The following is a 115343-nucleotide window of genomic DNA, read 5'->3' as shown; positions in this document are numbered from 1 at the left end:
TATATCAAAGAGTTTTGTTTGTTTTTTGATATTATGTTGACGATGCTGATCGGGCTCGTCTGTCTTGGGGCTACGATTCCGTTTATGGGCAGCGGATCGACTTGGATCGCCCTCTTGATCGGTATGCTGGCGTATGCGCTGAGCGAGTATGTGATTCATCGGTTTTTGTTCCATTTAAAACCGCCGCGCAACGCTTTTTTACTAAAAATGCTCAAGCGCCTTCATTACGACCACCATGTGGAGCCGGAAAATGTGAAGCTACTGTTTTTGCCTGTGTGGTACAGCTTTCCGCTTATTTTTATTGCAGGCTGCCTTGGTTTTGCGATAACGAGCGAGCTTAGCTTAGCCGTTGCCACGGTTACAGGCGTCATTTTCTATATGCTCTACTATGAATGGGTACATTATCGTGCACATCGCCCGATCAAGCCCATCACTCCGTGGGGGCGCTATATGAAAAAAATTCATTTATGGCATCACTTTAAAAATGAGCATTTCTGGTTCGGTGTTACGAATCCTGTTATCGATATGGCGTGCGGCACGTACAAGGATGAAAAGACCGTCACCCGTAGCGATACCGTGCGCGATTTGGAGAAGGGTAGCCTTGATAGCCCTAGTAGCCCTAGTAGCCCTAGTAGCTCTGGTAGCCCTAGTAGCTCTGGTAGCCCTCCATCATAGCTACGTTTTTTCACGGTAGGATGTCCCTAGATGTTCTCCCAACGAATAATAGTGCCGAAAATTATAAATCAGCGGGTTCCATTTTGCAGGGTCGATCTGATTGCTGTTCTGCACAAGTTCATCGTGCGCATGCACGTGCTCAACCTGCGTTTCAACGATGGAAAAGTACGGCGCATAGTCCGGTATGCTAATCCGTTGGACGGTGCACTCCATTTGAATGGGGCACTCTGCAATCCGCAGCGGTGCTACTGTAGTGGAGGCCAACGCCGTTAGTCCGGCGGCCGCGAATTTGTCTTTTTCATATCGAATGCCTAGCGGCAGCTTGTAATCGGGAACTGGATATTTACCCGTCAGCGGGGCCAGCAGCTCTACCTGTTGCCACAACGAATGGTCGGGGACATTAATGACGAGCTGGGGTGTGCGCTGCAAGTTCTCTAGTGCTTTGCCGCCAAGTCCGATCCCAAGGACGATGTTGCGACCGAGTGCCCATGAGGATGAAAGCGGGCTAATGTTAGTCGTTCCGTCCTCATTTTGCGTGGTGACGAGAATGACGGGCATGCCGTAATACAATATTTTTGGATCGATGGAAATGGGTTGGTGTGTAGTTGCTGGCATATGAAAAAATCCTCCTAATGTATCGAGCACCTCGTAGTATGTGCTGCTCAATGTCGTTTACTGTTGCTCATTGCTGCTCATTTTTGCTGTTCCCATTGTAGTACGCCAATGTTTCAATTATCATCGAAGTATGCCGTGCATATAGGAGGAAAATTCCATGGTTGTGCCTATGCTGCCGTTGCCCGCTAAAGTGGCTACCGTGGCTGCCTTACTAGCAGACTCCTCCCGTACCGCAATGCTCACCCATTTGCTCGACGGTCGTTATCATGCGGCAGGAGAACTCGCGGGAGTGGCAGGAATTACGGCTCAGACAGCCAGCTTTCATCTTGCTAAAATGAGTGAATCTGGACTCGTAATCGCCGAGAGACACGGGCGGCACCGCTACTATCGGATCGGCGATTCAGTAGCGGCGGAAATCATCGAACAGCTGCTGTCGGCTGCTGGTGCCGACTCGACGAACATCACTTCGCTGAAACAGTCCGAGCAGATGAAAAAGCTTAGCCAAGCTAGAATTTGCTATGATCATTTGGCAGGGAATATCGCCGTACAAATGATCCGGTCACTAGAGGAGCGTAACATCGTCGTAAAGGTTGACATGCGCTATGACGTAACCGCGAATGGAGACCTTTTTTCCAAAAAAATGGGACTCGATTTAGACATCTTGCGCAAAAAACGTCGGACCTTTGCACGCTGCTGCCTCGATTGGACCGAACGTGAGCATCATTTGGCGGGCTCGTTAGGTCAAGCGCTAACCGAGTGGATGCTGGAAAAAGAATGGATAATCCGTGATGGAGCAACTCGTGCTGTCTATGTGACAGAAGCGGGAGCACGGGGGATTGCAGCAATGTTCCCAAGCATGAAGAAGGAAAATGAATCTTTTTAAAGAATAACAAAGAATGGTTGTTTCAGCTGGAACCGCAGCCGGCAGCCGATCATGACTAGGAGGAAATCACCCATGAATAAATTCAGTGAATTTCAATATGAGCGTCCTGATTTGCAAATAATTGAACAACGGTTCAAACAACTCGTCGAGCAATTTAGCAGCGCAGACAGCTTTGCTGCTCAAGATCAAGTGATGACGCAAATCAATAAGTTGCGGAGTGAAATCGGTACGCAAATGACGATTGCGAGCATTCGTCACTCGATTGATACGAATGATGCTTTTTACAAGGCAGAGCAGGACTATTTCGATGAAATTGGTCCAGTCGTACAAGAGTATGTAACCGATTACTATCGTGCATTAGTCGAGTCCGCATTCAGAACTGAATTGGAGCAAAAATGGGGCAGCCAACTGTTCAAGCTGGCAGACCTTTCATTAAAAACGTTCAAACCTGAAGTGATTGAAGATTTGCAGTTGGAAAATAAACTTTCAACGGAATACGCACAACTGATCGCTTCCGCTAAAATCTTATTCGAAGGTGAAGAGCGGACGTTGTCGCAGCTCACTCCGTTTGAAGTGTCCACGGATCGGGATGTTAGACGCCGTGCTGCTGAAGCTAGATATCAATTTATGACCGATCACGAGGCGGATTTCGACCGTATATATGATGAACTCGTTAAAGTACGTACCCAAATTGCGAAGAAATTGGGCTACACGAATTTTGTGGAGCTAGGTTATGCACGCATGAGCCGTACGGATTATAACGCAGAGATGGTGGCGAACTTCCGTAAACAAGTGTTGGAGTATATTGTGCCTGTCACAACGAAGCTTGCGGAACGCCAACGCCAACGGATTGGTGTCGATGAATTCTTGTACTACGATGAGGAATTCAAGTTCAAGTCCGGCAACGCAGCACCAAAAGGCGATCCGGATTGGATCGTTCAGAACGGCGCTAAAATGTATGCTGAATTGTCCCCAGAACTCAACGAGTTCTACTCTTTTATGGTAGACAATGATTTAATGGATCTGCTGAGCAAAAAGGGCAAGCAAGGCGGCGGCTACTGTACATACATTGAAGATTATCGAGCGCCGTACATTTTTGCGAACTTTAACGGCACTTCCGGCGATATTGACGTTCTGACGCATGAAGCGGGCCATGCTTTCCAAGTGTATGAGAGCAGACACTTTGATGTGCCGGAATATAATTGGCCAACGACGGAAGCTTGTGAAATTCACTCGATGAGTATGGAGTACTTTACTTGGCCGTGGATGCAGCTGTTCTTTGAAGAAGATACCGATAAATACAAGTACTCACATTTGTCAGGGACGCTGATGTTCATCCCTTATGGTGTGTCCGTTGACGAATTCCAGCATTTTGTATATGAAAATCCAGATGCTACACCAGACGAGCGTAAGCGTGCATGGCGTGAGATTGAGAAGAAATACTTGCCGATGCGCCATTTCGAACAAAATGATTATTTGGAGCGTGGTGGTTACTGGCAAAGACAGGCCCACATTTTCCAGAATCCGTTCTATTATATTGATTACACGTTGGCAGAAATTTGTGCGATGCAATTCTGGAAGCGAATGCATGAAGATTGGAAGCCAGCATGGGAAGATTATTTGACGTTGTGCCGTGCGGGTGGAAGCCAGTCCTTTACGGAGTTGGTAAAGCTGGCGGGTCTTAATTCCCCGTTTGAGGATGGTTGTGTGGAATCGGTTATTGGTGATATCGAGACATGGCTGAATGGGGTAGACGATTCGAAGTTATAGGTTATAGGCAATTACACCGGAAACTGGAGCTACCCGCTCCGATTTCCGGTGTTTCTATTTGTGTGCGGTATTCGAATCGCAATAGGCAGTCCGTTTATTAAGCAGCATCGTCATGAAGCGGGATGACATCTTTCGGATTCAGGTATATCGTCTTCAACTGTCCGCTACAACTAGGCTCGTACGCCCGATGCAAATGATCGGCATAGACGCGACAGCCTGCGATGTCCATTTCAAAGCGAGTAATGTTGCCGAGCATGGACACGTGGTCAATCGTTCCCGTTAAGGCGTCGCCATACGGAATCGGCTCCTCGCTTAGTGTTTCTGGACGAATTGCGTACCGTAGTGCTTGTTCGGCTTGTGCTGCGCAGTGGGGAGCTAATCGTTCCAGCTCTGCACGGGACAACACATTGTAGTTGCCGATGAAGCGGGCCACAAAAGAGCTGCGCGGGCGCGTATAAATGTCGTGCGGGGAGCCGAACTGTTCCATTTTTCCGGCGTTCATTAAATAAATGCGGTCGCTAATGGACATCGCTTCTTCCTGATCATGCGTCACGAGCACGGTCGTCATATTTAATTCGCGCTGAATATCGCGCAGCTGCTTGCGCAAATGTTTACGAATTTGCGCATCAAGGGCGCTTAGCGGCTCGTCGAGCAGCAGCACTTTCGGCTTCAGCACGAGCGAGCGCGCGAGCGCAACGCGTTGCTGCTGTCCGCCGGATAGCTCGCGCGGATAGGCGCGTTCCTTGTCTTCTAGCCCGACGAGCTGAATCATGTCAGCTACTTCCTGCTTGATGGCGGCGGGCGGTAGCTTTTTCATTTGTAGGCCGAAGGCGATATTTTCGGCAACCGTTAAGTTCGGAAATAATGCATAGGATTGAAAGACCATGCCGATCTCACGATCCTTTGCAGGCAAGCTCGTAACATCTTGTCCGGCGATGTGAATTGTGCCGCTGTCCGGCGTCGTTAAGCCGGCTATAATGCGTAGGAGCGTACTTTTGCCGCAGCCGCTCGGGCCGAGCAGTGTAATTAATTCACCGTGTTCACATTGTAGTTGAAGGTTATGCAGCACCGTCTGTTTGCTGAATGATTTCGTTAGTTGCTGAATCGAGACGTAGCTCATCGCAATGCCCTCCTTTTTGACTCGGTTGATTTTGCTGATCTTGTTGAACGTACCGATCCTATCGCTGCTGTCGATCCTGTCGTTCCGAGCTTTAATAGCAGCGTACTAATAATGGCCATGCATACAAAATAAGTGACCACGATCGCGCTGGACATATGCCCACTCTTACTGATGACCCCGTACAAATAAATTTGCAGCGTTTCAAACTTGCCGCCCACTAACATATTAATAAGTACAAATTCGCCAAACAGCATGGAAAATGAAAGCAATCCAGCAACGAGGATGCCTGGCATGATGTTAGGCACGATAATGCGCACGAAGGCGCGCAATCGGCTAGCACCAAGCAACTGTGCTGCTTCCATCAGTACCGCAGCGTTGATCGTGCGCAAGCTGTTGCTCACCGCTTGGTAGATGAACGGTAGCATAGCTACAACATACGCGCCGATAATAATGAGCAGCATGGATATACCTTTGCCCGCATAGGCGCGAATCAGGCCAACGGCCATAATGACGCCAGGCAATGCATAGCTAGCCATGACTAGACTTTGAATGGCGCGCTCCAAGCGTGGCGCGTACACCATGATGGTGAAGATAGCTGGCACAGTGACCAGCAACGCGAGCAGTGTCGCCCCGCCGCTTAAGAGCAAGGAGCGGCTAAACGATTCGATAAAGCGCATATCTTGAAAGAGTTGCGCGTACCAGTTCAACGTGAGCCCTTCAGGCAACACGGTTGTATTCCAAGTTGTCGCGAACGAATACAACACAGTCGCGGCAATAGGCAAGAACAAATAAATAGCAGCGATAACGAGCATGACATGATGGATTCGCACATGCAGCCGGAAACGCGGCGCAGCTGAGGATGAAATCTCATTCATCGCAAATCCCTCCGAATCCGGCGTGTCAGCCATTCATTCAACAGTAGAGCCGTGACAAGGGTCAGCCCAAGCGCAGTTGCTAGTGCGCTGCCCAACTCAGGCCGCGCAAACACATCACCCGACACCAAGTTGCTAATGCGAATCGGAACCAAGTTATACGTGCTGCCTGTGAGTGCATAGGCGGTTGCGTACGCCCCCATTGCATTAGCAAACATGATGCTGAACGTGCCCGCAATGCTAGGCAGCAGCATCGGTGCTCCGATGCGTAGCCAGAACTGATACGAGGAAGCACCAAGCAAAGTTGCCGCTTCCTTCCATTGTTCTTGAATACCGTGATATATTGGATATAGCAGCAAAATACCTAATGGTAGTTGAAAATATACATAAATAACAGTTAATCCGCCCCATGAATACAAATTGAACGATTGTCCCAAATCGATGCCGAAAGAGCGAAACAGTAGGGTAAACAAGCCACTGTTGCCGAGCAGCACAATAAAGGCGAATGCAAGTGGGATTCCCGCAAAATTTGACGTCAAATTGGTTAGTACAAGGATGCGCTCTTGCACGTACTTCGGAAACTTTGTTACACCGTAAGCAGCAAACACGGAGACCATAATGCCCATTACCGCCGACCAACAGGCGATGAGCATGCTATTTTGCAACGCTTGTGTGTAATAAGGATTGCCGAAGATTTCAGCGTAATGGTCAAGCGTCCAACCGCCTCCACCTTCAACTTGAAAGCTGCCTAACAACATAAATAGCAATGGAACACACATAAACAATAGAATGAAGCTGAAAAAAGGGACGAGTGTCGCAATTAGCATCCCATTCCATTTTTTCATCGTGAGGCCTCCTGCATGTAAAATGTAAAATGTGAAAATAGCAAGTTGTAAGTTGTAAGTTGCAAGTTATACGCTCACAGCGTTAATAGAAAGCTCCTGCTGCTTGCAGCTTCGTTAAGGGCACCATCGCCTCCGCTGGCTTGATGTCCAGCAATCGACATGCGAGAGGAGCAATCTCCAGCTGTGGCAGCGTGATATCGTACACGCCTGACTTGACCTGCTCGCTTATGATAAACAGCGGCACATGCCGTTCGGCGTCGGTTGTACCGCCGTGATTGCTATCGGCGTTCATCCCATGGTCTGCTGTCACGATAATTTGATAGCCCATGTTGATCCAGGCTGGTAGAGTGCTGGCAAGCAGCACATCGGCTGTAATCACGTGGTTCCGATACGATGCCGACTCTCCACCGCCCGTAAAGCTGTGCCCAGCATGATCAATGTTCATCGAATGAACGTACAACAAATCAGGCTGCGCTAACTGAAGCAAGAAATGTGCATCCGCAAACAGATGCGAATCGGGGTAATGGTCCTCCCAGTAAAACAGTCCATGATCGATGGCCAGCCCAGTATGAAGCTGAATCCGATCGGCCGCGCGGTTGAACGGAGCGCGATTGTACAATTCGCTTACCCAGTAATAGGCGGCAGCAGCGTTCGTTCGCCCATGCTGGCGCGTTAAGTGAAATAGGCTTTGCTCATGCGACAAGCGCACCGTATCGTTCGTCGTAATGCCATGCTTCCAGACAGGAGTGCCTGTCAGAAGGACTTCATAGAGTGGCCGTGACAAGCTAGGCAGCTCAGATTGTACGCGAAAGCGGGCGGCTAGCCCTTGTTCGACCAGATGATGCATAAAGCCCATGCGCTGCACGGCTGCATCATAACGCAATCCGTCCAGCATAATGAAAATTAATTTATCGCTCGCCCGATTCAGCAAGCCATTCGATACATGAGCGTTATCGCTATTTAACATGAATAAGCACCTGCTCTTGCCACAGCTGTGGCAGTTGTTTGGTCATCGCTTCCCACGCTTTCATATCTTGAACGGGACGAGCATTCACGTACATGTCATTCGGTAGCAGCTTAAGCAGCGCGTCATCCGGCAGTTTGGCGTTAGCCCGAATCGGGCGTGCGTAGCCGCGTGCTAAGTTGGCTTGCCCTCGGTCCGATAAGATGTATTCCCGTGCCAACATCGCTGCATGCGGATGCTTGGCATACTTATTAATGATCGTTGCGTAACCGCTTGTAACCGATGCTTCTTGTGGAATAACGACCTCAAAACGCTTCTTATCAATCGAATCACGATAATTTAAAGCGTTGAAATCCCAAAGCAGTCCAACTTCGACTTCGCCTTTTTCCAAATTGGCAGGACTTGCGTCGATAGGGCTAATTCGACCGGACTTTGCTAGTTCCGCATAAAAGTCCAACCCTGGCTGAATATTTTTTTCATCGCCACCGAACGCATAAGCTGCTGCCAACACGGCAAATTGAGCCTGATTTGCTTTCATGACGTCGCCGATTGCGACTTTGTAGCTACCATTTTTCAGATCTGCCCACGATGTAGGTGGTTGTTTTACTTTATTTTTATCTGTAATAAAAGCGAGTGTGCCTGTATAGCCGAGTAGCCAATGCCCCTCTTCATCTTTTGCCCAGTTAGGGATGTCGTTCCAGTAGGACGTTTTATAGGGCAAAGTGATGCCTTTCTCTTTAGCAAGTGGTCCAAACGCGATGCCAACATCACCGATATCGGCGGTAGCGTCATTTTTTTCAGATTCAAATTTGGCTAGTTCTTCTGCACTGGACATATCCGTATCGACATGTTTCAACCCGTAAGTCGTCTGTAGATCTTGCCAAGTTTGTACCCAGTTCGCCCACGAGTCGGGCATGCCAACCGAATTCACTTCACCTTCTTTTTTGGCCTGTTCCACGATTTGCTCTAAAGTCAGCTTGGAAAAATCAATCGCTTCGCTCGGGTTGCTCCCGCTGTTGCTACTCATGGAGCAAGCCGTTAACACAGTTGTGCATACGATAATGATTAATAGAAAGCGAACAACGAATGTCTTATCCATGATGAAAAAGTCTCCTTTACCCTTTTTTAGTCGTGTGAATGTAAGAGGAAATGACATCAATCTGAACGCGATCATCGTACCGGACCAAAGTCAATTCCACATCAACGCGAGGTGAAGAGTTTGTAAAGAGGCATTATCGATATAATCCTAAGCGAATGGTAGCGCTTACTTTAGCCTATTCGGCCCGTGTTGTTTTATGCTTAGAGACAGACTGGCATCATTTAGTAATCCACAAGAGCGGACAGCATTTGACATTAACTTCGGATAAGTAAGATGTGACCAGTGAGAGAGGAGGGAAACATATCGTACACGTATAAGATGCATGTCTGGAAAGGTTGTTGCTGTCGTATGCATTTACAAAAACTTTAATTCATGATTACGGAAGGTGTTTTAAAATGGAGCATGGCAAAATGAGTCAAATAGGAACAGAAATAGAGTTTGATGGGGAGCGTGGCACAGCTATGAAACACGGGCGTGAGCACCGTGAAACGCAGATGCGTTATATGGGAATTATTGATGTCGGTTCCAATTCTGTGCGGCTAATGATCGTGAAGTACAATGAGCATTATTTTCAAGTGGTATATCAATGGAAAGAAGTTGTGCGCTTGGGCGATGAGTTTGATGCTCATGGTGCGATTCCTGAAGCAAAAATCGACAAGCTTATTTCAATTTTGCATTTATTTAATCAAATGTGTAGCAAATATAAGCCATACCAAATGCATGCAGTGGCGACAGCTGCTCTGCGCAGAGCTACTAACCGACGAGAAATTGTACGACGGGTTGAAAACGTCACTGGTGTAACACTCAATATAATCGGCGGCGAGTCCGAAGCGTATTTGGATTATGTAGCTGTCATTTCCACGATGAATATAAGTGATGGTTTGATGATGGACATCGGTGGGGGCTCGCTTGAGCTTGCGCTCATTCGTAATCGTGAACTTGTCGAAAGTTGTAGCATTCCAATCGGTGCTTTGACGATCGCCCAGCAATTTTCGGTGCAAGCACAATTGACTGAACAAGAAGAACAGCGGATCAGTCAGTTTATTGCGAATTGGCTGGAGCGGATTCCTTGGTTAGAAGAAGCACACGGATTGCCTCTCATTGGCTTAGGGGGGACGGTGCGCACACTTGCTAAGCTGGAATCAGCAGCAAGCCGCATTCCATTTCCTACCCTTCATCATCATGTTCTTCACGCCTCGTTTGTACAAAGCACGTTTGATTCACTTAAAAGGCTATCATTAGAAGAAAAAGAGCGTGTTTCGGGGTTATGTTCGGAGCGGGCAGATATTATAGTAGGGTCCTTACAGGTCGTTGCTCATGTTATGAACAGACTTCAAGCTCAATATCTCATCGTATGCCGTAAAGGTGTGCGTGACGGGATGATGTTTGATTTATTAAGAGCCGAAGGCATGACTGTGGAACAGCCGTTGTTGTTCTCGATTTACAATTTCAGACAGCGCTTGGAACTGCCTAATCAGTCTGGTGCGCACGTTCATCGTTTGTTCAGGATGTTAGTTCAGCAATGCGCTCCCGTACTTGGCCTTGAAGGGAACTGGACAAACATTATTCAAACAAGCGCCTTACTACATGATTGTGGCGAAGTCATCTCGCCTTTAGAGCGGGAAAGGCATGCGCTGTATATGCTTCTTAACGCTGACCTATATGGCTTGACGCCGCGTGAGCTTGTCCTAAGTGGTTGTATTGCCTCTATTAATCGACAATTAAAATTTGAACGAGCGTGGCGGGCATACGAGCCATTATTGTTGCCAGGCGACAAACGCGCCGTGCAAATGCTTGGAGCGCTGCTACGTTTAGCGGTAAGCTTTAGTGCTACTTCAGTGGTACATACCGTCAATTGTGTGATCGACCAGCATGAGGTTATCGTATACGTGCAGGCCGACACGCCGCCATTGTTGGAAGTAACAGAAGCATATGCCATACGTACAGGTTTTCGTAAGTTGTTCGACCGCTATCTCGTTATTATGGCTGACGTATCTCCGGCACTAATCTAGATCCAGTACTAATCTAGACGTACATCTAGCCATTATCTATGGGTATAAATAATACCGATGTTCAAGTGTGAATTATACTTGAACATCGGTACATGTATTCAATAATAATTATGCCGAATCGTTATCTTGCGTATTAAAGCCAAATCGGATCTTCGACCCTAATTGGCCGATTGTACTCGACTGGTAAGCCAGTTTCGTAGGATCGATTGCCGACAGCTGCTCGAAGTTGAGCTAAGCTTTCATCCACGTCTACGCGAGTTACGATATGGTCGGTTGTGCCGTGTTCCCATGCATGACGTGTTTCCCAGTAGTGAAGGGTAGCGGATAGTACACGTGCCGCATCTTTCGCAGCTTCTTCCCACATATCCCATATGCTTGTCGTGTACGTATCTCCTGTGCCTGTCGGATCTGGCCAAGCACGATGCGTCTCATTCAGAACATCATATGGCGGCACTTCACGCTTATACATCATCGGTTCGATTTGACCGAACGTCAGAACTCGCTTAATACCGCGCGGATCATGGAATAGCTTCTGCGCACGTATCATATCGCGATTCGCCTCATTCCAGTATTTGCGCTCGACATCGTACGCAAGTTCAGGATAATACTTGTGGGTCACCTTTTCAAATGCATCCACAACTTCCTCTGGAAATGTTCCATTTGTATCTATTTCGGTCCAGACAGGTGTTTGCCACGTTTCCAGTCCTAGCTTACGTTGTACAATTTGCGTATCCATCAAAATTTCAAAACGCTGATGATCCCATTTGCGGAAGCCAGAACGAACGAATACGTAGGGATGCATATGACGATCTAAAATATGATGCAATACGAAGCCCAACATATACACACAAGTTTCACGTTTCCTGTACTGTGCTGCATCGAGTAGATCTATAAGGACAGGACCACAATGCTTCGCATGCATTTCCGACCCTAATCGGTTCATGGTCTTATTGCGCTGCCAAGGAAAGAACTTATGATAGAATAAAAAGTCCGGTCCTTGGCAACCCATATTGAACAGTTGCTTGTGAGCAGGGGTGTTCAACCAGTGCGCCAATCCGGATGTTGTCAACGCTTCTTGCCCGAATAGCAAGTGCGTCCAAATGTTAGGCATAACCATCTCTCCAAATTTATAATCTCATCATCTTCACGATGAAGCCAACCTCATTTTTTGTCAACCGTGCAATAGTCACGGTTTTCATAGGTCCACCATGAAATTGCATAAATTTTTACAACAAATGTGGATGAAAATACAAATTAATAGACAATTTAGAGTGTATTTTCGATTTAATTATAAATCCGTTAGTGATTGTATGAATGGTTTTCAGTATAATAGTCTTGAAGAAGTGGGTGTATAGGACGTTCGAAATTTGTCGAACATACTCCCTCAGTGTCGGAAAGGGGCGAAAAATGTAAACATGAGAGCAGAATGGATTCATCCGTTTTTGCAATCCGCTTGTACGGTGATCGAACAAATAGTACAAGTTCGTCCGGAGCGGGGGGAGCTTGAAATGTTGGCTTGGAGCGGTGCGCACGACCTCCGTATCCAAATCGGCTTAACGGGTCAGTTGACGGGTCATGTTGTGTTCGGATTAAATGAAGAAGCTGCTTTAAAAATGGCTTCTGCCATGATGGGCGGCTTCCCATTACAAGCACTTGACGCGATGAGTGAGAGCGCTATCTCGGAGTTAGGAAATATGATTAGTGGCAATGCAACGACGTTGATGTACAATCAAGGGATACACGTTGATATTACGCCACCACAGCTACTATTGGCGGCTACGCCATCCTGCTCAACGGATAAAGTGCTGGCTATACCGCTGCTGATGGACGGCATTGGCCGTTTTGATGTTCTTATGCGTGCGGAGTAAGATAAAGATCGTAGTCAATTATTTTGCTGTACATAAGGAGTAGAACAAGCGATGGGTTTGCAAGGTAAAATCGTACTCATCACGGGCGCATCAAGTGGTATCGGAGCTTTAACGGCCCAATTCGTTGCAGAGCGAGGGGCTTTGCCTATTTTAACGGCGCGTTCGCAAGCCAAGCTAGCAGAAGCATCTGCTGCTATTCGTGGAGAGCATGCTGTAATGCAAATGGACGTCACGAGCGACGAAGACGTTGAGCGTGTCGTGCAACATATTATCGCTCAATATGGGCGCATTGACATCGTGCTTAACAATGCGGGTTTTGGGGCGTTTAAGCGCATAACAGACATGCCGATTGCCGAATATGCGGCGATGATGGATGTCAATTATATGGGGATTGTTCGCTGTACGAAAGCGGTGCTACCACATATGCTTGAGCGTGGCGAAGGCCATATCGTCAATGTAGCTTCGATTGCGGGCAAGATCGGTTCACCGAAGTCGACGGGGTATACGGCGACGAAGCATGCGGTACTGGGCTTCACGAATGCTTTGCGCATGGAGCTGGCAGGTACAGGTATAGCAGTATCGGCCGTTAATCCGGGGCCGATCGATACGCCCTTTTTCGACCTTGCCGACCCGTCGGGGCAATACGTCAACAACGTGCGCTGGTTTATGATGCCAGCGGAGAAGGTGGCGCGCCACCTCGTACGCGTGATGGAGACGCGCAAGTCAGAAGTGGATTTGCCGTGGCTAGGGGCACTTGGCACGCGGTTATATCATTTGTTTCCGCGCTTGGCCAACCGTGTGGCGGGCAAGCTGCTGAACAAAAAATAACAGTTGATAGGCAAGGGGGTGTCTCAACAGTCATTGTACATGACGGCGAGACATCCCTCTTTTCATGTTGGCGATCAAAAGGTTCGTTCTGGTGTGGCGGTGGGCAGCGTATCGTTCGTCCGCTGTTGTGCTAAGCGCCTTTATTGCTCCTGCTATTGCTATTGCTATTGCTATTGCTATTGCTATTGCTATTGCTATTGCTCCCGTTGTTGCTCCTGTTGCTTTTGCTTCTGTGTATTCTGATGGGCCTCATTCATCTGTTTGATCTCTTCAAATAAAGCCCTCACAGCAGCTTTTCCTTCTGGATGGGTTTCATTCCAATGTCGAGTTAAGTTAGGCATCGTTTTGTGCATATGATTGTACAATGCCCACATTTTTACGTTGTCGACAGTTTCTTGATTTGCTTGTCCTGTAAGCAGCTCGGCATACTTTTCAACTAAAGCGTCAAAAGACGGTTGCCATGCTTCTTTCATCCTCAATCCCTCCGATAATACGGTCTTATGTATGTATATTATGGACTCCACAAAAGGGGTCTAATTTCAGGCTATCATAATGAAGCGTGGAAAGGAAGTTGGATACAACTTGGTGTTTCAGCTATAATGGTAGCAAACGATGGAGAACGCTTTAGAACGTCTTAGACCGTTTCAGGCCGTCTCAGACCGACTCAGACCGTCTCAGAGAATTAGAACGACCTAGAGAGGAACGATATAATTGAGTACTACTTTTGAATCATTGGCATTAACGCCGGAGTTGCTAGGGCAGCTTCAAGCGCGAAATATTAATACACCTTCCCCCGTACAAGCGGAAGCCATTCCGGCTGCGCTGGCGGGGCGTGATATATTGGCACAATCGCAAACAGGCACAGGCAAGACGCTTGCCTACTTGTTGCCGCTAATTATGCGTATTGATGCAACGCAGCGCTCGACGCAAGCAGTCGTCGTCGCGCCGACACAGGAGCTGGCGATGCAAATCGTCCGCGAGGCTGAATATTACACGAACGGCAGCGAGTTGAGCGTCGCATCGCTAATTGGTGGTGCCGCATTGCAGCGCCAGGTAGATAAGCTTAAACTGAAGCCGCAGCTTATTGTCGGCACACCAGGACGGATTAGCGAGCTGCTGCAAATGCGCAAGCTGAAAATGCACGAAGTACGCCACATTGTCATTGATGAGGTCGATCACGTCCTCAAGCAAGGTGGCTCCCGTGATACGGAAAAAATTATTCAAGGCGCGCTGCGCGACCGCCAGTTGCTCTTCTTCTCCGCAACTCTTCCTGCGGAAGTGAAGGATCTTGCGGCACGTTGGATGAGTGATCCTACTCATATCGGGATCGATCCGGACAAGCGTATCGCAGAAACGATCGAGCATCTCGTATTCGAATGTGAGGAACGCGACAAGTTGGATACGCTGCGTCGTTTAGTTCGTCATTGGAAGCCGAAGCAAGCCATCGTATTCGTTAACGAAACGCATATGATCGGGGAGTGGGAGTCGAAGCTTGTCCATCTCGGCTTGTCGGTCGGCGCTTTGTATGGCGACGCACCGAAGCAAGAGCGCGTGAATATGCTGCGTCGCTTCCGCGAAGGCGAATTCCAGCTGCTGCTCGCGACAGATGTCGCTGCACGTGGGTTGGACATTCCGGAGCTGCCATACGTGTTCAGCGTGCAGCCAGCACTTAACGCGGATCACTATGTGCACCGCGCAGGTCGCACGGGACGGATGGGTCGCAAGGGTACGTCCGTCAACATTATTCATAATCGCGAGCGCTTCATTATACGCAAGTTCGAGCGCGAACTTGATATTAAAATGTTGGAGCGGGCTTTTTATGACGGCCGTGTTATTTATTTGGATGAGAACAACATGTCCAAGCCAACGAGACCGCATTCGCCAGCACGGTCGAAGCGCCCCCAAGTGCGTTCCGTCCAGAAGGAGACGCCGGTTGCAAATAAGCAGGATCGCCAGCGTGATCGCAAGAACAAAGGTGCTCCTAAGTGGCTAAAAGATAAACGTGAAAAATAAAAATGGCGAGCGCTTGAAGTAGAACGCTTAATAAAGACCTGAGACGTCACAGTTAATGTGACGTCTTTTTTTTGCATATAATGTGAAATGAATAGATAAATATGACAAAAATGATGTTGAATTTTGGAAAATAGACGCTTATAATAGTGGTTGATTTTGGAAAAGGGGGAGAGGGTTTGTTTACTAACAAATGGAAAATATCTATTGTTCTTCTTATTGCCATATCTATGCTAGCTGGTTGTTTCGGGGAAAAACCTGCGGTTGAAGAGCTTGGAGAAGATGGTGCCGGAAAAATTAAAATATTAGCGCATAATGAGGAAATGTTTTATCAGCAGTACGGTAACTATTTTAATGTAAAATACCCGAACATCGAATTTGAAATTGTGAGCACGTCGGATCTGTACAGTGTAGATAAAGGTCCAGATTATGATCATGAAAAAGAAATGAAAAAATTGATTGATAAGCATAAGCCTGATGTACTGACACTAGGTGTGGATATGTTGGAGCATTATGCATCAGCAGGCAAGCTGTATAACTTGGAACCCCTCATTCAACAAGAGAAATATGACCTCCAGAAACTACTACCCGGACTCATCGATATGCTCAGAAGTAAAGGAGACGGTATCCTTTATGGCCTGACGCCAACATTCGGCACACAGCTCCTCTATTACAATGAAGACTTATTTACGAAGCATGGGATTGAACTGCCTAGAAATAAAATGACGTGGGACGAAGTACTTCAATTGTCCGCGCGCTTTGCTAATATTGGCAAGGGTGAGCATAAAGTACACGGACTGTTCGAAGCACGCAGTTCGATGTATGACTTTCTCGTTAAGCTTGGAACGGTTGAAGGATTGAAGATGTTTGACACGAAAGGAGAAACATTACTCATTCAATCGGATGGCTGGAAAAATCTCATTAAAAAAACGACAGATGCATATCGCAATCAAGTGATATCTAACTCAGCTCCTCCGGAGAAGGGGCAATCCTTTCGTATGATGGATGGGGACTTATTTTTCAGTGGCAAAGCAGCGATGATCATTGATCAAGAATATACGATGCATCGTTTGGAAAATCAGTCCATGTACGGCGGTCCGGATGTGAAAAAGATGAAATGGGGATTTGTAACGGCTCCTATCAGTGCTTCTGCACCTAACGACTCGCCTTATATTAGCACGCGCGAAGTGTACGCGATTCATAATGATTCACCGAATAAACGTGCGGCTTGGGAGTTCGTTAAATTTGTGAATGGGCTTGATATGGCCAATGCGAATGGGCGCACGAATTGGAACGGATTCCCTACTATTACGGGAGTGCTGAAAGATGTGGATGGCAAAAGTGTTGAGCCGCTTTATATGTTGAAGCCAACAGCAGAGAAGCATAGTTTTTATGGCAATACGAAAAACGTGCCAAGCGAATATATGAGTCAGTTTAGCATGGAATCGGAGCAAATGTTGAAATCGATAGTGGATAAGAAAAAAAATGTCGACCAAGCTGTGGCAGAATTTCAGCAAAAGATGCAGCAGCAACTTAAAAAAGCAATTGAGGAAAAAAAGAAGAAGGAACAGAAAAAATAGGCAAGGGGGGATAACAGCATGATGACTAAAAAATGGCGTACGCTCGTTGTATTTATGCTTATAACGACGCTGCTTAGTGGTTGTTTCGGGGAAAAGCCCGTTCTGGAGGAGCTTAACAAAGAGGGAACAGGCAAGTTGAAAGTCATTTATTACAATGAGGACGGTTTTTATAGCCAATACGGGAATCTCTTTAAAATGAAGCACCCCAATATTGACTTTGAAGTCGTCACTAACAATCATATTTTTGAGCAAGTGAATAATGGAACTGCAACTGATTACGCTTCAGCGATGAAAAAGTTTATGACCGAGCAAAAGCCTGATGTGCTCTTTCTTGATTACAGAACGTATGTCGAGTTTACCGAAGAGGGTAAGCTCTATAATTTAGAATCGATTATCAAGCAAGAACAATTCGATTTACAAGGCTATATGCCTGGTCTTATCGAGATGCAGCGGAGTGATGGAGGAGGTTCTCTGTTTGGACTTGCTCCGAAATTTGTCCCGCAAGTTCTTTACTACAATGCGGATTTGTTTAAAAAGAACGGTGTAGAATTGCCGACCAATAAAATGACATGGTCGCAAGTTCTTTCCTTAGCTGCACGCTTTAACAATGTGGCAGGTGCGACAACTAACCCGAAGGACAAAGTAGTTGGCATGGTTGATCAATGGGGTGGCCTAAATACGTTACTGTTTAAGATGGCATCGACAGCAGGCATTTCTCCGTTGAAAGGAGAGGATCTACATTTTCAAACACCTGGGTGGAACAAACTTATGACTGAAGCGACAGATGCATTGCGCAATAAGTCTTTCTATGTGAACCCTAAAAGTCCGACCAACAGTGAACAGTTGTTGCAAGGAAGTGAGAAGTTCATAAACGGCAGTGCAGCGATGATTATGAGTTATCCATTTTTTGCAAGCAATATTAAAAGTCAACGTCAATATAGTAAGGATGCTAAGGCGTTTGAATGGGGATTTGTAACAGCCCCGATCAATTCGGCAACACCAAATGAATCTTCTTTTGTAAATATTCATGAATTGTTTGCTATCTCGCAAGACTCAACGAATAAACGAGCTGCATGGGAGTTCGTTAAGTTTATTAACAGCCCAGAGATGGCCAAGTTGGCATCGCGTACTTCTGACGGCACTGTGCCGACACGTGGAACGTACTACAAAGAAGTGGACGGCAAGAGTACCGAGCCGTTTTACGCCTTGAAGCCAGTGTCCAACGGTGCGAGTGAGTGGAAATGGATGATGAAGACACCACAAAGTTTCTATATGACCTTTACGACACTTATAGATGACAATATGCAAGCTGTTATCGATAAGAAGAAAACAGTCGATCAAGCGCTCGCAGACATTCAGCAAAAAGGGCAAGCTGAGCTGAAGAAGGCGCGTGAAGCGGATAAAGCCAAGAAAGCGAAGCAAGCAAACGGAAAATAATAGCATCTGTATTAGCAATCACCTCTTCCAGTCCGGTATAATGATGGAAGAGGTGATATTTATTATGAGCGAATTATTACAAGTACAACATTTAACAGGTGGTTACAGTATCGGTCGACCTGTGTTGCATGATGTAACTTTTGATGTCCGACCGGGTGAGATGGTTGGCCTTATAGGCTTGAATGGTGCGGGCAAGAGTACGACAATGAAGCATATTTTAGGCTTAATGGAGCCACATAAAGGGAAGGTACAACTCGGCGGCAGCACAGTAGCTGAAGCGACAGAAGCGTATCGTGCCTCGTTGGCGTATGTTCCAGAGTCGCCTTTGCTGTATGATGCGCTAACCGTTCGCGAGCATTTAGTATGGACGGCAACGGCGTATGGTGTGCCACGCGACGTGTTTGAGCAGCGGGTGGAGCAGCTTGCCGCTATCTTTCATATGGAGCAGCATTTGGACAAGGCGGCGCAGCATTTGTCTAAAGGGATGAAGCAGAAGACGATGCTAATGGGCGCTTTTGCGGTACGACCGCCCTTATACATTATTGATGAGCCGTTTCTAGGGCTTGATCCACTAGGCATTCGCTCGCTGCTGCGATATATGAGCAGCGTGAAAGAAGATGGTGCGGCACTGCTCGTGAGCTCGCACATTTTGTCTACAATCGAGCATTATTGTGATCGGTTTGTGCTGCTTCATCAAGGCCGCGTCATTTCGAGCGGCACGGTGGAAGAGATGCAAGCGCAATTTACTGCGCAAAGAGGCGTTCCTGCTGAGGCTCGAATTGAGGAGCTGTTCTACGCATGGGTCGGCACTGATGAGCATGCTGAAGGAGCTTTAGGTGGTGGCGTGAAATGGGAGAGCTGAAAAAAGAGTCGGTTAAGCGGTTTGAGCGAGATGAGTTGAACGAGCCGGAGGCAGGCCAACATCCGGAAGCGGTTGCTCGTTCGGCCGTTGGACAGGCCTCGGCAGCGTGGTCTGCTTTTGATGCGGATCAATTGTGGAAGCAGCGTGTAAGGCAATTTTGGGGACGGATACTGCCGTATTTACGTTATGTCATGCAGAGCGGCGTAGCCGTATTGTTTGCCTTCGTATTTATAACGGGAACGGCCTATTACGCGAACTTTTTGGAGCGTATTCCAGTAGACTTTCCCGTAAGGGAGTTATCGCTTCTATTGTTAGCGCCAACGGTAGCGTATATGGCGTATCGTACGTTTTTCCAACCTGCTGACATCGTATTTCTGCTACGCAGTGAACAGCAACTAGGCGCGTATTTAAAGCGCAGTATAAAGTACAGCCTTCGTACGCGTTTGCTGCTGCTGTTAGTCGTGTGGAGTGTATTGTGGCCACTATATAACCGCGGTGATATCGAGCCTAAAGGATATGCCGTTATGCTGGCGGGATTGATTCTTATTAAGCTTGTTGCTGCTTACGGAGCGTGGAAAGAGCGGCATATGGAAGATCCGGCGAACAGCAAGGTGAGCCGTGTGCTGCGTTATGGCTGGGCGTGGGGTGCGACCGCATGCTGGCTATGGCTAAGTGTGCCGCTTGCTATAGTCTGCACGGTCGCGGCCGGAGCTGCTTATGTAGGCTGGCTGCTAACACGTCGTACGCTGCGCTTTCCGTGGGAAGCGCACATTCAAGCGGAAGAGATGCATACGAGCCGCATCTATTTGTTGCTTAGCGGCTTTGTTGATTTGCCGACGATGACGGAGCGACGATATTCGCGGCCATGGTTAAATCAAGTTGGAGATCGCTATGCATTTCAGCGGGAAACCGCTTATCACTATTTACTGGCGAAGACGTTTGCGCGCAGTGAACTGGTCAGCATTTTACTCCGTTTAAATGTCCTTGGCCTCATCTTGATGCTATGGCTCCAGCATTCAACGTGGAGTGTGGTTATATACGGTTTATTTATGCTTATTATCGGCATACAGATCAAGGCGCTAGCAACCTACCACCGTTATGATGTGTGGCAGACGATTTATCCATTGAGCCTGCAAATGAGGCAGCGAGCGGTGCTGCATTTGAGTACGTGGCTTCATTTGTTATCCGGATTGGTGCTAGCGGTACCTATTTGGATAGGTACGATTACATGGCAGTATAAAGGAGTTGTGTTAGTCGTTGGGCTAGCATTCGTTATCGTGATGCGCCTGCGGCTTCGTCGTACGCATCAACGTGATGATGGAGAAGATTAATACAAGTGAGCGATCACTACAATAGACCGCGACCCTCGGCCATACATGCTATGGTGAGGTTCGCGGTCTGTTTGTGATTGCTATAGCGTGAGTAAGCGACGGGTAGGCTCTGAACGAACTTTAACGAATCCTAACGAACCTTACCGAGTTCCTGTGCTTATGCTGGCATGTCCTAATGATCCGACAGCTCCCGACTTATGCTCATCGGCATTTTCATGGTTGAGTACATTAGCGTTGTGCAATGGAGCGCTCAATTGTGAATGTACAGCATGACTTAATTGACCGCTTAACTGGTGATTCAACGGATTGCCGAGCTGATGGTTTAACGGATTGCGCAACGGATTGCTTAACGGGTCGCTTGGCTCGTTGTCGCCCGTAATCCAGGCCGCTTGACCATCGTCGTAAGTCGGGCTATGGTGCTCAAGATCGCCAGCCTGATCGTCAGCGTTCAATGCGTATTGTGTCTCAGCATCGAGTCGATGCAAGGTGCGTACGAAGCGTACAGTACCTGTCTTCGAACGCAATACGATGGAATGTGTTTCCGCATAATGTCCTTGCATAATGCGAACCCCTTGCAGCACATCGCCAGGCGTGATGCCAGTAGCCGCGAACAATACATCGCCTGTTCCGCTTAAATCCTCAGTCGTCAATCTGCGATCCGGCTCATGGATGCCCATGGACAGGCAGCGCGCCCATTCCTCCTCGTTAGCTGGCATCAGTCTGCCTTGCAGCTCACCGCCAAGGCAGCGCAGAGCAGCAGCGGCTAACACGCCTTCCGGTGCTCCGCCGGACCCTACGTATAGATCAACACCCGACTCAGGGAACGCCGTTGCCATGGCACCCGCAACATCGCCTGCATTTAGCAGCTTCAAGCGAGCTCCTGTAGAGCGCAGCACGGCAATTTGCTCCGCATGGCGTTCGCGATCCAGTATGGATACCGTTATATCTGAAAGAGGACGGTTTAAAATCCGAGCCGCTTTAGCTACCGTAACATCAAGCGGGTCATCGAGATGCAGTTGGCCCCGCAGCTGTGGCCCGCACGCAAGCTTCTGCATGTACATATCCGGTGCATGCAGCAATTGACCGCGATCAGCCACAGCAAGAACGGTGAGAGCACCGTTTAACCCTTTTGCAACAAGCTCGGTTCCTTCTACAGGATCTACCGCTACGTCTGCTTCCGAACCTTCGCCAGAACCGACGTGCTCACCGATGTACAGCATCGGTGATTCATCCATTTCCCCTTCGCCAATGACGACGGAACCACGAATTGGCACGCTGCGAAACATATGGCGCATTATGCGTGTGGCTGCTCCATCAGCTTCGTCCTTATTTCCTCGACCAATCCAGCGCGAAGCAGCTAGCGCCGCTGCCTCTGTAACCCGAACGCACTCTAAGCTTAATTGTCTATCCATCGTTCGTTAACCTCCATCGTCTTTATATATGGTGTATTATTTACGGTTAAATATTGCGTCATAATTAATAATATGATATATAATATGGAAAAGCAATCTGTAAAAAGCACAAACAGACGAACTGTTTAACGAATACGTTATATCACAAAGTCATATTTATAAGGTATCGCATGAGCAATGAGTCCATTATTACCGAAAATGATATAGCATAATTGCACCGACGACTTCTAAACGAACCATTTGTATTTGCGGATACCCCACATTTTTTAAGAAGAGGTGGATGTGAGATGGAACATATTCAACGTAAACAACTGTTAGGAGTCATTTTGTGTAAGCGCTGCAATCAAATCATTGGCGAACAAGATACGGATCGGTTTATGGTCTACTACATGGACAGCCGCGCATGCGAGTGCACGGAGCATTATCATTACGATCAGCATGGTGTAGAAAGTGAGGTACAGGCGATTGAGAGCTAACGCATTGCGAGCACGCGAGGAGGATATTGTCCTGCTCGACGGCATAACGAATAACCTTATTAACCAAACATCCGACCAAGAGATGTTGTTGAATGCTGCACCAGTTGTTCCCGTATGTCTAGTGCCGTCTTCGCCGCTTCATTCCATTTCGATATGGGAAAGAAGCCAATCGTTAGAACCGGATTCATCTGCACGTATTTATCATTGGTGTACACAAGAGGAGCAGTTGCAAGCCGTATTAGAACATGGCGCGCAGCATATCTTTTTACAGTTGGATCAGTCTGCTTGGCTAACGCCGCAGCGTCGCAAACTGATCGCAGATACGATGCTAGCTGAACACGATAGAGCACGTCATAAAGCTTTGCGGAAGTTGCTTCCGCTAATGACAGGTGCCTATGAGCATTTGTTGCGGTATGTACAAGTGAATCCGACTTCACATTTATATGTCGTGTTAGCTGATTTACCTATAACGGACGTGTTGCCTCGTCTGCCAGAGCTTGAAACACGTATGGAGGCGCTACAAAGGTGGGATGATGGTTCTCCCGAAACAGACGTTTCCGATGAGTTGAACCGACTGATGCAGCAATTTAATCGTATTAAGGAATGGCACCAATGGATGCAAGCGGGGGAGCCGTATTTACACCGCTTAGCGAATGCAATTCCAGAATGGACCGATTTGCAGGCTGAGGCGTTATTTCGTGCGTTGCTGCGCGTGCGCCAAGAGGGTAAAGAAGTTACCATAACGGTCATGCTGCCTTATGCGGCATCAACCCCGCTTGGCTGGGGAGAGAAGTTGGCATGGATTCGGATGGCAGCTGAGCAAGTGCTAGGCCAAGACAATTGCACGCTCCCTCCTGTTGGGGCATGGATTCGCCCAGAAGATGTGGGGACAGACGCTTTGCACGATGTGATGAACGAAGTGAGCGCAGCAGATATGATCTGCTACGTATAATCATACAGTTGAATGGCGACTTGAAGGTGTTCATTTTGTGGATGAGCACCTTCAAGACGTTGTGTTGTGCGGCATCCTTGCAGTAATATGATAATAACGATAACTTTAAGGAAGTTTGCAGTTAGGAGGTTTGAGCCATACAACTAACACCGCGTCAAATGGAGATTATGCAGTTAGTGGAGCGCCATGCGCCCGTAACTGGCGAACAAATAGCTGAGCAATTGGGCGTAAGCCGTCCAACGATACGTTCAGATTTGTCTGTACTTGTTATGCTCGGCGTGTTGAGTGCGAAGCCGAAGGTCGGTTATTTCCCAGGAAAAAGTTCCCGCAATGCGTTCCCGCAAGCGCTGGATATCCGTGTTCAAGATGTGCAGTCTATGCCGATTATTGTGAGGGAGACTTCCACGGTACAAGATGCAGTGGTAGCTTTGTTTTTGGAGAATGTCGGCAGTTTAATTGTGGCGGATGAAGAAGGAATGCTGCTTGGCTTAGTGTCACGTAAAGATTTATTGAAGGTAACCTTAGGCAACGCGATGGCAGGTTCGATGCCGATTAGCTTCGTCATGACAAGAACGCCAATTGTGAATGCTCGACCAGAGGATTCTATTTATGATGCGGCTAAAAAGCTGGACGAGCATGATATTGACACATTACCTGTCGTTATCCCGCATTCGAGCGATGCCAAATCAGAAAAATTAGAAGTGGTTGGACGGATTACGAAGACGACGATTCTGAAAGTGTTCCTTCGTCAAATGAAGGGATGGTAAAAGAAAGGGGATCCTTAATGGAAGGATTGGGGCAAGCTTCTCCGCATGTGATTACGATATGTTCAGATTCAGTAGGCGATACGGCCGAAAGCGTCGTTAAAGCGACGGTCAGACAATTTCAAGGACACGAAGTTAAAATACGCCGTGTTAGCCATATGAAGCATGAGGATGAAATACGCGCCGTCATGGAGCAAGTTAACCAAGACGGCGGCTTTGTCGTCTACACGCTTGTCCAACCCGAGCTCAGAGAAATGATGAGGGAGGAAGCGATTCGTCTAGGCGTACGCGCTGTCGACCTTATGGGGCCGATGATGCAAGCCTACATCGATACCTTCAATGATTCACCGCAAAGCCGTCCAGGGCTGCTGCATGAAATGGATGAAGATTACTTCCGCCGGATGGAAGCGATTGAGTTCACCGTTAAATGCGATGATGGCCGGGATACGACGGCGATTTTAGATGCCGATATTGTGCTCGTTGGCGTGTCGCGTACTTCGAAGACGCCGCTTAGCATGTTCCTAAGCCATAAAGGATACAAGGTGGCTAACTTCCCGCTCGTGCCGGAAGTTAAGCCCCCGCAAGAGCTGTACCAAATTTCAGGAGACCGCATCTTCGTGCTAACGATGCAGGAAGAGCACTTGCTGCGCATTCGTGCCGAACGGCTGAAGGCGCTCGGTCTCCCGAACGGCTCTGCGTACACATCAGCTGATCGCATTCGCGAAGAGCTGGATTATGCGCAGACGCTTGCCGACAAGTGGAACTGTCACGTGATCGATGTGTCAGATAAAGCGATTGAAGAGACGGCGAACATTATTTTACGCTTGCTGCCATCATAATTAGGTTTCTACTAGGCTAACCATCTGTAATTATTTACGGGTGGTTAGCCTTTTTTGTATATCCAAATATTCAAAATAGGCCAAATAATACATTTGTTATGGGAATGAATGGTGGAATATTACTTTTTCGACGATATTTATAGGCTCAATTCCGCTCTGTTGGGTATGCAAAAAATGTCGAATATAACACAATAAAAGGAATCGATACTCCAACTTGGATAAGTTTAAAACTTAAATATTATTATTCTAAAATTTCAATATAAAATAATATTTATGCATTTTAGTTTAAAGTAACCTCCTAAGGATACTTAACCCTTCGCTCTAAAGAGGAGCGATTTTTTACATATGTAACCGAATTTATTTCAATCTCGTTAATTAGCAATTTGTTAACTTTAATACCTAACTTTATTTTATTATTAAAATTTTATTTTTAAATTCAATTTTTATAACACAGCTATCTAAATGTTTGTTAAAATATGATCGACAATGTAGAATAATATCGAAAGGGGGGTTGAAATTGTAAAATAGTGTATGTGATACTATTTATGAAACTAGTGAAATATTATTTTTTTAGAACCTTCATCTACTGCATCTACTACCACTGTTGATTAAGGCGTAGCACGCCTCCTTACTACTTATTTTTACTACCTAGACCTTACCCTCACGCTTTTTTACACTCAATAACCGATTACGACAAATTCATATTCACCAAGGAGCTGGATTCATATGAGTGTGGAAACTGTTCACTTGCTTCCACTGACACAACCTCAATTACGTATTTGGTATACCGAAATGCTGTATCCGAACCGCAACATTTGTACCGTCTCTGGAACGGTAAGAATGATAGGACCCATTGATGTAGAATTACTCCGGCAGGCTATACAAGCGACGATACAACTAAACGATGCATTTTGGATAAAAATAATGACTGTTGATGGGGAGCCGCGACAATACGTAGATAAAGAGAGTGAGTATCAAATCGAATTTATCGATTTTTCTCAATCTGGGCAAGAGGCTGCTGCGAATCAATGGCTGCAAACCTATATTCGACAGCCCATTCAATTGGTGGATTCTCAATTATACAGATTTTATGTAATTAAAGTTAGCGAAGACCAATATTGGTACAATATAAAAATGCATCATATCATTTCTGACGGCTCATCTATGGTCCTGACTGCAAATCAAGTGAACCAGCATTATTTTGCAGCCATCAATGGAACGCCACCTACTATAGAACAACCATTTAGTTATCTCTCCTTTGTGCAAGACGAGCAGGAGTATGCACAATCGAACCGCTATCAAAAAGATAGAGCCTACTGGCAGAACAAATTCAGCACGATGCCTGAAGTGTTAGAAATTAAACCGTACAATCCGCTAACCTTAAGCACGGCCGCCACGAGAAAGAGCTTTACCGTTGAAGATGATATTTATCGAGGTGTTAAACAGTTTTGCGAACAGCATCAGTTGGGCGTATTCACATTTTTCTTATCTGCGTTATACCTCTACTTACACAAAACAACGAGTCAACACGATGTTGCTATTGGTACAACTTATGCGAATCGAACAACGAGGCAAGAGAAAAATACGATAGGCATGTACGTCAGCACGGTAGCGACTCGTTTTGTTATTGATCCTGAACTTGATTGTGTTGCATTTATGAAAAGCTTATCCAGAGAACAATCCTCGATCTTACGTCATCAGAGATATCCTTACAATCAATTAATCCAAGAGCTAAAAGAAATTCATCACAACAAAGACATTCAAGGACTATTCGGGGTTGCACTCCAATATCGCACAGTTAGTTGGCAGTACATAGAAGGAATTAATCTTCAGTTTGAATATGACTCTAATGGGGAAATCGTTAACGATTTTGATATCGATGTTGTAGAAGCGTTGGATGACCAACAGATTGAGATTAATTTTGATTATCGAACGGAACTGTTTGAACCACAGGAAATATCGCAAATCATTGACCACTTATTTACGATTATTAGACAAATGATTCAATATCCCGAACAAAAAATTAGCTCCCTTTCTCTATTGAACGAAGCGGAAAAAAATAAAATATTAAACGTATTTAACCACGTAGCAGAAGCGGATCAACAAGAAAGTACGATTCATCAGCGATTTGAAGCACAGGTGGAACGTACGCCGGAACAGATAGCGGTAACGTTCAATAACGGCCAATTGACTTATCGGGAACTAAATGAGAAGGCGAATCAGCTTGCACGCACGTTAAGAACGCAAGGTGTAAAGCCAGATCAATTAGTCGGTATTATGACGGAACGTTCTTTAGAGATGTTCGTCGGTATTTTCGGCATTTTGAAGGCTGGAGGAGCTTATGTTCCGATCGATCCTGATTACCCAGAAGATCGTGTTCGTTATATGTTGGATGATTCGGGAGCGAATATTGTGCTCGTGCAGCGTCATCTTCAGGAGCGAATCCCGTTTTCGGAGCAGCTTATCGTACTTGATGACGCAGCATCTTACCATGAGAACGGTTCGAATTTACAACCGGTTACTGAACCACAGCATTTAGCATACGTCATTTATACGTCGGGTACGACTGGCAATCCCAAAGGGGTTATGATTGAGCATCAACAAGTGGCCGCAATCGGACAGGCATGGACGGAAGCGTATCGCTTGTCAGAAGGCGACGTTCGGCTGTTGCAATGGGCGAGCTTCTCATTTGACGTATTTACGGGTGACTACATACGCGCCCTGCTGAATGGAGGGCAACTGATCGTTTGCCCAAGTGAAGCTAGAATAGACCCTGTGCAAATTTACGAATTAATGCAGCGATATCAAATTAATATTTTTGAGTCTACGCCAGCTTTGATCATACCGTTGATGGATGATATAGATGAGAATAAGCGTGATATTCACTTTTTAAAGACATTAATTATCGGTTCGGATCTTTGTCCGCCGCAAGCATTCAATCGTATTGTAGCCAGATACGGTTCGCAGATGCGAGTCATTAACAGCTACGGTGTTACGGAAGCGTGTATCGATTCTTGTTATTTTGAGACGACAACGCCACTTGCCAATCGTAGTCTGCCAATCGGGCAACCATTGCCCAATGTAAGAATGTACATTTTAAATGAACAGTTGGACATTCAGCCAATCGGACAATTAGGTGAACTGTATATTGGCGGTAGCGGAACGGGTAGAGGATACTTGAATCGCCCAGAAATGACGGCAGATAAGTTCGTCAAAGATCCTTTTGTACCAAATGGGCGCATGTACAGAACGGGCGATTTAGCAAAATGGCTGCCAGACGGAAATATCGAATATGCGGGCCGCATCGATCATCAAGTAAAAATACGCGGCAACCGAGTTGAGCTTGGAGAAATCGAGCATCAGCTGTTAAAAAATAAATCGCTGCAAGAAGCGATCGTTGTGGCTATAGATGATGACAATGAGCAGAAGGTACTGTGTGCCTACTTTGTAGCGGATGAACGACTATCAGCAGGAAAGCTGCGAGGCGAACTGTCTCAAGATCTTCCGGGATATATGATTCCGTCTTACTTTGTCCAGCTAGAGAGATTGCCGCTGACTCCGAATGGTAAGGTTGACCGCAAGTCGCTACCTATTCCTGATGGCAGCATGGATACAGGAAATGACTATGTTGCACCTCGCAATGAACGAGAAGCTCAGCTGGCCCAAATATGGCAAGAGGTGCTTCATATATCACCTATTGGCATACACGATAACTTTTTCGAAATTGGCGGACATTCTTTACGAGCTACGTCGTTGATCGCTAAAATTTCGAAGCAAATGAACAAAAATGTGTTGTTACGTGACATATTCCAGTATCCAACGATTGAACAGTTGGCTGACGTACTCGAACGCGTGCAACAGCAAGGGGAGACTGCGATTCCGATCGTTGCTGAGCGCGACACGTATTCCCTGTCTTCTGCACAAAAACGGTTATATTTGTTGAGTCAACTTGAAGGTGGAGAACTCAGCTACAATATGCCAGGCGTAATAACGGTTGAAGGTCCTTTGGATCGACAACGGGTCCATGACGCATTTGCGAAGCTGATCGCACGCCATGAAACGCTGCGCACGGAATTCGCGCTTGAGAACGGGGAGCCGATTCAACGTATACGGAGCGAGGTTGAATTTCGGGTAGAGTATGCACAAGTGCGCGCTGAAGAAGTCGAAGAGCGTATTCAGGACTTTGTGCGCGTATTCCATTTACACGAAGCACCGTTGATCCGGATCGGGCTGCTTGAACTCGCTCATGATCATCATCTGTTATTGTTTGACATGCATCACATCGTCTCGGACGGTATTTCGATCAACATTGTGATTCAGGAGTTTTCGCAGCTATATGGCGGTGAGGAAGTATTGCCTCTCCGTATTCAGTACAAAGATTACGCAGCTTGGCAGCAAGCAGGTATCGCTAGTGAACATATGCGTCAAAGTGAAGCTTATTGGCTGGATATGTTCCAAGGTGAATTGCCTGTGCTTGAAATGCCGATCGACTTTAGTCGGCCTACGACTCGGAGCTTTGCAGGCGATACGTATAGTTTTTCGCTAAGCCAGTTGCAAACGGAGGCTTTACAACAGCTTGCTCTGCAATCAGGTACGACTCTATACATCGTGTTACTAGCCGCATACACAACCCTACTACATAAATATACCGGCCAAGAAGATATCGTCGTCGGCACTCCTATTACGGGCAGGCAGCATACAGATTTGGAACCTATTATCGGCATGTTCGTCAATACGTTGGCCATCCGTCATCTGATCACGGGGGAGAAACCATTTGGTGATTACTTACACGAGGTGAAGGAGAAGGCACTGCAAGCATATGAGCATCAAGCGTATCCGTTAGAAGAGCTAGTTGAGAAGCTCCGCTTGCAGCGTGATGCTAGCCGCAATGCGTTGTTTGACACGGTATTCGTATTGCAAAATACAGAGCAAACGAACTTTGAAATTGACGGCTTGAGCTTTAAGCCTTATCCGAAGGAGCATCCCGTTTCCAAATTCGATTTAACGTTAGAAATCGTTGAACAACCAAACGGAATGGCGTGCAGACTGGAATATTGTACGGCTCTGTACACGCCAGAAACGATCCAACGGATAGCGGGACACTTTAGCCAGCTTATCGATGCAATCGTACACGACCCACAAGCTGCAATTGCCAGTCTCAATATGATGACGCTGACGGAGCAAGTGCAAATTTGTGACACTTTTAATGCTACGGCTGCGGAGTATTCACGAGAGAAGACCATTCATCAGTTGTTTGATGAGCAGGTGCAGCTCAATCCTAATCAAGTGGCCGTTGTATGTAACAAGAAGCAGCTCACTTATGAAGAGCTGAACGATAAAGCGAACCGACTTGCCCAGCATCTGCAAGCTGAAGGGGTGCAGGCGGATCAATGTATCGGATTACTCGTTGATCGTTCTTTGGAAATGGTTATCGGTATGCTAGCCATCTTGAAAGCTGGCGGAGCCTATGTACCAATCGATCCGAATTATCCTATCGAACGGATCAGCTATATGTTGGATGATAGCGGGGCAAAGATATTACTTGTCCAGCATGATTTGCAAGCAAGTATGGCGCACGTGTCTTATGCGGGTACAATCTTGAATTTGAATGCTGAAAATGAATATACATGCCATGAAACGAGTTCAAATCCGATCGCTAATCAGCTTGAACAGCAGTCGACACCAGCGTCTACGTTGATGTCCACATCAACCGTGAATCCATCCCACTTAGCCTATGTTATCTATACATCTGGAACGACAGGCAAACCAAAAGGCGTCATGGTGGAGCATCGTAATGTAGTCCGTCTCGTCAAAAATACGAATTATGTAGATTTGAATGAGCAGACGCGTATTTTACAAACAGGTTCGGTGGTGTTTGATGCTTCGACATTTGAAATATGGGGAGCGCTGTTAAATGGTGGACAACTCCATCTGGTGTCCAATGATGTGATTTTAGATGCTAATCGTTTGAAACAAGCGATTCATAACGATCACATTACGACGATGTGGCTAACGTCACCATTGTTCAATCAGCTGCTACAACAGGATCACAGTCTCTTTGGCCCATTACAAACACTGATCGTCGGTGGAGATGTGCTATCCGTGAACCACATTAATCGGGCATTAGAGCATCATCCATCGCTCACCATCGTGAATGGGTATGGACCGACAGAAAACACAACTTTTTCAACGACGTATTCGATTCATAGCGAACAGTCAGACGCAGTTCCGATTGGAGGACCTATTCATAACTCGACGGCTTACGTTGTCGACAAATGGATGGGCTTGCAGCCGATTGGAGTCTGGGGTGAGTTATGGGTAGGCGGAGATGGCGTAGCTCGAGGTTATTTAAACAATCCCGAACTGACGGCAGAGAAGTTCGTTGCTAGCTCCTTCCGACCAGAAGAGCGTTGCTATCGCACAGGCGATGTCGTGCGCTGGCGGCACGACGGCACGTTGGAATACAAGGGGCGAATCGATGAGCAAGTTAAAATTCGCGGTTATCGCATTGAGCTTACCGAAATTGAAGCTCAATTAACGAAGTTGCCCGCTGTGCAAGAAGCGACTGTTATCGCGCAAGAAAACGAAGCGGGACATAAGCATTTATGCGCTTATGTGGTAGCGACTCAAACGTTAACGGTCAGTGAACTTAGACACTATTTGTCACAAGAACTGCCTAACTACATGGTTCCTTCTTATTTTGTTCAGTTGGAGCAAATGCCGCTTACACCGAATGGCAAGGTTGACCGGAAGGCGCTGCCTGCCCCTGAAGGAGATGTGCCGATTGGAACGGATTATGCGGCTCCTCGTACAGAGGCGGAGCAAGCTTTAGTGTCCATTTGGCAGGATGTATTAGGTGTACAAAACGTAGGCATTCGCCACAATTTCTTTGAGCTTGGCGGGGATTCGATTAAAGCCATTCAAGTTTCATCGCGATTGTTTCAAGCGGGCTTTAAGCTAGAAATGAAAAATTTGTTCAAGTACCCAACGATTGAACAGTTAAGTGTACACGTCCAAGCCGTTATCGCGATTGCCGATCAAAGTGAAGTGATTGGAGAAGTGAAACTAACGCCAATTCAGCACTGGTTCTTCGCCCAATCATTTTCCGAGGCCCATCATTTTAATCAAGCGATCATGCTGTATCGAGCGCAGCGCTTTGATGAAGGGGCATTGCACAAAGTGATGAAGCGACTAGCGGAGCATCACGATGCGCTGCGTATCGTATTCAGCGATACAAGCAGCACGGGCAAGGGCAATACAGGTAGTGCTGTGGCTGGAGCTGACGAGGAAGCGGGGACTGGGAACGCTTGGAACGCTTGGAATCAACGTGTTGATGAAAGTGAGTTATACACCCTTGAGGTCGTTGATTTCAGTCATGAAAAAGACTGCAAGCAAGCAGTCGAAGCAAAAGCGACCGAGATTCAAAGGAGTATACATTTAAGTAAAGGGCCACTCGTAAAGCTAGGGCTGTTCCAATGCCCAGATGGTGATCATTTGTTAATCGCCATTCATCATTTAGTCATTGATGGCGTTTCTTGGAGAATATTGTTAGAAGATCTTTCTAATGGATATGAACAGGCTGTAAACGGTGATGAAATGGTGTTGCCAGCCAAAACAGATTCGTTCCAAGCGTGGGCGAAACAGTTGTATGCATATGCCAACAACGAGGGGCTTGAACGAGAATTTGATTATTGGAAGCAGATTGAGGAAGTACAACCTATTCCTCTGCCTAGAGATGCGGCTGCGGAACGCTCGCTCACAGGTACAAGCGAAACGATAACGGTCCAATGGACGGAGCAGGAGACGGACCAACTGTTAAGGCAGGCGAATCGCGCGTATAACACGGAAGTGAATGATTTGTTATTAGCTGCTTTAAGCAGAGCGCTGCATGCATGGGCTGACATCGACACCGTGCTGGTCAACTTGGAAGGGCATGGTAGAGAGTCGATTATTCCTGACATCGATATTACACGTACAGTTGGTTGGTTTACGAGCCAGTATCCGATCGTATTAGAGTCAGACGCAGAGCAGGATATGGCGTTAACGATTAAAGCGACCAAAGAGCGCTTACGTCAAATTCCGTACAAAGGCATCGGCTATGGACTGCTTAAGTATTTGTCCGATCTGCCAGCGCGGAATGGGTTGGTATTTAATGCAGCACCTGAAGTGAGTTTCAACTATTTAGGTCAGTTTGATCAAGATTTGCAGCAACACGCCATTCAAGTATCGCCATTTTCTACGGGTCAATCCGTAAGTGAGCATATGGCTAGCAGTTATGTGTTGGATATTAACGGACAAGTTACAGACGGACGCCTTTCGCTTACGATCAGCTACAACAGCAAGCACTATGTCAAGGAAACGATGGAGCGTTTGGCGAAGCTGCTCGATGAATGCTTGCAAGCGGTAATTGTACATTGTGTACAAAAACAGAAGCCAGAGCTGACACCAAGCGACGTCTCTTTAAAGGGGCTGACGGTGAATCAATTGGCACAGCTTGTTGAGCAAACCGAAGTGGTTGGCGAACTGGAGAACGTATATGTCTTAACGCCGATGCAAAAAGGCATGCTGTTCCACAGTTTGATTGATGCACGATCTGCTGCTTATTTTGAACAAGCTATGTTTGACCTGCGTGGTCAACTACATCTGGATAAGTTCGAAATGAGTCTGGCACTGCTAGCTGAAAGACATCAAATTTTTAGAACTAACTTTTATGGCGACTGGCAGGGGCAGCCGTTGCAAATTGTGTATCGGCACAAAAAGATTGGCTTCTATGTAGAGGATTTGCGCGAGTTAGCGGAGCAGGAGCAAGCGGAATACGTGGCAAGCTTTATTCAGCGGGATAAGGAACAAGGATTTAATTTGGCTGAGGATGCGTTGATGCGTGTGTCGATTTTGCGGATGGGTGAGGAAGACTACTGCTTTGTGTGGAGTTTCCATCACATTTTAATGGATGGTTGGTGCATGTCGCTAGTCACTCAAGAAGTGTTCAGTGGTTACTTTGCTTTAGTAGAGCAGCAACAGCCTAAGTTCGCTCCGGTAACCCCTTATAGTCACTATATTGAATGGTTAGATCGTCAAGCGGATGAAGATGCAGCTCGCTATTGGAGCGACTATTTGGCCGGATATGACCAGCAAACAACACTTTCCCAAACAGCTGTACAGCATACGGGACAGGCAGAGCAGGCTTTTGTTCTGGAGGAGTTGACGTGTACTTTTGATCCGTCCTTAACGGAGCAAATGCAACAGACTGCGAAACAGTATCAGGTGACGATTAATACGCTGATGCAAACGGCTTGGGGAGTTATGTTGCAAAAGTACTGTGGAAATAACGATGTCGTGTTTGGCAGTGTTGTCTCAGGCAGACCGTCGGAAATTTCGGGTGTCGAGACGATGATCGGGCTGTTCATTAATACGATTCCGGTTCGCGTTCGCAATGAGACGGATGAATCGTTCGCTACGGTGATGCAGAGAGTGCAGGAAGAGGCATTGGCATCGAATCGATATGACTATTATCCGCTCTATGAAATTCAGACGCTGACTGAACAAAAGCAGCAACTGATCGATCATATTATCGTGTTCGAAAACTACCCGGTAGGCGAACAAATCGAGCAATTGGGTGGCGGTGGTGCTGCTAGCTTTACGATTTCGAACGTAGAAGCGGCGGAACAAACGAACTATGCGTTGACTTTAATCGTCGTACCTGGTGAATCGATAAGCGTCTCGTTTGGGTACGATGCGCGAGTATACGATCAAGCGAGCATTGCACGCATTCAGAAGCAATTTGTACATGTGATGGAACAAATCGTGCGCAACCCGCTCGTTCCGTTCAATGAGCTGGAGCTGATCACGTCAGCAGAGAAAGAGCAGCTGCTGGATGTGTTCAACGGCACGGCAGCATCTTATTCGCGGGACAAGACGATGCACCAGCTGTTCGAAGAGCAGGTGGCGCGTACGCCGGACCGGATAGCGGTAGTCGGTGAGCGAGCAGGTGAGCCTGTGCAGTGGACGTATCGGGAGCTGAACGAACGGGCGAACGAAGTGGCTCGGGTACTGCAAGTTCGCGGCGTGGAGCGTGGCAGCTATGTCGGTGTGATGGCGGAGCGTTCACCGGAAATGGTCGCCGGAATTTGGGGCATTTTGAAGGCGGGCGGCTGCTTTGTGCCGATCGATCCGCAGTATCCGTTCGATCGGATTCAGTACATGATGAGCAACAGCGGCATTCGACTGCTTGTCACGGAAACGAAGCAGTTGGATCGTTTGCGAACGGAATTTAGAGATGTTGAGCTGCTTGATGTGTATGAGGTATTGCAGCAAGGGCAAGAGCAAGGATTTACTGTGGATGGCACTGTGAATGGCGCTGTGAATGATGCTGTGGATGGTGCGGCTGCGAAGGATTTGTCTACGGCAGCACGTTCGGCTCATGGTGCCGAAACAGCACGTCGTGCAGGAGCTTCGACAGAAGCGGCTGGATGGGTGTCGGTGGGCGAAGCGGATGATCCGTTGTATATCATTTATACGTCGGGAACGACTGGAACGCCGAAGGGTGTCATGTTGGAGCACCGCAACATGGTCAATTTGTTGGAGTTCCAATATCGGGATACGAATATTCCGTATGATCAGCACGTGATGCAGTATTTTACGAGTAGCTTCGATATGTGCTACTTGGAGCTGTTCTCGACGCTGGCAGCTGGCGGTAGTCTATACATCATTGATGAGGAAGCGAAGAAAGATGTTGCTTATCTCATGGCCTTTATCGAGCGTTGGCAGATTGATGTGGTGTTGCTGCCGACGGCGCTGACGAAGTTCTTATTTATGGAGGACGGGTTGGCTGAACGCTTCCCGACGTGTGTGCAGCATATTATCACGGCAGGGGAGCAACTGGTCATACCGGAGGCGCTGGCGAGTTTCTTACGCCACAATCAAGTTCACTTGCACAATCACTATGGCCCGTCGGAGACGCATGTTGCGACGACGTTGACGATTGCGCCGAATGAGGTACAAGTTGGCGTGCCTACGATCGGCCGCCCGATTGCGAACACGACGATTCATATCTTGTCGGATCGAGGGCATGTACAGCCGATTGGCGTAGTTGGGGAGCTGTACATTGCAGGGGATTGTGTAGGTCGCGGCTATGTGGGTCGAGATGATTTGACGGCGGAGAAATTCGGCGTGAATCCGTTCCGACCGAGCGAAAGATGTTATCGTACGGGCGATTTAGCTAAATGGTTACCGGATGGAACGATTGAATATTTGGGTCGAATCGATCATCAGGTGAAAATACGCGGCTATCGCATCGAGATTGGCGAAATCGAAGCGAGCCTGCTGAATGTGGCAGCGGTGAAGGAAACGATTGTCGTTGCTCGGGATGACGAGAACGGTCAGAAATATTTGTGCGCGTACTTTGTAGCGGACAGCCGAAGTGAAGCTGCGGCGACTGTGAGCGGGCTTGCGGGGTCTGGCGAAAGGTCCGGTGAAGGGTCTGGCGAAGAGTCCGGCGAGGGCTCTCGCGAAGTGCTTGGCGAAGTGCGTGGTGAGGGTTCAAGCGCAGGGCTTAGCGTGAATGAGCTGCGAGCTGCGCTGGCCAAGGAAGTGCCAAGCTATATGATCCCGTCCTACTTCGTACAGCTGGAACAGATGCCGCTTACGCCGAACGGCAAAATAGACCGTAAGGCTTTGCCTGCTCCAGAAGGAAGCATACAGACAGGCACTGCCTATGTGGCACCTCGCAGTGAGGTGGAAATGCAGTTGGCGCACATTTGGCAAGAGGTACTTGGTATATCGAACATCGGAGTCCAAGATAACTTTTTTGAAATAGGTGGACACTCCTTAAAAGCAGTTCGATTGGTGACGGCGATTAAGCAGCGATTAAACCGAACAGTGCCGCTGTATGACGTATTCAAGTTTGTAACGATTGAGCAGCTGGCCCAGTTGATCAGCACGATGGAGCAGGAGGATGATCACTCGATTCCAATCGTGGAACCTAGAGATTTCTATCCGGTGTCCTCTGCACAGAAGCGGCTGTACATTTTAAGCCAAGTGAATGGTGGAGAACTGAGCTACAACATGCCTGGCGTGATGTGGCTAGAGGGTGCCCTCGATCAGGAGCGGTTAGAACAATCGTTCCGCCAGCTCATTGTGCGTCATGAAACGCTGCGAACGCAATTCGATATGGTAGAAGGCGAAATTGTGCAGCGAGTTCAGAATGATGTGAGCTTTGCCATGGAGATGATGAAGGCACAAGATGGCGAGGAAGCCGAACTCGTTCGCCGCTTTATTCGTCCGTTCGACCTTGAGCAGGCACCACTGCTGCGTGTTGGATTAATAGAGCTTGGGCCTGAACGATTTATTTTACTGTTTGACATTCACCACATCGTTTCTGACGGTGTATCCTCGAACAATTTAGTACAAGAGGTTATGCACCTATATAGTGGGAATGCAAGCTTATCGCTGCAACCGCTGCGCATTCAATACAAAGACTTTGCCGTCTGGGAGCGGCAACGCATGCAAAGCGAAGCCTATAAGCAGCAAGAGCAGTTCTGGCTGCAACAATTTGCGGGCGAACTGCCTGTGCTGAATTTACGGCTAGCCTATCCAAGACCTGATGTGCGCAGCTATGAAGGGGCAGAGCATATCTTTCCTATTGAGTCTGCTGTAGCCGATCAGTTGAAGCGCCTAGCGGAGAGACACGGATGTACGCTGTATATGGTGATGCTGGCTGCCTATACCGTTCTGCTCTCCAAACATAGCAACCAGGAAGATATCATTGTCGGAACTCCAGTTGCGGGTAGATTGTCCGCCGAGCTGGAGCCGCTGATTGGGATGTTTGTAAATACGGTAGTGCTGCGCAACTATCCGAGCAACGTCAAGACGTTCAGCGATTATGTGCTGGAAGTTAAAGACAGAACGTTGCAGGCGTTTCAACATCAAGAGTACTCATTTGATGAGTTGGTCGAAAAATTGAACGTGACGCGTGATTTAAGCCGTAATCCGTTATTTGATGTCGCGTTTACGTTGGACAATATAGAGCAGAAGCAACTTGAACTCGAATCGCTAGCCATAAGTCCTTATATTCATGATGAATACGTAGCTAAGTTTGATTTGACCTTATCTATCAGTGTTTATGAGGATGAGCTTCGTGGGTCATGGGAATATTGCAAAAAACTGTTTAGCCCGCATGTTATAGAGCAGTTTGCGGCTGATTACGTAACGATGTTAAATGAGATCGTGCAACACCCTACCATTCTACTCGATGATTTGTTACGTAAAGAGGAAGAAGAAGTAGAGGAGCTTGTATTCGACACGCTTGATTTTAATTTTTAAATGCGATAAATAGATTGGTCGTTGCGGGTGTATGTATGAATGTAATGACAGCATACACCCGCAAAATAACTTCATTCCTTTATGAAAAAGATGTAGCTTCTAAGAAAGAGGAGAGATTAGACATGGCAGATATTTTTGAGCAAGAACTGGAATTTTGGAAAAGTAAGTTTGACTCTGAGGATCGTCTTACAACTCTCCCTTATCAAAAAACGGCTGTAAATAAAGGCGATAGAAGCAACATTCGCTCTTTTAATCGTTCGCTGCAACCGGACGTTGCCCAAAAAATGCAGTTGATCGCTGGCGGATCGCCGGCAGCGGCCTTTTTGATGCTGTTAACCGGAGCTGCGATGCTGCTACACAAATATACACGAGAAGAAAACATTGTAGTTGCTGTTCCAACTATCCGGTCTGCAAAAGTGGAGTCGCCTCTTGCGCACAATGTGCTATTTTTGAAAAATAGTGTTCATTCAGAGCACACCTTCAAATCGCTGCTGCACCAAATGAAAGGATCATTTAGTGAGGCGATTGAGCACCAGAGTGTTCCTTTTTGGCATTTAACGGACGACCTGAATGCGCAAGTAGACGTGAATGGATCGCCTATCATTAACACGATTATTGCGTCGAAACAAATTCATCGTCTAGAATTTCGTGAACAGGTGACGTCAGACGTTACCCTTTGTTTTGATGTGAGTCAAGAAGCGATCCACATGGACATTCAATATAACGAAGCCCTCTTCAGTGAAGATTTCATTCGACAGTTTACGAACCATCTGAATCATCTGCTCGCAGTCGTATTGTTTCAGCCAGAACTTGAGCTTGCGCAAGTCAGCCTCTTATCAGCTGATGAACAGGCGCAAATTGTAATAGACTTCAATGCGACTGCAGTTGACTACCCGCATACCACAACGATCCATCGCTTATTTGAAGAGCAAGTGGAGCGAGCTCCGGAGCAAGTGGCAGTTGTGTTTGAACATACTCAGTTGACCTATCGTGAACTGAATCAACGTGCCAACCAGCTTGCCCGCACGTTGCAAGCAGAAGGAGTTAAGCAGGATGCGCTGGTAGGTATTATGGTGGAGCGGTCATTGGAAATGATCGTGGCCATTTTTGGGGTGTTAAAGGCTGGTGGAGCGTATGTGCCTATCGATCCTGATTATCCTGAGGAGCGTGTCCGCTATATTTTGCAGGACTCGGCAGCACAATGGCTGCTTACTAAACATCATTTGCGTCAGCGTTTACAGGGCCAGAGTGAGCATCAGAGCCAGAATCAGAGTCAGGATCAAGGGACAGAAGCCATTTTTACGGGCACATACATCGATCTAGATGATCCTGAAGCGTACCACGAAGATGATTCCAATTTGGAGCATTCGGGAGGCCCTGACGATTTAGCTTACGTGATTTATACGTCAGGAACGACAGGTAAGCCTAAGGGCGTTATGCTCGAGCATCACGGTTTGTGCAATCTCAAACCGTATTTTGACCAAACGGTTCAACTCAGCGGAGACGATAACGTCGTGCAGTTCGCAAGCTTATCATTCGATCCTTCATGCTTGGAAATATTCAGCACGTTTCTGTGCGGTGCTACGCTGTATGTCCCTACAACGACGGTTGCGATGGATAATCAGTTGTTTGAACAGTATATGGCTACGTGCGGCATTACGATGGCAGTACTGCCGCCAACATATGCTATCTATCTTGAGCCTGCCAATGTGCCAAGTTTGAGGGCGTTGATTACTGGTGGCTCCGCAGCTTCTGCTGAGCTGGTGCACAAATGGTCAAGCCAGCTCAACTATTACAATGGTTATGGCCCAACAGAAAATTCAATCATGTCAACGGTGTGGGATGCATCCTCAGAGCCAGTTACTGATGGGAAAATTCCGATCGGGCGACCGATGATCAACCACCATGTTTACGTGGTCGATACGTATAATCACCTACTCCCTGTGGGCGTCGTAGGGGAGCTGTGTGTTGCTGGTGCAGGTCTAGCACGGGGCTATCTCAATCGTCCAGAGTTAACAGCAGAAAAGTTTGTGGACAATCCGTTTGTGGCGGGTAGCAAAATGTACCGTACGGGCGATTTGGCACGATGGATGCCAGATGGAAATATCGAATATTTAGGTCGAATTGATGACCAAGTTAAAATTCGAGGGTATCGGATTGAGCTTGGAGAAGTACAGGCACAGATTGAAAAAATAGTAAGCGTTCATGAAGCGATCGTGGTTGTTAGCGAAGATAAGGCTGGCGAAAAATCATTGTGCGCATACTTTGTGGCAGGTGAACAGTTGTCTGGTAGCGAGCTGCGAACGATTCTGTCTCAGGAGCTGCCATCCTATATGATCCCATCCTATTTTGTGCAGCTGGAGCAGATGCCGCTTACTTCTAACGGTAAGGTTGACCAAAAAGCATTGCCTGCTCCACAAGCAGTTGTCCAAACCGATACGGAATATGTAGCTGCTCGTACACCGGTTGAAGCACAACTGGTTCACATCTGGGAACAGGTACTTAGTGTCCCGAACGTTGGCGTGAGAGACAACTTCTTTGATTTAGGTGGTCATTCGTTAAGGGCGACGACGCTTGCTGCGAGCATACACAAGGAAATGAAAAAGAAAATTCGGCTGCGGCAAATTTATGAGCATCCGACGGTCGAGCAGTTGGCTCTGCTCATTGATGAAATAGAACAGCAGTCGTTTGTATCGATTCCAGTGGCAGATGAGAGAGAGTATTATCCGCTATCTTCGGCCCAAAAGCGGATGTATATTTTAAGTCAGCTGGAAGGCGGCGAGCTGAGTTATAATATGCCGATTGTAACCATAGTTGAGGGTGCGCTGGATCGCGAGCGTGTCGAACAATCTTTCCGACAACTCATTACACGTCATGAGACGCTTCGCACGGGGTTTGATCTCGTTGAAGGAGAGCCTGTACAGCGAATTTACGAAAATGTTGCATTCGAACTGGGCTATTGGCAAGCGGATATAACGGAAGCGGATGAAGTCGTTCGCCAATTCGTGCAGCCGTTTGATCTAAGGCAGGCACCACTACTGCGTATGGGACTGATTGCATGTGAAGCAGAAACGCATATCTTGATGCTTGATATGCATCACATCATCTCGGACGGCGTATCCATGGATATTTTGCTGGAAGAATTCGTGCGCCTCTATGAAGGAGAATCACTATCGCCATTGCAAATCCAGTACAAAGATTATGCGGTCTGGCAGCAAGCATCCATTCATGGCGAGCAATTGAAACAACAAGAAGCGTACTGGCTTCATGTATTTGATGGGGAGTTACCAGTCCTTCATTTGCCTACGGATTACACAAGACCTGCTATCCAGAGCTTTGAGGGCAGAACTTACCCGTTTGCACTTGGCAAGCAGAGAAGTGAAGGTCTAAAGCAGCTTGCGGCGGAAACAGGTTCGACCCTATACATGGTCTTGTTGGCAGCGTATTCTACTTTGCTGCACAAATATTCAGGCCAAACGGATTTGATTGTAGGAACGCCGATTGCGGGCCGACCACATGCCGATATGGAATCGATGATCGGAATGTTTGTGAACACGTTGGCGTTACGCCATTATCCGTCCGGCGAAAAAACATTTTACGACTTTTTACAAGAAGTCAAAGAAGACAGTTTTAAAGCATTCGAGCAGCAGGATTATCCGTTGGAAGTGCTTATTGAGAAGCTGAATCTAAAAAGGGATATGAGCCGCAGTGCGTTATTTGACACCATGTTTGCGTTGCAAACGGTCAAGCGGAATACGCAGCCTGTAAACGGTTTGGGCTTAAAGCCTTATCCAAATGAGCTGAAAGTGGCCAAATTTGATTTGACCCTCGATGTGTTCGATGAAGCGGAAGATTTGTTGTGCAACCTAGAGTATAGTGTTAGCTTGTTTGCACACGAGACGATAGAACGAATGGCAAGCCATTTTATACAGTTAGTTGACATCATCGTAACGAACCCTCACACAACACTCTCTGCTTGCGAACTGGTGTCCTCAGCAGAGAAATATGAACTAACCGTACAATTTAACGACACAGCAAGAGATTACCCGCGCGATAAAACGATTCATCAACTATTCGAGGAACAGGTAGAGCGTACGCCTAACCGTGTGGCCGTTGTGTTTGAACATCAGCAGTTGACCTATCGGGAATTAAATGAGAAATCGAACCAGCTTGCACGCACATTAAGAAACTCAGGGGTACAAGCCGATCAATTGGTAGCTATCGTAGCTGATCGCTCGATCGATATGTTTGTGGGCATTTTCGGCATATTAAAGGCCGGAGGCGCTTATGTACCGATCGATCCTGAATTTCCGGAAGAGCGTATACGTTATATGCTTCAAGACTCTGATGCAAAGCTGGTCGTATTACAGCGTCATTTACAGCAACACATTATGTCTGCTGGCTATATAGGCAAGCTTGTCTTGCTGGAAGATGAGCAGTCTTATCACGAAGATAGCTCTAACTTAGTGTCTATTACTGAGCCGCATCATTTGCACTATGTACTGTACACGTCAGGTACAACAGGTCAGCCCAAAGGCGTCATGATTGAACATCGAACTGCCGTAAGCACGATGACTTGGTACTACAATCAACATTTGTCAACGATTAACCCGCAAATATTGATGACGACATCGTATACATTTGACCCGAGTGTGGAGCAGGTATTCAGTACCTTATTGCATGGCATTACCGTACACGCCATCGCTAAAGAAACGTTACTAAATATGCACGAGGTTGCGCAATATTTGGCGAAACACCAAATTAACATTATAGATACAACACCGTCACTCATTCAGCAGTTGCTGGCTGATCGAGATAAGATACCTGGTTTAAATATCATCATTAGCGGTGGGGAACGGCTTGAGGATGCATTGAAAAATAAAATCATTGCAAAAGGATACGTCGTATACAATTCTTACGGTCCTACTGAAGCGACGATTGATGCTCTACTTAGTAAGTGTGAAGCAGATGCAAAAGTTACTTTAGGGAAGCCAATTCCGAACACAAGCATTTATATTTTGGACCCTTATCTTCAAGTGCAGCCGATTGGCGTCGTCGGTGAAATGTATATTGCAGGAGAGCGGTTAGCCAGAGGCTACTTAAACCGTCCTGATCTGACGGTAGAAAAGTTTGTGGACAACGTGTTCGTATCTGGGGAGCGAATGTATCGAACAGGTGACTTAGGAAAATGGCTACCTAACGGGGAAATTGAATTTATCGGACGGATCGATGATCAGGTCAAAATTCGCGGCTATCGTATTGAACTTGGCGAAATAGAGGCTAAGCTTGCCGAGATTCCGTCCATAACGGAAGCGGTCGTCGTTACGCGAGAAGACGAGCATGGACAAAAAACGCTATGCGCGTATTACGTGACTGAGGAAGCAGGTGCATTGACAGTAGCGCAATTAAGGAGCGTACTGTCACAAGAGCTGCCATCCTATATGATTCCGTCGTACTTTGTACCTTTAGAGCGGTTACCGCGCACCTCAATCGGCAAAATTAACCGCAAAGCACTGCCAGAACCAGCGGCAGACGTACATTCGGGAGCGGAGTACGTAGCGCCGCGTACCGAAATGGAAATTTTGTTAGTGTCGATTTGGAACGAAGTATTGGGAGCGAGCTCGGTTGGTCTCTTGGATAATTTCTTTGAGCTAGGCGGGGACTCGATTAAATCGATTCAAGTTTCTTCAAGGCTGTTCCAAGCGGGCTATAAATTAGAAATGAAAGATTTGTTCCAACATCCGACCGTGGCGGAATTGAGCGGACGTATTGTACCGTTGGGCACGATAGCCGATCAAGGTGAAGTGAATGGGGCGGTGCGGTTAACGCCAATTCAGCAGTGGTTCTTTGAACAGCAATTTAGTGAGCAGCATCACTATAATCAGGCAGTCATGCTGTATCAAAGACAAGGCTTTAATGAAGCTGCATTGCATAAAGTGTTTGAACAACTTGTGTTGCACCATGATGCGCTACGCCTCGTATTCCGTCAACAAGAGAATGGGATTGAAGCATGGAATCGGGGAGCGGATGAGGGCGAGTTATTCAGCATTGAAGTTGTCAATTTGTTTGATGCAGCAGATGATTCCACCGTTGCGCAAGCGATTGAAGCCAAGGCGACTGAAATCCAGAGCAGTTTTCAGTTAAGTGAAGGGCCACTAGTTAAGCTAGGGCTGTTCCGCTGTGCAGGCGGCGATCATTTGCTGATTGCGATTCATCATTTAGTCATTGATGGCGTTTCCTGGCGCATTTTGTTTGAAGACATTGCATCTGCGTATGAACAGGCCGAGTTAGGACAACCAATCCGGTTGCCGCTAAAGACGGATTCCTTCCAAGCATGGGCGGAACAGCTTTCCTCCTATGCGACTAGCGAAGATCGGGAAGCAGAGCATGCTTATTGGCAGCAGGTCGAGCAGTCCGTGCAAACGATACCGACTGCTTTGCGGTTGCTGCCTAAAGATTTTGTGCAGGACAAGCCGCTAAGACAAGATACGGAACTTGTCAGCACGAAGTGCTCACAAGTCGAAACGGAGCAACTGCTGAAGCATGCGCACCGTGCGTATACGACAGATACGAACGATTTACTGCTTACAGCAGTCGGCATGGCCGTACAGCAATGGGCAGGGTTGGAACATGTGCTGGTGAATCTGGAGGGACATGGCCGGGAGGCGATTATGTCTGACATCGACATCACGCGCACTGTCGGCTGGTTTACGAGCCAATTCCCCGTCGTGCTAGGTATCAGTGCTGATCTAGAGGTCGCACAGCACATTAGAAATGTAAAAGAAAGTTTACGTCAAATTCCGCATAAAGGAATTGGCTACGGCATTTTGCGATATTTGTCCAACGCCAATCATGGCTCTTATGTGGAGCCTGAAATAAGCTTTAACTACCTTGGGCAATTTGATCAGGATTTGTCTAATAACGACATGCAGTTATCCTATTTTTCAAGTGGGAAAGAGGTAGGTGCAAGTGCTGCCCGAGATAGTGTACTTGATATAACAGCCATGATCCATGATGGTACGTTGGAGTTGTCCGTTGGTTACAGTGGTAAGCAGTATCGCCGGGAAACGATGGAGCGGCTAATCGCACTACTGAGATCGAGCTTACAGCAAGTAGTCGCACATTGTATGGCACAAGAACACACGGTCTTAACTCCAAGCGATGTATTGTTAAAGGGCTTGACGACGGAGCAATTAGATACACTTATTGCGCAGACAAGTCATATTGGGGATCTGGAAAATGTATACGCCTTAACCCCTATGCAAAAAGGGATGTTGTTCCATAGCTTGATCGATGCGGATTCAGGTGCTTATTTTGAACAAATGACCTTTGATCTGCAAGGAAGCTTTAATTTGGAGCTATTTAAACAGAGCTTCAGAGAACTTATCGAGCGCCATCAAATTTTTAGAACGAATTTTTATAGTGACTGGCAAGGACAGCCTTTACAGATCGTGTACCGAAGCAAGGAGATTGAGTTCATTGTAGAAGATTTACGCGGTTTGAGAGCGACCGCAGTGGCGGGCGACAAGTTGGAACTAGTGAGTGACACCGAACATGATGACTATATGACTTCCTATCTTGCTGACTATGCACGCAGGGATAAGGAAAAAGGTTTCAATTTGGCTGAAGACACGCTTATGCGTTTGACCATATTGCGTACAGCTGAGCAAGCGCACCATTTAATCTGGAGTAATCATCATATTATGATGGACGGTTGGTGTATGTCGCTGGTGACGCAAGAAGTGTTTGCAGTCTACTATGCTTTATTAGAGCAAAAAACGCCAAAGCTGCCTCCGGTAACCCCATATAGCGAATACATTAAATGGCTGGAACAGCAGGATGATCACGCAGCGGCCCGCTATTGGAGTCATTATTTAGCAGACTATGAGCAGAACGCGGTACTTCCGCAGGGGCAACTGCAAGGCAAAGAGCAGAATGTAAAATATGACGCAGAGGCCTTGACGTTTGAGCTGAGCAAGTCATTGACTGACCAGATGCAGCAGACAGCGAAGCAGTATCAAGTGACGATAAATTCACTGCTGCAAACGGCATGGGGCGCTATTTTGCAAAAATACAACGGTTCACAAGATGTTGTGTTTGGCGGTGTCGTGTCAGGTAGGCCGTCGGACATTCCAGATGTGGAGAATATGATTGGCTTATTTATTAATACGATTCCGATTCGTATTCGTAATGAAGTAGACGAACCGTTTGCTGAAGTGATGAAAAAGGTGCAAACGCAGGCAGTGGCATCGAGTGAGTATGATTTTTACCCCTTGTATGAGACTCAGATGCTTACCACACAGAAGCAGCAGTTGATCGATCATATTATAGTATTTGAAAATTACCCAATCGCTGAGCAGGTCGAGCAATTAAGCCGAGGTGAGGAAGCTAGTTTTTGCGTTAGCAATGTTGCAGCGGTGGAGCAGACAAGCTTTAACTTTAATTTAATTATCGCACCAGGGGAACAAATTACGGTGTGCTTTAGATACAATGCTCATGTTTTTGATGTAGCGTTCATGGAACGGATTCAGGGACAGTTTGTTCATATTATTGAGCAAATCGTGGGTAACCCACTCATTCCGTTCAATGAGTTGGAGCTGGTCACGTCAGCAGAGAAAGAGCAACTGCTGGATGTGTTCAACGGCACGGCAGCAACCTATTCGCGGGACAAGACGATGCACCAGCTGTTCGAAGAGCAGGTGGCGCGTACGCCGGACCGGATTGCGGTAGTCGGTGAGCGAGCAGGGGAGCCTGTGCAATGGACGTATCGGGAGCTGAACGAACGGGCGAACGAAGTGGCCCGGGAATTGCAAGTTCGCGGCGTGGAGCGTGGCAGCTTTGTCGGTGTGATGGCGGAGCGTTCACCGGAAATGGTCGCCGGAATTTGGGGTATTTTGAAGGTGGGCGGCTGCTTTGTGCCGATTGATCCACAGTATCCGTTCGATCGGATTCAGTACATGATGAGCAACAGCGGCATTCGACTGCTTGTCACGGAAACGAAGCAGTTGGATCGTTTGCGAACGGAATTTAGCGATGTTGAGTTACTTGATGTGTATGAGGTGTTGCAGCAAGGACAGGGGCAAGAGCAAGGAATTACTGTGGAAGGCACCGGGAATGGCACCGTGAATGATGCTGTGGATGGTGCGGCTGCGAAGGATTTGTCTACGGCAGCGCGTTCGGATCATGGTGCCGAAACAGCACGTCGTGCAGGAGCTTTGACAGAAGCGGCTGGATGGGTGTCGGTCGGCGAAGCGGATGATCCGTTGTATATCATTTATACATCAGGAACGACTGGAACGCCGAAGGGTGTAATGTTGGAGCACCGCAACATGGTCAATTTGTTGGAGTTCCAATATCGGGATACGAATATTCCGTATGACCAGCACGTGATGCAGTATTTTACGAGCAGCTTCGATATGTGCTACTTGGAACTGTTCTCGACGCTGGCAGCTGGCGGTAGTTTATACATCATTGATGAGGAAGCGAAGAAAGATGTGGCTTATCTCATGGCCTTTATCGAGCGTTGGCAGATTGATGTGGTGTTGCTGCCGACGGCGCTGACGAAGTTCTTATTTATGGAGGACGGGTTGGCTGAACGCTTCCCGACGTGTGTGCAGCATATGATCACGGCAGGGGAGCAACTGGTCATACCGGAGGCGCTGGCGAGTTTCTTACGCCACAATCAAGTTCACTTGCACAATCATTATGGCCCGTCGGAGACGCATGTTGCGACGACGTTGACGATTGCGCCAAACGAGGTACAAGTTGGCGTGCCTACGATCGGCCGCCCGATTGCGAATACGACGATTCATATTTTATCGGATCGAGGGCATGTACAGCCGATCGGCGTAGTTGGGGAGCTGTACATTGCAGGGGATTGTGTGGGTCGTGGCTATGTGGGTCGAAATGATTTGACGGCGGAGAAATTCGGCGTGAATCCGTTCCGACCGAGCGAAAGATGTTATCGTACGGGGGATTTAGCTAAATGGTTGCCGGATGGAACGATTGAATATTTGGGTCGAATCGATCATCAGGTGAAAATACGCGGATATCGCATCGAGATTGGCGAAATCGAAGCGAGCCTGCTGAATGTGGCAGCGGTGAAGGAAACGATTGTCGTTGCTCGGGATGACGAGAACGGTCAGAAATATTTGTGCGCGTACTTTGTAGCGGACAGCCGAAGTGAAGCTGCGGCGACCGCGAGCGGGCTTGCAGGGTCTGGCGAAGAGTCCGGCGGAGTGCTAGGCGAAGTGCCAAGCGCAGGACTTAGCGTGAATGAGCTGCGAGCTGCGCTGGCCAAGGAAGTGCCAAGCTATATGATCCCGTCCTACTTCGTACAGCTGGAACAGATGCCGCTTACGCCGAACGGCAAAATAGACCGTAAGGCTTTGCCTGCTCCAGAAGGAAGCATACAGACAGGCACCGTCTATGTGGCACCTCGCAGTGAGGTGGAAATTAAGCTGGCGCACATTTGGCAAGAGGTGCTTGGTGTACCGAACATCGGGGTTCAGGATAACTTTTTTGAAATAGGTGGGCACTCCTTAAAAGCGACGACGCTAGTGTCCAACATTCACAGGCAGTTGGATTGGAACATGCCGATTCGAGACGTATTCCAGTATCCAACGATTGAGCAGATGGCACAACTGTATGCGCATAAAGGAGTAGATGTGCATACGACCATTCCGGTTGCAGAAGCGAGAGCGTACTATCCCGTTTCGTCTGCGCAGAAGCGAATTTATATTTTGAGTCAGCTTGAGGGTGGGGAAATAAGCTACAATATGCCGGGCATCTACACGGTTCAAGGGCCGTTGGAGCGTAATCGAATCGAGCAGGCTGTGCAAAAGCTGATTGAACGCCATGAGTCGTTGCGTACCGGATTTGAAATCGCCAACGAGCAGTTAGTGCAGCGCATTTATGATGAGGTTTCATTTGAGGTTCAGTATTGGCACCTCGAAGCTAGCGCAGATGGGCAACAGGATGATGGGCAAATCGCAGAAGTAGAGGCAGAGGCAAATAAGCTTGCCCGACAATTTGTACGCAAATTTGATCTCAAGCAGGCGCCATTGCTTCGAATCGGAATTATTGAGCTTGAGCCTACCCGCCATTTACTGTTGTTCGACATGCACCATATTATTTCAGACGGCGCATCTATGAGCGTGTTCGTACAAGAATTTGTTCAAATATATGAAGGAATGCAATTAAGTCCATTACGTATTCAATACAAAGATTATGCGGTATGGCAGCAAGAAAGCTATACGCAGCGTGAAAGGGATGACCAGCAGGAAGCGTATTGGTTGGATGTGTTTAAAGGCGAGCTGCCTGTGCTTGACATGCCGACCGATTATGCAAGACCAGCTGTCAAGAATTTTGCGGGTGATACGTTTACCTTTACGCTCGACCTACAAAAAAGCGCTGCGCTCAAACAATTGGCGGCACAGACAGGTTCAACCTTATACATGGTGCTGCTCGCTATGTATACAACGTTGCTGCATAAATATACGGGGCAAGAAGATGTTATTGTAGGCGCACCTATTGCGGGAAGGTCGCACGCAGACTTGGAGCCGATTATCGGGATGTTCGTCAATACGCTAGCGCTGCGAAATTATCCAGCAGGAGAAAAGACGTTCCTTCAATACTTGCAAGAGGTTAAGGAAAATGCGCTTAACGCGTACGAGCATCAAGACTATGCGCTGGAACAATTAATTGAGAAGCTCGATCTGACACGGGATATGAGCCGTAACGCCTTGTTCGACACGGTGTTCGTCCTCCAAAATACGAGCTCACACGAGCTGCAAATGGAAGGCTTAAGTTTAAAGCCTTATCCAAGTGAATCGTCGGTTGCGAAGTTTGACCTCACGCTAGAAGCGAGTGAGGATGAGATGGGTATCATATTCAACTTGGAATATGGAACAATGCTGTACAAACGAGCGACCATTGAGCGGATGGCGGGTCACTTTGTACAACTTATCGACTGCGTGGTGAACGATCCACAGCAGCCATTGTCTTCTATTGAGCTGGTAACGCCAGCAGAGAAAGAGCAGTTACTAGACGTGTTCAACGGAACAGAAGCAGACTATCCGCGGGACAAAACGATTCATCAGTTGTTTGAAGATCAGGTGAAGCGTCATCCCGAACAAGTGGCGGTCGTGTTTGAGCAGACACAGTTAACGTATAGGGAATTGAACGAACGAGCTAATCAGCTTGCTCGCACGTTAAGAGCGGAAGGAGTAAAGGCTGATCAATTAGTAGCCATACTCGTGGAGCGCTCGCTTGAAATGGTCATCGGTATATTTGGTATTTTAAAGGCGGGCGGTGCATATGTACCGATTGATCCGACGTATCCAGAGGATCGGGTCCGCTACATCTTGGATGATTCGGGCGTGCAATTGCTGCTCACACAGTCTCATTTGGCAGCAACGATATCCTTTACAGGTAAGCTTATTGATTTGGATGATGCTAGCGTATATGACGCTGATAGCTCAGAGTTGAGCCCACAAGGATGCGCAGGGCCTGACGATTTAGCGTATGTCATTTATACTTCAGGAACGACTGGTAAGCCAAAAGGGGTTATGGTGGAGCATCGCGGTTTGAGCAATTTAAGCATCTGTTTTGCCCAGTCGTTGAAAATGGACGTTCACCATAAAGTAGTCCAATTCGCGAGCTTATCGTTTGATGCGGCTTGCTGGGAAATGTACAGCGCATTAATGTGCGGCGCGACCCTGTATGTGCCTACCGTTTCGACGGTGATGGATTATCGCTTGCTTGAAAAATATATCGCTGAGAACCAGATCACAGCTGGCGTATTACCGCCATCGTATGCTATTTATTTGGAGCCTGATCATATTCCGAGCTTTACGACGCTCGTTACGGCGGGTTCAGCCGCTACTAGCGACCTCGTTCGTAAATGGAAAGACAAGGTGCGTTATTTCAATGCATACGGGCCGACGGAAAACTCCATTGCGACGACCATGTGGTCTGTGGAGTCAGATCCGACCGTGGCCGACCAAGTTTCGATTGGCCGACCGCTGCCTAACCATCGCGTGTACATTGTGAACGCCTCCAATCAGCTTCTGCCAATTGGGGTAGCGGGAGAGCTTTGTGTAGCAGGTGAGGGAGTGGCAAGAGGTTACTTGAATCGTCCTGAAATGACAGCAGAGAAGTTCGTAGATAACCCGTTTAAGGCAGGAGAACGGATGTATCGCACGGGGGATTTAGTCAAATGGCTACCAGACGGGCAAATTGAGTATATAGGCCGCATCGATAATCAAGTCAAGATTCGCGGTTATCGGATTGAGCTTGGAGAAGTGGAAGCACAGCTCTCGAAAGTGGAGTCTGTTCTCGAATCGCTCGTCGTGGCTATTGACGATGAGCAAGGACAGAAATCGTTGTGCGCCTATTTCGTCGCTGAACAGCAGTTGACGATGGGGACGCTGCGAGCTGAACTGACCCAAACGCTACCTAGCTATATGATCCCGTCCTACTTTATTCAATTGAAGCAAATGCCGCTCACCTCGAACGGCAAAATCGATAAAAAAGCCTTGCCGGAGCCAGAATACAACTTCCGAACGAATACCGAATATGTAGCTCCTCGCACACAAATGGAAGTTCATATGGCTCAAATATGGCAGGACGTACTCGGTATTTCGAACGTCGGAGTGAAGCACAATTTCTTTGATCTCGGTGGAAACTCGATCAAAGTTCTGGAATTGGTCAGTAAGCTGCAAAAAGAGCTAGCGGTCGAGGTACCTCTTCGTACGGTATTTGAGGCACCTACGTTAGAGGAGCTATCTTATGAGCTTACAGCATTCATGATGGATCGAAGCCAAGGTGTCGTTAATCCATTCATTAAATTTAATGAGCATGGCCCGGTTAATGTGTTCTGTTTCCCGCCAGCAATGGGCTATGGGATTGCGTTTGCCGAGATGGCGATATTGCTTGAGCATCATTGTGTGCTATACAGTACCGACTTTTTGGATGATTGTGCCGACTATGAGCAGATGCTGGAGCAATACGTGGATTCCATCATAAGTATTCAGCCGCAAGGGCCTTATATGCTGATGGGCTATTCCGCTGGTGGTAATTTGGCGTTTGAAGTGGCAAAAGCGATGGAACAGCGCGGACTTGTCGTATCGAATATCGTCATGATTGATTCGATACGAATGGATGAAACGATACAGCATGAAGAGTTGGACATGGACAGCATTATCGTCGAGTTCATTAAAGAGCTGTTCGGTGAGTATACGCCAGACAAGCAGGAACTTGCTGAAAGATACAAGCGTAAAGTGTTTAGCTACCATGATTATCAACAGCAGCTTTTGAACACAGGCGAAGTTCAAGCCAACATTTACGGGCTAGTGGAGGGGCATGCGGACGCTGAGAGCAGTACTGTGATTGATCGTTTGCGTTGGAAAGATGCGACGGTGGGCAAATATGAGCAGTATCCGCTTATTGGTCAGCATCATGAGCTACTGAAACCAGAGTTTTTAGAGGAAAATGTGAAAGTGATTCAAGCCATTTTGAAGCAAGTGGTTACGGAGCAAGCGCATAAAGAAGAGACAGGAACGGTCACTTCTCATTAAGCGGTAGCCATAAATCATAAGCCATAAGGCATAAAAAAGCCCGTTATTACCAGCCATTAAGGCTACAAGGTAATAACGGGCTTTGCTTATTTAACTACAGTCGTCTGTTCTGCAAGCTTGCACACGAGCGCCTGCGATTCGTATGCTTCGCGAGCATTCGTTAGCGGCTGTTCATCGTGTGTGATGCAATGGATAAAGTGCTTGATCGCATCCTCAAACCCGCGAGCTTTCGCGACAGACACCCAAGAGCCGAGCGCTTCCGTATAGGAATGTCCATTTTCCTCGGTAGTCCATTCCGTAACATTGTTCACGCGTACAACTCGCTTGTCGCCGACAAGCTCCACACGCTCCGAATCCATGCCCGCGCGGCGATGCATGCCGCACAGAATCGATTTTCCTTCCGGCGTACGGAATACGTGATGGGCATCAATCAGATGACCTTCGCTATTTACGTTTACTTGCCCGTTCCACGTAAGCTGGCTGCCGCCCAAGTGACGAACCAAGTCCACGATATGAATATAATCGTCCAGCATCGTTTCCAAATGAGGCACCGCATACACATTATCAGCGCGATGCTTCTCAATGCGCATCCAAGACGCTGTAGGCACAGCCTCAGCAAGTCGTTGATAGCAAGGAGCGAAGCGGCGATTGAAGCCTACCATAATCTTGCGGCCCAAATGCTCGCTAAGCTCTACCAAATGTTCGGCTTGCTCTAGCGTTTCAGCCAACGGCTTATCCACATAGACGTCTTTGCCCATATAGATCAGCTTCTTTATGATCTCATAATGCGTTGCCGTGGAACTGTGTACAAACAGGGCATCACAGTCGTCGGCTAATGTCTTGATATTATCGTATGCACGCATGCGATATTGGGCACATACATCATGGCGCTTCTGCTCATTCGGTGTGAATGCACCCACAAGCGACCATTGCTCTGCCCGTGACAAGACAGGCAAATATGCTTTAAGGGCAATATCGCCAAGTCCTATAATACCGATACGCGGTTGTTTCATGTTAAGATGTCAACTCCAAAATGCCTTGATATATCGTATCAAATAATTGCTCTAAATGTTGTTCTTCCGTACAAGAGAAGGCCACTCGCAAGTCAGTCTCGCCAAGGGCAATTGTGCCGACACCGTACTGATCAAGCAAATGCGTACGCAATGTTTCCGCATGCACCGTATTGAGCTTCAAGCACATAAAGTAGCCTGAATTAAACGGATAGTACGTCCACACATCGTTGCCGTACTTGCCACTGTCGAGCAGCGCCTTTACTTTGTTAGCACGGCGCTTCATAATTTGGAACTTCTCTTCCTTCTGCGCCTCAAACTCTGGCGCTTGCAACGCGTGCAGCACAAACGTTTGCGACGGATGAGGTCCGCTCGAAATGGTCGCACGAATAATGCCAAGCGTCTTCTGCTCCAACGCAGCGAGCAGCTCAGCAGAATCAGCAGCGTAGGTGATGAACCCAACACGGAAGCCCCATACATACTCTTCCTTCGTTGCACCGTCTACCTTGACGGGCAGGACATTCGGATGCAAAGAGGCCAACGCGCCGAACAATGACTCATGCATGGAATCCTCAAAGAATAAGCCGAAGTAAGCATCGTCAGTCACAACGACCAACTTCATTCCAGCTTCTGCTGCTTCTTTGATGGCAGCCACAATCGCTTCGCCATCTGCACGGTCAGGCGTATAGCCTGTCGGATTGTTCGGGAAGTTGAGCAGCACGATCGCTTTTTTGGAGCTATTTGCATGCAGTGCTTCACGAAGCCCAGCTACATTGAACTTATTATTCGCATCGAACAGCGGATAGTACACCATTTCTGCACCGCGACGAATGTTGAATGTCAGCTCATAGTTCTCCCAGTTCTTGTCCGGCAAAATGACGACGTCGCCCTCTTCGGCGAACAAGTCTGCCACGATGCTCAAGCCGTGCGTCAAAGCGTTCGTGACGATCGGGTGGCTTATTTTCTTGCCTACGAGCGAAGGGTTTTCGCGCAGCATCTTCTCTAGCCATACTTTGCGCAGCTCAGGTTTGCCGGCTGGCGGTGCGTAAGGGTAGATGTCCTTCGGATTAAACGCGGACAATGCATCTTGAATGACGCGCAAATGCATCGGTCCATTGCCTTCTGTTGCAATACCAATCGTTGCGTTGAACGTCTTCGCTTTGCTAGCTGCTTCTGCCGATTGACTCAATATCCCTTCTTTCGGGAAATAAATCTGTTGGCCAAGACGCGAAAGCATATCATAAACATTCTGATTATCGCGGCGAATCGTTTCGTTAAGTTGCTGTGCCAGTGGGTTCATCTCGTCCATCCTTCCAACATGAAAGTAAGCCAAGCTTTGACCTATTATAGCACTACTGTTAAGCTTTCGTCACGATATAATGGGAACATATTCCATAAATTTGAACGTACATTTGTCCAAAATAAATGATAGTTCGTTCGTCTTCTTAGCAGTCGAGTATTTGAGCGATTTGGCCGCTACAGCTCTAATGTCGCTTCATCGTGTTCTATGATGTTTCGTTATCGGTAGCTGTTACTTGTCCGTCAAGAGCACTCCTATGCGGACAAAGCTTCCGCATCCATTCGATCGTTGCTTCATCGCCTGGAGCTTGGCGATGCGCTAAGCCGTGCTCTACTTGTTCAACTTTTTGCGGCGTTAAGTTTTGTCCGAACTTAAATTTGGCCGATAAATGCTCAATTTGCAGCTTCATTAACGAAACGGCAGCTTCCTGTTGCTTGTAACCTGGTTGAGTCCAATCAAAGGGCTCATAACCGCCTTCGGGTTGTAATTTTTCCATAAACGCCGTGAAAGCTGCGGCCTTTTCTTGTAAGTCGGTCACGACGTGGACGGTGCCTTTCATATAAACGGAACGGAAAAAGTTTGTTGCCGGACAAGCATTAACGGGATTGGTGAAGTAAGACGGAATGAGCGAGTGCATTTCAGCGACGGCGAACGAAGCGCGCGGATCAGCGGCAAGCTGGCTCATTTTTTCCCCTTTCCGACTGCTATGAAAATAAATAACGTGCTGCTGCTCGTCGTACACGAAATTTAGCGGCTTTATACGTGGAAAGCCATCCTCTCCGGTCGTTGCCAAATAGCCGAAAAACTGCTCGTGCAAAAAGGCTGCAATTTCTTGTGGATCGTTATCGATGTCGATAGCAAATTCAGATCTGCGCATGTGTATACCCCTCTCAAGACGTGAATGTCATTCGGTATTATCGTTGTAGCGAAAATTGTAGCCAAAAAGTGGCTATACAAAAAGAACCAATTCCTATTAAAATGAATGTACCAATTATCGAGTTGTGGACGATGCGCAGGGAGGAGTTAGGAAAGCGATGGACATTGGCGCTTGCTATCGCCGTTGGCTAAGGAACAATGGGACGAAGTCAGAAGCTCTTTATCGGGCGTTGCGGGAATACGTTCAAGCTGGACATATTCGGCATGGCGAAGCTCTTCCTTCTACACGTGAATTGGCGCACAGCATCGATGTATCTCGGGGCACTGTGTTGAGTGCCGTTGATCGCCTTATATCAGAAGGCTTTGTAGAAGGGAAGCGAGGGAGCGGTATTTATGTGAGCTATCAGCCGTTCAACTTAGCCTCTGCGAGTGAGCGGCAAGCGGAGCAGGCGTTGCCGTCCTCTGTGCCGCCGCATGTCTCGCTGTCCAACTGGGCGGCCATGATGATGTCGCCAAATATGCGATATTCGACGACAGATTTGTTGAAGCATGAGTATGCCGAACATGAGTCTAGGCTAATATCAACTGCGAGGGTGGAGGCTAGGGAGTTCACTAGTGAGTCTAGGCAAACACCCATTTCGCTGAACTATCATTTGCTGAACGAGAGTTTATTCTCGCAGCGCGTATGGCAGCAATGCTTATATGCTGCCGTCCGCGATATGAACTGGGGAAGAGGAATGGATACCCAAGGAGACTCCGATTTGCGCGAAGCGATTGCCGTCTATTTGGCGCGACAGCGCGGAATTCGCGCGAGCAAGGAGCAAATCGTGATTTTTCAAGGCTCGAAGCAAGCGTTAATGCTGTTATGTAGATGCCTCGTGAACGAAGGGGATACGGTCATTACAGAAAGCCCGAGCTATATCGGCATTAGCCAAGCGATACGGGCAGCAGGCGGATGTGTAGAGGCTGCTGCTATTGAGGATGAAGGGGAGCTGGAACGGAAGCTCCACGGTACGCATGCGCGGTTAGCTATTTTAACGCCGAACCGTCAATTTCCAACAGGTCGGACGCTGTCTTTGACGAGTAGGCAAGCACTGCTTCAATGGGCAGCTAACGGTCCTCATCTCATTATTGAGGACGATTATGATAGCGAGTTTGGCTGGGGCGGCAAAATGTATGAGCCGCTCCATGTCATGGATGAACGGAACAGCATCGTTTATGTGGGTTCCTTTTCGCGTACGCTGACTCCGAGTTTGCGTATAGGTTATGCTGTGCTGCCAGAATGGCTCGTGGAGCCTGTTGTAAGTTTGAAACAGCTGACAGAGCCATATGCAGGCGGACAAATCGAGCAGCGGGCACTGGCTGATTTTATGCTACGCGGCGAGTACGAGAAACATATTCGTCGCGCGAAACGATTTTATAGTAAAAAAGTGCAAACTTTTTGTAGATTGATGCAGGAAAAAGTCGGTCATTTGTTTAATTGGTATGCTGGTGACATTGGATTGCATCTGTTCGCGCGCTGGCGTCAAGCGCCAGAGCTGTTTCCTGTTTTCAAAGATAGGGCCAATCATTATGGCGTAAAATGGGCGGATGTGGACAAGCATGACATTTTACGACCAGTAGCTCCGGGAGCGATGTTTGGCTTTGCTCATTTGGAAGAGTCAGATTGGCACGAGGCGTGCAGGCGGATGCTTGCTGCATGGGCTGATATTCAACCTAAATAGGCTACAGGACATTCATTTTAGACAGAGGGGGCGGAAAATGTGTTACATACAGCGCCGAGTTCGTACGAACTGAAGCCGGCTTTTGCCAAGATTACGTGTGAGCCGAACTGGAAGTGGCAAAAGCGCGAGAAGCCGATGGCTAATTATGATCTGTTTTACGTGTGGAGCGGGGAAGGCGAAGTCATCTTAAATGAGGAGTCATTCGCGGTCAGCAAAGGGAGTTGTTTTTTATTTCGCCCAGGCGATTTTACGAGTGCAACGCACCATCCCCAGAAGCCACTAACGTTGACGTACATTCATTTTGATGTGGAACAAGATATTGAAGAAGTGCCGCAGTCATTTCGACAGTTAATTGAAACGGTCGATTTTGAGCATTTGTTGTCACGGTATGTGAGGTTGTTTTTAACGAAGACATATGCCGCAGAAATTGAGGCCCAACTCGTGTTGAAGCAGTTGATGATCCATCTATTGCGCGAAGATCGCGAGGAGCCTTACGAGCGAAAAACGAGTCATCAGTTAGCCGAATCCATTCATGAGATTGCCAACTTTATTCGTCAAAATCCTGGTGCATCGCATCGGATTCAAGATTTAGCGTTGCGCGCGCAATTGTCACCGCGCTATTTCTCTGTCAAATTTAAAGAGATGATTGGGATGTCTGTCCAAACTTACATTATTCGCTCCCGTATTGAACGGGCTGAGCATTTGCTGCATCATGCGGGTATGAACGTGACTGAGGTGGCAGATGCGCTTGGGTATCGCGACATCTTTTTCTTTAGCCGCCAGTTCAAACAATACACAGGGCGAAGCCCGTCTGAAATACGATAATACGTGTACCAACAAATAAAGACCGCTCCGAGCCGCCACTTGTCTAAAGTGTACGGTTGGAGCGGTCTTTCATGTAGAATGCAGATTCGTATTTATGTTGTGTGTGCGAGCCGCTTATTTGCGGACTGTTGCTGCACGTTCAGGCTTGGTATGCAGTTCGCCCAGCGCTTCACCAACACGAACACTGTCGCCTAGCTTCAAATCGTCGCGCGGTGTATATGTTCCTGTTTCTGTGAGCAGGACAACGGTGGAACCGAACTCAAAGTAAGCAAGCTCTTGGCCGCGCTCATACTGCGGCAGCGTCACATCATCCACATAGCGTATGCTACTCACGTTCAATGCTCCGACCTTCACGACAGCAACTTCGCCAACGGTATGGCGGAGATAGGTAATGAGTCGTTCATTGCGGCTAAGCACTCGCGGCATATGGCGCAGGCCGAAGTCGTTAACGGGGTAAACACGACCCGCAACATGTTCGGTTTCTACGGTCTTGCCTCCGACAGGCGCGTGAATACGATGGTAGTCGGTCGGGCTTAAATATAGCACGTAATAGTAGCCGTGCTTATACTTTTGGCGATGCGGCGATTGATTTAGCAGCTCATCCAGTGTGTAATCTTGCCCTTTTACATTAAAGATTTGCCCGTCTTCAATCGGCCCAATGCCCGTAATAACGGCATCAACAGGGCTGAGCAGGGCTTGTTCGCTTGATGCTAGCGGGCGAACGCCGGGTTTTAATTTTCGTGTAAAAAATGCGTTTAACGTTTCGTATTGTTCCAGCGGCTTCTCCGCTTCGTCAATACGGATACCGTACGTACGCGCAAAAGTTGGAATGAGCCTCCGACTAAGCTTGGAGCTGGCAAAGTTGCCCGTAATGCGCGACACCCATTTGCGCGAGGACAATTCGGTAAACAGTCGCAATATTCGTTTCATCATGGTTTACATTCACCTGTTTGTTGAGACACCTGTAGAGGCATCCTGCGTATTTGGAATCCGAAAGTTGATGGTTCCTTTGGACTATATTGACACAGAATGCCCCATTTTTCAATAAGTTAGTGAGTAGCTGGTAAGGGAGATTGGATGCTTGGAGTAGAAGAATGCCGTAGGAGCCAAGCGCCGTAAGCGATGGGGTTGGCATAGGTGGCTTTCCACGTGTCCATTAAATTTGCTTCACGAAAGCTGTAACGTTGATCCCGTCCGTTGCATTCGATAAATAAAGGTGATCCGTCCGTTGACAATCCGATATCAAGACCAACGTCTGCCAGCTGTGGCAGATGAGAAGATAGACGCTGTACGACGCGCATACCAAATTGCGATACACGCTGATGTAAAGTAGCTGCAACGTTAGGGGGGAAAGTGGCTGCGATCAGTTGCTCGAAGCGCATAACGGTGCCGCCTTGCGCGACATTTGTGACGAAGGTGTGTCCGGCAGCGATTTTGCCAACGATGCCTGTTATTTGCCATTGTCCTGTCCCGTTTCGTTGTACAGATACTCTAAGGTCAAAAGGCCGCTGACCGTAGGTAGCAAGGGGAAGATACTGCTGGGCAAGATAATGCCGCTGGGCGAGAGCGGACGTTACGACTTTAGGTAAAACGCCGCGGCTCGTTTCGATGGTACACCACCGTTTAGCGCCTTTGGTGAGCGCTTTGTACGTTGTGCTCCATCCCGAAGCTGTTGTTGTAAGCTTCATAATACCTTTACCGACGCTACTGTTATCAGGTTTAAGAATAAGGGAATCGTATCGAGTCATCATCTCGGCAATGACACGCGGTGAAGCGATTGACGTTTCAGGGAGATGAGGCACAATGTTAGGGTCTTGGTTGAGCAGGTTATGAATCTTCATTTTTCCGTAGCGGTTTACTTGGTTAAAAAGACGAATGTTAGCGTCCGCCAGTTGTTGAACTTTGGCGTGCGCAGCGGCGTGGAAATACATGCCGCGGTTGTGGATGACGCGAGGAATGGGGATCGTTCGCCTTACGTAGCCTTCTCGACCACGAACGAGTGCGTTCACCTCCATCGAGCGAAGCTTAAGATCTTCGAGGCGGAAATAGCATAGTGTCACTCCGTGTTGTGCGGCTGCTTCTTCATAAAGAGGTATGGATTCCTGACGCGTTTTTCCGTCTATGATGTGTTTCCACATGCTCGAATTGAACAAAATGCCGATGTGTTTGTCTGACATCAAGTATCCTCCTTCGTCTCCACGTATGTACGAGTAGTAACGGCGTTTATGCATCGTATGTAGATGGATATATGAATGCATGGACGAGTGTCGAAGGTATAATGACTATTTTGGTAACAAATTGGGCAACTAAACACCCGCATCAACCCAGAGAAAACGAACGATGTATTTTCATGATGAGAGGGGGAACGCCATGAGTCTCCGCAAAGTGGCCGTCATCACACCTGGAACGTTTCCGATACCATCTGGTTCAAGTAGCTCGGTAGAGCGTGTCGTTGAGTATGTGGTCAGCTTAGCAGCACACCGTATGGATGCACGGATATATAGCAAGCAATGGCACGGTCAGGAGCTGTACGGAATGGTTCGTGGTGTTCCATGTGAACGTGTGCCTGCATCAAGTTCCCGCGCGTATTTAAAAGGAGTCATCCGCAAGCTGCGTTCCTTTCAGCCGGATATTATACAAGTTGAAAATCGTCCGCGTTTTGTCCAGCGGCTTAAAAAAGCATTTCCCCATGCACGCATTTGGTTGAATTTGCACTCGACCACTTTTATGAGCTCCCGCAATATCGCTCCGCGCATGCTGCGTACGACATTGCGGATGGCCGATCGCATTTTTGTAAATAGTTATTTTTTGTTTAATCAAGTCATTGAGGCTGCACCAGAGTGTGGGGAGCGTGTCATCGTAAATCCGCTCGGTGTTGATGGAGAGCGATTTCAGACGCGATGGTCTGAAGATGGAGAAAGGCGCTATTTAGCAGGCAAGCAAATGCAAGGTTGGGAAAGTCGCAATATTATTTTGTACGTTGGTCGATTGATTCCCTTGAAAGGCGTTCATCATCTGTTACGTGTCGTGCCGCAAATTGTTCAGCAATACCCACAAGCCCTGTTCGTTATTGTCGGAAGTGCCTACTACGGCTCTACGCACAAAACAGCATACGCACGCCAATTGATGAGGCTCGGTAGAAAGGTTCAGTCGCATGTTCGGTTTATCCCCTATGTGCAGCATGAGGAAGTGCCAGCTTGGTACTCTCTGGCAGATTTGTTAGTCGTACCTTCTGTCGATCGGGAGGCGTTTGGCCTCGTCAATCTTGAAGCAATGGCGACAGGATTACCCGTAGTCGCGACGCGTGTCGGTGGCATTCAGGAAGTGATTACGGATAGGGTGACAGGATGGCTCATTGATCCAGAGCGTATTCAAGAACAGTTAGGTAGTGTGCTGTTGCAATTGTTAAGTGATGAGCCATTGCGGCGTCGTTTGGGGGAAGCTGGGGTGCAGCATGTGCAAGCTTCGTTTACTTGGAAAAGGACGGCAGAGCGTTGGGCTGATGAGGTGTGCGCGACAACTTGAGGTGGCTTGGGAGAACGAAGACCGTTGCGGAGAAAACATGACGTAAACAAAAGCAGTGGCAAAGCAAGGGCAATGGTGTTTGTAGAATGAAGCGCACCTAACACCGATTCGTGGCAAATGTACTTTGGCTATGGAGCGGTGTTAGGTACGTTTACCTCTAACGGTTACGAGCGTTACTATTCCTAGGGATAAACGCAATTGTAAAGTCTAACGGTTCTGGCCGTGCTTATTCCATAGAAATAAGCTGAAGATGCAACGAAAAACGTGAACTAAGTGCTCGGGTAACCGTTACAAATCAGCATCGATGAATAGGTGCGAAATAAGCTCGGTGAGATCCATTAGCGGCGATGTTTCTTACTTGGAATGACGGGAGTCGCTTGGTGTTGGTCCAGCAGATCTAAAATGCGGTTGGTATCCGTAGGCGCGGTCTGCCAACGGCTTACAGCCGCTTAGCGACTCGCTACAGTAAATTGGCATACACGTTCAAGGCTTTTTTGACGCTGGACTCTATTATGATCTGGCTCATTTTGGTTTGCGTACACGCCCTAGAGTAAGCAGATAGAGGATAAAAATCTTCATCTACTTATTTTTTTGATGTTTCATAAAGTAACAAAAATTTCACTTTTTTTGTACTTAAAGAAAAATGTTCAACTTGATATATATTTGTATGGTCCTTTACCAATTCTAGATCGGAGGTTCAAATATGCAACATAGCTAGCTCAGAGTGGTTTTTATTATTTTAATTGAATGACCAACACATTTTAGCTTAAAGGGGAGAAACAAATATGGGGAAATATCTTTCATTTAAATGCGTAATCATGGTTTTGTTTCTAAGTATGTTGTTTACCAGTACTGCTGCCGCTAGCAGTCAGATGATATATGAGTATGATGTGAACGGGAATCTATTGAATCAGAAAAATGTGAAGTTATCGGATATCGGAACTACACTAGTAAACAAGAAGACGTTTTCGGGTCATGAAAAATTACACATACACGCTAAAAACCTTAATGCGGCTGAAAATGGACGAACGACGGTTCAGTTTTGGATGTACTGGACAGGTCAAGATAATATGATGCCCTTTTCGTGGCATTCGGGATATACCCTTTGGATAAAGGGCAATGTACTGGGCTTTAATAGTGGAGTTGCAGATATTTATGGGTTCAACGCGCAGCAGTTAATTAATAAATGGGTACGTATTACGGCGATCTTTAATAACGGAGACATAACCAAAAGTGAACTTTATGTGAATGGTGAGCGCCAACCTTTGCAGCACTATGGCAATACGTTGTCGCATCTAAAGTATGTTTCGGACAATGCTACGATTTCGGGATGGTCTATCAACGAGGACTACAAGTTTAAAGGCCAGCTTGCCGACTTGAAAATTTGGAATCGTGCTTTAACTCAATCAGAAATAATAAGTAGCGCTGAATCTATTCAACCCGTAGCAAATAATCATGTTGTAGGACATTGGAGATTAAATGATGCACCAAACCACTCTTTTAAATTAACAGGAACACAACGATTAGAACTAAATGGGTTGAATGTGAATACAGCTGCGGGAGCCAAATCAACTGTTCAGTTCTGGATGAAATGGAACGGTAAGGATTCAGAAATGCCGTTTAGTTGGGGACATATGTATACCCTATACATTCAGGGGAATAGATTGGGGTTCAATACAGGCGTTGGGGATATGTATGGGGTCCAGTCTGGTGATTTGTCCAATCGTTGGGTGCACGTGACAGCTATTTTTACGAATGGAGATCCTTATCTGAACGAACTCTATCTAAATGGTGTGAAACAAACTCTTTCGAAAAATGGAGGAGCGCAACAGCGTAATGTTACGAATAAAGCGTTTATTTCGGGTTGGGGTCATGATGATCACTATAAATTCAATGGGGAAATGGCAGATTTGAAGATTTGGAACAGAGCGTTGAATGAGATAGAAATTCAGAGTGAAATGTACAAAACAACGCTGAATGCTGCAAAGGATTTAGTGTATAGCTCATTTGAGTAAAGGTGTGAAGGGATTAAGTAGTGCAAATCATTATGGGACAAGGAGCTCTCTTAATATGATGAAAAAATATGTATCCATCCTACTCATTGTTGTAATGACCCTAACCAGCTTGCCGCTTGCTCCGGCTGAAGGCAGGCAAGCCCTAACTCGTCCAAGCACGAAGACACTGTCTTCGGTTACCCAAGCGGTCTATCCACCTTTTTTCAAGTTGAATTCAACCGATCACACGATGAGCGCAGACGATCTGGACAATCTCATCACCGTCACCTCAGTCACTTACAAGTTCGATGTCAATCGCGACTGGGTTCTTCAAGAAATGGCGAAGGGCTATCAGCTTCATCATATTTACCAAGGCTTAGAAAAGAAGCAGCAGGGCAACTCCTACGAGAAATTCATGACAGCTCAGTACCCCAACCTTCCACTAGATCCATTAACCCTACACAACACGAACTTGAACCATATGAACAAAATAAAGAGTGTAACGGACGCGGTCTATGCCAAGGCGAAGGCTGTACCTAAACCTAAGCCTATTCTGGACAAGGCAAGCGCCAACTCTGTCACGGACTACGTGTATAGCTTGCAGGACGGGCTATTTAACACAAGTCCATATGATCAAATTGCACTCAAACAGAGAGTGCATAAGCCTGATCAAGCGCCTTATACCATCGGCTCAGACAATGAGCAAATCTCGACGATCGACGGTTCGCTGCAAGTATCCGCCACCGATTTGGTCATGTCCGGTGCTAATGGCATGGGATTCGCGCTTCGGAGAGTGTATGACAGCAGCCGCGCGAAGGATGATATCTACGTCACCAACGATACCAACAGCACGCGTCCTACTCCTGAAGATGAATTGCACGCGTTAGGAAAAGGGTGGATCTGGGATATTTCCTATATCCGAAATGCCTGGAAAGTGAATGAAGAGCGTTCCATTTACATCGCAGGTGTCGGCTCCTATCCCCTTGGCGATCCTCATGGGATCAATAAGCTATCGTTGCTCGGTTATCCTTATAAGGACTTGACGTTTGATACTGCAACCGAAGAAGAGAGATTGGTCACCAAAATAAGTGGTAAAAGACCAGATTCTGTCCTGAAGGATCATAAAAGTGGCATCAAACAATATTTTAGCTTAGACGGTAAGTTGGTTCGAATGGACGACAAGTTTGGCAACTGGGTCGAGTTTATGTATCAAGGGCCCTCTCTGGAAGAGGAGGTGCTTTGGTTTATTGTCAGTTCTTCCAAAGACGGAAAGGTTAATAACCAAATGTGGTTTGCTTACGATAAGATCAATCATACGGTGACAGTAAGCATGGATGATAAGAAGGTTATTTATAAGAAACGTAAAATCGGCGATGGGCCGAACGGAAAGTTTCGTGAACTGGAAGTGCTAGACGAGGTTATTGACCCTCTAGGTCGTTCAACGAAATACGGATATCGAGAATGGAATAACTTGCAGTTTAATCTGATGGAGAAGTACCGATACGTAAGCCACCCTTCCGAGAAGCTTGAAACGTATGGGCAGAACAAAGCGATCTTACTGACATCGATCGAGCATCCGACCAAAGCGCTCTCTCAATTTGGCATCCTCGGTGCATGGGAAATGAGTATTGGACCCTATGCGGTGGAACAAAGCATATACTATTCCTCCCGTCACGTGTCGTACAGTTCGGCCTCCCAGACGAAGATGAACTCGACCGCGCTAACGTATAAAATACACGGCAGTTCCAAGTATGACGAAAAATATACGTTAACGACGACTGTAGATGACGGCTTGAAATCAACGATGCACACGTATGAGCGACGGCCTGCTAGTTTCTATGAACCACCTAAGATTTTTAATACTGAGGTGGTAAGTAAGGTAAACAACACGAACCAATCGAAGCGTGTCCAGTACAGCTATGAGAGAGAGAAGCCGAACCCAACGCGGATTGAGGAAAGCTTTCAGGACGGTGCTCTTCATGCACCTAAGAAGACGACCGTCCGACAATATGATACCGCCGATTGGGGCTTGGTCGTATCGGAAACGAACCCGCTTAACGTAACCAACCGCTACGACTATTCGTTGCCGACAGCTACGATTTCCAAAAGGGTTGGACGCGCGTTACTAAGCAGTGTTCAAGCGCTGAATGCGCAGACACAGTTGGTGACCGAGTACAAGTATGATCCGAACCATGGCGAGATGACGCAAATGCTCAGCAAAAATAATCAAGGTGCGTTATTGCAGCAGGTTCAGCGGGAATACGACCCGAATGGAAATCCGATCACGGTTCGGATACGGGGAGAGCAACAGGATACCGTCGTCAAGCAGGAGTTTAGCCCACAATTGGGTGCTTTCTTCCCGACTAAGCAAACGGTGGATGTCAAGAATGCAGAGGGTCAGGTGACGACTATTGTGAAGGAGGCCGACTATAATCGGTTCACGGGAGATATGATCTCCTACACCGATGGCAACCGTCACGCGACAACGTCTACGTATGATAAACTAGGAAGAGTCATCGCGGAGAAATACCCGGACAATACCCAAACGAAAATCGTGTATAATGATGTCCAGAACACGATTACCGTCACCGATCCACGGGGGCATGTTACCGAGAAGGCTTTTGATCCGATCGGTAATTTGATCCGGGAGTCGAATGGTCGGGGAGCTGCCAATCATGCGTACGATACACATGGGCGATTGATCCGTAAAGGAACGTTTACAGGACAATTTGTCGAGTACACCTATGACGCTTGGGGCCGAGTCATCAAGGAGACAGCCGCCGGGAATGCGAAGCAGTATGAGTACAACGACATTGTGAACACGAAGGTCAGCATCGACGGAGAGGGTAACAAGATTCGAGAAACGTATGATGTGCTAGATCGTGTTGTAAAAAGAGAAGAGCTCAAGCCAGCAGGAGCAGTCGTACTGGCCCAGTACACGTATGACTTTGTAGGCAACGTCGTCTCGATGCTTGATGCCAAAGGCAACGAAACCAAATACGAGTACGACGTCTTAAGCCGTCTAACCGCCGTCATTGATGCCGAAGGCAAACGCGTGGCCTACACCTACAATATAGCCGGCAATTTGGTTCAAATTCAGTACGCAGATGGAACCATACTCAAGAAGAAATACGACGAAATCGGCCGCCTGATCGAGCAGATCGATCCGAAAAACGTGAGCAAGCGATTCTATCACGATGCGAACAACAATTTGGTCAAAAGCATCGACCGCAAGGGTCAGGTTCATCAGTTCGGCTACAGCAATCGTAACTTCCTCACGAGCAGCACGACGTCAATCCCAGAAGAAGGCGTTACGTATGCGTATGATGAGGGCGGCAATCGCACGGCGATGACCGATGCAACGGGGACGACGAGATATGCGTATTTTCCAACGGGAGAATTGCGAACGATCACGTATCCCGACCAAACCACGTTGAGCTATGAATATGAGGCGAGAAGCTTACGAACGAAGCAAACCGTAACGACACCGACGTTTAGCTCGTCGATGACGCTGAACTACGGCACGATGTTTGCGCATCCAACGTCGTTACAAGTCACCGATCGCAACAACACGGCGTTAGCCACGATGAACTACACCTACGACAAATCCGAGACGAACTTAGCGAAGCTAAGCATGTCCAACGGAATCACCGAGACCTACACCTACGACGGCTTAAATCTGGCCAACATCCAACAGCATCAAGGTGCGACGCCATTTGGGCAGTATCAATACAGCTACGATAACAACCGCAATATCACCAGCAAAAATGAAAACGGCACGCCGTTCCATTTCACCTATGACAAGCTCAATCGCATCCAGACGAACAGCCAGTTCAGCGAGACGTACACCTACGATGCACGTGACAATCGCAGTACGCTAACGACCGCCAATCCACCTGTGCCAAAAGGCGTTCAATACAGCTATGATTCTCGCAATCGCTTAACACGCGCAGTCACCGAAGACGGCAACACCGTTACGTACCGCTACAACGGTGACGGCCTGATGGTCGAGCGCAGCCAAGCTGGCGAGACCACCCGCTACTACTACGACGACCGCAAAATCATCGTCGCGGAAGGCAAAGTAGAGCCTAGCGGAACCGTTACGATCACGTATGCCTATGCTCATGATCCACGAGGCCGCTTACTGGCCCGCCAAGTCGCGAGCACCAATCAAATGCAGTACTACGTGACCAATGGCCACGGTGACGTCGTCGAGATTCGCGACAGCCAAGGAACCGTGCTGAACAAGTACACGTACGACATCTGGGGCAAGCCATTAGTAACAGAGAAAGAGCAAGTGCCGAACATTTTCCGCTACTCGGGCGAGTATTGGGATAGCGCAACGAACCTGCAATACTTGCGTTCTCGTTGGTACGACCCGAGTATTGGGCGATTTACTACGGAAGACACCTATGAAGGGCAAGCGAACAATCCGTTAAGCTTGAACTTGTACACCTATGTCTATAACAACCCGTTAAAATACACTGACCCAAGCGGGAATATTCCAGTGGAAACCATTGCGGATGTTGCGAGTATTGGTCACAGCTCTTATGAATTGTATAATGATCCAAGTTGGGGAAATGCGGGTTATTTAGCGTGGGATTTAGCAGCGACGTTCATACCATATGTCCCGGGTTCATATACGGGTAAAGCTGTTCAAGCAGGAACAAGAGCTACAACAAATACAGCAAAAAAAGTGGTCTCTAAGCAAAATGAAAAAAAAGTTATAAAAAACGAAGTTAAGAATTCGCCAAAAGAAACGCAGACCTCTAAAAAACTAAAAGCTGATTGTAACTGCTTTACTTCTGGTACAAAAGTAATGACAGATACAGGTGAAATTCCTATCGAGGATATTGAGGTCGGGGACAAGGTTCTTGCTAAATCAGACGAAACCGGAGTAGTGGCATATAAAGAGGTTGTAGGACTATTCCAAAAAAAGGCTGACGAAATCTACTATATCCACGTAGGTAAAGAAATTATTGAGGTAACCGCAGAGCATCCATTCTGGTTGGATAGTAAAGGATGGACTTTTGTTAAAGATTTGAAAGTTGGAGACTTGCTCGTTTCGAGTGATAGTTCTAAACTAACGATAGAAAAGATTGAGAAAGAGCTACGGAGCGCAATTGTTTATAATTTTGAGGTTGCTGATTTTAACTCTTACTTTGTTTCTAACCTTGGGATATGGGTTCATAACTGTAACATTGCAAGTCGCAATCGAACTAATCATATTCTTTATGGAGACAGAACTGGTGGCGGACACATGTGGCCAGGTGCACCTGGGAAATCGACATTTCCTAGATCATGGGATGCAAATAAGATAATGAGAAACGTTTCGGACATTGCAACTGACCCTAGACTTAGTTGGCAAAGAGGGAGAGTTGTGAACCAGAGACAGAGATATGAGATAATTGGTATTCGTGACGGTGTCAGAATTAAAGTTGTAACAGATGGTAGGGATATTATCACGGCGTTCCCTTTTAGGTAAAGGAGTGAAATGGAACATGGATATTAAAATGGAGATTGGGGTTTTGCTAAATTTGGTTAAAATTCCTCCAGAGGATACTGAGAAAATAAACGAATACTTAGAATATAATGAATGGGGGATTGCTTTCGAACATTTTTGTGCGACTTTGTTTGATGAAAAAATCCGTATTACCGGAATTGCATTCGCTCAAATTAGGAGAATTGGAGAACATATGGAGCTAGAGGAGCAGACTTGGGAATCTCTGAAGTCACTTGTATGTAATTAAGTCAAAGTTCTTGCTTGAGTCAGTTTTTATCCCATTAGGTTCAATCGTAACTTATTCTAGATATATTTCCTTAATAATATCTATTACTATAATTATTTCTGTGGAATTAGAAGAAGAAGTTGAACGATGGCAACAGAAAATAACTTTTGGAATTGAAGTATGTCCTATCTATGATTCGTATAGGGCATGCTTCTTTTTTTACATATCATGATAATAACAAAACCTATTTTGGTAGTACGATGCCTTAAGTCGCTTGACCGCTGTCATTGACGCCGATGGAAAAAAGGTGTCCTACACGTACAATCTAGCCGGCGATTTGGTTCAAATTCAGTATGCAGACGGAACCGTACTCAAGAAGAAATACGACGAAATCGGCCGCCTGATCGAGCAGATCGATCCGAAAAACTTGAGCAAGCGATTCTATCACGATGCGAACAACAATTTGGTCAAAAGCATCGACCGCAAGGGTCAGGTGCATCAGTTCGGCTACAGCAGCCGTAACTTCCTAACGAGCAGCACGACGCCAATCCCAGAAGAAGGCGTTACGTATGCGTATGATGAGGGCGGCAATCGCATCGCGATGACCGATGCAACGGGGACGACGAGATATGCGTATTTTCCAACAGGAGAATTGCGAACGATCACATATCCCGACCAAACCACGTTGAGCTATGAATATGAGGCGAGAAGCTTACGAACGAAGCAAACCGTAACGACGCCGACGTTTAGCTCGTCGATGACGGTGAACTACGGCACGATGTTTTCGCATCCAACGTCGTTGCAAGTCACCGATCGAAACAACATGGCGTTAGCCACGATGAACTACACCTACGACAAATCTGAGACGAACTTAGCGAAGCTAAGCATGTCCAACGGCATCACCGAGACCTACACCTACGACGGCTTAAATTTAGCCCACATCCAACAGCACCAAGGGGCGACGCCATTTGGGCAGTATCAATACAGCTATGACCCTAACCGCAATATCACCAGCAAAAATGAAAACGGCACGCCGTTCACCTTCACCTATGACAAGCTCAATCGCGTTCAAACGAACAGCCAGTTCAGCGAGACGTACACCTACGACGCACGTGACAATCGCAGTACGCTAACGACCGCCAATCCACCTGTGCAAAAAGGCGCTCAATACAGCTATGACTCGCGCAACCGTTTAACACGCGCAGTCACCGAAGACGGCAACATCGTCACGTACCGTTACAACGGTGACGGCCTTATGGTCGAGCGCAGCCAAGCTGGCGAGACCACCCGCTACTACTACGACGACCGCAAAATCATCGTCGCGGAAGGCAAAGTCGAGCCTAGCGGAACCGTTACGATTACGTACGCCTATGCTCATGACCCAAAAGGCCGCTTACTGGCCCGCCAAGTCGCGAGCACGAATCAAATGCAGTACTACGTGACCAACGGCCACGGTGACGTCACCGAAATTCGCGACAGCCAAGGAACTGTGCTGAACAAGTACACGTATGACATCTGGGGCAAGCCATTAGTAACAGACAAGGAGCAAGTGCCGAACATTTTCCGCTACTCGGGCGAGTATTGGGATAGCGCAACAAACCTGCAATACTTGCGTTCTCGTTGGTACGATCCGAATATAGGGCGATTCACAACTGAAGATACGTATGAAGGGGAAATTAAAAACCTGCTTAGTTTGAACCTTTACACATACGTGGCCAATAATCCGTTGAAGTATATTGATCCGAGCGGACATCGGTTCCTATCTGCTCAACTCGCGGAGCTTGAATTTGTAATTGATCATGCTATGGAGTTGACTTCAAAAGGTGATCCCGAATACTGGGCTAATAGACAATATTTAGGCGTTAAATTCCAGCCCATTTTTAATGATAACAACAATAATCAATTCAAATATTTGTTTGGACAGTTGACAAAAACCAGCACCTACGAAAACAGCGTAGACAACGCAGGTTGGGCAAAAAATCAATTGTTAGATGCATATGATCAATGGCAATATGGCCCTCTTATGGCAGCGGCAGCAGGATCAATGGGTTCGATAGGTGGAATGGGCTCTATTAAGAGAACGAATAGTGTATTACAAAATACTAGAGGATTAGATGACATTTTAAATGATCCGGGCAAGTTGAAAGGAGTTAAACCTGCGGATCTGCATAAATCTTTAAAGGATAATGGGTACAATCCACAACCTCTAAGTGGCGGTTCGTTAAAAGGTAAAGCTTTCGAATCGGGTGGTGGTTTTAAAATTGTTTGGGGTGGGGATAGAATATTACAATACCATCCTGGTAGTAGACATCATGGTGGAGTTCCATATTGGAAATTATCTTCGGGTAAAACAGGAACAAATCGTTATGACATGAAAGGTAAGAAAATTAAATAAATTGAAAGGTGAGTTTATGGAACTACAGAAGAAAATCGAAGCGTTATTTCAGGAGTTGAATTTTGAGAAGCTTATCGTGAATGGTAATCTACTTTTTTTACACGGTGGGAGTTATTACAAAATTTCCTTTGTTGAAGGGCTAGATTCGTATGTTATTGAGTGTGCTAGCAGTTATGATGAAGTAGTTAGGAATATTTTTGAAGATTGCGACGTATATCCGATATCACTGCATGAGAATGATCTAATCGATAAATTACGTCATGACCTAGTAAATTATTATATTAACATTTAGTTTGCTTAAAAGACCTTGGTAGCTTCATACTATCATGGTCTTTTTCTAACTTTTCTAAAAACCATAATTCCTAATTTTCTATATGAATATCTCCTATTTTGGTGATGGAAATTATATGTACACAATAAAAAATGCCATATTGATGAGTTCCGAGAATAGCACTTCATAAGGTATGAGTATGTTGAATTAATTAGTTTAAATATGCCAGACGAGAAAAAACTCGTGCCTACACGTACAATGAAACTGGTGATATGATCCAAATTCAGTACTCAGACGGAACCGTATCCAAGAAGAAATACGACGAAATCGGGTGCCTGATCGAGCAGATCGATCCGAAAAACGTGAGCAAGCGATTCTACCACGATGCAAACAACAATTTGGTCAAAAGCATCGACCGCAAAGGTCAGGTTCATCAGTTCGGCTACAGCAACCGTAACTTCCTCACGAGCAGCACGACGCCAATCCCAGAAGAAGGCGTTACGTATGCGTATGATGAGGGCGGCAATCGTACCGCAATGACCGATGCAACGGGGACGACGAGATATGCGTATTTTCCAACAGGAGAATTGCGAACGATCACGTATCCCGACCAAACCACGTTGAGCTATGAATACGAGGCGAGAAGCTTACGAACGAAGCAAACCGTAACGACGCCGACGTTTAGCTCGTCGATGACGGTGAACTACGGCACGATGTTTGCGCATCCAACATCATTGCAAGTCACCGATCGAAACAACACGGCGTTAGCCACGATGAACTACACCTACGACAAATCCGAGACGAACTTAGCGAAGCTAAGCATGTCCAACGGAATCACCGAGACCTACACCTACGACGGCTTAAATCTAGCCCACATCCAACAGCATCAAGGCGCGACGCCATTTGGGCAGTATCAATACAGCTATGACCCTAACCGCAATATTACCCGCAAAAATGAAAACGGCACGCCGTTCACTTTCACCTATGACAAGCTCAATCGCATCCAGACGAACAGCCAGTTCAGCGAGACGTACACTTACGACGCACGCGACAATCGCAGTACGCTAACGACGGCCAATCCACCTGTGCAAAAAGGCGCCCAATACAGTTATGACTCTTGTAATCGCTTAACGCGCGCAGTCACCGAAGACGGCAACGTTGTCACGTACCGCTACAACGGCGACGGCCTGATGGTCGAGCGCAGCCAAGCTGGCGAGACCACCCGCTACTACTACGACGACCGCAAAATCATCGTCGCGGAAGGCAAAGTCGAGCCTAGCGGAACCGTTACGATCACGTATGCCTATGCTCATGATCCACGAGGCCGCTTACTGGCCCGCCAAGTCGCGAGCACGAATCAAATGCAGTACTACGTGACCAACGGCCACGGTGACGTCACCGAAATTCGCGACAGCCAAGGAACTGTGCTGAACAAGTACACGTATGACATCTGGGGCAAGCCATTAGTAACAGACAAGGAGCAAGTGCCGAACATTTTCCGCTACTCGGGCGAGTATTGGGATAGCGCAACAAACCTGCAATACTTGCGTTCTCGTTGGTACGATCCGAGTACAGGGCGGTTTACTACGGAGGATACGTATGAAGGTAAGTTGAGTAGCCCACTTAGTTTGAATTTATATGCTTATGTTGAGAACAATCCACTAATTTGGGTTGATCCAACAGGACATGCAAAAGCATCTGATAACAAGCATTTAGCTGGGTTAGTTCAAGGGTTTGAGAATAAGTGGAAGCGGGCTCAGCATATCATTGATAACTTTAGGCAAAGTATTTCTACCTGCTTTACGGCTACATTGTGTAAACAAGCACAGAGTAATTTCAGTTATATTGAACATTACAAAAACCTTCAATCTCAATATGAAATGGGTGCTGATGCTGTTCGTGTAGCTTACTACAAATTAAAAAGATCAGGAATCCCTAATGATGTTAAATATAGGAGTTCAAGTGTGTCTGCACCCAATATAACCTCAAAATTGAATTCTCTTATAGATGGATTTAACTCTGATTTTAAGGATTACTCAGCAAATGCTGCAACCAAGTTAAAAAAGTTTTGGAGTCTCGTGGAAACTGGAAGTAGGGTTGATGTTAAAAATTCACACTTTAAAGGTCATCAATTTTACACATATGATAGTGAATTATACAGAAGAGACGACTTAGGTAATATTTTCTTTGGTTATGCTGGCAAAGTATTTGGTTACAGTGATTCATTTCTAACAGCGGGAGCAGGTGGCTATCAGATATATTCTGGAACTTCGCAATGGTCATACTATTCTACATGGTTTGATGATCCGAGAGATTCGGCGATGATAGGTGTAGGGGTTAGTATTTACAACAAATCACATTAAAGAGAGTTGAGGGGTATGAACGACTTATTAAGGTATGTTTTTAATCCTGTTATACATCTAATAATTACTTTTGTTGTCGGTCTTCTAATTTTTAATTTTGAGTGGCTCATGACGGAATGGGTTTTGGTAGTGTTTTTCTCCATCTCTGTTATGGTGAACGTCGTGACTTTTGGCTACACAACTAAGAAAGATAAATGGAGATACTTTTTCTTGAGTATAGCAATTTTTATTTTTATGGTAGTGTTTTGTGCAATATTAAGAAATATGATAGGTAATCAAGATACTGAAGTTGAGGGGAATATAGCAGATGGTCTTATTTTGCTTGTTATACTATTTCTCTCTCTACTTTCAATTATTATAGGTAATTTGATTGGGGTTATTTTGGTGAAATATAAAAAAAGGTGAGTTTTCGAGGCAAAGACAGCATATCATGCCACATGTGAGTTCAACTCCATGTGGTTTCTTTTTTACACTGTTGGAAATACGCTTTATAAACTAGGATACGTATGAAGGGAAGTTGGGTAATCCTCTCACGTTGAATTTGTATACGTATGTAGAGAATAACCCGTTGAGGTATGTTGATCCTAGTGGCCGTATGGCAAAAGAACTCATTAATAGGATTTTTGCAACGTTTTCAAGAAAAAATAATACAGAAAAAATGATAAATACTGTTATTTCTGCTAATGGTAATAAAGATACTGGAAGGTATCAAGCATTCCATGAAATTACTCAAATTATTGCAGGAAGATCAATTCATCGGCAGACAGGTCTGGCTACACAGTTGGAATATCATATTGAAGAACAGACTCCTTGGTGGCGACCTAATAAGCATTATTGGGTAGATATTGTAACTTCTAATTTTCAAATGTGGGAAGTTAAACCAAGAAAAGAAGTGTTTTCTTTTAACGCTTCTATTGAGGGACTTTATGAAAATGCTGAAGCTCAACTAAATAAATATGCTTCCCTGAACAACAAACTTAAGAGAGGACAGCAATTTGATGATATATTAGGAGTAGGGATTGTTGGAGATCTTAAAATGAATATTGACTTCTATGATAAAAAATTCAACGCCGAGGAAGAGAAAATAAAGGAAAAGATCATGTCGGTGCATGTTGATTTTTTTTGGGAAATGAATCTGAAAGATAGAAATGATCCCAAAAACAAAGAAGTAGCAAAAGAAATTTCTAATGAACTTAGAGAGATTAGAGAAATGCTCGACGATTTAAATAATTAAATATACTCGGAGCCACATGTGAGCTTGACTCAATGTGGCTTCTTTTTTGAAATTTAATAGATTAACGGTACGCTTTATAAACTAAGATACGTATGAAGGTAAGCTAGGTAATCCTCTATCTTTGAATTTATATGCATATGTCATGAATAACCCACTGAAGTATATTGATCCTTCTGGGCATGAAGCAGCATTCAAGCTTGATTGGCGTCAATTTCAACGAGAAAGTTTTCGAGTAATTGAAGGTGGGGCAAAAGGTGGAAGCAAAGGAGGTAGAGCGGGCGGTTTTCTTGGTGGAGTTCTAGGAGGATTTTTAGGTTCCATTTTTAATCCAAGTCCTGTTGGAGAGAGCCAACAAGGTATTAATGAAGATTTTGCTAAAGTAAGTAAATTAACGATATTATCACTTGAAAATGCTGAAAAATACAGAAAAGATAAAACGGGGAGATATGTTTATCGAGCTTTGAATTCAGCGAATGTAGGAACTTTGATGAAAGGGAAAGGAATATTGTCCAAGCATACATTCCCGAATAGAGAATGGAGTTTACTTGAGCATATCACGTATAATCCCTCATCGTCTGGCGATGATAATTCAATTGGATTGATCCATGGATATCGACAACTAGGAATTTAGATTATGCAATGAAGCTCAATTCAGAAGGTGATAAAAGGGGAGTTGTAATAATAGATATTACAAAAGCAACCTCAAAGCGTGTAAATCCATATTATGAATTTGATGGAATTAATGATGATGCAGCTGCTATTTCCTTTGGTGAAGAAGAGTTATCTTTTTATCAGTATATAAACCAATCTGCAATAAAGGGGTATTTACCATGAGTGAAGAACGTATAACAGAATTGGAAGATACTCTTAAGAAGAATATGGTTCCATTTTTTCCACGCTTAAGAGTTCATGGTGAGGTATTAGTAGTTGAACTGACAACAATATCCGAATGTTTAAAGGAGTTGTTTCATTTAATCCATGGTCAAGAATATGTAAAAAGGAGCCTAGTAGAAAGATTATTTTATCTATACACAAGACTTGATTCTGAAACTGGTTATTTATCTGAAGAAGAGTTAGAGAAAAATGGTGAACTAATTAGAAGAGTACTGAATGAAGTTCGTGATATTATTAGTATCGAAAGCAGATATATGAAGTAAGGCTGTTGGATTGACAAAGATCTTGTGTATTTACCACATGCGTATTTTTAGGTGCATGTGGTTTCTTTTTTTCCACTAATAGGATGCGCTTGCTGGTGAAGAAGAGCTGTCTTTCTATCAGTATATACAGCAATTTGCGATAAAGGGGTATCTACCATGAATGAAGAACGAATAACCGAATTAGAAGGTATTCTTTATAAGCACATGATATTGTTTTTTCCACATATACGAGTTCGTGGTGAGGTATTAATGGATGAACTCGCAGAAATGTCCCAATGTCTAAAAGAATTATTTTCTTTAATCCACGGTCAAGAATACGTGAAAAGGAGCCTAATTGAAAAATTATTCTTGTTGTACACTACACTGAAATCCGAATCAGGTTATTTAACTGTTGAGGAATCGGCTAAAAGTAGTGAATTAATTATTAGAGTACTGAATGAAGTTCGCGATATTATTAGCATCGAAAGTAGATATATGAAGTAAATATGAAGTAATATTGTTGAAATGACGAAGATCTTGTGTATTTACCACATGCGTTTTTAGTTGCATGTGGTTTCTTTTTTCAATATTAGGTGCGCTTTATAAACTAGGATACGTATGAAGGGGAACTCAATAACCCGCTTAGTTTGAACTTATATACGTATGTGATTAATAACCCCTTGAAATATTTCGATCCGAGCGGACATCGATACCAAACTTACAATTTGATGGAGCTTGAATTAGTACTCGACCATGCTATGGGATTAAGCTCTACACGAGATCCTGAATAATGGGCAACTCGCTCATACTTGGGTACTGTGTTCGAACCTATTTTTAACGATCAGGATAACAACCAATTCAAATATTTGTTTGGATTAGCGACTCAAACCAGTTCATACGGTAACAGTTCAGGAAATGCCGATTGGGCAAAAGGTGAGTTACTTGATGCTTATGATACATGGTAAATGGGCTCTGTTATGGCAACTGTGGCAGGAGGAACACTTGGTTCCATTGGTGGAATGGGCTCTATCAAGGGAACAGGTAAAGGTCTTGAAACACGAGGTTATAAGGCTCAAGCAGGGGAACGTACTTTTGAAGGGAATGTAAAGAAGAATGTTCCGGCAGATAAAGAAACAAAGTTACACACTCAATCGTCGGGATTTAACAATGTAGGTCAATCAGGAGGGAAATTCAAAAGATTTGGTAGCGATTAACATGCTAATTTATCCCCACACGTTCATCAACCCCTACGAAATGTCAACCGTTCAGGGAACATTAGGGGTTCTGTTGGAAGTAAAACAAAAAATGGAGGAGTGACATCTCCTACAAGGAAAGATGTAAGTCAACTTTATAATTATCGTAATAACGGGAAGTATAGACCTTAACTTTCGAGGGGGGTATGTATGTCATATTCAATTTTTGATTGCTCCCAGTTTATAACTTTTAACTGTGATGAGGAAATTTTAAAGAAAGAAGTAGCTCGATTTGAAAGACTAGGAATAAAGGTGCTTTTAAAAGAAGAATTAACTGAGAAGAAACAAGCATATCTAAAGCCATTTCTTCAGAAAACAGTAATTGAACTATTTGACCAAGAGTTTGTAGGTCTGTTTGAGGATTGGGAGGAAGAAGGAAACCCGCCAATTGAAATTATCAACCTGAAAACAGAAACCGCTGAATTTTGTAGTCAGATGGACATAAAATCTTTGAAGTTAATTATCATATCATGCGCTTCAGAAAATATTGAGGAAGACACAATTATTAGTAAGACGGTTCATATTGACCAGTTTTACGCAGGACTTTTTGTACTTTCCAAGTGGAACTTCAAAGAAGTTGCTGATAATTTGATTCTTACAATTAATCTGTAGTCATCTTTTCTATACCTTGATTGGCTTCTTGGGGCCGTTATAGGTTTATTTTTCCAATAGCTCTCTTCTTGGATACAAGGTGTGGGCTATTGGACGCTTACGGATAAAGCACGGAAGCTCACAGTCTATGATTACTCCAATTTCGATCAATGACTGCTCTAAAGGAAGTAGATAGTTATTGCGCAGCGGTAGATTATGCTGTTTCTGTCTTGTTGAAAAAAGTTCACTACTCCCGTTTTTCAGAAAAATCCGCAGATGTTCCATTTATTATCTTCAAAACTTGATAAAAAAGATTCGTATGAGTTCGCCAACAGGGGACTTCCTCTATTATGGAGGTGGTTCCCTTTTTGTGTTAAAAATTCTGTTCGGGTTGATACATCATCAGCCCTTGTATGTTGGTACATAAACGCCCATTAGTCGCTCACTATTTATGGAAGAGAAACTTTTTTGCTGAAATCGGCACGATCGTGCAGTGGGCTGTGACGATGGGGCGAATGCCCGCATATGATGGATTAGGCTTAGACTGGAGCCCGTCGGAAAGGAGAGAGCACATGAAGAAGAAGAAAGAAGTCCGCTCGAACAAAGGTAAAAAACCGCTCTATTATGTCGATGATCCGAACACGTCAGAATTAAAAATGCTCGATCGGATGATGAAAACAAAAAAAGTTGTGGAAGAGCAGAAAAAAATGGCCAGCATTAACGCTTTAGCGGAGATGCCGACCGAATCAGCTCCCCTTAACCGGACAGACGAACGGATGGAGTCTCATGTTGATGATGCTGATCTTTTATCTGCTGAGCATGAGGCACATCGTTCAGATACACGCAATAATGATGCGCTATCGTCTGCTCCGGGCTTACAAAAACGGTTGTCATCTGAACGGACGGAGCAAGATGTTGCGTATGGAGGCAGTGATTTAGGTGCTTCACGGGATGTTTCTGCTTTTATGCAACCGGATAGTACAGCTAGAAGTTTCTCGCGAGACTCGAACAGAGAATCAAGGGAGTCAAGAGAATATAGGGATCGGGAAGCAAGAGAAGCTAGGGAATCAAGGGGAAACAGAGAAGTAGGTAGCAGAGCGTCATCTGGAAGAGGCACAGAACCGAGGGGCGTGTCATCACGAGGCAGAAGCCAGTCGGCAACAGAGCGCGACGCGATAATTGAGCAAGGCGATCTTTTGCCTGACAGGATTGTTGAACCTGCTGAACTTGAAGGGATAGGGGCATCAACCGACGAAGGAAGAAGCAGCAGCGGCGCAAGTAAAAGTGAATTCACCGGCTTGGACAACGAAAAAGTGAATTCGGATACGTATGAAATGGAAAGCGTGTCAATGAGTGGTGAATCCAAACCTACTCGCGGTATTCCCCCTATCGCTAAGGCACATGAGGAATTGACCGACACGAGCAACCTCAGCTCCACTGGCCGACCGAACAGGAGTGCCAAGCAAAAAGAAATGCAGGCCCGATCAAGAATGGAGCAGACTCCGAAACCGGATGAGTCGCGTATCTCAGTTGATGAGCAGGAAGCTATCCCAAACCCAAACGAGATTCAAGGCAGCGCAAACATAGGCCCAAACTCAAGCTCGAACTCAAACCCAAACTCAGACCCAAACCCAAACTCAAGGCCCAACCCAAACGTAAACCCAAATCCAAACCCCAACCCAAATCAAAATCAAAATCCAAATCCAAATCCAAGCGTAGGCGCGGGCTCCAACCAAAGCTCAAGTGAAGCAGATCGCGAACAATGGCTGCAAGAAAAGCGGAACAAGCGGACCAAAGCATTTATTTACACCGATGATATTGCCGATGAATCGGTTACAAATGAGAAGTTGGCATCGTATGCGATCAGCGGCTCTAAAATAAAGCGTGAAAGTATCGACTCCGATGCGTTGCGAGACTACTCGGTATCTACCATTAAAATTGCCGATGGGGCCATAACAGGCTCAAAAATTGCACCAGAGTCAATAGCTGGCGAGCATTTAATTCGCAATGCCATTTCAGGTGGTAAAATTCGAGATCGTTCGATTACAGGCGAAAAAATTAAAGACGGCAGCATCACGTCCGAAAAGCTTGCCGATAAGACGATCGACTCTGACAAAATCGCTGAAGGTTCCATTCAAACGAAACATTTGAGCGCCTTTATCATTTCAACCGAGTTGCTGCAAGATCAAGCGATTACTTCGGACAAAATTCGAAGCGGAGCTATTCATCCTGAAAATTTAGCGAATGAAGCCATCGATACCTCGAAGCTCGCGGAGGAGTCTGTTACGACCTCGAAGCTGCGTAGTGCTTCGATAACGAGCGATAAGTTGGCTCCTGGCAGCGTAAAGAGCGGACACTTGCTAGACGGTAGTGTAACGGGTAGGGCGATTGCAGAGCAAGTGATCGAAAGTCGTCACATCGGCCAAGGACAAATTAAAGGCGAGCACATTGCGCCAGGGGCGTTAGTCGGTGTGCAATTGCAGCCGCAATCCATCACCGCTGTGCACATTTTGCCTGGCTCGGTTCAAACGCAACATCTACAAGAGGAAGTCGTTCACCAAGAGCATATTGGGCAAGGCGAAATTCAAGGCTGGCACTTAACCGAGCAGGCGGTTACTTCCGGTAAGTTGGCCGATCAAGCGATTACGACGATTAAGCTCGTGGATCATGCGGTCACCTCATCCAAAATTGCAGATCAAAGCGTCGTCCCCCACAAAATTGCAGACGAAGCCGTACAGACGCGGCACATCGCGAAACAGTCAGTCGGCTCACAACAACTATCTCCATCATCTGTGACAGCACAGCATATTGCTACCGAAGTAGTAGGTAGCGATCATATCGTAAGGGAAAGTATTGATGAGCGTCATCTCAAGGACGGTTCAGTGACTTCCTATATCATCGCTGAGCAAGCTGTGCAAAGTAAGCACATTAGCATGCATGCGGTCGAAACCCTGCACATTCGTGACGAGGCCATTACGACCGACAAGCTCGGCACAGCTAGCGTGATCACGGAAATTATTGCGGACAACGCCGTTACACATCAGAAGCTGGCCGAATGGAGTGTCACGGCTGATAAGCTTGCTGATGCCAGCGTACAAGCGCGTCACATTAGTGATGGCGCGATTACAGCTCAAGCGATTGAGATTTGCTCCGTACTAGACGGCCATATCGCACCTGGTGCAATCGGCAGTGAGCATATTCGTGCCCATGCTATCGAATCGTCGATGCTCAAAAACGATTCCGTCACAAGCGATAAAATGGCAGCGCACGCGGTACGGGATCGGCATATTGGCGCTGGAGTCGTATACTCGCACCATTTGGCCGACCATGTGATTACTTCATTAAAGTTGTCGCCAGAAAGTGTGTCCACGGACAAAGTCAGCGATATGGCCGTTACAACAAGCAAGCTGGCTAACCAAAGCGTAACAGCAGATAAATTAGCTGCTGACAGTGTCGAGCAGATGCATTTGACAGAAGGAGCCGTCACGGGCGAAACGATTCGAGATAAGTCCATTCAAGCCCGCCATCTTACTCCCGATTCTGTTCATGTCGAGCATATTGCGGCTGACTCTGTAAATACGGAAGCGATACAGGCTGAAGCCGTCACAAGCGATCAGTTGGCGTCCAGCAGTGTTACTTCCCGCCACATCGCGCCAAGTAGCATTCGTCCTACCCATCTTGCAGATGAATCCATTCAAGGCAGCCATATTCAGCAAAATAGCTTAAGTACCGCACATTTTCAAGATCAAGCGATTACCCAAGACAAAGTTGCTTTCAATAGCATTGGTTCTGAGCAACTGCAAACAGACAGCATAGCAGCGATTCATTTACAAGACGGAACGATTACAGCTGCGAAACTAGGCCAACAGGTCATTCAGGCTGCACATTTAACACCGGATATTATTAACCAAGTCCATCTTGCTGACGGCAGCGTAACCGAGCGTCACATCCAACCGCAGGCGATCACGACAGATATGCTACAGGACAACAGTGTTACGCAAGATAAGATTGCTGCTAACGCGATTATTGGGAAGCACATTGCGCTAGAGACGATTTCCGGCAAGCATTTACGTGTGGAGTCGGTGCAAGGCTATCATTTGAAAAAGGGAAGTATATCGATCGCGCATCTTGGCGGAGATGTGCTGACAGGCGACTTCATTGCCGATCAAAGCTTAACGGGCGATAAGCTGCAAGATGGTTCAATTACCGGAACGCACATTGCGGATGCAGCTCTGAACACCCAGCATTTGCAGGATGGTGCCATAACAGCTGCCAAGTTGGCTAAAGGAGCCGTTGAAGCTGCTCACATCATGGAGGCTGCTGTAGAAGGCAGACATATTAGCCTGCAGGCGATAAGCGGGGAGCATCTTCAAAGCGAAACCTTAACAGGGATTCACCTTGCAGCGGGTGCCATTCAATCGTCACATGTGTATGCTGCCGCGATTACAGCTGAACATATAGCTCTTGGCGCAGTCACGACAGAGGCCATTGCTGACCACGCGATCGACTCGCAGCAAATTGCTGCCCAAGCGGTGACGAGTGAGCATATTGCATTTGGATCTGTCTCAGGGGATCATTTGCATACAGAAAGTATTGGCAGTGAGCATTTGCAAATTTCTTCTGTAGGCTCGCTTCATTTGCAGGCAGAACTTATTGACGCCCGACATTTAAAGTCGAGCATTATCGTGTCCGAGCATTTGACAGAAGGTGCGATCCTTCCTCATCACTTGCGTGAGCAAAGTATTAGCGCAGCCCATTTGCAAGCGGACATTATTCGGACAGAAATGTTACAAGAAGGGGCCGTTGAGCGTAGCAAATTGGCCGACAATGCCGTAAGCGCCTTGAAGTTGGCTGATTCAGCAGTTGAGGGCCGCCACATCACAGACTCAGCCGTGCGCGGCAAACATATTGCCCTGTCTTCCATTGAAGGCAAGCATATTGCCGAATGCGAAATTATGTCCGAACACCTTTTGCCTAAATCGGTTACATCTCGTCATATTGCAGAGGCCAATGTGCAGACGGCTCACTTGGTGGATCGATCCATTACGAATGATAAGTTGTCTGACGGCGTAGTGACGTCTGAAAAATTGGCGCCAAAGTCAGTACGGAGCGAGCATATTGAACCGCACTCTATCGGGGCATATATGATGCAGGACGGCAGTGTACTCAATGAAAAATTGGCTGAGGGCAGCGTGACAAGCAACAAAATTGGGAAACGTGCCATTACGTCAGCCCATTTGATTGCGCAGTCGATCCAAACCGAGCACCTTGACAACGCCATTATCGAAGCGCGTCATATTAGTGACCATGCGGTGCGTACTCACCATATTGGTATAGGTGAAATCGATAGTTTACATTTGTCTGACAGTTCAGTCAGCAGTCAGAACATTCAACATGCAGCTATTCACGGTTATCATGTGGTTGACGGTGCGATTACGAGCGACAAGTTGACGGACGGGGCCGTAACGGGCAGCAAAGTCGCCCGTGGCAGCATGGCAACCGAACACTTGCAGTTGCAATCCATAACGAACGCTTTGCTGCAAGATGAGAGCGTGACCGTTGATAAATTAGCAGCGGGCAGCATTACAAGCGATAAACTCGTTACCGGTGCGGTTGGTTCTGAACAGCTGGCGGTTGAGGGCGTTAATGGTGAGCATTTGGCCAATCATGCGGTTAGCTCGCGACATTTGGCAGACCATGTGATACAGGCGCGTCATTTGGGCACTGGTGAAATTCAGACCGAGCATTTGCAAGAGTATGTAATCGGGCCGAATCAGTTGCAAGCTTCGGCCGTACACGGCGAGCATCTTGCCGACGGTTCAGTTAGCGCAGAGAAGCTTGACAATCGGGCGGTCTACGGTAAAAAAATTGCGCTGAAGTCGATTAACAGTGAGCATATTCAAGACGATGCGTTAACTACGTCTATGTTGCAGCATGGCAGCGTTTCGAATGAGAAGTTGGCGAACGGCGCTGTTACCGGACAAAAGGTTGCGACAGAATCGATTAGCTCGGCACATATGCGGATCGAGTCTATTTTGGCAGAACACTTAGCTACCGGAGCGGTGTCCGGTCGCACGATACGCAACCATACTATCGAAGGTATTCACGTGGCAAATGGAGCGATCACTGGCGAGCATATACATCCGCAGGCCGTAGGGCCACAGCATATGCAGTCGTACGCGATTCATGCTGAACACATCCAAGACGAAGCTGTCAGCTCGACGAAGCTAGCGAAAAGCGCGGTGCAGGCTGCGCATTTAGGTGAAGATACAGTAGCCGCTAAACATATTCAAGCAGGTGCTGTGGATGAGGCTGCATTGGCCAGTGGGGTTGTTACAGCGGATAAAATTGCGCCACAAGCGATTCAAAGCCATCACCTTGCATCAGGGGCCGTACATGCTGAACATTTATCAGCAGGTGTTGTTACCCAAGAGCATCTTCGTTCAAATACGGTGCATGCTCAACATTTGGCCAACATAAGCGTCTCGTCCGAGAAGCTACAAGCTGAGGCGGTACAGAGCGACCATATTGCCGCATTGTCGATTCGGTCCCATCATTTGGCTGATCACGCCATACGATCGTATCACTTATCTGAAGGTTCTGTCTCACGTGAAGCCTTGTCTGACGGGGCGGTGACTGGCGAAAAACTCACCAAGCAGGCTATACGTGCCGAGCATGTACAGGATGGTGCCATTCAGGAGCAAGGACTGGGAGATAGTAGTGTAACGACGGCGAAGCTGGCTACGCGCAGTGTAACGAGTGAAAAATTAAGCGATGGCGCCGTGTCGTCTACGAAGCTGCAAGCGGAGGCCGTACAGCAGAGCCATATTGCACCTAATGCGATTCAATCTGATCATCTCGTAAACGGCGTAGTCAAAGGACGTCACATCGCTTTAGGTGAAATTACGTCAGAACATTTGCAGCCCATGTCTATTGGTCCCGAACATTTGCAGGCGGGATCTTTCCAACTGCATCATTTTATGTTGGATGAATTAGGCGGCGAGCGGTTAGCTGATAAGTCAATTACAGGTAATAAATTAGCTTGGCAGACGCTGACATCAGACCATTTACAACCGGAAAGTATTCGTGGCGAGTCGTTGCGCAACGGCAGTATTACATCGGAAAAAATGGCTTTCGGTGCCGTGCAAACGGGGCAACTTGGCATCGAGTCAGTAGGCCGACATCATTTTCAAGAAGGAGCTGTAACCGAGAATGCGTTAGCAGATGGTAGTGTGACGCAGTCGAAGCTGGCTCCTAAGTCGGTCGTAGCAGCGCATTTGAACATTGGCATTGTGCGTAAAGAACATTTAAACAACGATGTATTTGCTGCTTTTGCCCATGAAGTGCAAAATAGTGTTTCGACTTGGATGCCGGATGGTGTGGTACAGCATGCGCATATGGCAGTGGAGTCTGTTGGCAGTAGGCAGATGCAGCCTGAAGCCGTAGGCGAAAGAGCGTTGAAGGATGGCAGTGTAACCGGAGCGAAGCTATCGGCAGGAGCGGTGACGAGCGATCACTTAGCGGAAGGCGTCGTGACAGCTGCTCATCTCGCAGATGGAGCAGTGAAGGAAGCGGCTCTTAAAAATGGCAGCGTAACAGGAGCGAAGTTGTCGATCGGAGCTGTGAACGGCGAGCATCTCGCAGTCGGAGCAGTAACAGCCGAACATCTCGCAGCTGGAGCAGTAATGGAAGCAGTGCTGCAAGATGGCAGTGTGACGGGAGCGAAGCTGTCGAGCAGAGCCGTAACCGGCGACCATCTCGTGGTCGGAGCAGTGACAGCCGAGCATCTAGCTGATGGGGCGGTAGCGGAAGCAGCGCTGCAAGACGGCAGTGTAACGGGAGCGAAGCTGTCTGTAGGAGCAGTGACTGGCGACCATCTCGTGGTCGGAGCAGTGACAGCCGAACATTTAGCAGCTGGAGCAGTAATGGAAGCGGCGCTACAAGATGGCAGTGTGACAGGATCGAAGCTGTCTGTAGGTGCAGTGACAGGGGATCAGCTCGCGGTCGGAGCAGTGGTAGCCGCTCATCTCGCAGCTGGAGCAGTAATGGAAGCAGCGCTGCAAGATGGCAGTGTGACGGGAGCAAAGCTGTCGATCGGAGCTGTATCCGGCGATCATCTCGTGGTCGGAGCAGTGACAGCCGAACATCTAGCAGTTGGTGCGGTAGAGGAAGCAGCACTGCAAGATGGCAGTGTGACGGGAGCGAAGCTGTCTGTAGGTGCAGTGACTGGTAATCATCTGGTGGTCGGAGCAGTGACAGCCGAACATCTAGCTGATGGCGCGGTGGATGAATCCGTGCTGCAAGATGGTAGTGTGACAGGATCGAAGCTGGCAGCGGAGTCCGTAATGGCTGAGCATATTGCCAATGGAGCGATAGATACCGTCCATATTGCTGTGAATGCTGTTGATGAGATGGCGTTAAAAAACGGCAGTGTCACGGGAGCGAAGCTGGCAGCAGGTGCTGTCAAGAGCGCTCATATATCGGGCAGCGCCATCGCAGCCGAGCACATAGCGGCTAATGCGGTAGGCGAGCTTGCGCTAGCAGACGGAAGCGTAACAAGTGAAAAATTAACGAAGCGGTCCATTGGTGCATCTCATCTCGCACATAACGCTGTGCATACGGAGCATGTTGGCAATGGGATTATCGAGGCGCGACATATAAGCGATTATGCGGTTCGCACACATCATATTGGGTCGGGCGAAATCGAAGCGCATCATTTGACGGACGCCATGATTAACAGTTTACATTTACAATTTGGCGCGGTGCAGACAGGGCATATCGCTGACAACACGGTAACGGCGAATAAGTTGGCCGAAGGAGCTGTAACAAGCAACCATATCGTAGCAGACGCAATTGGAACCGAACATTTACAGTTTGATTCGATTACTAGTTCTTTACTACAAGACGACAGCGTTACAGCAAGTAAAATTTCGGATGCAAGTATAACGAGAGAAAAGCTTACAACGGGTGCAGTGGGTGCTGAACAGCTTGCTGGTGAATCTGTGCATCGAGAGCATATTCATTATGAAGCTGTCGGAGAAGAGCAGCTAGCTGATAACGCTGTGCGAAGCCGCCATATTGGTATTGGCGAAGTAGCGGGAGCTCATTTACAACCTAACCTTATCGAATCTGGGCATATTCAGCCAGCGGCGGTGCAACAGGCTCATCTTGCTCGTCATGCTGTGAACACGGAGAAGCTGGCCGACGGCGCTGTGCGTAGTGAACAGTTAGCTGCTCAAGCGGTTGGCGCGGAGCATATGCAAGCTGATGCTATTTCTTCTGACTGCTTGCAAAATGGCAGCGTTACGTCTGAGAAGCTCACTCATGAAGCGGTAACGAGGGAGAAAATAGCTCCTGCTGCTATCGGTGCCATACATCTGTCGGCGGGTGCGATTTTGGAAGGGCACTTGAATGCTGGGATCGTATCTTCAAGTACACTTGCGCCTAAAGCGGTTGAAAAAACGCATATCGCAGGTGGGGCGGTAAATACGGAGCATCTTGCTGCGCATGCAATTGAACCGCAACACATTCAAGCTTCGGCCATTCGTACCGAGCATTTGAAGGATGGCATTATTGCAACTGAAAAACTGGCATATGGAGCAGTTGAATCCGTTAATTTAGCTGATTATGCAGTAACTGCACGTCATATTCAACATCGAGCAGTAACGTCTACAGCACTTGAGAACGGCTCAGTAACGTCAGAGAAGTTAGCTATGAACGTCGTGCTGAGTGAGCATATTCAGCCTGGTGCTATTGGGAAAACGGAGCTGGATGAGGGCAGTGTAACAACTGGGAAATTAGCGGACAACAGTATAACGGCGCATAAGCTGCAAGCGGAGGCCGTTCAGAGTGAGCATATTGCGCCGCATGTGGTTCAGACGGAGCATATTGCTGCCGGAGCGATTCGAGCTCGTCATATCGGCTTCGGAGAAATTACCTCGGTGCATGTTCAGAAAATGTCGATCGGTCCAGAGCATTTGCAAGTAGGCGCATTCCAAATGCAGCATTTTATGCAAGGTGATTTTCATGGCGAGAAGCTGCAGGATGGCACGATAACGTCTGAAAAACTAGCGGCTAGAGCAGTGGAGTCAGCCCATATTAGTGAAGCTGCTATACGTCAAGAGCATTTGAGCGATGAGGTGCTGCGAACGATTACGGATGTGGTTCGTGACGGCGTAGCGGTGCTGTTAGCAGACGATAGTGTAACGACGGAAAAGTTGTTGGATGGAAGTGTAACGACGGAAAAGTTGTTGGATGGAAGTGTAACGACGGAAAAGTTGTTGGATGGAAGTGTGACGGCAGAGAAGTTGTTGGATGGAAGTGTGACGGCAGAGAAGTTGTTGGATGGAAGTGTGACGACGGAGAAGCTGTTGGATGGAAGTGTGACGGCAGAGAAGCTGTTGGATGGAAGTGTGACGACGGAGAAGTTGTTGGATAGAAGTGTGACGACGGAGAAGTTGTTGGATGGAAGTGTGACGGCAGAGAAGCTGTTGGATGGAAGTGTGACGACGGAAAAGTTGTTGGATAGAAGTGTGACGACGGAGAAGTTGTTGGATGGAAGTGTGACGACGGAGAAGTTGTTGGATGGAAGTGTAACGGCTGAGAAGTTGTTGGACGGAAGTGTAACGACGGAGAAGTTGTTGGACGGAAGCGTGACGACGGAGAAGCTGTTGGATGGAAGTGTGACAGCAGAGAAGTTGTTGGATGGAAGTGTGACGGCGGAGAAGTTGTTGGATGGAAGTGTGACGACGGAGAAGTTGTTGGACGGAAGCGTGACGACGGAGAAGTTGTTGGACGGAAGTGTGACGGCGGAGAAGCTGTTGGATGGAAGTGTGACAGCAGAGAAGTTGTTGGATGGAAGTGTGACGACGGAGAAGTTGTTGGATGGAAGTGTGACGACGGAGAAGTTGTTGGATGGAAGTGTGACAGCAGAGAAGTTGTTGGATAGAAGTGTGACGACGGAGAAGTTGTTGGATGGAAGTGTGACGGCGGAGAAGTTGTTGGATGGAAGTGTGACGGCAGAGAAGTTGTTGGACGGAAGTGTGACGACGGAGAAGTTGTTGGATGGAAGTGTGACGGCGGAGAAGTTGTTGGACGGAAGTGTGACGACGGAGAAGTTGTTGGACGGAAGTGTGACGACGGAGAAGTTGTTGGACGGAAGTGTAACGACGGAGAAGTTGTTGGACGGAAGTGTGACGACGGAGAAGCTGTTGGATGGAAGTGTGACGGCAGAGAAGTTGTTGGATGGAAGTGTGACGACAGAGAAGTTGTTGGATGGAAGCGTAACGGCGGAGAAGCTGTTGGACGGAAGTGTGACGGCTGAGAAGTTGTTGGACGGAAGTGTGACGGCGGAGAAGCTGTTAGATGGAAGTGTGACGACGGAGAAGTTGTTGGATGGAAGTGTGACGGCATCTAAAATTGCATTTGGTACTATCGCTGATGTTCATATTGTTCCTAACTCCATTCAGGCTGTTCATCTGGATGAGACATTGCGTCAGTTTTTGGAAGATGCGATTCAACCTAAAGATCAGCAAGTCTTATCGGTAGGCGAAATTCGTGCCGAGCATATTTGCGAGTCTGCAATTGAAATGCATCATTTGCAAGAAGAAGCTGTGAGTACGGTAGCATTACAAGATGGTTCTGTAACAGCGGAAAAATTAGGTTACCACGCGGTAAGTTCCATCCATTTACAAGAGCATATCGTTAATGCCGCTCACCTTGAGTCTCGGGCTGTTGGCTCGGATCAGTTAGATGTTCTATCTGTTAAAAGTGAGCATTTGGCACCATTGGTCGTGCAAGCAAAGCACATTGCTTTTGGATCGATTCATAGCTCTCATCTAGTAGCAGGGGAAATTGCCAGCCAACATCTTTCGGCGAACAGTGTACAGTCTGCACATTTGGAAGTGGACGCTGTCCAATCTGCACATGTTGCTGCTGGGGCTATCGAAACACGCCATATTGCGGATGGAACGGTCGGGTCTGCCCAATTGGCAGAGCAAAGCATACAAGAAGGCCATATCGCAGAAGGCAGTATTCAATCGCTTCATTTAGCAGATGGCATCCTTGAAGCACGTCATTTTGGACCGCTCTTAATGAACAACGCTAATTTACAGCCGGATTCGGTTGGGTATGAGCATTTACAACACGATACGGTGCAGGCGATTCACCTTGTAGATGGGGCCATTGTAACGAATAAGCTCGCGGATAGTGCTGTTACAAGTCATAAGCTTGCAATGGACAGCGTGCAAGCGCCGCACATCGGGGAAGCAGCGATAGAAGCGCGGCACTTAAGCGCTGGCGTAGTGCAAGCCGGACACATCGAGCAAGGAGCGATAAGCGCTGCGCATTTGACGGCAGACAGCGTGCAAGCACCGCATGTCGGGGAAGCAGCGATTGAATCGTGGCACTTAAGTGCTGGCGCTGTGCAAGCCATGCACATCGAGCAAGGAGCGATAAGCGCTGCGCATTTGACGGCAGACAGCGTGCAAGCGCCGCATGTCGGGGAAGCAGCGATTGAAGCGCGGCACTTAAGCGCTGGAGCAGTGCAAGCCATGCACATCGAGCAAGGAGCGATAAGTGCTGCTCATTTGACGGCAGACAGCGTGCAAGCGCCGCATATCGGGGAAACAGTGATCGAAGCGCGGCACTTAAGTGCTGGCGCAGTGCAAGCCGGACACATCGAGCAAGGAGCAATAAGCGCCACTCATTTGACGGCAGGCAGCGTGCAAGCGCCGCATGTCGGGGAAGCAGCGATTGAATCGTGGCACTTAAGTGCTGGCGCTGTGCAAGCCATGCACATCGAGCAAGGAGCGATAAGTGCTGCGCATTTGACGGCAAGCAGCGTGCAAGCGCCGCATGTCGGGGAAGCAGCGATTGAAGCGCGGCACATAAGCGCTGGCGCAGTGCAAGCGATGCATATCGGCCAAGGAGCAGTGCAAGCCGAACACATCGAGCAAGGAGCAATAAGCGCCGCTCATTTGACGGCAAGCAGCGTGCAAGCGCCGCACATCGGGGAATCAGCGATCGAAGCGCGGCACTTAAGCACTGGCACAGTGCAAGCGATGCATATCGGCCAAGGAGCAGTGCAAGCCGGACACATCGAGCAAGGAGCGATAAGCGCCGCTCATTTGACGGCAGACAGTGTGCAAGCGCCACATATCGGGGAAGCAGCGATTGAATCGTGGCACTTAAGCGCTGGCGCAGTGCAAGCGATGCATATCGGCCAAAGAGCAGTGCAAGCCGGACACATCGAGCAAGGAGCAATAAGCGCCGCTCATTTGACGGCAAGCAGCGTGCAAGCGCCGCACATCGGGGAAGCAGCAATCGATTCGCGGCACTTAAGCGCTGGCGCAGTGCAAGCCATGCATATCAACCAAGGAGCGGTAACAACAGCTCATTTGGCATCAAATAGCGTGCAGGCACAGCATATTTCCGCCGGAACCATTCAGGGCGTGCATTTGGCTGCCGATGTAATAGCAAGTCATCATCTTATGGAAGGCGCCATTACCGAATACCATCTCGCCGCTGCTTCGATTTATACAGAGCATGTCGTAGACGGGGCTATTACAGAAGCTCATCTGGCTAAAAGTAGCGTACATTCGGAGCATGTTGCCAAAGGCGCGATTAAAGATCAACATCTTGCTTCGAATATTATTCAGACCGCTCATCTTGCAGCGGGAGCTGTAACCGAGCATCATATTGCTGATGATGCTGTGCAGGCGTCGCATATTGCAGAAGATTCCATCGAAAGTCGCCATATTAGTGTCTATTCCATTCAATCCGCCCATATCGTCGACGAAGCGGTTACAAGTCGTCACCTTGTTGAAGGAACGATTCAGAGTGAACATTTACGAGCGGGTGCAGTCACCCCTGAAAAATGTGCATTTTCACCAGTACGTACGTCTAAAGCCCACAGCGCAGCTCTACAGCAGTTCGGAGCCACACCTTTTTCCTTCAAAGATCATGATGAAAAAATTGAAGTTCAACTTACCTTCGGTGAGGCCTATACGAGCCCTGACTACGTAGTCGTAGCAATGACGAACCATGGGTCGTGCTATGCCGTGTTGAAATCCAAAGCACATGATCATGCCATTATCGAAATAATCCGCACTCGAATCGGACCGCAACCGGTTGGCTTTATATCTTGGATTGCGATTGGATAACGATTAATCATGCATATTCATTCTGTCCACAACGGAATGAACGAACGAAAAGCCGTCAGCATCACGCTGATGGCTTTTTGCATGGGAGTATGAAAAAAGAGTTTATTATTTAGACCTTACGTTACATATGTACAGATGCCGTTGCAACATCCGCTATCGTTCATAAAATGAGATGTATCAATAGCTACTCAGCGCAGGGAGGGAAGCGATGTGCGACGGACGCACCGTGATCGACGGCGCAAATCGACCAAACAAGCCAACATTAAAGCGAGCAAATCATCGACAGCTCGGAACACAGGCCGGTCAAATAAACGGAAGCCATCAAGTAAACAAGTAAGCCATGTCAAGCATGCAGCCAGAAAAAATTCGAAATCAAAGCTGCAAAATAAGCCTGGGAGCAAGAAGTTAAGTCGCCTACATCAATTTCAAGTCAAGTTTCATCCGGAGCCTGTCGTGTCCGTCATTATTCCGGTTATGAATGAACGTGAGACGATTGGAAACGTCATTCAAGAAGCTTCAAAAGCTCATGAGGCGGTTGAAATTATTGTTGTATCAAATGGCACGACAGACGGTTCCGATCGAATCGCAGAAAAAATGGGTGTCAAAGTCATTCGTTATGAGCGGCCACTTGGCCATGATGTAGGAAGAAAAGAAGGGGCGGCGGTAGCGAAAGGGAAAATTTTATTGTTTTTGGACGGGGATATCGTGATTCCTGCCACACAATTGCAAACGTTCGTTCAAGCCATAGAAGGCGGTTCTGACGTAGCTTTAAATGGCTTTTCCGGATCAACGAGTCGTCCCAACGTCCACCCCGTCGTCTTGGCCAAGCATGCGGTGAATGCGTTTTTATCTCGATCAGACCTGAAAGGTAGCTCGATGACAGCTATCCCACACGCCATTAGCCGTCGTGCGCTTGAAGTTATCGGCTTAGATGCGCTGGCGATTCCGCCGCTTGCACATACGATCGCAATCAAGCGTGGTCTGAAGGTTAAAGTCGCGCAAATCGTTGAGGTTGGAAGAAGAAATCGTGTCCGTACCCGTCAGCCAGATCCGTTGGAAAAAATGATTGTAGCTGACAACTTGTACGCGATGCGTTGGCTCGTTGAGCAAGCAGGTAAACGAGGTGGATTCACCGATTTAAATAGACGACGTGAACTAGTGAGGTGAAACAAATGAAGCGGAGGACAACGATTCGCCAACGTGCGTCGGTCAAGCGAATTCGACAGCGAACAAAAGGCAAGCGACTGACAGGGCGTAAGAGAAACACGGCATCGAGGACGCGTGCCGTAGGTATCAATACGAATTCAGACGCGCGTACATCCTTACGTCCGCTGCCAGATTCTAAATTGTTACGCAGTGCTTCTGAAGCAGGGCGTATTGATGGCCAAACGATTGCTTCAATGTCCGAAAAAGCCGACAAAACTTCTGACCTCGCAGCTAAAATGCAGGAACATTTCCGTCGCTATATTCAACCCCATATTAGCCGGTTAAAATCATACGACGAATTGTTGGCGATGGCGGAGGCTTATCGCAATGCATATGTGGGAGCGCATTTGCCAGAGCTTGCCTCGGTCGTCCTCATTCCGTCAGAGAAAAAAATGGCGGTCGTCCTTTGTGCGTATAACGAACAGGACAGTTTGGAATCCGTTTTGAACGAGCTTAAACGCCTTCCGTTACACGAAGTCGTGGTCGTAGTCAACGGTTCTGTTGACGATACATTTGATGTTGCACGCCGCATGCCAAATGCGACGATTATTCATTATAAACATCCTATCGGTCACGATGTCGGTCGCGCTGTCGGAGCTAAAGTGACGACAGCTGACATTATTTTGTTCACTGACGGTGATTTTCCTATTCAAGCAGAGCAGTTGGGTGCGTTTTTATGGGCGGTAGAGCGGGGCGTCGATGTTGCCCTCAATGACATTAGTCCCCTGCTGGACTCCGTCGATAAATATGATGGGCTGTCGTATTGTAAACAGTGGCTAAATCACTGCTTCGGAAGAGGTGATTTACATGCCAATTCGATGACCGCTATCCCCCACGCGCTGAGTCGCAAAGCGTTAACGACCGTTGGTGCCTCTACATTAGCTGTACCACCTAAAGCACAAATGCTCGCGATGATGAAAGGCTTGAACGTACAAACCGCTCACGTCGTGGACGTCATCACGCGCAACCGTATTCGTGAAACGAATATAGGTGCCGACAATGTAGTGGCCCAACTCATCATTGGCGACCATTTGGAAGCTTTTCACACAGCTCTGTTTGAGGGCGGACTTCCGACCCCTCAACCGATGTTGAACCGTGAAAGCATCGCGAAAAGGAGGAACGGCGAATGATTAGCGATTCGCCCTCTACAAGCATTATTATTCCTACTTATAATGGGCTTTCATTACTCATAGAATGTGTTAATGCCATTCGTAAGTATACGACCACGCCTTATCAAATAATTATTGTCGATAACGGCTCTACCGATGGCACCTCGACCTATTGTCGCAATGAGCGATTGACTTATGTATCATTGTCGGACAATCGCGGGTTTACGGAAGCTTGCAATATTGGTATGAAAATGTGTTCCGGTGATGCCGTTCTCCTCTTAAACAATGATGTGGTCGTTTCACATCGCTGGCTGGACAATATGTTGGATGCCCTTTTTTCTGACCCGGAAGTTGGAATCGTGGGACCAACAACGAACTATGCGAGTGGTCGACAGCAGGTCGTACACCCTTATGAACAGTTAGATGAGTTTCATCAGATAGCACTTGAGAAAAATGAACCCGATCCGTCTAAACGCCAGTTCGTGCAACGGATCGTTGGACTTTGTTTTTTGTTCAAACGCAGCTTGATCGATGCAATAGGATTGTTAGACGAACGCTTCAGTCCAGGTCATTATGAAGATGACGATTATTGTTATCGTGCGCGAATGCACGGTTTCAAACTGTTGATGTGCGGGGATGTGCTCGTGCACCATCATGGCAGCGCCAGTTTCCGTAACCTCGGCGATCAAGCATTGAAGGAGCTTGTGGATCGAAATTATCGAGTGTTTCAGGAAAAATGGAACGTCGACCCCCATCTTTTTATGTAAGGAGGGAAGCTCATGAAGGGAATTATTCTAGCGGGCGGTACAGGCACTCGACTTTACCCACTAACTGCACTTATGAACAAGCATTTACTGCCCGTAGGGATGCATCCCATGATCAGTTATGGCATCGAGAGACTACGTAAAGCGGCCATTAAGGACATTATTATCGTAATCGGAAAAATGTCCGCCGGGCTATATATGGATTACTTGGGCAGCGGGGAGAAACTAGGCGTGAACATCAGCTATAAAATTCAAGAGGAGGCAGGAGGCATTGCACAGGCATTGTCTCTTGTCGAGGCATTCGTCGCTCCAGATGAAAAATTCGTTGTCTTGCTAGGTGATAATTTATTTCTAGATGACTTGACTCCTTACGTCAAAGCATTTAAGGACCAGCCGTTAGGAGAAGCGCGCGTATTGTTGAAGCAGGTGCTGGACCCGCGCCGATATGGTGTCGCAGCTTTCCATAACAAAGACAAACAACGAATCGCTTATATTGAAGAAAAGCCGAAAAAACCTCCGTCTAACTTCTGTGTAACGGGAATTTACATGTACGATACGGAAGTGTTCAACCATATTCGCACCATCGTTCCTTCAGCCCGTGGGGAGTTGGAAATAACGGATGTAAACAATATTTACGCACGAAGCGGGAAATTAAGTTTCAATCGGCTGCAAGCGTGGTGGACAGATGCAGGAACGTTCGACTCCTTACATGAAGCGGCAAGTCATTTGAAGGGGGTTCATCCATGAGCAGGCTGCTTGTCACGGGCGGCATGGGATTTATCGGGAGTAATTTTATTTTATACATGCTTCAACATGATCCTCATATCCACATTACTAATGTAGACGCATTGACTTACGCGGGCAATCGTGACAATTTACTCTCGATTGAACGTGATGAGCGATACGAGTTTGAGCAGGTGGATATTACGGACGCAAGCGCGATTGAAGCTTTATTTTCCAAGCAAAGGGTGCCGTTTGATGCGATTATTCATTTCGCTGCTGAATCCCATGTAGATAGGAGCATCACGAATCCGGAACAGTTTATTCGAACGAATGTGCTAGGCACCTTTCATTTGTTAGAAGCTGCACGGCGTCAGCCAGTATCCCGCTTTATTCATGTATCAACGGATGAAGTGTATGGCTCGTTAGGAGACAGTGGCTATTTTACCGAGCTGTCTCCCCTGATGCCGAACAGTCCTTACTCGGCAAGCAAAGCGAGTTCTGATTTGCTTGCTCGCTCGTATTTTCAAACGTACGGTGTTCCAGTCATCATTACACGCTGCTCTAACAATTATGGGCCACGGCAATTTCCGGAGAAATTAATTCCGACCATTATTATTCGTGCCTTAAACGATGAACCGATACCTGTATATGGCGATGGTTCAAATGTGCGTGATTGGTTGTTTGTGGATGATCACTGCGCAGCAGTTGCAGCAGCACTGCATCGGGGCCTGCCAGGGGAAGTGTACAATGTGGGTGGGCATCACGAGCGCTCGAACTTGGAAATGGTACGCACGGTGCTGCGAGAGTTAGGTAAGCCGGAGTCGTTAATTACATTCGTAAAAGACCGCTTAGGACATGATCAGCGCTATGCCATAGACCCAGCCAAAACCGAGCGAGAACTGGGCTGGCGCCCGCGTATTTTGTTGGAACAAGGGCTGTCGGACACTCTGGCGTGGTATGTCAACAACAGAGTGTGGTGGGAACGAATCCGATCTGGGGCCTATCGAACAGAGCTATGATGATGATCGCGAAAGGACGGATATGCGGATGTTAAAAAGGAAAACACGGCGTACAAAGCTATCTCTTAGCATGAAAATTTCAACCCGGTCAATGAAATCCATTCGAGCTATAAAAGGAAGGCGCCATAAATCGAGCCCTGCTGTAGCCACTAAGAAATGGCGAGACCATAAGCTGACCAGACGGCGTATCGTTAAAAATAAGATTCGTTTAGCTGAACGAAAGCTACGCGTGGATTCCAAACAAGCAACATTGTCATCCCCAGTAGGTGAAAAAGAGAAAGCTCCGGTCCCGATTGACATCGAGATCGCCAAAAAAATTGCGTATGAAGATGGATATCGCAAAGGAAAGTACGAGGGGGGTGAAGGCTTTTTAACGAAGCTTATCCCGGATCATATGATTTTGCCGGAAATTCCAGTCGACCATGTCATTAATTTAGGCTATGAAAAAGTAAGACATTTATTAAAGCCGCTCGTTGACCCGTTTACCGTCTATATGGAAATGCATCAAGCCTTAAACGAGAAAAAGCCACTTTCCGTCGTACGCCTCGGTGACGGTGAGCTGCTTGCACTCGCGCATGATAAAGTACTGTCACCTGAATTGGTACGTAAGGAAGGTACATTTCTAAGCTACTCTGGAATGAATATCCCCGATCATAAATATCGCGATCAGCTTGCAGAAGCCGTACGCCGTGCTACTTTTGTAGGTATCCCCACTTCACGCCAACCGAACTTTCAAGCCCTGCTGTATCCTGTCTTTCGTGCCTACGATATAGACGTCATGAAGACGCGTTTTACGTACTCAACGGTCAATTACTTGTTAGCAAGTCTTGGCTATTTGCTGCTCCTAATGCAGAACAGAAAAATACTCGTCGTCGGCAATGAGGCGCAAGCGCTTGCGGATGTCCTCACTAAGCGTAGCATCTCTGTGACCGGAGTCGTATCACCAGTCAAGGGTGTTCAGGATATTCCCCGTGTATTAGATGAAATCTCCACACATACGTTTGACCTCGCGCTTGTTGCGGCCGGTATTCCGGCGGTCATCATCTCGCAACACATCGCCCAGCATCTTGGTAAAGTAGCCCTCGACTTCGGTCATTTAGCTAACAATATTGCTAAGGGTGTGGAATCTTTTTAGTGGTGAAGTATTTTGGTGGAGGTGACGTTTATGGTTGCCGCTCGCAATATGGTTTCCTCGCGCAAACCGAGCCGCCGATCACGTATCAATCATACTACTCAACAACATTTGCGCCTTGAAAAATTCAATTATGGCTATGCGCGCGGTTATGCTGAAGGTGTTAGAGCGGGGCAGGAACAGTACATGGTTCCTTTTGAAGGCACGAGCATCATTATCCCCACGTATAACCATCTTGACCTGCTGAAGCAGTGTGTAGAAAGCATTCAAACACATACTTCAACACCGTATGAAATCATTGTCGTTGATGATGCATCCGAGGATGAGACAGCCCACTTTTTACTCAATCAAATGAGTCATTTACGCTTTCACGCGCATGAAACAAACCGTGGTTTTGCTGCAGCTGTAAATACAGGGCTGATGATGGCTAAAGGACAAACGATATGCGTATTAAACAATGATACGATAGTGACGACCAACTGGTTGAACAATATGTTGAATTGTTTAAATAGTGATCCCGACATTGGCGTCGTCGGGCCAGTGACGAACTTTATTAGTGGCGATCAGCAAATTCCTGTGCCATACAAGCAATTGAAACATATGCAGGAATTTGCGGAAGCATTCAATGTGCCTAACGCAAGCAAATGGCAAAGAACAGATCGATTAGTCGGTTTCTGTATGTTATTTCGGCGCGAATTGTTTGAAACGACAGGGTATCTTGACGAAGGGTTTGAAATCGGCAACTTTGAAGATGATGACTATATGATACGTATCCGCTTGAACGGTCGCAAGCTCATGATTGCAAGGGATTCCTTTATTCACCACTTCGGCAGCATGAGTATGAAGCAATTAGGAGACCGAATTACCGAGATCAATGATAGAAATGGTTCCTTTTTCAGCGCAAAATGGGGAAATCCGTATGAACTCGTTCACCGCGTACGCCAGTACTATGAAGCGCAAAGTAAAATGCAGCCTACGAAGAAGGAAACCGTGCGAGCACAAAGCTACTATCCGACTCATGTTGCCGTAACGGGATTGAGTGACACGGTGTACTGGATTGAACATGGCACGAAATATCCGTTGTTCGGTTCGGTAAATATTCCGATTGTGAAAGTGTCGCAAATCGATTTGTGCGGATGGGGAACAGGTCCGATTATGGACGCGGCAGTAGCGGAGGTTAAATGGAACTTGCAAAGCAATCCAGATGGAACTATTCCAGATGGCGGTGTATTTCGGACGGAAAAAGGAAAGTATTATCAGCGCCAAGGGGAGTGTTGGCGTGAGATCGTGACCGAGCATGCACTGATCAGATGGCGGCTAGATACCCGTGTGTTAGTCCGTCTGGACCGAGAACGGCAAACGTTAAAAGAAGGTTTGCCGATAAGTGCCGCGCCGCTAATTGTTGCATTTCATTTGTAGCGCTTGCTTTTGGGCGAATAGCCCGTTTACCTGCTATGACGATTGGCATATGTTATGTTATAGCATACTGCTCATCGAACAAGTCGTACATTTGCGTATTTGTGCATAGGAGGAAGTCGAATGCATCAGGTCATCAATGAACTCATTTCACATATGTCACATACGCATCAGCATATGGCGCGTCTACTGGATGCCGAACGGCATGTCGCTGTTCGGATGTCGCAAATTATTCAAGCTTTACCGGACACTCACCCTGAATTTGAAGGCATTAGCGGCATCAAAGATCAGTCAGCCATCGTAACCAAAAGCATTATTTCCTATTTGAATAGTCTTGCGGAGTTAGAAGAAGCGATGGCTGATCAATTGAAACATGTAATGCAGGAACTTCATGAAGCAGCGGAAGAGTAGGGTGTTGAGCAAAGGAGGGAAAGGTCCGGTGAGTAAAGAACGGTCGTTGTTAATGATGGCAGAGGCAATGGCCAAAATGCAGTGGAATATCGCCATGATATTGGAAGCGAAGGCGATTGAAGCTGAAAAAAAGCGAAACTGGGTGCTGAACCATTTAACGCAACAATCGTTTACGACGGATAAGGAACAATTGTCGGATTCATTAGAAGTGCATGATCAAGTCATCGAGATGATAGAAGGCTTAACGAAGCTGCAACAGAGCCTTTCGCGCAACATGAAAGCTCTTACGAAAGGATCGAACAACGTGTCCGGTGAGCACGGTTTCCCTGATGGTGCGTTTGGCGGTGAATTTGATTTAGGAGACAATTAGAGATGAATGTATGGGAGAGCGAGCAAGCTGTAAAAATTGACTTGATTAGTGCTATCATTCGAAGCCAGCATGCACTAGCCACCATGCTGGAGCAGGTGGCAGAGCTAAATCAATATTCTGAACCTTCTGTAAAACAGCTCGGAGATAACATTCGGCTGCTCTCGAATTACCAACAAGGCCTGTGCAAGATGGTTACAGGCTGGCGCTGGCGCACGATTATGAAAGGCACTCCTGCTGAGCCATGGTTGATCGAGGCATGTAGATTGCAGCGTGTTTCAGTTGAAGGAGTGCAGGAGGAAGGAGTTGCCGAACATTATGGCACGCAAACAGGTAACACGACGCATACGGGCGCGGAAGACGAGAGCACCAAAACGTCGTTCCGTGAAGAGACAAGAACAATTGCTCTCTAAATTGTTTCGTAAAGTACGTTCCGTCAAATCAGGATCAAGCCGTTCAGGTACGGTGCGAAAAGTTGTGCGAAAAGTGGCACGAAAAAAGCGATCACAGCCCAAAGGAAAGCTTGTTCGTACAGTTCAACCATCGAAGCAGGCGGTAAATGAGGCGTATAACGAAAGTTTTAATGAAGCGTACAATGAAGGCTTCAATACAGGCTTTGCTAAAGGCTTTGAAGACGGTCATCATTTAGCATATGCGGGTCAAACCTAATGCATGTAAGGACGAGAAATGTTCTAACATGGGCTCGGACTTTGCGGTTAACGTACGCATGCCGGGTTTTTTTGCATGGACAAGCATGTCTGGGGGGAACTTGGTCGTGATTGGACGAGTCTGAAAGAGTTTGAATACACGCACACGTAGGGAATAGCCTGTTTTTTAGCTTTGCGGACACACGTCCATGATGCACTTGCCATGGCGGCATATATTAAATTCGATATAACAAATATGAGGCGTAATGTGCATAGTGAGGATAGCTTGCGCCAGAAGCTGGGTGAATCGTGACGTGAGAAGTATACTCGTTAATCGCCAAGAAGAAGGGAGGCAGCATGGATTTCGACAGGGATATGCGGACGGCTATCGGTTGGGGCTTGGTGAATCGATCGTTGCTAAAGCCACCTTTCCCGCAAGCATGCCTCACGATTTGCGTGTTCTATACATTCCGCAAGGATTTGATGCGATAGATCGTGGAGTCAGTGTAGCATTAAGCAAGCTGACTAAGGAATTCGTGTCTGCTGAAGCGTCACAAATGTTAGCGACAGCGGAGCAAATGCGTCCTGATGTCGTACTCGTTATGAATGGGCTGCATGTGTTTCCAGCCGATCACTTGGAACATTTGACACGTTTAAGAGAATTGGGGATCAAGTCAGCTGTGTGGTTTGTAGATGATCCGTATTTTACAGAAGATACAGCAAAGGCTGCTCCGTACTATGATATGATTTTCACCCATGAGCGAGCCTGTCTGCCCTTTTATGCGAGTTTAGGTTGTTTTTATGTTCTGCATTTACCGCTTGGCGTAGGAACTTCAACGTTCCACCCTGTGCGGACAGCTGCCTGTTACAAGTACGATATTTGCTTTATCGGCAATGCATTTTGGAACCGAGCCCGCTTATTTGACGAGCTTGCCCCCTATCTCCTGCGTAAAAAAGTGATTATAGCGGGCGGACATTGGGATCGATTAACGCAGTATGCACAGTTAAAACCGCTGTTGCGCGAAGGCTGGGTGCCGATCGAGGAGACTGTTCATTATTACAATGCGGCTAAGATTGTTATCAATATGCATCGGCCTTCGGAATACGGACTGGACAATCGAAACAGCTTCCATATTACGGGTCAGTCCTTAAACCCCCGCACATACGAAATCGCGGCTTGTGGTACGTTGCAGCTCATTGATTCGCGCAGTGAGCTTCTAGAAATGTATACACCTGGCTTCGATATCGATACGTTCGAAACAGCAGCCGAACTTATTCACAAGCTTGATTATTATTTAAATCATGAATCGGAGCGCTTTCGTATAGCGATGAACGGGCTGCAAACGACCTTTCAACGCCATACGTTCGAGCATCGAGTGGATCAAATGCTAAGGGTTATGAAGGGCTAGGAGTCACGCGATAAGAGAGGAGCTGTAAGATGCGTAAGTCCCATTTAAGGTCGTTGCGCCGGACGCTTGCCATGAATAAGCATCCGATAAGGAATGCTCGTCAGCGTGGACAACATGAAGGGAACCATAAAGGATATGCGGAGGGGTACATCCGGGGACGCTCGCAATTTATTATGCATACCGTGCATGCAAATCCCGACATGAGACAGATTCATGTCATGTATGTGTCATCAGGAAAAGGTTTTCCATATTCACCATTGGATGAAGCCATTGTAACAACGCTGCAAAGCACAGTTGCTCATCTTTCCATAGCAGGGCCACGTGATCCAGTTGCGCAGACGGCAGCACAAATTCGTCCCGATCTTGTGCTTGTATTAGATGGAATGGAATTTCCAGTCGAACAACTGAATGAGCTTAGACAGTCTGGCATTCGGACGGCTGTATGGATTACAGACGATCCTTACTATACCGACATTATGACCCTTGTCGTGCCGCATTACGACTATGTATTTACGCTAGAATTAAACTGCGTCGAATATTATCGCTTATTAGGCTGTAAGCACGTGCATTATTTGCCGTTTGGAGTGTTTCCGCTCCATTTTCGCCCACGCCATACGATTAGCCCTGTACGCCGAGATGTCAGCTTTATCGGTTCGGGCTATTGGAACCGAATTCGATCATTCAATCCGATTATTTCTCGCCTTGCGACGCATAACATCGTAATCTCCGGCTTGTGGTGGGATCGCCTGACCCATTTTTCTCGCTACAAGAAGCGCATTGAGTTAAATAAATGGATGGGCCCGCATGAAACAGCGACGTTGTACAACGGCAGCAAAATTGTGATCAATATGCATCGCTCCGTCGAGGATGAGACGGTTAACAACAACAAAGCTCGTATTCCCGCTGTTTCACCTAATCCACGAACGTTTGAAATTTCCGGTTGCGGAACACTCCAACTAACCGATGTTCGCGCGGATTTGCCCCGTTTTTATACGCCTGGCGTTGAAATTGAGACTTACAGATCCTCGGAGGAGTTAGTGAGCAAGGTTGAATATTACTTGCATAACGAGGAGGCAAGACGAGAAATCGCGCTGCGCAGTCTAGAGCGGACGATGAGAGAACATACCTATATGAATCGAATTAACGAACTTCTGCGCGTCGTTTTTGATCCACCATCTGATCAACAGCAGCACCTTAACCAACTGAACTCAATCGACCAATCAAACCCATTCGGTCAACCAAACCCACACTACCAATCAAATTCAATCGGCCAGTCAAACTGACCCAGCCCACATGACCAACCAAATCCACTCACCTAACCTAGTCCATATGGATAGCAACGACACCTACTAGATCAAAGCTTGCCTCATCCTACCTCTACCTTGTAAATGCCCAACCGTCTCTCCCTATATTGTACCTTTACCCTTTACTTGACAGGAGTAGGACAATAACATAAAGCCCGGGCAACATCTGCTCGGGCTTTGCTCTATGCGCATTTTGTCAAATGAGCGTTTGTTCAATTTCCACCATATCTAGCTTGCCTCCATTTTCGAGCACGATGCTTAGCCAAATTCGTTTAACAGGCTGCCCTGTAACACGCTGCACGACGTCTTCCAGAGCAGCTGCACGCTCCTGTTGTTCCATTTGCTGCATCGGTTTGTCGATATTGCGCTCCCGGACCCAATTTGGCAGCAGCGGCACTTCACTTCCGGCTGGAGCATGCTCATCGTGGCGAGGGCAACTACGAAAAAAAATCATGTCATGAAAAAAGCTGACATCTGTTGCGTACGCCGCGTCCGTTGGCTGCGGCTGTTCATCGGTGCATAATCGGCAAGCACGAATCGAGCTAAAAAAACGTTCGTTATTCCAACGCTGCCACTCTGTAATGAGCATTTTCCGCTGAAGTTCAAGGTCGCCCGAGCATTCCAATACGAACTCCTCCTCAAAAACGTTGTGAGCGTATCCTAACGTGATCTGGGAATCGGTGTAAATAGATACAAACCTATTTTTTTACGCCAATTTCATTGAAAGTAGCGCTTACATGCAGCTCGTTATTGGAATTGCTGCTAATATCTCTTGAAATCACCATAATTCACGAACGGTTGAGCGTTAGCGAGCTAATGATCTGATTTTGGAAGATTGAACTTGATTTCATGCATGTCTTGCATCGGAATTACCATTTATGAGCTTTCACGGTGATTTACAGGTTAAGGCAATCAGGCGTAATATTCAGTTCAGCAATACAACGTATCCGAACGTCTAGATCGCTGAGTTCCGTCAATCGACGGAAGCGGGGGAACCAATAAGCGAAATCGGCCATAATGGGCAAATTTGCGCATTATCCGTTCGTAGGGGTGAATTTGAAGCAGCGTGCTGCTTTGATAGGGGGACTTCTCGCTCCCGAATCCGTCAGCTAACCTCGTAAGCGTGTGAGAAGAGGCGTGCCTAGTCTGATCTGGCGCATTTCCTCTTTCTTGTGGAAAAAAAGGCGACGGTAATGAAGACAGGAGGAACAGGATATGTTTGAAGCAGATCGCATCGTTACTGTGTTTGCACCGAATGCGATGGGCGTAGACTTTGTGCGTCAGTTAAGGGGAGCAGGGATACCTACTGCGGCCATTGTAAACAGCACCCGAATGGCCAAGAAGCTGGAGAAGTTGGGTGTCAAGCACATGTGTCACCTGAATACGTCCGATCCGAAAGCTTGGATCGTACCGCATGTGCCTGTAGGACGTATTTTCATTTTCGAGCAAAGTTTCGCGTTGACGTGCCGCTTGCTGCAAGTGTGCCGACATTGGACAACAGACCCGATAACGGTCGTTACTAAACATCATCATCCGCATTCGATTTACCGATTGCTAGGTGCGAACTACATCGTGTTCACGCAATCGGATCAAGTAAGCTTTTTAATGACGGAACTTATTCATGCCGTTACAGACTGCCCGACGCCAACAGCGTTGTAAATGCTGAACCGTGATATGAACGATGCTTCGTCTTCACATTAAAAAAATAGGCTATGCTCATCGCTGAGTTCCGTCAATCGACGGAAGCGGGGGAACCACAAGTACAGCATGCGTAACGACAGCTCACACGAGCTGCAAGTCGCGCATGTGAGGGGTGAATCTTGGCTCAAGCCAAGTAGGGCGACTCAATGCGCCCGAATCCGTCAGCTAACCTCGTAAGCGTCCATAGAGGCCGCCTTATTTCGTCGTGGCTACGTACGGCTTTCATTTGCTGTGCGTTAGTGAGGCCGCGCGGAAAGGACCCTCTTTCCGTGCGGCCTTTTTGCGTGCTTTTTTACGTATCGTGACGAAAAATTCAGTTATCTTGCGCACTTGTGCTGCTACTGATAAACCGTTGCTGGAACAGGAAAGTTGAACAGAAAAAGGGGAGGAATTCAAGATGTACGACGTGGTCATGTTAATGCTTCTTAGTATGCTCGGCTTAACGAGCATCGGCATCTTACACTGGTGTACTCGGGAAGTTGGAGATCGGGGTGAACGATTGTGACCATTGGACTATTTGTTATCGTTGGGGCCTTGTTCATCTACTTAGGTTACGCATTAGTGAAGCCAGAAAAATTTTAAACACAATTTATTCTAGGGTGCTCGACAAGAGTCGCTGTCATATGGGAAAGGTGGAAATACAATGAGTGCATTAGGATGGATTTCAATCGGGGTAACGCTGCTGCTCGTCCTGCTGTTAGCGCGGCCAACCGGAATTTATTTGGCCAAGGTGTTCGACAACAACGGGGGGCCGCGGCCGCTAGATGCGGTGTTCGGTCCGCTCGATCGACTATTATTTAAACTATTTGGTATCAAAGAAGTGAATCAGAGCTGGAAAAACTACGCTTTTGCAGCGCTGCTGTCCAATATATTGATGATTGGCATTACTTACGCGATCTTTCGTCTGCAAGGCATCCTGCCGCTTAATCCGAGTGGGATTCCGGGTATGGAGCCGTCGCTCGCTTTTAATACGGCAATAAGCTTTATGGCAAATACGAACTTGCAGCATTACAGCGGGGAAAGTGGATTATCTTATTTATCCCAAATGGTCGGCATTACGTTCTTGATGTTTACAGCGCCAGCCACGTTCTTAGCTGTCGTGTTCGCCTTTATTCGTGGCTTAATCGGTAAGCCGCTCGGCAACTTCCTTGCCGATTTAGTTCGCTCGATTACACGTGTATTTTTACCGATTTCGATTGTAGCGGGCTTGATCTTTGTTCTGCTTGGTGTACCACAAACGTTCAGTCCAACGGAAACGGCTATCACGATTGAGGGAGCGGAACAGCACATCGCTCGTGGACCAGCAGCCTCGCTGATTGCGATTAAAGAGCTAGGCAACAATGGTGGTGGGTTTTTCGGAGTCAACTCTGCGCATCCGTTCGAGAACCCAGATGGAATCAGCAATATGCTGCAAATGCTGCTTATGATGCTAATCGGTACATCGCTACCGTTTGCTTACGGCCGTATGGTCGGTAGTCCCAAAGAAGGCAGAGTACTTTTCGTCGCGATGTCGATGATGTTCATTATGCTGCTAGGTACGTCTATTGCAGCCGAACAAGCTGGAAATCCTGTAATGAACGCTTATGGATTTAGTGGCAGCGGCAGCATGGAAGGCAAGGAAGTTCGTTTCGGTATCGCAGGATCGTCGTTATATTCGGTTGTTACAACGGCATCAGAGACCGGTGGCGTGAATACAATGCACGATACACTGACTCCACTCGGCGGAATCGTTACGCTGGCCAATATGATGCTGAACACCGTATTTGGCGGGGTCGGGGCAGGATTTTTGAACGTATTGATGTACGCGATGATCGCTGTGTTCTTATCTGGCCTAATGGTCGGGCGTACACCGGAATTCCTTGGCCGCAAGCTGGAAAGCAAAGAAATGAAGCTGATCGCGGTTACGCTTATCGTACAGCCGCTCCTTATTCTCGTACCGACAGCTATTGCCGTGGCGACACAGGCCGATACGATTTCCAATCCGGGCTTCCATGGTCTGTCGCAAGCGTTGTATGAATTTACTTCATCCGCAGCCAATAATGGATCAGGCTTTGAAGGATTAGGGGATGCGACGCCGTTTTGGAACATCTCCACAGGTATTGTGATGTTTTTGGGCCGCTACATTTCGATGATTACGCTGTTGGCCGTTGCAGGCTCGATGGCGAGCAAGCAGCCTATACCGCAAACGAGCGGAACTTTCCGCACGAGTTCGGGAACGTTCGGTGTTGTATTTGTAGGGACGGTCGTGATTGTAGGTGCGCTGACTTTCTTCCCTGTACTCGTACTTGGACCGATCGCAGAACATTTAACGTTGTGGAAATGATGAGGGGAATAAAGGAGGAGCTGTAAGCGATGAGTACTGCAAAAATGATGAAAACACCGACGCCTTTTGAACCGGATTCCGGGCAAAGAGGCCAAAGACAGACGGGTGGACCAGCAGGGGGAGGGCGACCAGGCATTCCCAATGCGCCTAAAAAGGACCGCAGCTTTTTTAGCGGGGAGCTCGTACGTGTTGCGGCTGTCGATGCTTTGAAAAAGTTCAATCCGGCTTATATGATCAAAAATCCGATGATGTTTATTTGCGAGATCGGCTTTGTTATTACTCTGTTGTTAACGTTTGTGCCAGATGCTTTTGGTGCGCCGATGCCGTGGTGGTTCAATGCGGCGGTTAGCTTCATTTTGTTCGTGACCGTCTGGTTCGCGAACTTTGCCGAAGCGCTTGCGGAAGGCCGTGGCAAAGCGCAAGCTGATTCGTTGAAACAGACGAAGCGTGACTTGTGGGCGAACAAGGTGACAGAGACTGGCACGGTGCGTGTCTCTTCCACGAGCTTGCGCAAAGGCGATGTCATTGTCGTCCGTGAAGGCGAGATCATCCCGGGTGACGGTGAAATTATTGCGGGCTTGGCGTCGGTCGATGAATCCGCGATTACAGGTGAGTCTGCGCCGGTATTAAAAGAATCAGGCGGCGATTTTAGCTCGGTTACGGCAGGTACGAAAGTCATTAGTGATATGATTCGGATTCGCATTACGAGCGATCCGGGCGAATCTTTTCTTGATCGGATGATCGCACTCGTTGAAGGTGCACAGCGTCAAAAGACGCCGAACGAGCTAGCGTTGCATACGGTGCTCGTCAGCTTGACACTCATTTTCTTAATTGTCGTGATTACACTGCCGTTCTTCGGTAACTATTTGGGCATTGAGCTGAACGTTGGGGTATTGATTGCTTTGCTCGTGTGCTTAATTCCGACGACGATTGGTGGTTTGCTATCGGCGATTGGGATTGCTGGGATGGACCGTGTGACGCGGTTTAACGTCATTGCGACTTCAGGTAAGGCTGTTGAAGCATGCGGGGATATTCATACGATTATTTTAGATAAAACGGGAACGATCACGTTTGGTAACCGTTTGGCACATGATTTAATTCCAGTCGGTGGGGCGAAAGGGGAAGAGCTTGGATTTTGGGCAGCTATCTCTTCGAATGAAGATGAGACACCTGAAGGCCGTTCCGTACTGGATTGGATGAACAAGCAAGGATGGACGTATGACAAAACGTTGGCCGCAGCAGGTGACTTTATTCCATTTAAAGCAGAAACCCGCATGAGTGGAGTTGACTTGCAGGATGGTCGTAAAGTACGCAAAGGGGCGGTAGATGCGGTTAAAAATTGGGTTGCAGCCCAAGGCGGCCACATTCCGCACGATTTGGATAAACAGACGGAACAAGTTGCAGCCGCGGGCGGTACGCCGCTTGCCGTCGCCGTAGACAATCGTATTTTCGGCATTATTTATTTGAAGGATACGGTGAAGCCAGGTATGAGAGAGCGCTTTGAGCAATTGCGCCGGATGGGTATTCGCACCGTGATGTGTACGGGAGATAATCCGCTAACGGCAGCGACGATTGCTCGTGAAGCGGGTGTGGATGATTTTATTGCTGAAAGTAAGCCTGAAGATAAGCTGGCGCTCATTCGCCGCGAGCAAGCGGCCGGCAAGCTGGTGGCGATGACAGGCGACGGCACGAACGACGCGCCAGCCTTGGCGCAGGCAGATGTGGGCATCGCCATGAATTCGGGGACGGCTGCGGCTAAGGAAGCCGCTAATATGGTCGATCTGGATTCCGATCCGACAAAAGTGATTGAGGTTGTTGCAATCGGTAAACAGCTGTTGATGACTCGTGGAGCGTTGACAACGTTCAGTATTGCGAATGACGTTGCCAAATATTTTGCCATCATTCCAGCGATGTTTATGGTGGCGATTCCGCAAATGTCGGCGCTTAACGTGATGGGGCTCCATTCGCCTGTATCGGCAGTACTATCGGCACTCATTTTCAACGCTATCATTATTCCTGTGCTCATTCCATTAGCGATGAAAGGTGTTACGTACAAGCCGATGTCTTCTGAAAAAACGCTGGCGCGCAACTTGTTCATTTACGGACTGGGCGGACTGGTCGCTCCTTTTGTCGGTATTAAAGTGATTGATTTAATTGTGGGACTGTGGGTGTAGTTCTTCTAAATAGAGAGAGATAAAAAAAGAACCCGTAAGAGCTGTGCGCATGGGCATGGAGTTGAGTGGCAGGTGTTAAGCATCAATGTCAGCATCGATGTCAGATTGAGTTCCGACGTTACTGTCATTGTCAATGTCAACGTCAATGCCAGTGTCAGCGCCAGCATGAGCAGCGGCTCTTATGGGGTAAACCAAGGAAGATTGGAAATAAGAAAGGGTGCGTAACGATGACAAGTCAGTCTAGCACAACTAAAGCAAGTACAGCCGGCACGTTAGGGGCTATGATCCGCTCCATTATTGGACTTATGTTATTGTGCGGCATCATTTATCCGTTTGTGATGACTGGGGTGGCGCAAGTTGCCATGCCGAAGCAAGCGAATGGCAGCCTCATTCATGATGAGCGCGGCCAAGTGATTGGCTCTGAGCTAATCGGGCAAACGTTTACTTCCCCGCAATATTTTCACGGTCGCGTGTCGAGTATCGAATATAACGCGGCTGGCTCTGGATCTCCCAACTTCGCTCCATCCAACCCCGCATTAAAGGAACGTCTGGATCAGTCGGTTATCGATTGGAACAAGGCTAATCCAGAAGTTCCTGTATCAAAGCTTCCGGTCGATCTTGTGACCAACTCGGGCTCGGGCTTGGACCCCCACATTAGCCCGGAAGCTGCTGATGCGCAAATACCACGCATCGCCAAGGAAAGCGGAATTGCTATCGAACAGCTCAAGCAGATGGTGAGCAAGCATACGCAATCGCCGGACTTAGGAATATTCGGCGAGCCGCGCGTTAATGTGCTGCTGCTTAATTTGGATGTGAAGCAGCAGTTGAAATAGATGAATTAAATGAAGCGAATGAAGTGATTAAAGTAAGCGTAGTACATGTAGTGAATGAAGTAAATGAAGTGATTAGAGTGAATCTAGTGAATGTAGTGAATGAAGCGGATCAAATATAATGAAGTGAACGTGCTCTATTTTATTGAAGGAAGAAGCTGATGATGTTGGATGTAACGAACTCCATGTTACCTAGGTGAAGAGGTGAGAAGGTGAAGGAAACCGATGCATATCGTCGTAAGTCGCCAGAGGCATTGCTTAAGCTGCTCGATCAAATGCGACGTGGGCGATTCCGTATACTTATGGCTGTCGCGAGCGGAGCGGGTAAGACGACTGAGTTGGTTAAAGAAGGGGAAGCCTGCATCGAGCAAGGGCTGAAAGTGGTGTGGGGTACTACTCCCATGCGGGGGACCACACCATCGTGGCCTGCATCACCGCAGCAACATCGGGAAACAGGTGGCGAGTACACGCGGGATCAAACCGCTATGTGTGATGCTGTGCCCATGATTGAATGGAACGTCGAGGGGCGCACTCAGCGCGACCTCGACGTTGCTGCGCTGCTGCAATTCGGGCCTGATGTGGTGCTCGTTGACGGATTGGCGCATCGCAATCGCCAAGGAGCGTCCAACATGTCGCGGTTGGACGATGTGCGCGAGTTGCTTCGCCAAGGCATTAGCGTCATTGCTACGATGAACGCTTACGAGGATGAGCGAGTGCATGATACAGCGAAGCGGATGACAGGAATTGAATCGGAATGGACGATTCCAGGTGAAGTGCTCAAGGAGGCAGACGAGGTCCGCCTCCTTGACGTGTCTGCGGAATCGTTAATGGAGCGGCAGCATCGTCAGCATGGGCTCGGACGCAAGATGGAAATTGGGGGCAACAAGCTTAAGGGAGGCTATTTATTAAAACGGCGTACGTCTAATTTGCCACACGGAAGAGGCCAACATCGCCTCTCTCGCTCCCAATTGGGGCACGCAGCCGAGCGCAGCCGACTAAGCATCCTTAGAGAGCTGGCGCTCCGTATGCTAGCCCAAGACGTGAACGGCTCCTTGGAAGAACATCGTCAAGAAATGGGCCTGATTGGCCCTTCCGGCGCTACAGAGCGCATTCTCGTGTTAACACAATATGGCTGGAATGGATCTATTCACGTCCGCCGCGGCCATCAAATTGCCAAACGGTTAAACGGTGAGCTGCATATCGTCACTTTTGTTGCACCTGAGCAAGATCTAACGCCAGTAGAGGCTACGTTTCGCCGTTCCTTGAACAAGCTTGCACACAAAATAGGTGCTACCCTCGAAGAAATTGCATGCCATTCGCGCCGGAAAATGGCCGCGCTGCTGGCGAATTACGCCTTAGAACGAGGCGTTACACGGATCGTGCTTGGCCACTCTAGACAAACGAGGTGGCAGGAATGGCGCAATGGTTCGCTCATTAATGGACTGCTGCAACATATCGAGGATACGAGCTTGTTTTTTATTGCAGATCGTGCCATTCATGAGGGTGAACGCATTTTACCTGCGCGGCCGCCCTCGTCGCGCGACGTACCCGCTCCTTTTAAGCGCTGGACGGAGGAGGAAATGGAGCGGACGGCAGTCGGTTTGCGCCGCGGCAGATTAAAAGTCATTATTGGTGCCGCCCCAGGAGTAGGCAAGACATATCATATGCTGCAAGAAGGCAACCGCCTGCTGGCGCAAGGGATCGACGTTGTAGTCGGTCTATTGGAGACGCATGGTCGACGCGAGACAGCTGCCCAACTCGGCAAGCTGCCTGTTATTCCGCGTTGCTTCATAAGGTATAGTGGACGGCAGTTGGAAGAGATGGACACAGCAGGTATTATTGCGCGCAAACCTGAGGTGGTGCTTGTGGATGAGCTTGCACATACAAATGTGCCGACGAGTGAACGGGCGAAGCGCTATGAAGATGTACTGGTGCTGCTTGATGCGGGCATTTCCGTCGTGACAACGGTGAATGTACAACATATCGAAAGTTTAAATGATGCTGTCGAGCAGCTAACCGGAGTTCGTGTACGTGAAACCGTACCAGACAATGTATTGAGCGGAGCGAATGAAATTCAGCTCATTGACGTGACACCGCAAACGGTACGAGATCGATTGCGGTCAGGGCTTATTTATGCTCCAGATAAAGTTGAACAGGCGCTGCAACACTTTTTTCGCATTCCTAACCTAATTGGGTTGCGTGAATTGGCATTGCGTGAAGTAGCTGACGATGTAGATGAGCGGCTCGAATCGTGGGAACGGAGGGCTTTGCTTAGAGGGCCATGGCGCAGAGAAGAGGTTATCTTCGTCTGCGTGGAACCTGACGAACGTGCCGAACGACTCGTGCGGCACGGATTTCGAATTGCGCATCGCCTAAAGGCGGCTATGCACGTCATTAGCTTGCCCATAAGTCGGCTCAGCGCGGACTGTGACAAGCAACTCACCTCCGTACAAGCGCTAACCGAGCGTCTTGGCGGCACGTTTAGCAGTCAGCAGCCTATGTCCCGCAGAGATTGGGCGGCAAATGCAGTCGAGTTGGCGAACAATCGTCGCGCCACCCAAATGATTGTCGGCCTGCCAGCCCGCAACGGCCGTCGTGCTACACGCTCGCGCATGGCCCAACTTATGCGTCTGGCTCGACATATGGACGTTTTTATTGTTACGGATTGGGAAGGGCATGACGATTGAGGTCAACTTGAGGCCAATTAGAAATGAACGAAGTGACGTGGGGAGGACTGACCTGCTAGAACTACTAGAGCTACCAGAGCTACCAGAGCTACTAGAGCTACTAGGCCTACTATACTAAAGCAACTAGCGTTACTAGAAACGCCTCCTCCGAACTTCGTTTATAAGAGAACACGTGCGTCATTTTCATAGTTCCCATTTACGTGCACCACACTATCACTATACCTCTACGACGCTGCTTTTCATGTGCAGCCTACCTTCGTTTTCATCGGAAGACTCCCCTTTATGCACACTTTTTTCAAATTGTACGCTTGTATGAGGTTCAAATGTCGTGCCGATACCCGCTGTGGACTAATATATTGTAATACCTTGGCGAGGGAGGTGAAACGACACCTGTTCATAGAGCTTCAGAACGGGCCATCACATGATAAAACCCAAAATGCTTATGTTTTCTCATTTATGCAACAAAAACTACATCACCGGAGCTGAAAAACTGTTGTTGTTTGTAGCGCGCGAGATGTCAGCTCATTATCATTGCACACTGGTCGTTCCAGAAGAGGGACAGCTCTCGATACTTGCCAACAAGTCCGGTATTTCGTGTATTATCCAGCCGTGTAGTTTGT

Annotated in this window: 69 protein-coding genes, 1 pseudogene and 2 riboswitches (2 of these 72 only partly in view); of the genes and pseudogenes, 54 read left to right on the top strand and 16 right to left on the bottom strand. The window is 47.3% G+C overall.

The window, feature by feature from the left end:
• A protein-coding gene (locus KIK04_RS05505) for a sterol desaturase family protein (protein WP_232277304.1) crosses the window boundary here: on the top strand, window positions 1-675 show its 3' portion. It extends 12 nt beyond the left edge of the window; only the last 675 of its 687 coding nucleotides appear in the window; its start codon lies beyond the left edge, outside the window; it ends in the stop codon at window positions 673-675.
• Here KIK04_RS05505 and KIK04_RS05500 read toward each other — a convergent pair whose 3' ends face one another.
• Complete coding sequence (locus tag KIK04_RS05500) at window positions 676-1290, bottom strand: flavin reductase family protein (protein ID WP_232277303.1); 615 nt, start codon at window positions 1288-1290, stop codon at window positions 676-678. It lies immediately after the preceding gene.
• 178 nt (window positions 1291-1468) lie between these two features.
• Between KIK04_RS05500 and KIK04_RS05495 the strand changes: the two genes are divergently transcribed.
• The gene (locus KIK04_RS05495; protein WP_232278604.1) at window positions 1469-2173 is read left to right on the top strand and encodes an ArsR/SmtB family transcription factor; all 705 of its coding nucleotides are present in this window, start codon (window positions 1469-1471) and stop codon (window positions 2171-2173) included.
• A 72-nt stretch (window positions 2174-2245) separates the two neighbouring features.
• Window positions 2246-3943, top strand: a complete 1698-nt coding sequence (locus KIK04_RS05490; RefSeq protein ID WP_232277302.1) for a M3 family oligoendopeptidase — start codon at window positions 2246-2248, stop codon at window positions 3941-3943.
• 97 nt (window positions 3944-4040) lie between these two features.
• On the opposite strand, the gene KIK04_RS05485 is transcribed toward KIK04_RS05490, so the two are convergent.
• The 5 genes from KIK04_RS05485 to KIK04_RS05465 form a co-directional block, all read right to left on the bottom strand.
• Window positions 4041-5063, bottom strand: a complete 1023-nt coding sequence (locus KIK04_RS05485; protein WP_232277301.1) for an ABC transporter ATP-binding protein — start codon at window positions 5061-5063, stop codon at window positions 4041-4043.
• A complete protein-coding gene (locus tag KIK04_RS05480) occupies window positions 5060-5875 on the bottom strand; it encodes an ABC transporter permease (RefSeq protein ID WP_232278603.1) in 816 nt (271 codons plus the stop codon). The genes KIK04_RS05485 and KIK04_RS05480 overlap by 4 nt, the downstream gene beginning before the upstream one ends.
• Before the next feature lie 59 nt (window positions 5876-5934).
• The gene (locus tag KIK04_RS05475; RefSeq protein ID WP_232277300.1) at window positions 5935-6780 is read right to left on the bottom strand and encodes an ABC transporter permease; all 846 of its coding nucleotides are present in this window, start codon (window positions 6778-6780) and stop codon (window positions 5935-5937) included.
• An 82-nt stretch (window positions 6781-6862) separates the two neighbouring features.
• Window positions 6863-7747: an alkaline phosphatase family protein gene (locus KIK04_RS05470; protein ID WP_442951138.1), complete on the bottom strand. Its 885-nt coding sequence runs from the start codon at window positions 7745-7747 to the stop codon at window positions 6863-6865.
• Entirely contained in the window at window positions 7737-8843 is a 1107-nt protein-coding gene (locus tag KIK04_RS05465; RefSeq protein ID WP_442951137.1) for an ABC transporter substrate-binding protein, read from the bottom strand. The genes KIK04_RS05470 and KIK04_RS05465 overlap by 11 nt, the downstream gene beginning before the upstream one ends.
• Before the next feature lie 410 nt (window positions 8844-9253).
• On the opposite strand from KIK04_RS05465, the gene KIK04_RS05460 reads away from it, so the two are divergent.
• Entirely contained in the window at window positions 9254-10855 is a 1602-nt protein-coding gene (locus KIK04_RS05460; RefSeq protein WP_232277299.1) for a Ppx/GppA phosphatase family protein, read from the top strand.
• A 133-nt stretch (window positions 10856-10988) separates the two neighbouring features.
• Here KIK04_RS05460 and KIK04_RS05455 read toward each other — a convergent pair whose 3' ends face one another.
• Window positions 10989-11966, bottom strand: coding sequence for a zinc dependent phospholipase C family protein (locus KIK04_RS05455; RefSeq protein ID WP_232277298.1), 978 nt, complete (start codon window positions 11964-11966; stop codon window positions 10989-10991).
• 304 nt (window positions 11967-12270) lie between these two features.
• On the opposite strand from KIK04_RS05455, the gene KIK04_RS05450 reads away from it, so the two are divergent.
• Window positions 12271-12723 (top strand): chemotaxis protein CheX, encoded by a 453-nt coding sequence (locus tag KIK04_RS05450; protein WP_232277297.1) that lies wholly within the window; start codon window positions 12271-12273, stop codon window positions 12721-12723.
• A gap of 51 nt (window positions 12724-12774) precedes the next feature.
• A complete protein-coding gene (locus tag KIK04_RS05445) occupies window positions 12775-13551 on the top strand; it encodes an SDR family NAD(P)-dependent oxidoreductase (RefSeq protein ID WP_232277296.1) in 777 nt (258 codons plus the stop codon).
• A gap of 194 nt (window positions 13552-13745) precedes the next feature.
• Here KIK04_RS05445 and KIK04_RS05440 read toward each other — a convergent pair whose 3' ends face one another.
• The gene (locus tag KIK04_RS05440) at window positions 13746-14024 is read right to left on the bottom strand and encodes a DUF2573 family protein (RefSeq protein WP_232277295.1); all 279 of its coding nucleotides are present in this window, start codon (window positions 14022-14024) and stop codon (window positions 13746-13748) included.
• Window positions 14025-14262: 238 nt separating this feature from the next.
• Here KIK04_RS05440 and KIK04_RS05435 point away from each other — a divergent pair, with 238 nt between their 5' ends.
• From KIK04_RS05435 to KIK04_RS05415, 5 genes are all read left to right on the top strand, one after another.
• On the top strand, window positions 14263-15564 hold the full coding sequence (locus KIK04_RS05435; RefSeq protein WP_232277294.1) for a DEAD/DEAH box helicase: 1302 nt from the start codon (window positions 14263-14265) through the stop codon (window positions 15562-15564).
• Window positions 15565-15740: 176 nt separating this feature from the next.
• Window positions 15741-17141: an ABC transporter substrate-binding protein gene (locus KIK04_RS05430; RefSeq protein ID WP_232277293.1), complete on the top strand. Its 1401-nt coding sequence runs from the start codon at window positions 15741-15743 to the stop codon at window positions 17139-17141.
• Between the two features lie 18 nt (window positions 17142-17159).
• Complete coding sequence (locus KIK04_RS05425; protein WP_232277292.1) at window positions 17160-18578, top strand: ABC transporter substrate-binding protein; 1419 nt, start codon at window positions 17160-17162, stop codon at window positions 18576-18578.
• A gap of 64 nt (window positions 18579-18642) precedes the next feature.
• Window positions 18643-19440, top strand: coding sequence for an ABC transporter ATP-binding protein (locus tag KIK04_RS05420; protein ID WP_232277291.1), 798 nt, complete (start codon window positions 18643-18645; stop codon window positions 19438-19440).
• The gene (locus KIK04_RS05415; RefSeq protein ID WP_232277290.1) at window positions 19428-20771 is read left to right on the top strand and encodes an ABC transporter permease; all 1344 of its coding nucleotides are present in this window, start codon (window positions 19428-19430) and stop codon (window positions 20769-20771) included. The genes KIK04_RS05420 and KIK04_RS05415 overlap by 13 nt, the downstream gene beginning before the upstream one ends.
• 458 nt (window positions 20772-21229) lie before the next feature.
• Here KIK04_RS05415 and glpX read toward each other — a convergent pair.
• Window positions 21230-22183, bottom strand: a pseudogene (glpX, locus tag KIK04_RS05410) (class II fructose-bisphosphatase); the annotation flags it as partial.
• Window positions 22184-22470: 287 nt separating this feature from the next.
• Between glpX and KIK04_RS05405 the strand changes: the two are divergent.
• From KIK04_RS05405 to KIK04_RS05380, 6 genes are all read left to right on the top strand, one after another.
• Window positions 22471-22659: a GapA-binding peptide SR1P gene (locus KIK04_RS05405; RefSeq protein WP_232277289.1), complete on the top strand. Its 189-nt coding sequence runs from the start codon at window positions 22471-22473 to the stop codon at window positions 22657-22659.
• Entirely contained in the window at window positions 22649-23611 is a 963-nt protein-coding gene (locus KIK04_RS05400) for a hypothetical protein (protein ID WP_232277288.1), read from the top strand. The genes KIK04_RS05405 and KIK04_RS05400 overlap by 11 nt, the downstream gene beginning before the upstream one ends.
• Window positions 23612-23748: 137 nt before the next feature.
• Window positions 23749-24378 carry a helix-turn-helix transcriptional regulator gene (locus KIK04_RS05395; RefSeq protein WP_269671022.1) on the top strand — a complete coding sequence of 210 codons (630 nt, stop codon included), beginning with the start codon at window positions 23749-23751 and terminating at the stop codon, window positions 24376-24378.
• A 17-nt stretch (window positions 24379-24395) separates the two neighbouring features.
• Window positions 24396-25214 (top strand): pyruvate, water dikinase regulatory protein, encoded by an 819-nt coding sequence (locus KIK04_RS05390; protein WP_232277286.1) that lies wholly within the window; start codon window positions 24396-24398, stop codon window positions 25212-25214.
• Window positions 25215-25940: 726 nt separating this feature from the next.
• Window positions 25941-38534: a non-ribosomal peptide synthetase gene (locus KIK04_RS05385; RefSeq protein ID WP_232277285.1), complete on the top strand. Its 12594-nt coding sequence runs from the start codon at window positions 25941-25943 to the stop codon at window positions 38532-38534.
• A 35-nt stretch (window positions 38535-38569) separates the two neighbouring features.
• The gene (locus tag KIK04_RS05380) at window positions 38570-53113 is read left to right on the top strand and encodes an amino acid adenylation domain-containing protein (RefSeq protein ID WP_332329998.1); all 14544 of its coding nucleotides are present in this window, start codon (window positions 38570-38572) and stop codon (window positions 53111-53113) included.
• Window positions 53114-53199: 86 nt separating this feature from the next.
• Here KIK04_RS05380 and KIK04_RS05375 read toward each other — a convergent pair whose 3' ends face one another.
• From KIK04_RS05375 to KIK04_RS05365, 3 genes are all read right to left on the bottom strand, one after another.
• Complete coding sequence (locus KIK04_RS05375; protein ID WP_232277283.1) at window positions 53200-54126, bottom strand: Gfo/Idh/MocA family protein; 927 nt, start codon at window positions 54124-54126, stop codon at window positions 53200-53202.
• A gap of 1 nt (window position 54127) precedes the next feature.
• On the bottom strand, window positions 54128-55423 hold the full coding sequence (locus tag KIK04_RS05370; RefSeq protein ID WP_232277282.1) for an aminotransferase class I/II-fold pyridoxal phosphate-dependent enzyme: 1296 nt from the start codon (window positions 55421-55423) through the stop codon (window positions 54128-54130).
• Between the two features lie 205 nt (window positions 55424-55628).
• Window positions 55629-56300, bottom strand: coding sequence for a pyridoxamine 5'-phosphate oxidase family protein (locus KIK04_RS05365; RefSeq protein ID WP_232277281.1), 672 nt, complete (start codon window positions 56298-56300; stop codon window positions 55629-55631).
• Window positions 56301-56457: 157 nt separating this feature from the next.
• Between KIK04_RS05365 and KIK04_RS05360 the strand changes: the two genes are divergently transcribed.
• On the top strand, window positions 56458-58023 hold the full coding sequence (locus tag KIK04_RS05360; protein ID WP_232277280.1) for an aminotransferase-like domain-containing protein: 1566 nt from the start codon (window positions 56458-56460) through the stop codon (window positions 58021-58023).
• A gap of 39 nt (window positions 58024-58062) precedes the next feature.
• The gene (locus KIK04_RS05355; RefSeq protein ID WP_232277279.1) at window positions 58063-58848 is read left to right on the top strand and encodes a helix-turn-helix domain-containing protein; all 786 of its coding nucleotides are present in this window, start codon (window positions 58063-58065) and stop codon (window positions 58846-58848) included.
• Between the two features lie 114 nt (window positions 58849-58962).
• On the opposite strand, the gene asd is transcribed toward KIK04_RS05355, so the two are convergent.
• Together asd and KIK04_RS05345 are read right to left on the bottom strand one after the other, a co-directional pair.
• On the bottom strand, window positions 58963-59781 hold the full coding sequence (asd, locus tag KIK04_RS05350) for an archaetidylserine decarboxylase (protein WP_232277278.1): 819 nt from the start codon (window positions 59779-59781) through the stop codon (window positions 58963-58965).
• Window positions 59782-59897: 116 nt separating this feature from the next.
• The gene (locus tag KIK04_RS05345) at window positions 59898-61025 is read right to left on the bottom strand and encodes a YheC/YheD family endospore coat-associated protein (RefSeq protein ID WP_232277277.1); all 1128 of its coding nucleotides are present in this window, start codon (window positions 61023-61025) and stop codon (window positions 59898-59900) included.
• 193 nt (window positions 61026-61218) lie between these two features.
• Between KIK04_RS05345 and KIK04_RS05340 the strand changes: the two genes are divergently transcribed.
• Complete coding sequence (locus KIK04_RS05340) at window positions 61219-62373, top strand: glycosyltransferase family 4 protein (RefSeq protein ID WP_232277276.1); 1155 nt, start codon at window positions 61219-61221, stop codon at window positions 62371-62373.
• Between the two features lie 354 nt (window positions 62374-62727).
• Here the strand turns inward: KIK04_RS05340 and KIK04_RS24170 are convergent, their stop codons facing one another.
• Entirely contained in the window at window positions 62728-62850 is a 123-nt protein-coding gene (locus KIK04_RS24170) for a hypothetical protein (RefSeq protein ID WP_269670997.1), read from the bottom strand.
• A gap of 341 nt (window positions 62851-63191) precedes the next feature.
• On the opposite strand from KIK04_RS24170, the gene KIK04_RS05335 reads away from it, so the two are divergent.
• The 27 genes from KIK04_RS05335 (at window position 63192) to KIK04_RS05205 (ending at window position 104987) form a co-directional block, all read left to right on the top strand.
• Window positions 63192-64388 carry a LamG domain-containing protein gene (locus tag KIK04_RS05335; RefSeq protein ID WP_232277275.1) on the top strand — a complete coding sequence of 399 codons (1197 nt, stop codon included), beginning with the start codon at window positions 63192-63194 and terminating at the stop codon, window positions 64386-64388.
• Window positions 64389-64443: 55 nt separating this feature from the next.
• Window positions 64444-69852, top strand: a complete 5409-nt coding sequence (locus KIK04_RS05330; protein ID WP_232277274.1) for a polymorphic toxin-type HINT domain-containing protein — start codon at window positions 64444-64446, stop codon at window positions 69850-69852.
• Window positions 69853-69868: 16 nt separating this feature from the next.
• Window positions 69869-70117 carry a MafI family immunity protein gene (locus KIK04_RS05325; RefSeq protein WP_232277273.1) on the top strand — a complete coding sequence of 83 codons (249 nt, stop codon included), beginning with the start codon at window positions 69869-69871 and terminating at the stop codon, window positions 70115-70117.
• A 253-nt stretch (window positions 70118-70370) separates the two neighbouring features.
• Window positions 70371-72491 carry an RHS repeat domain-containing protein gene (locus KIK04_RS05320; RefSeq protein ID WP_232277272.1) on the top strand — a complete coding sequence of 707 codons (2121 nt, stop codon included), beginning with the start codon at window positions 70371-70373 and terminating at the stop codon, window positions 72489-72491.
• A gap of 543 nt (window positions 72492-73034) precedes the next feature.
• Window positions 73035-75125 (top strand): RHS repeat-associated core domain-containing protein, encoded by a 2091-nt coding sequence (locus KIK04_RS05315; RefSeq protein ID WP_232277271.1) that lies wholly within the window; start codon window positions 73035-73037, stop codon window positions 75123-75125.
• 15 nt (window positions 75126-75140) lie between these two features.
• Complete coding sequence (locus tag KIK04_RS05310; protein WP_232277270.1) at window positions 75141-75530, top strand: hypothetical protein; 390 nt, start codon at window positions 75141-75143, stop codon at window positions 75528-75530.
• 190 nt (window positions 75531-75720) lie between these two features.
• On the top strand, window positions 75721-76359 hold the full coding sequence (locus KIK04_RS05305) for a hypothetical protein (RefSeq protein ID WP_232277269.1): 639 nt from the start codon (window positions 75721-75723) through the stop codon (window positions 76357-76359).
• 121 nt (window positions 76360-76480) lie between these two features.
• Complete coding sequence (locus KIK04_RS05300; protein ID WP_232277268.1) at window positions 76481-76990, top strand: RHS repeat-associated core domain-containing protein; 510 nt, start codon at window positions 76481-76483, stop codon at window positions 76988-76990.
• Between the two features lie 8 nt (window positions 76991-76998).
• Window positions 76999-77193 (top strand): hypothetical protein, encoded by a 195-nt coding sequence (locus KIK04_RS05295; protein ID WP_232277267.1) that lies wholly within the window; start codon window positions 76999-77001, stop codon window positions 77191-77193.
• A complete protein-coding gene (locus tag KIK04_RS05290; protein ID WP_232277266.1) occupies window positions 77190-77516 on the top strand; it encodes a hypothetical protein in 327 nt (108 codons plus the stop codon). The genes KIK04_RS05295 and KIK04_RS05290 overlap by 4 nt, the downstream gene beginning before the upstream one ends.
• Before the next feature lie 156 nt (window positions 77517-77672).
• A complete protein-coding gene (locus KIK04_RS05285) occupies window positions 77673-77999 on the top strand; it encodes a hypothetical protein (protein ID WP_232277265.1) in 327 nt (108 codons plus the stop codon).
• Between the two features lie 473 nt (window positions 78000-78472).
• Window positions 78473-78709 (top strand): hypothetical protein, encoded by a 237-nt coding sequence (locus KIK04_RS05280; protein WP_232277264.1) that lies wholly within the window; start codon window positions 78473-78475, stop codon window positions 78707-78709.
• Window positions 78710-78898: 189 nt separating this feature from the next.
• Entirely contained in the window at window positions 78899-79360 is a 462-nt protein-coding gene (locus KIK04_RS05275; protein ID WP_232277263.1) for a hypothetical protein, read from the top strand.
• Between the two features lie 392 nt (window positions 79361-79752).
• The gene (locus KIK04_RS05270) at window positions 79753-93501 is read left to right on the top strand and encodes a WIAG-tail domain (protein WP_232277262.1); all 13749 of its coding nucleotides are present in this window, start codon (window positions 79753-79755) and stop codon (window positions 93499-93501) included.
• Window positions 93502-93711: 210 nt separating this feature from the next.
• Window positions 93712-94668, top strand: a complete 957-nt coding sequence (locus KIK04_RS05265) for a glycosyltransferase family 2 protein (RefSeq protein WP_232277261.1) — start codon at window positions 93712-93714, stop codon at window positions 94666-94668.
• A 5-nt stretch (window positions 94669-94673) separates the two neighbouring features.
• Window positions 94674-95837 carry a glycosyltransferase gene (locus KIK04_RS05260; RefSeq protein WP_232277260.1) on the top strand — a complete coding sequence of 388 codons (1164 nt, stop codon included), beginning with the start codon at window positions 94674-94676 and terminating at the stop codon, window positions 95835-95837.
• A complete protein-coding gene (locus tag KIK04_RS05255) occupies window positions 95834-96583 on the top strand; it encodes a glycosyltransferase family 2 protein (RefSeq protein ID WP_232277259.1) in 750 nt (249 codons plus the stop codon). Before KIK04_RS05260 ends, KIK04_RS05255 begins: the two co-directional genes overlap by 4 nt.
• 12 nt (window positions 96584-96595) lie before the next feature.
• Window positions 96596-97327 carry a sugar phosphate nucleotidyltransferase gene (locus tag KIK04_RS05250; RefSeq protein WP_232277258.1) on the top strand — a complete coding sequence of 244 codons (732 nt, stop codon included), beginning with the start codon at window positions 96596-96598 and terminating at the stop codon, window positions 97325-97327.
• Window positions 97324-98322 carry a dTDP-glucose 4,6-dehydratase gene (gene rfbB / locus KIK04_RS05245; RefSeq protein ID WP_232277257.1) on the top strand — a complete coding sequence of 333 codons (999 nt, stop codon included), beginning with the start codon at window positions 97324-97326 and terminating at the stop codon, window positions 98320-98322. Before KIK04_RS05250 ends, rfbB begins: the two co-directional genes overlap by 4 nt.
• A 91-nt stretch (window positions 98323-98413) precedes the next feature.
• Window positions 98414-99457, top strand: a complete 1044-nt coding sequence (locus KIK04_RS05240; RefSeq protein WP_232277256.1) for a GT-D fold domain-containing protein — start codon at window positions 98414-98416, stop codon at window positions 99455-99457.
• 30 nt (window positions 99458-99487) lie between these two features.
• Window positions 99488-100873, top strand: a complete 1386-nt coding sequence (locus KIK04_RS05235) for a glycosyltransferase family 2 protein (protein ID WP_232277255.1) — start codon at window positions 99488-99490, stop codon at window positions 100871-100873.
• Window positions 100874-100993: 120 nt separating this feature from the next.
• Complete coding sequence (locus KIK04_RS05230; protein WP_232277254.1) at window positions 100994-101281, top strand: nucleoside-diphosphate sugar epimerase; 288 nt, start codon at window positions 100994-100996, stop codon at window positions 101279-101281.
• A 28-nt stretch (window positions 101282-101309) separates the two neighbouring features.
• Window positions 101310-101651: an alpha-helical endospore appendage domain-containing protein gene (locus tag KIK04_RS05225; RefSeq protein WP_232277253.1), complete on the top strand. Its 342-nt coding sequence runs from the start codon at window positions 101310-101312 to the stop codon at window positions 101649-101651.
• A 2-nt stretch (window positions 101652-101653) separates the two neighbouring features.
• On the top strand, window positions 101654-102061 hold the full coding sequence (locus tag KIK04_RS05220) for a hypothetical protein (protein ID WP_232277252.1): 408 nt from the start codon (window positions 101654-101656) through the stop codon (window positions 102059-102061).
• Complete coding sequence (locus KIK04_RS05215) at window positions 102033-102317, top strand: hypothetical protein (protein ID WP_232277251.1); 285 nt, start codon at window positions 102033-102035, stop codon at window positions 102315-102317. The genes KIK04_RS05220 and KIK04_RS05215 overlap by 29 nt, the downstream gene beginning before the upstream one ends.
• A 280-nt stretch (window positions 102318-102597) precedes the next feature.
• Complete coding sequence (locus KIK04_RS05210; RefSeq protein ID WP_232277250.1) at window positions 102598-103704, top strand: CgeB family protein; 1107 nt, start codon at window positions 102598-102600, stop codon at window positions 103702-103704.
• 29 nt (window positions 103705-103733) lie between these two features.
• Window positions 103734-104987 (top strand): CgeB family protein, encoded by a 1254-nt coding sequence (locus KIK04_RS05205; protein ID WP_332329997.1) that lies wholly within the window; start codon window positions 103734-103736, stop codon window positions 104985-104987.
• Window positions 104988-105204: 217 nt separating this feature from the next.
• Here KIK04_RS05205 and KIK04_RS05200 read toward each other — a convergent pair whose 3' ends face one another.
• Window positions 105205-105633, bottom strand: coding sequence for a hypothetical protein (locus tag KIK04_RS05200; RefSeq protein WP_232277249.1), 429 nt, complete (start codon window positions 105631-105633; stop codon window positions 105205-105207).
• A gap of 326 nt (window positions 105634-105959) precedes the next feature.
• A riboswitch (cyclic di-AMP (ydaO/yuaA leader) is annotated at window positions 105960-106148 on the top strand.
• Window positions 106149-106223: 75 nt separating this feature from the next.
• On the opposite strand from KIK04_RS05200, the gene KIK04_RS05195 reads away from it, so the two are divergent.
• From KIK04_RS05195 to KIK04_RS05170, 7 genes are all read left to right on the top strand, one after another.
• Window positions 106224-106667, top strand: coding sequence for a hypothetical protein (locus KIK04_RS05195; RefSeq protein WP_232277248.1), 444 nt, complete (start codon window positions 106224-106226; stop codon window positions 106665-106667).
• 51 nt (window positions 106668-106718) lie between these two features.
• A riboswitch (cyclic di-AMP (ydaO/yuaA leader) is annotated at window positions 106719-106903 on the top strand.
• A 307-nt stretch (window positions 106904-107210) separates the two neighbouring features.
• Window positions 107211-107291 carry a potassium-transporting ATPase subunit F gene (locus tag KIK04_RS24385; protein ID WP_442951159.1) on the top strand — a complete coding sequence of 27 codons (81 nt, stop codon included), beginning with the start codon at window positions 107211-107213 and terminating at the stop codon, window positions 107289-107291.
• Between the two features lie 61 nt (window positions 107292-107352).
• The gene (kdpA, locus tag KIK04_RS05190) at window positions 107353-109032 is read left to right on the top strand and encodes a potassium-transporting ATPase subunit KdpA (RefSeq protein ID WP_232277247.1); all 1680 of its coding nucleotides are present in this window, start codon (window positions 107353-107355) and stop codon (window positions 109030-109032) included.
• 29 nt (window positions 109033-109061) lie between these two features.
• Window positions 109062-111206: a potassium-transporting ATPase subunit KdpB gene (kdpB, locus tag KIK04_RS05185; protein ID WP_232277246.1), complete on the top strand. Its 2145-nt coding sequence runs from the start codon at window positions 109062-109064 to the stop codon at window positions 111204-111206.
• Between the two features lie 227 nt (window positions 111207-111433).
• Complete coding sequence (kdpC, locus tag KIK04_RS05180; protein WP_232277245.1) at window positions 111434-112039, top strand: potassium-transporting ATPase subunit KdpC; 606 nt, start codon at window positions 111434-111436, stop codon at window positions 112037-112039.
• Window positions 112040-112248: 209 nt separating this feature from the next.
• Window positions 112249-114723 (top strand): histidine kinase, encoded by a 2475-nt coding sequence (locus KIK04_RS05175; protein WP_232277244.1) that lies wholly within the window; start codon window positions 112249-112251, stop codon window positions 114721-114723.
• Between the two features lie 436 nt (window positions 114724-115159).
• On the top strand, window positions 115160-115343 hold the 5' end (the start) of the coding sequence (locus KIK04_RS05170; RefSeq protein WP_232277243.1) for a glycosyltransferase family 4 protein. 1517 nt of this gene lie beyond the right edge of the window; only the first 184 of its 1701 coding nucleotides appear in the window; it begins with the start codon at window positions 115160-115162; its stop codon lies beyond the right edge, outside the window.

This window comes from Paenibacillus sp. 481 (genome assembly GCF_021223605.1).
Taxonomy (GTDB): Bacteria; Bacillota; Bacilli; order Paenibacillales; family Paenibacillaceae; genus Paenibacillus_B.
Note: the sequence above shows the minus strand (reverse complement) of the source record. Positions and strands in the feature narration are given on the sequence as shown.

What these genes read in the sequence shown, in the direction of transcription:
- KIK04_RS05405 (WP_232277289.1), top strand. Translation starts at nt 22,471, where the DNA reads ATGGAACATATTCAACGTAAACAACTGTTAGGAGTCATTTTGTGTAAG.
- KIK04_RS05330 (WP_232277274.1), top strand. Translation starts at nt 64,444, where the DNA reads ATGATGAAAAAATATGTATCCATCCTACTCATTGTTGTAATGACCCTA.
- KIK04_RS05230 (WP_232277254.1), top strand. Translation starts at nt 100,994, where the DNA reads ATGCATCAGGTCATCAATGAACTCATTTCACATATGTCACATACGCAT.
- KIK04_RS05250 (WP_232277258.1), top strand. Translation starts at nt 96,596, where the DNA reads ATGAAGGGAATTATTCTAGCGGGCGGTACAGGCACTCGACTTTACCCA.
- KIK04_RS05305 (WP_232277269.1), top strand. Translation starts at nt 75,721, where the DNA reads ATGGCAAAAGAACTCATTAATAGGATTTTTGCAACGTTTTCAAGAAAA.
- KIK04_RS05445 (WP_232277296.1), top strand. Translation starts at nt 12,775, where the DNA reads ATGGGTTTGCAAGGTAAAATCGTACTCATCACGGGCGCATCAAGTGGT.
- KIK04_RS05310 (WP_232277270.1), top strand. Translation starts at nt 75,141, where the DNA reads ATGAACGACTTATTAAGGTATGTTTTTAATCCTGTTATACATCTAATA.
- KIK04_RS05195 (WP_232277248.1), top strand. Translation starts at nt 106,224, where the DNA reads ATGTTTGAAGCAGATCGCATCGTTACTGTGTTTGCACCGAATGCGATG.
- KIK04_RS05275 (WP_232277263.1), top strand. Translation starts at nt 78,899, where the DNA reads ATGTCATATTCAATTTTTGATTGCTCCCAGTTTATAACTTTTAACTGT.
- KIK04_RS05500 (WP_232277303.1), bottom strand. Translation starts at nt 1,290, where the DNA reads ATGCCAGCAACTACACACCAACCCATTTCCATCGATCCAAAAATATTG.
- rfbB (WP_232277257.1), top strand. Translation starts at nt 97,324, where the DNA reads ATGAGCAGGCTGCTTGTCACGGGCGGCATGGGATTTATCGGGAGTAAT.
- kdpB (WP_232277246.1), top strand. Translation starts at nt 109,062, where the DNA reads ATGAGTACTGCAAAAATGATGAAAACACCGACGCCTTTTGAACCGGAT.
- KIK04_RS05315 (WP_232277271.1), top strand. Translation starts at nt 73,035, where the DNA reads ATGATCCAAATTCAGTACTCAGACGGAACCGTATCCAAGAAGAAATAC.
- asd (WP_232277278.1), bottom strand. Translation starts at nt 59,781, where the DNA reads ATGATGAAACGAATATTGCGACTGTTTACCGAATTGTCCTCGCGCAAA.
- KIK04_RS05390 (WP_232277286.1), top strand. Translation starts at nt 24,396, where the DNA reads ATGGAAGGATTGGGGCAAGCTTCTCCGCATGTGATTACGATATGTTCA.
- KIK04_RS05485 (WP_232277301.1), bottom strand. Translation starts at nt 5,063, where the DNA reads ATGAGCTACGTCTCGATTCAGCAACTAACGAAATCATTCAGCAAACAG.
- KIK04_RS05235 (WP_232277255.1), top strand. Translation starts at nt 99,488, where the DNA reads ATGGTTGCCGCTCGCAATATGGTTTCCTCGCGCAAACCGAGCCGCCGA.
- KIK04_RS05450 (WP_232277297.1), top strand. Translation starts at nt 12,271, where the DNA reads ATGAGAGCAGAATGGATTCATCCGTTTTTGCAATCCGCTTGTACGGTG.
- KIK04_RS05285 (WP_232277265.1), top strand. Translation starts at nt 77,673, where the DNA reads ATGAATGAAGAACGAATAACCGAATTAGAAGGTATTCTTTATAAGCAC.
- KIK04_RS05475 (WP_232277300.1), bottom strand. Translation starts at nt 6,780, where the DNA reads ATGAAAAAATGGAATGGGATGCTAATTGCGACACTCGTCCCTTTTTTC.
- KIK04_RS05420 (WP_232277291.1), top strand. Translation starts at nt 18,643, where the DNA reads ATGAGCGAATTATTACAAGTACAACATTTAACAGGTGGTTACAGTATC.
- KIK04_RS05335 (WP_232277275.1), top strand. Translation starts at nt 63,192, where the DNA reads ATGGTTTTGTTTCTAAGTATGTTGTTTACCAGTACTGCTGCCGCTAGC.
- KIK04_RS05480 (WP_232278603.1), bottom strand. Translation starts at nt 5,875, where the DNA reads ATGCTCGTTATCGCTGCTATTTATTTGTTCTTGCCTATTGCCGCGACT.
- KIK04_RS05460 (WP_232277299.1), top strand. Translation starts at nt 9,254, where the DNA reads ATGAGTCAAATAGGAACAGAAATAGAGTTTGATGGGGAGCGTGGCACA.
- KIK04_RS05360 (WP_232277280.1), top strand. Translation starts at nt 56,458, where the DNA reads ATGGACATTGGCGCTTGCTATCGCCGTTGGCTAAGGAACAATGGGACG.
- KIK04_RS05425 (WP_232277292.1), top strand. Translation starts at nt 17,160, where the DNA reads ATGATGACTAAAAAATGGCGTACGCTCGTTGTATTTATGCTTATAACG.
- KIK04_RS05415 (WP_232277290.1), top strand. Translation starts at nt 19,428, where the DNA reads ATGGGAGAGCTGAAAAAAGAGTCGGTTAAGCGGTTTGAGCGAGATGAG.
- KIK04_RS05260 (WP_232277260.1), top strand. Translation starts at nt 94,674, where the DNA reads ATGAAGCGGAGGACAACGATTCGCCAACGTGCGTCGGTCAAGCGAATT.
- KIK04_RS05345 (WP_232277277.1), bottom strand. Translation starts at nt 61,025, where the DNA reads ATGTCAGACAAACACATCGGCATTTTGTTCAATTCGAGCATGTGGAAA.
- KIK04_RS05370 (WP_232277282.1), bottom strand. Translation starts at nt 55,423, where the DNA reads ATGAACCCACTGGCACAGCAACTTAACGAAACGATTCGCCGCGATAAT.
- KIK04_RS05440 (WP_232277295.1), bottom strand. Translation starts at nt 14,024, where the DNA reads ATGAAAGAAGCATGGCAACCGTCTTTTGACGCTTTAGTTGAAAAGTAT.
- kdpA (WP_232277247.1), top strand. Translation starts at nt 107,353, where the DNA reads ATGAGTGCATTAGGATGGATTTCAATCGGGGTAACGCTGCTGCTCGTC.
- KIK04_RS24170 (WP_269670997.1), bottom strand. Translation starts at nt 62,850, where the DNA reads ATGCCAATTTACTGTAGCGAGTCGCTAAGCGGCTGTAAGCCGTTGGCA.
- KIK04_RS05240 (WP_232277256.1), top strand. Translation starts at nt 98,414, where the DNA reads ATGAAATCCATTCGAGCTATAAAAGGAAGGCGCCATAAATCGAGCCCT.
- KIK04_RS05385 (WP_232277285.1), top strand. Translation starts at nt 25,941, where the DNA reads ATGAGTGTGGAAACTGTTCACTTGCTTCCACTGACACAACCTCAATTA.
- KIK04_RS05280 (WP_232277264.1), top strand. Translation starts at nt 78,473, where the DNA reads ATGGCAACTGTGGCAGGAGGAACACTTGGTTCCATTGGTGGAATGGGC.
- kdpC (WP_232277245.1), top strand. Translation starts at nt 111,434, where the DNA reads ATGACAAGTCAGTCTAGCACAACTAAAGCAAGTACAGCCGGCACGTTA.
- KIK04_RS05220 (WP_232277252.1), top strand. Translation starts at nt 101,654, where the DNA reads ATGAATGTATGGGAGAGCGAGCAAGCTGTAAAAATTGACTTGATTAGT.
- KIK04_RS05340 (WP_232277276.1), top strand. Translation starts at nt 61,219, where the DNA reads ATGAGTCTCCGCAAAGTGGCCGTCATCACACCTGGAACGTTTCCGATA.
- KIK04_RS05205 (WP_332329997.1), top strand. Translation starts at nt 103,734, where the DNA reads ATGCGTAAGTCCCATTTAAGGTCGTTGCGCCGGACGCTTGCCATGAAT.
- KIK04_RS05365 (WP_232277281.1), bottom strand. Translation starts at nt 56,300, where the DNA reads ATGCGCAGATCTGAATTTGCTATCGACATCGATAACGATCCACAAGAA.
- KIK04_RS05295 (WP_232277267.1), top strand. Translation starts at nt 76,999, where the DNA reads ATGAAGCTCAATTCAGAAGGTGATAAAAGGGGAGTTGTAATAATAGAT.
- KIK04_RS05270 (WP_232277262.1), top strand. Translation starts at nt 79,753, where the DNA reads ATGTTGGTACATAAACGCCCATTAGTCGCTCACTATTTATGGAAGAGA.
- KIK04_RS05490 (WP_232277302.1), top strand. Translation starts at nt 2,246, where the DNA reads ATGAATAAATTCAGTGAATTTCAATATGAGCGTCCTGATTTGCAAATA.
- KIK04_RS05380 (WP_332329998.1), top strand. Translation starts at nt 38,570, where the DNA reads ATGAATGTAATGACAGCATACACCCGCAAAATAACTTCATTCCTTTAT.
- KIK04_RS05255 (WP_232277259.1), top strand. Translation starts at nt 95,834, where the DNA reads ATGATTAGCGATTCGCCCTCTACAAGCATTATTATTCCTACTTATAAT.
- KIK04_RS05325 (WP_232277273.1), top strand. Translation starts at nt 69,869, where the DNA reads ATGGATATTAAAATGGAGATTGGGGTTTTGCTAAATTTGGTTAAAATT.
- KIK04_RS05470 (WP_442951138.1), bottom strand. Translation starts at nt 7,747, where the DNA reads ATGTTAAATAGCGATAACGCTCATGTATCGAATGGCTTGCTGAATCGG.
- KIK04_RS05455 (WP_232277298.1), bottom strand. Translation starts at nt 11,966, where the DNA reads ATGCCTAACATTTGGACGCACTTGCTATTCGGGCAAGAAGCGTTGACA.
- KIK04_RS05375 (WP_232277283.1), bottom strand. Translation starts at nt 54,126, where the DNA reads ATGAAACAACCGCGTATCGGTATTATAGGACTTGGCGATATTGCCCTT.
- KIK04_RS05465 (WP_442951137.1), bottom strand. Translation starts at nt 8,843, where the DNA reads ATGGATAAGACATTCGTTGTTCGCTTTCTATTAATCATTATCGTATGC.
- KIK04_RS05290 (WP_232277266.1), top strand. Translation starts at nt 77,190, where the DNA reads ATGAGTGAAGAACGTATAACAGAATTGGAAGATACTCTTAAGAAGAAT.